At 51.8% G+C, this 111,635-nt stretch carries 131 protein-coding genes and 2 riboswitches (2 of these 133 running past the window's edge); of the genes, 113 read left to right on the top strand and 18 right to left on the bottom strand.

The window, feature by feature from the left end; genetic code table 11:
* Positions 1-18 carry the 5' portion of a cyclase family protein gene (locus DSM465_RS0107505; protein WP_008879745.1) on the bottom strand. 600 nt of this gene lie to the left of the window's left edge, so only the first 18 of its 618 coding nucleotides appear in the window; its start codon is at positions 16-18; the stop codon falls past the left edge of the window.
* Positions 19-135: 117 nt separating this feature from the next.
* The gene (zwf, locus tag DSM465_RS0107500) at positions 136-1,620 is read right to left on the bottom strand and encodes a glucose-6-phosphate dehydrogenase (protein WP_078172641.1); all 1,485 of its coding nucleotides are present in this window, start codon (positions 1,618-1,620) and stop codon (positions 136-138) included.
* Between the two features lie 182 nt (positions 1,621-1,802).
* Between zwf and rnz the strand changes: the two genes are divergently transcribed.
* On the top strand, positions 1,803-2,723 hold the full coding sequence (gene rnz, locus DSM465_RS0107495; protein ID WP_008879743.1) for a ribonuclease Z: 921 nt from the start codon (positions 1,803-1,805) through the stop codon (positions 2,721-2,723).
* Here rnz and namA read toward each other — a convergent pair.
* Both namA and proI read right to left on the bottom strand, forming a co-directional pair.
* Positions 2,720-3,742, bottom strand: a complete 1,023-nt coding sequence (gene namA, locus DSM465_RS0107490) for an NADPH dehydrogenase NamA (RefSeq protein WP_008879742.1) — start codon at positions 3,740-3,742, stop codon at positions 2,720-2,722. The genes rnz and namA overlap by 4 nt on opposite strands.
* A gap of 138 nt (positions 3,743-3,880) precedes the next feature.
* Complete coding sequence (proI, locus tag DSM465_RS0107485; protein ID WP_008879741.1) at positions 3,881-4,720, bottom strand: pyrroline-5-carboxylate reductase ProI; 840 nt, start codon at positions 4,718-4,720, stop codon at positions 3,881-3,883.
* 490 nt (positions 4,721-5,210) lie between these two features.
* On the opposite strand from proI, the gene DSM465_RS0107480 reads away from it, so the two are divergent.
* Together DSM465_RS0107480 and DSM465_RS0107475 are read left to right on the top strand one after the other, a co-directional pair.
* Positions 5,211-6,182: an MBL fold metallo-hydrolase gene (locus DSM465_RS0107480; RefSeq protein ID WP_029761030.1), complete on the top strand. Its 972-nt coding sequence runs from the start codon at positions 5,211-5,213 to the stop codon at positions 6,180-6,182.
* Positions 6,173-6,961 carry an SDR family NAD(P)-dependent oxidoreductase gene (locus tag DSM465_RS0107475; protein WP_008879739.1) on the top strand — a complete coding sequence of 263 codons (789 nt, stop codon included), beginning with the start codon at positions 6,173-6,175 and terminating at the stop codon, positions 6,959-6,961. The genes DSM465_RS0107480 and DSM465_RS0107475 overlap by 10 nt, the downstream gene beginning before the upstream one ends.
* Before the next feature lie 60 nt (positions 6,962-7,021).
* On the opposite strand, the gene DSM465_RS0107470 is transcribed toward DSM465_RS0107475, so the two are convergent.
* Both DSM465_RS0107470 and DSM465_RS0107465 read right to left on the bottom strand, forming a co-directional pair.
* On the bottom strand, positions 7,022-7,219 hold the full coding sequence (locus DSM465_RS0107470) for a YqzH family protein (RefSeq protein ID WP_008879738.1): 198 nt from the start codon (positions 7,217-7,219) through the stop codon (positions 7,022-7,024).
* A 73-nt stretch (positions 7,220-7,292) separates the two neighbouring features.
* A complete protein-coding gene (locus tag DSM465_RS0107465; protein WP_008879737.1) occupies positions 7,293-7,511 on the bottom strand; it encodes a CDGSH iron-sulfur domain-containing protein in 219 nt (72 codons plus the stop codon).
* Positions 7,512-7,593: 82 nt separating this feature from the next.
* Between DSM465_RS0107465 and DSM465_RS0107460 the strand changes: the two genes are divergently transcribed.
* The 5 genes from DSM465_RS0107460 to DSM465_RS19255 all read left to right on the top strand — a co-directional run bounded on the left by DSM465_RS0107460 (position 7,594) and on the right by DSM465_RS19255 (position 10,075).
* Complete coding sequence (locus tag DSM465_RS0107460) at positions 7,594-7,938, top strand: iron-sulfur cluster biosynthesis family protein (protein WP_008879736.1); 345 nt, start codon at positions 7,594-7,596, stop codon at positions 7,936-7,938.
* Positions 7,928-8,167 carry a YqkC family protein gene (locus DSM465_RS0107455; RefSeq protein WP_008879735.1) on the top strand — a complete coding sequence of 80 codons (240 nt, stop codon included), beginning with the start codon at positions 7,928-7,930 and terminating at the stop codon, positions 8,165-8,167. Before DSM465_RS0107460 ends, DSM465_RS0107455 begins: the two co-directional genes overlap by 11 nt.
* A 238-nt stretch (positions 8,168-8,405) precedes the next feature.
* The gene (locus DSM465_RS0107445) at positions 8,406-8,651 is read left to right on the top strand and encodes a YqkE family protein (protein ID WP_008879733.1); all 246 of its coding nucleotides are present in this window, start codon (positions 8,406-8,408) and stop codon (positions 8,649-8,651) included.
* Positions 8,652-8,666: 15 nt separating this feature from the next.
* Positions 8,667-9,866, top strand: a complete 1,200-nt coding sequence (locus DSM465_RS0107440; RefSeq protein WP_029761028.1) for a CynX/NimT family MFS transporter — start codon at positions 8,667-8,669, stop codon at positions 9,864-9,866.
* A complete protein-coding gene (locus tag DSM465_RS19255) occupies positions 9,866-10,075 on the top strand; it encodes a hypothetical protein (protein WP_131261686.1) in 210 nt (69 codons plus the stop codon). The genes DSM465_RS0107440 and DSM465_RS19255 overlap by 1 nt, the downstream gene beginning before the upstream one ends.
* A gap of 56 nt (positions 10,076-10,131) precedes the next feature.
* Here the strand turns inward: DSM465_RS19255 and DSM465_RS0107435 are convergent, their stop codons facing one another.
* Positions 10,132-11,052, bottom strand: a complete 921-nt coding sequence (locus DSM465_RS0107435; RefSeq protein WP_029761027.1) for an aldo/keto reductase — start codon at positions 11,050-11,052, stop codon at positions 10,132-10,134.
* 106 nt (positions 11,053-11,158) lie between these two features.
* On the opposite strand from DSM465_RS0107435, the gene DSM465_RS0107430 reads away from it, so the two are divergent.
* From DSM465_RS0107430 to DSM465_RS0107330, 20 genes are all read left to right on the top strand, one after another.
* Positions 11,159-11,713 (top strand): NUDIX domain-containing protein, encoded by a 555-nt coding sequence (locus DSM465_RS0107430; protein WP_008879730.1) that lies wholly within the window; start codon positions 11,159-11,161, stop codon positions 11,711-11,713.
* Positions 11,710-12,900, top strand: a complete 1,191-nt coding sequence (locus DSM465_RS0107425; RefSeq protein WP_029761026.1) for an endonuclease Q family protein — start codon at positions 11,710-11,712, stop codon at positions 12,898-12,900. The genes DSM465_RS0107430 and DSM465_RS0107425 overlap by 4 nt, the downstream gene beginning before the upstream one ends.
* Positions 12,901-13,082: 182 nt before the next feature.
* A complete protein-coding gene (gene spoIIM / locus DSM465_RS0107420) occupies positions 13,083-13,745 on the top strand; it encodes a stage II sporulation protein M (protein WP_008879728.1) in 663 nt (220 codons plus the stop codon).
* 97 nt (positions 13,746-13,842) lie between these two features.
* Entirely contained in the window at positions 13,843-14,295 is a 453-nt protein-coding gene (gene fur / locus DSM465_RS0107415) for a ferric iron uptake transcriptional regulator (protein ID WP_008879727.1), read from the top strand.
* Positions 14,296-14,396: 101 nt separating this feature from the next.
* Positions 14,397-14,609, top strand: a complete 213-nt coding sequence (locus DSM465_RS0107410) for a YqzK family protein (RefSeq protein ID WP_008879726.1) — start codon at positions 14,397-14,399, stop codon at positions 14,607-14,609.
* A 6-nt stretch (positions 14,610-14,615) separates the two neighbouring features.
* Positions 14,616-15,512 carry a site-specific tyrosine recombinase XerD gene (xerD, locus tag DSM465_RS0107405; RefSeq protein ID WP_008879725.1) on the top strand — a complete coding sequence of 299 codons (897 nt, stop codon included), beginning with the start codon at positions 14,616-14,618 and terminating at the stop codon, positions 15,510-15,512.
* Between the two features lie 143 nt (positions 15,513-15,655).
* Positions 15,656-16,843 carry a phosphopentomutase gene (gene deoB / locus DSM465_RS0107400; protein WP_008879724.1) on the top strand — a complete coding sequence of 396 codons (1,188 nt, stop codon included), beginning with the start codon at positions 15,656-15,658 and terminating at the stop codon, positions 16,841-16,843.
* Between the two features lie 42 nt (positions 16,844-16,885).
* Positions 16,886-17,707 carry a purine-nucleoside phosphorylase gene (locus DSM465_RS0107395; protein WP_029761025.1) on the top strand — a complete coding sequence of 274 codons (822 nt, stop codon included), beginning with the start codon at positions 16,886-16,888 and terminating at the stop codon, positions 17,705-17,707.
* An 18-nt stretch (positions 17,708-17,725) separates the two neighbouring features.
* Positions 17,726-19,027: a pyrimidine-nucleoside phosphorylase gene (locus DSM465_RS0107390; protein ID WP_011887742.1), complete on the top strand. Its 1,302-nt coding sequence runs from the start codon at positions 17,726-17,728 to the stop codon at positions 19,025-19,027.
* Between the two features lie 154 nt (positions 19,028-19,181).
* A complete protein-coding gene (locus DSM465_RS0107380) occupies positions 19,182-20,357 on the top strand; it encodes a D-alanyl-D-alanine carboxypeptidase family protein (RefSeq protein ID WP_029761024.1) in 1,176 nt (391 codons plus the stop codon).
* 125 nt (positions 20,358-20,482) lie between these two features.
* Entirely contained in the window at positions 20,483-20,833 is a 351-nt protein-coding gene (gene spoIIAA / locus DSM465_RS0107375; RefSeq protein ID WP_008879719.1) for an anti-sigma F factor antagonist, read from the top strand.
* A complete protein-coding gene (gene spoIIAB, locus DSM465_RS0107370) occupies positions 20,834-21,274 on the top strand; it encodes an anti-sigma F factor (RefSeq protein WP_008879718.1) in 441 nt (146 codons plus the stop codon).
* A 13-nt stretch (positions 21,275-21,287) separates the two neighbouring features.
* Positions 21,288-22,040 carry an RNA polymerase sporulation sigma factor SigF gene (gene sigF / locus DSM465_RS0107365; RefSeq protein ID WP_008879717.1) on the top strand — a complete coding sequence of 251 codons (753 nt, stop codon included), beginning with the start codon at positions 21,288-21,290 and terminating at the stop codon, positions 22,038-22,040.
* Between the two features lie 259 nt (positions 22,041-22,299).
* On the top strand, positions 22,300-22,923 hold the full coding sequence (locus DSM465_RS0107360; RefSeq protein WP_008879716.1) for a stage V sporulation protein AA: 624 nt from the start codon (positions 22,300-22,302) through the stop codon (positions 22,921-22,923).
* Entirely contained in the window at positions 22,910-23,341 is a 432-nt protein-coding gene (locus DSM465_RS0107355; RefSeq protein ID WP_008879715.1) for a stage V sporulation protein AB, read from the top strand. The genes DSM465_RS0107360 and DSM465_RS0107355 overlap by 14 nt, the downstream gene beginning before the upstream one ends.
* Positions 23,342-23,358: 17 nt before the next feature.
* Complete coding sequence (locus DSM465_RS0107350; protein ID WP_008879714.1) at positions 23,359-23,787, top strand: SpoVA/SpoVAEb family sporulation membrane protein; 429 nt, start codon at positions 23,359-23,361, stop codon at positions 23,785-23,787.
* A 17-nt stretch (positions 23,788-23,804) separates the two neighbouring features.
* The gene (spoVAD, locus tag DSM465_RS0107345; protein WP_008879713.1) at positions 23,805-24,833 is read left to right on the top strand and encodes a stage V sporulation protein AD; all 1,029 of its coding nucleotides are present in this window, start codon (positions 23,805-23,807) and stop codon (positions 24,831-24,833) included.
* 36 nt (positions 24,834-24,869) lie between these two features.
* Positions 24,870-25,220: a SpoVA/SpoVAEb family sporulation membrane protein gene (locus tag DSM465_RS0107340; protein ID WP_029761022.1), complete on the top strand. Its 351-nt coding sequence runs from the start codon at positions 24,870-24,872 to the stop codon at positions 25,218-25,220.
* 5 nt (positions 25,221-25,225) lie between these two features.
* A complete protein-coding gene (locus DSM465_RS0107335; protein WP_029761021.1) occupies positions 25,226-25,837 on the top strand; it encodes a stage V sporulation protein AE in 612 nt (203 codons plus the stop codon).
* A complete protein-coding gene (locus DSM465_RS0107330; RefSeq protein WP_008879710.1) occupies positions 25,785-27,263 on the top strand; it encodes a spore germination protein in 1,479 nt (492 codons plus the stop codon). Before DSM465_RS0107335 ends, DSM465_RS0107330 begins: the two co-directional genes overlap by 53 nt.
* Positions 27,264-27,378: 115 nt before the next feature.
* Here DSM465_RS0107330 and DSM465_RS0107325 read toward each other — a convergent pair whose 3' ends face one another.
* Positions 27,379-27,594 carry a hypothetical protein gene (locus tag DSM465_RS0107325; RefSeq protein ID WP_029761020.1) on the bottom strand — a complete coding sequence of 72 codons (216 nt, stop codon included), beginning with the start codon at positions 27,592-27,594 and terminating at the stop codon, positions 27,379-27,381.
* On the opposite strand from DSM465_RS0107325, the gene lysA reads away from it, so the two are divergent.
* Positions 27,583-28,902: a diaminopimelate decarboxylase gene (gene lysA, locus DSM465_RS0107320; RefSeq protein WP_029761019.1), complete on the top strand. Its 1,320-nt coding sequence runs from the start codon at positions 27,583-27,585 to the stop codon at positions 28,900-28,902. The two genes, DSM465_RS0107325 and lysA, sit on opposite strands and share 12 nt — an antisense overlap.
* Positions 28,903-28,927: 25 nt before the next feature.
* Here the strand turns inward: lysA and DSM465_RS0107315 are convergent, their stop codons facing one another.
* Positions 28,928-29,803 carry a DUF1002 domain-containing protein gene (locus DSM465_RS0107315; protein WP_008879708.1) on the bottom strand — a complete coding sequence of 292 codons (876 nt, stop codon included), beginning with the start codon at positions 29,801-29,803 and terminating at the stop codon, positions 28,928-28,930.
* A 384-nt stretch (positions 29,804-30,187) separates the two neighbouring features.
* On the opposite strand from DSM465_RS0107315, the gene DSM465_RS0107310 reads away from it, so the two are divergent.
* From DSM465_RS0107310 to DSM465_RS0107280, 7 genes are all read left to right on the top strand, one after another.
* Entirely contained in the window at positions 30,188-30,628 is a 441-nt protein-coding gene (locus DSM465_RS0107310; RefSeq protein WP_008879707.1) for a peptidylprolyl isomerase, read from the top strand.
* The gene (locus DSM465_RS20080; RefSeq protein ID WP_255350175.1) at positions 30,615-30,743 is read left to right on the top strand and encodes a hypothetical protein; all 129 of its coding nucleotides are present in this window, start codon (positions 30,615-30,617) and stop codon (positions 30,741-30,743) included. Before DSM465_RS0107310 ends, DSM465_RS20080 begins: the two co-directional genes overlap by 14 nt.
* Before the next feature lie 48 nt (positions 30,744-30,791).
* Positions 30,792-30,924: riboswitch (FMN riboswitch) on the top strand.
* Between the two features lie 221 nt (positions 30,925-31,145).
* Positions 31,146-32,246 carry a bifunctional diaminohydroxyphosphoribosylaminopyrimidine deaminase/5-amino-6-(5-phosphoribosylamino)uracil reductase RibD gene (gene ribD, locus DSM465_RS0107300; RefSeq protein WP_008879706.1) on the top strand — a complete coding sequence of 367 codons (1,101 nt, stop codon included), beginning with the start codon at positions 31,146-31,148 and terminating at the stop codon, positions 32,244-32,246.
* Positions 32,246-32,890 carry a riboflavin synthase gene (gene ribE / locus DSM465_RS0107295; protein WP_011887733.1) on the top strand — a complete coding sequence of 215 codons (645 nt, stop codon included), beginning with the start codon at positions 32,246-32,248 and terminating at the stop codon, positions 32,888-32,890. The genes ribD and ribE overlap by 1 nt, the downstream gene beginning before the upstream one ends.
* Positions 32,891-32,913: 23 nt before the next feature.
* Positions 32,914-34,107, top strand: coding sequence for a bifunctional 3,4-dihydroxy-2-butanone-4-phosphate synthase/GTP cyclohydrolase II (locus tag DSM465_RS0107290; RefSeq protein WP_008879704.1), 1,194 nt, complete (start codon positions 32,914-32,916; stop codon positions 34,105-34,107).
* 17 nt (positions 34,108-34,124) lie between these two features.
* The gene (ribH, locus tag DSM465_RS0107285) at positions 34,125-34,589 is read left to right on the top strand and encodes a 6,7-dimethyl-8-ribityllumazine synthase (RefSeq protein ID WP_011887731.1); all 465 of its coding nucleotides are present in this window, start codon (positions 34,125-34,127) and stop codon (positions 34,587-34,589) included.
* Between the two features lie 120 nt (positions 34,590-34,709).
* A complete protein-coding gene (locus DSM465_RS0107280) occupies positions 34,710-35,060 on the top strand; it encodes a GNAT family N-acetyltransferase (RefSeq protein WP_008879702.1) in 351 nt (116 codons plus the stop codon).
* Positions 35,061-35,115: 55 nt separating this feature from the next.
* On the opposite strand, the gene DSM465_RS0107275 is transcribed toward DSM465_RS0107280, so the two are convergent.
* Positions 35,116-35,628: a DUF309 domain-containing protein gene (locus tag DSM465_RS0107275; protein WP_008879701.1), complete on the bottom strand. Its 513-nt coding sequence runs from the start codon at positions 35,626-35,628 to the stop codon at positions 35,116-35,118.
* Between the two features lie 236 nt (positions 35,629-35,864).
* Between DSM465_RS0107275 and DSM465_RS0107270 the strand changes: the two genes are divergently transcribed.
* The 3 genes from DSM465_RS0107270 to DSM465_RS0107260 all read left to right on the top strand — a co-directional run bounded on the left by DSM465_RS0107270 (position 35,865) and on the right by DSM465_RS0107260 (position 37,956).
* Positions 35,865-36,650 carry a segregation/condensation protein A gene (locus DSM465_RS0107270; RefSeq protein WP_008879700.1) on the top strand — a complete coding sequence of 262 codons (786 nt, stop codon included), beginning with the start codon at positions 35,865-35,867 and terminating at the stop codon, positions 36,648-36,650.
* A 231-nt stretch (positions 36,651-36,881) separates the two neighbouring features.
* Entirely contained in the window at positions 36,882-37,511 is a 630-nt protein-coding gene (scpB, locus tag DSM465_RS0107265; RefSeq protein ID WP_008879699.1) for an SMC-Scp complex subunit ScpB, read from the top strand.
* 46 nt (positions 37,512-37,557) lie between these two features.
* Positions 37,558-37,956, top strand: a complete 399-nt coding sequence (locus DSM465_RS0107260; RefSeq protein ID WP_029761016.1) for a hypothetical protein — start codon at positions 37,558-37,560, stop codon at positions 37,954-37,956.
* Positions 37,957-38,389: 433 nt separating this feature from the next.
* On the opposite strand, the gene DSM465_RS18560 is transcribed toward DSM465_RS0107260, so the two are convergent.
* Positions 38,390-38,644, bottom strand: coding sequence for a hypothetical protein (locus DSM465_RS18560; RefSeq protein ID WP_051358518.1), 255 nt, complete (start codon positions 38,642-38,644; stop codon positions 38,390-38,392).
* Between the two features lie 184 nt (positions 38,645-38,828).
* Between DSM465_RS18560 and DSM465_RS0107250 the strand changes: the two genes are divergently transcribed.
* From DSM465_RS0107250 to DSM465_RS0107095, 31 genes are all read left to right on the top strand, one after another.
* Complete coding sequence (locus DSM465_RS0107250) at positions 38,829-40,178, top strand: superoxide dismutase (protein ID WP_029761015.1); 1,350 nt, start codon at positions 38,829-38,831, stop codon at positions 40,176-40,178.
* 301 nt (positions 40,179-40,479) lie between these two features.
* On the top strand, positions 40,480-41,625 hold the full coding sequence (locus DSM465_RS0107245; protein ID WP_029761014.1) for a D-alanyl-D-alanine carboxypeptidase family protein: 1,146 nt from the start codon (positions 40,480-40,482) through the stop codon (positions 41,623-41,625).
* Complete coding sequence (locus DSM465_RS0107240; protein WP_029761012.1) at positions 41,618-42,214, top strand: nucleoside recognition domain-containing protein; 597 nt, start codon at positions 41,618-41,620, stop codon at positions 42,212-42,214. The genes DSM465_RS0107245 and DSM465_RS0107240 overlap by 8 nt, the downstream gene beginning before the upstream one ends.
* Complete coding sequence (locus tag DSM465_RS0107235; protein ID WP_008879694.1) at positions 42,214-42,747, top strand: spore maturation protein; 534 nt, start codon at positions 42,214-42,216, stop codon at positions 42,745-42,747. Before DSM465_RS0107240 ends, DSM465_RS0107235 begins: the two co-directional genes overlap by 1 nt.
* Positions 42,748-42,931: 184 nt before the next feature.
* A complete protein-coding gene (locus tag DSM465_RS0107230) occupies positions 42,932-43,663 on the top strand; it encodes a pseudouridine synthase (RefSeq protein WP_008879693.1) in 732 nt (243 codons plus the stop codon).
* Between the two features lie 148 nt (positions 43,664-43,811).
* Positions 43,812-44,336 (top strand): thiol-disulfide oxidoreductase ResA, encoded by a 525-nt coding sequence (resA, locus tag DSM465_RS0107225; RefSeq protein WP_008879692.1) that lies wholly within the window; start codon positions 43,812-43,814, stop codon positions 44,334-44,336.
* A gap of 13 nt (positions 44,337-44,349) precedes the next feature.
* Positions 44,350-46,008: a cytochrome c biogenesis protein ResB gene (locus tag DSM465_RS0107220; RefSeq protein ID WP_029761010.1), complete on the top strand. Its 1,659-nt coding sequence runs from the start codon at positions 44,350-44,352 to the stop codon at positions 46,006-46,008.
* On the top strand, positions 45,995-47,182 hold the full coding sequence (gene ccsB / locus DSM465_RS0107215; RefSeq protein ID WP_029761009.1) for a c-type cytochrome biogenesis protein CcsB: 1,188 nt from the start codon (positions 45,995-45,997) through the stop codon (positions 47,180-47,182). Before DSM465_RS0107220 ends, ccsB begins: the two co-directional genes overlap by 14 nt.
* Positions 47,183-47,278: 96 nt before the next feature.
* Positions 47,279-48,004: a response regulator transcription factor gene (locus DSM465_RS0107210; protein ID WP_008879688.1), complete on the top strand. Its 726-nt coding sequence runs from the start codon at positions 47,279-47,281 to the stop codon at positions 48,002-48,004.
* The gene (locus DSM465_RS0107205; protein ID WP_029761008.1) at positions 48,004-49,797 is read left to right on the top strand and encodes an ATP-binding protein; all 1,794 of its coding nucleotides are present in this window, start codon (positions 48,004-48,006) and stop codon (positions 49,795-49,797) included. The genes DSM465_RS0107210 and DSM465_RS0107205 overlap by 1 nt, the downstream gene beginning before the upstream one ends.
* 100 nt (positions 49,798-49,897) lie before the next feature.
* Positions 49,898-51,115, top strand: coding sequence for an N-acetylglucosamine-6-phosphate deacetylase (gene nagA / locus DSM465_RS0107200; protein WP_011887720.1), 1,218 nt, complete (start codon positions 49,898-49,900; stop codon positions 51,113-51,115).
* Complete coding sequence (gene nagB, locus DSM465_RS0107195) at positions 51,096-51,860, top strand: glucosamine-6-phosphate deaminase (protein ID WP_029761007.1); 765 nt, start codon at positions 51,096-51,098, stop codon at positions 51,858-51,860. Before nagA ends, nagB begins: the two co-directional genes overlap by 20 nt.
* A complete protein-coding gene (gene phnF, locus DSM465_RS0107190) occupies positions 51,853-52,581 on the top strand; it encodes a phosphonate metabolism transcriptional regulator PhnF (RefSeq protein ID WP_029761006.1) in 729 nt (242 codons plus the stop codon). The genes nagB and phnF overlap by 8 nt, the downstream gene beginning before the upstream one ends.
* Positions 52,582-52,596: 15 nt before the next feature.
* Positions 52,597-53,961: an N-acetylglucosamine-specific PTS transporter subunit IIBC gene (nagE, locus tag DSM465_RS0107185; protein WP_029761005.1), complete on the top strand. Its 1,365-nt coding sequence runs from the start codon at positions 52,597-52,599 to the stop codon at positions 53,959-53,961.
* Between the two features lie 58 nt (positions 53,962-54,019).
* Positions 54,020-54,937, top strand: coding sequence for a DUF7916 family protein (locus tag DSM465_RS0107180; RefSeq protein WP_029761004.1), 918 nt, complete (start codon positions 54,020-54,022; stop codon positions 54,935-54,937).
* 474 nt (positions 54,938-55,411) lie between these two features.
* Positions 55,412-56,026 carry a PH domain-containing protein gene (locus tag DSM465_RS0107175; protein WP_008879680.1) on the top strand — a complete coding sequence of 205 codons (615 nt, stop codon included), beginning with the start codon at positions 55,412-55,414 and terminating at the stop codon, positions 56,024-56,026.
* A 307-nt stretch (positions 56,027-56,333) separates the two neighbouring features.
* A riboswitch (cobalamin riboswitch) is annotated at positions 56,334-56,531 on the top strand.
* Positions 56,532-56,673: 142 nt separating this feature from the next.
* A complete protein-coding gene (locus DSM465_RS0107170; protein ID WP_008879679.1) occupies positions 56,674-57,633 on the top strand; it encodes an ABC transporter substrate-binding protein in 960 nt (319 codons plus the stop codon).
* The gene (locus DSM465_RS0107165) at positions 57,620-58,654 is read left to right on the top strand and encodes a FecCD family ABC transporter permease (RefSeq protein ID WP_029761003.1); all 1,035 of its coding nucleotides are present in this window, start codon (positions 57,620-57,622) and stop codon (positions 58,652-58,654) included. Before DSM465_RS0107170 ends, DSM465_RS0107165 begins: the two co-directional genes overlap by 14 nt.
* Positions 58,651-60,126: an adenosylcobinamide amidohydrolase gene (locus DSM465_RS0107160; protein WP_011887714.1), complete on the top strand. Its 1,476-nt coding sequence runs from the start codon at positions 58,651-58,653 to the stop codon at positions 60,124-60,126. Before DSM465_RS0107165 ends, DSM465_RS0107160 begins: the two co-directional genes overlap by 4 nt.
* Complete coding sequence (gene cbiB, locus DSM465_RS0107155) at positions 60,123-61,094, top strand: adenosylcobinamide-phosphate synthase CbiB (protein ID WP_029761002.1); 972 nt, start codon at positions 60,123-60,125, stop codon at positions 61,092-61,094. Before DSM465_RS0107160 ends, cbiB begins: the two co-directional genes overlap by 4 nt.
* A complete protein-coding gene (gene cobD, locus DSM465_RS0107150; RefSeq protein ID WP_029761001.1) occupies positions 61,051-62,121 on the top strand; it encodes a threonine-phosphate decarboxylase CobD in 1,071 nt (356 codons plus the stop codon). The genes cbiB and cobD overlap by 44 nt, the downstream gene beginning before the upstream one ends.
* The gene (locus DSM465_RS0107145) at positions 62,118-62,675 is read left to right on the top strand and encodes a bifunctional adenosylcobinamide kinase/adenosylcobinamide-phosphate guanylyltransferase (protein ID WP_029761000.1); all 558 of its coding nucleotides are present in this window, start codon (positions 62,118-62,120) and stop codon (positions 62,673-62,675) included. The genes cobD and DSM465_RS0107145 overlap by 4 nt, the downstream gene beginning before the upstream one ends.
* The gene (locus DSM465_RS0107140; RefSeq protein WP_029760999.1) at positions 62,672-63,460 is read left to right on the top strand and encodes an adenosylcobinamide-GDP ribazoletransferase; all 789 of its coding nucleotides are present in this window, start codon (positions 62,672-62,674) and stop codon (positions 63,458-63,460) included. Before DSM465_RS0107145 ends, DSM465_RS0107140 begins: the two co-directional genes overlap by 4 nt.
* Positions 63,418-64,068 (top strand): histidine phosphatase family protein, encoded by a 651-nt coding sequence (locus DSM465_RS0107135; RefSeq protein WP_029760998.1) that lies wholly within the window; start codon positions 63,418-63,420, stop codon positions 64,066-64,068. The genes DSM465_RS0107140 and DSM465_RS0107135 overlap by 43 nt, the downstream gene beginning before the upstream one ends.
* The gene (locus DSM465_RS0107130; protein WP_029760997.1) at positions 64,002-64,418 is read left to right on the top strand and encodes a bifunctional adenosylcobinamide kinase/adenosylcobinamide-phosphate guanylyltransferase; all 417 of its coding nucleotides are present in this window, start codon (positions 64,002-64,004) and stop codon (positions 64,416-64,418) included. The genes DSM465_RS0107135 and DSM465_RS0107130 overlap by 67 nt, the downstream gene beginning before the upstream one ends.
* A 14-nt stretch (positions 64,419-64,432) precedes the next feature.
* Positions 64,433-65,011, top strand: coding sequence for a cob(I)yrinic acid a,c-diamide adenosyltransferase (locus DSM465_RS0107125; RefSeq protein ID WP_029760996.1), 579 nt, complete (start codon positions 64,433-64,435; stop codon positions 65,009-65,011).
* Entirely contained in the window at positions 65,008-65,496 is a 489-nt protein-coding gene (locus tag DSM465_RS0107120) for an ECF transporter S component (protein ID WP_029760995.1), read from the top strand. Before DSM465_RS0107125 ends, DSM465_RS0107120 begins: the two co-directional genes overlap by 4 nt.
* Positions 65,489-66,205, top strand: a complete 717-nt coding sequence (locus DSM465_RS0107115) for an AIR synthase related protein (protein ID WP_029760993.1) — start codon at positions 65,489-65,491, stop codon at positions 66,203-66,205. Before DSM465_RS0107120 ends, DSM465_RS0107115 begins: the two co-directional genes overlap by 8 nt.
* A 115-nt stretch (positions 66,206-66,320) precedes the next feature.
* Positions 66,321-66,866, top strand: a complete 546-nt coding sequence (gene sigX, locus DSM465_RS0107110; RefSeq protein WP_029760992.1) for an RNA polymerase sigma factor SigX — start codon at positions 66,321-66,323, stop codon at positions 66,864-66,866.
* Entirely contained in the window at positions 66,844-67,950 is a 1,107-nt protein-coding gene (locus tag DSM465_RS0107105; RefSeq protein ID WP_008879666.1) for a GerMN domain-containing protein, read from the top strand. The genes sigX and DSM465_RS0107105 overlap by 23 nt, the downstream gene beginning before the upstream one ends.
* 305 nt (positions 67,951-68,255) lie before the next feature.
* Complete coding sequence (locus DSM465_RS0107095; RefSeq protein WP_008879665.1) at positions 68,256-69,068, top strand: histidinol-phosphatase; 813 nt, start codon at positions 68,256-68,258, stop codon at positions 69,066-69,068.
* A gap of 187 nt (positions 69,069-69,255) precedes the next feature.
* On the opposite strand, the gene serA is transcribed toward DSM465_RS0107095, so the two are convergent.
* From serA to DSM465_RS0107080, 3 genes are all read right to left on the bottom strand, one after another.
* A complete protein-coding gene (gene serA, locus DSM465_RS0107090) occupies positions 69,256-70,830 on the bottom strand; it encodes a phosphoglycerate dehydrogenase (protein WP_029760991.1) in 1,575 nt (524 codons plus the stop codon).
* A gap of 220 nt (positions 70,831-71,050) precedes the next feature.
* The gene (locus tag DSM465_RS0107085) at positions 71,051-71,554 is read right to left on the bottom strand and encodes an inorganic diphosphatase (RefSeq protein ID WP_029760990.1); all 504 of its coding nucleotides are present in this window, start codon (positions 71,552-71,554) and stop codon (positions 71,051-71,053) included.
* A gap of 173 nt (positions 71,555-71,727) precedes the next feature.
* Entirely contained in the window at positions 71,728-71,976 is a 249-nt protein-coding gene (locus DSM465_RS0107080) for a ferredoxin (protein WP_008879661.1), read from the bottom strand.
* A gap of 252 nt (positions 71,977-72,228) precedes the next feature.
* Here DSM465_RS0107080 and DSM465_RS0107075 point away from each other — a divergent pair, with 252 nt between their 5' ends.
* From DSM465_RS0107075 to DSM465_RS0107055, 5 genes are all read left to right on the top strand, one after another.
* On the top strand, positions 72,229-73,275 hold the full coding sequence (locus DSM465_RS0107075; protein ID WP_029760989.1) for a helix-turn-helix domain-containing protein: 1,047 nt from the start codon (positions 72,229-72,231) through the stop codon (positions 73,273-73,275).
* Positions 73,263-74,786: a RecQ family ATP-dependent DNA helicase gene (locus tag DSM465_RS0107070; RefSeq protein ID WP_008879659.1), complete on the top strand. Its 1,524-nt coding sequence runs from the start codon at positions 73,263-73,265 to the stop codon at positions 74,784-74,786. Before DSM465_RS0107075 ends, DSM465_RS0107070 begins: the two co-directional genes overlap by 13 nt.
* Positions 74,770-75,357 carry a CPBP family intramembrane glutamic endopeptidase gene (locus DSM465_RS0107065; RefSeq protein ID WP_008879658.1) on the top strand — a complete coding sequence of 196 codons (588 nt, stop codon included), beginning with the start codon at positions 74,770-74,772 and terminating at the stop codon, positions 75,355-75,357. The genes DSM465_RS0107070 and DSM465_RS0107065 overlap by 17 nt, the downstream gene beginning before the upstream one ends.
* Before the next feature lie 4 nt (positions 75,358-75,361).
* Complete coding sequence (locus DSM465_RS0107060) at positions 75,362-75,868, top strand: LysM peptidoglycan-binding domain-containing protein (protein ID WP_011887709.1); 507 nt, start codon at positions 75,362-75,364, stop codon at positions 75,866-75,868.
* Positions 75,869-75,981: 113 nt separating this feature from the next.
* Positions 75,982-76,428 (top strand): YpbF family protein, encoded by a 447-nt coding sequence (locus DSM465_RS0107055; RefSeq protein WP_008879656.1) that lies wholly within the window; start codon positions 75,982-75,984, stop codon positions 76,426-76,428.
* A gap of 29 nt (positions 76,429-76,457) precedes the next feature.
* On the opposite strand, the gene DSM465_RS0107050 is transcribed toward DSM465_RS0107055, so the two are convergent.
* The 3 genes from DSM465_RS0107050 to DSM465_RS0107040 are packed head-to-tail and all read right to left on the bottom strand — an operon-like array spanning position 76,458 to position 77,548.
* Entirely contained in the window at positions 76,458-77,027 is a 570-nt protein-coding gene (locus DSM465_RS0107050; protein ID WP_029760988.1) for a manganese catalase family protein, read from the bottom strand.
* Between the two features lie 33 nt (positions 77,028-77,060).
* A complete protein-coding gene (locus tag DSM465_RS0107045; protein ID WP_008879653.1) occupies positions 77,061-77,321 on the bottom strand; it encodes a spore coat protein CotJB in 261 nt (86 codons plus the stop codon).
* Positions 77,318-77,548, bottom strand: a complete 231-nt coding sequence (locus tag DSM465_RS0107040; RefSeq protein WP_008879652.1) for a spore coat associated protein CotJA — start codon at positions 77,546-77,548, stop codon at positions 77,318-77,320. Before DSM465_RS0107040 ends, DSM465_RS0107045 begins: the two co-directional genes overlap by 4 nt.
* Positions 77,549-77,655: 107 nt before the next feature.
* Here DSM465_RS0107040 and DSM465_RS0107035 point away from each other — a divergent pair, with 107 nt between their 5' ends.
* From DSM465_RS0107035 to DSM465_RS19245, 19 genes are all read left to right on the top strand, one after another.
* Complete coding sequence (locus tag DSM465_RS0107035; protein WP_008879651.1) at positions 77,656-78,048, top strand: hypothetical protein; 393 nt, start codon at positions 77,656-77,658, stop codon at positions 78,046-78,048.
* Positions 78,049-78,059: 11 nt separating this feature from the next.
* Positions 78,060-78,863 (top strand): metallophosphoesterase, encoded by an 804-nt coding sequence (locus DSM465_RS0107030; RefSeq protein ID WP_008879650.1) that lies wholly within the window; start codon positions 78,060-78,062, stop codon positions 78,861-78,863.
* Between the two features lie 88 nt (positions 78,864-78,951).
* On the top strand, positions 78,952-79,542 hold the full coding sequence (locus DSM465_RS0107025; protein WP_008879649.1) for a genetic competence negative regulator: 591 nt from the start codon (positions 78,952-78,954) through the stop codon (positions 79,540-79,542).
* Between the two features lie 171 nt (positions 79,543-79,713).
* Positions 79,714-80,985, top strand: coding sequence for a Glu/Leu/Phe/Val family dehydrogenase (locus DSM465_RS0107020; RefSeq protein WP_008879648.1), 1,272 nt, complete (start codon positions 79,714-79,716; stop codon positions 80,983-80,985).
* A gap of 89 nt (positions 80,986-81,074) precedes the next feature.
* Entirely contained in the window at positions 81,075-82,067 is a 993-nt protein-coding gene (locus DSM465_RS0107015; protein WP_008879647.1) for a YpdA family putative bacillithiol disulfide reductase, read from the top strand.
* Between the two features lie 70 nt (positions 82,068-82,137).
* A complete protein-coding gene (locus DSM465_RS0107010; RefSeq protein ID WP_029760987.1) occupies positions 82,138-83,109 on the top strand; it encodes an asparaginase in 972 nt (323 codons plus the stop codon).
* 84 nt (positions 83,110-83,193) lie between these two features.
* The gene (gene prsW / locus DSM465_RS0107005) at positions 83,194-83,889 is read left to right on the top strand and encodes a glutamic-type intramembrane protease PrsW (protein WP_008879645.1); all 696 of its coding nucleotides are present in this window, start codon (positions 83,194-83,196) and stop codon (positions 83,887-83,889) included.
* Positions 83,890-84,054: 165 nt separating this feature from the next.
* Positions 84,055-84,846: a spore cortex-lytic enzyme gene (gene sleB, locus DSM465_RS0107000; protein ID WP_029760986.1), complete on the top strand. Its 792-nt coding sequence runs from the start codon at positions 84,055-84,057 to the stop codon at positions 84,844-84,846.
* A 15-nt stretch (positions 84,847-84,861) separates the two neighbouring features.
* Entirely contained in the window at positions 84,862-86,205 is a 1,344-nt protein-coding gene (gene ypeB, locus DSM465_RS0106995) for a germination protein YpeB (protein WP_008879643.1), read from the top strand.
* Positions 86,206-86,366: 161 nt separating this feature from the next.
* Positions 86,367-87,035 (top strand): flagellar brake protein, encoded by a 669-nt coding sequence (locus DSM465_RS0106990; protein ID WP_008879642.1) that lies wholly within the window; start codon positions 86,367-86,369, stop codon positions 87,033-87,035.
* A 52-nt stretch (positions 87,036-87,087) separates the two neighbouring features.
* The gene (locus tag DSM465_RS0106985; protein ID WP_008879641.1) at positions 87,088-87,267 is read left to right on the top strand and encodes a YpfB family protein; all 180 of its coding nucleotides are present in this window, start codon (positions 87,088-87,090) and stop codon (positions 87,265-87,267) included.
* 95 nt (positions 87,268-87,362) lie between these two features.
* Positions 87,363-88,037 carry a (d)CMP kinase gene (gene cmk / locus DSM465_RS0106980; RefSeq protein ID WP_008879640.1) on the top strand — a complete coding sequence of 225 codons (675 nt, stop codon included), beginning with the start codon at positions 87,363-87,365 and terminating at the stop codon, positions 88,035-88,037.
* Positions 88,034-88,621 carry a lysophospholipid acyltransferase family protein gene (locus tag DSM465_RS20355; RefSeq protein ID WP_008879639.1) on the top strand — a complete coding sequence of 196 codons (588 nt, stop codon included), beginning with the start codon at positions 88,034-88,036 and terminating at the stop codon, positions 88,619-88,621. The genes cmk and DSM465_RS20355 overlap by 4 nt, the downstream gene beginning before the upstream one ends.
* Positions 88,622-88,759: 138 nt before the next feature.
* On the top strand, positions 88,760-89,923 hold the full coding sequence (gene rpsA, locus DSM465_RS0106970) for a 30S ribosomal protein S1 (protein WP_029760985.1): 1,164 nt from the start codon (positions 88,760-88,762) through the stop codon (positions 89,921-89,923).
* Between the two features lie 364 nt (positions 89,924-90,287).
* A complete protein-coding gene (locus tag DSM465_RS0106965) occupies positions 90,288-91,832 on the top strand; it encodes a spore germination protein (RefSeq protein WP_051358517.1) in 1,545 nt (514 codons plus the stop codon).
* 13 nt (positions 91,833-91,845) lie between these two features.
* On the top strand, positions 91,846-92,964 hold the full coding sequence (locus DSM465_RS0106960) for a GerAB/ArcD/ProY family transporter (RefSeq protein ID WP_029760981.1): 1,119 nt from the start codon (positions 91,846-91,848) through the stop codon (positions 92,962-92,964).
* Positions 92,965-93,001: 37 nt separating this feature from the next.
* On the top strand, positions 93,002-94,198 hold the full coding sequence (locus DSM465_RS0106955) for a Ger(x)C family spore germination protein (RefSeq protein WP_216367089.1): 1,197 nt from the start codon (positions 93,002-93,004) through the stop codon (positions 94,196-94,198).
* Positions 94,195-94,422 (top strand): hypothetical protein, encoded by a 228-nt coding sequence (locus tag DSM465_RS0106950; RefSeq protein WP_029760979.1) that lies wholly within the window; start codon positions 94,195-94,197, stop codon positions 94,420-94,422. Before DSM465_RS0106955 ends, DSM465_RS0106950 begins: the two co-directional genes overlap by 4 nt.
* Before the next feature lie 456 nt (positions 94,423-94,878).
* Positions 94,879-95,406, top strand: coding sequence for a hypothetical protein (locus tag DSM465_RS19245; protein ID WP_051358516.1), 528 nt, complete (start codon positions 94,879-94,881; stop codon positions 95,404-95,406).
* A gap of 215 nt (positions 95,407-95,621) precedes the next feature.
* Here DSM465_RS19245 and DSM465_RS18870 read toward each other — a convergent pair whose 3' ends face one another.
* On the bottom strand, positions 95,622-95,756 hold the full coding sequence (locus DSM465_RS18870) for a YpzI family protein (RefSeq protein WP_008879632.1): 135 nt from the start codon (positions 95,754-95,756) through the stop codon (positions 95,622-95,624).
* Between the two features lie 166 nt (positions 95,757-95,922).
* Between DSM465_RS18870 and DSM465_RS0106935 the strand changes: the two genes are divergently transcribed.
* The 19 genes from DSM465_RS0106935 to aroH form a co-directional block, all read left to right on the top strand.
* Positions 95,923-96,519, top strand: a complete 597-nt coding sequence (locus DSM465_RS0106935; protein WP_029760978.1) for a YphA family membrane protein — start codon at positions 95,923-95,925, stop codon at positions 96,517-96,519.
* Entirely contained in the window at positions 96,516-97,418 is a 903-nt protein-coding gene (locus tag DSM465_RS0106930) for a YIEGIA family protein (protein WP_008879630.1), read from the top strand. The genes DSM465_RS0106935 and DSM465_RS0106930 overlap by 4 nt, the downstream gene beginning before the upstream one ends.
* The gene (locus tag DSM465_RS0106925; RefSeq protein WP_008879629.1) at positions 97,408-97,593 is read left to right on the top strand and encodes a capping complex subunit for YIEGIA; all 186 of its coding nucleotides are present in this window, start codon (positions 97,408-97,410) and stop codon (positions 97,591-97,593) included. The genes DSM465_RS0106930 and DSM465_RS0106925 overlap by 11 nt, the downstream gene beginning before the upstream one ends.
* Positions 97,594-97,868: 275 nt before the next feature.
* A complete protein-coding gene (der, locus tag DSM465_RS0106915) occupies positions 97,869-99,179 on the top strand; it encodes a ribosome biogenesis GTPase Der (protein ID WP_008879628.1) in 1,311 nt (436 codons plus the stop codon).
* Positions 99,180-99,436: 257 nt separating this feature from the next.
* On the top strand, positions 99,437-100,468 hold the full coding sequence (locus DSM465_RS0106910; RefSeq protein ID WP_029760977.1) for an NAD(P)H-dependent glycerol-3-phosphate dehydrogenase: 1,032 nt from the start codon (positions 99,437-99,439) through the stop codon (positions 100,466-100,468).
* A gap of 182 nt (positions 100,469-100,650) precedes the next feature.
* Positions 100,651-100,854 (top strand): DUF2768 domain-containing protein, encoded by a 204-nt coding sequence (locus DSM465_RS0106905; protein WP_008879626.1) that lies wholly within the window; start codon positions 100,651-100,653, stop codon positions 100,852-100,854.
* Between the two features lie 19 nt (positions 100,855-100,873).
* Positions 100,874-101,596 (top strand): hypothetical protein, encoded by a 723-nt coding sequence (locus DSM465_RS0106900; RefSeq protein ID WP_008879625.1) that lies wholly within the window; start codon positions 100,874-100,876, stop codon positions 101,594-101,596.
* 160 nt (positions 101,597-101,756) lie between these two features.
* Positions 101,757-103,235: a stage IV sporulation protein A gene (gene spoIVA, locus DSM465_RS0106895; protein ID WP_008879624.1), complete on the top strand. Its 1,479-nt coding sequence runs from the start codon at positions 101,757-101,759 to the stop codon at positions 103,233-103,235.
* Between the two features lie 537 nt (positions 103,236-103,772).
* On the top strand, positions 103,773-104,045 hold the full coding sequence (locus DSM465_RS0106890) for an HU family DNA-binding protein (protein WP_008879623.1): 273 nt from the start codon (positions 103,773-103,775) through the stop codon (positions 104,043-104,045).
* 133 nt (positions 104,046-104,178) lie between these two features.
* Entirely contained in the window at positions 104,179-104,745 is a 567-nt protein-coding gene (folE, locus tag DSM465_RS0106885; RefSeq protein ID WP_029760976.1) for a GTP cyclohydrolase I FolE, read from the top strand.
* A gap of 12 nt (positions 104,746-104,757) precedes the next feature.
* Positions 104,758-104,982, top strand: a complete 225-nt coding sequence (mtrB, locus tag DSM465_RS0106880; RefSeq protein WP_008879621.1) for a trp RNA-binding attenuation protein MtrB — start codon at positions 104,758-104,760, stop codon at positions 104,980-104,982.
* Positions 104,983-105,095: 113 nt separating this feature from the next.
* Positions 105,096-105,875: a heptaprenyl diphosphate synthase component 1 gene (locus tag DSM465_RS0106875; RefSeq protein ID WP_029760975.1), complete on the top strand. Its 780-nt coding sequence runs from the start codon at positions 105,096-105,098 to the stop codon at positions 105,873-105,875.
* 4 nt (positions 105,876-105,879) lie between these two features.
* Positions 105,880-106,584 carry a demethylmenaquinone methyltransferase gene (gene menG, locus DSM465_RS0106870; protein WP_029760974.1) on the top strand — a complete coding sequence of 235 codons (705 nt, stop codon included), beginning with the start codon at positions 105,880-105,882 and terminating at the stop codon, positions 106,582-106,584.
* Positions 106,585-106,600: 16 nt separating this feature from the next.
* Entirely contained in the window at positions 106,601-107,563 is a 963-nt protein-coding gene (gene hepT, locus DSM465_RS0106865) for a heptaprenyl diphosphate synthase component II (RefSeq protein WP_008879618.1), read from the top strand.
* Positions 107,564-107,660: 97 nt separating this feature from the next.
* The gene (ndk, locus tag DSM465_RS0106860) at positions 107,661-108,110 is read left to right on the top strand and encodes a nucleoside-diphosphate kinase (protein ID WP_008879617.1); all 450 of its coding nucleotides are present in this window, start codon (positions 107,661-107,663) and stop codon (positions 108,108-108,110) included.
* 78 nt (positions 108,111-108,188) lie between these two features.
* Entirely contained in the window at positions 108,189-108,959 is a 771-nt protein-coding gene (locus DSM465_RS0106855; RefSeq protein ID WP_008879616.1) for a CheR family methyltransferase, read from the top strand.
* Between the two features lie 101 nt (positions 108,960-109,060).
* Positions 109,061-110,227, top strand: a complete 1,167-nt coding sequence (gene aroC, locus DSM465_RS0106850; RefSeq protein ID WP_008879615.1) for a chorismate synthase — start codon at positions 109,061-109,063, stop codon at positions 110,225-110,227.
* A 2-nt stretch (positions 110,228-110,229) separates the two neighbouring features.
* Positions 110,230-111,330, top strand: coding sequence for a 3-dehydroquinate synthase (aroB, locus tag DSM465_RS0106845; RefSeq protein WP_008879614.1), 1,101 nt, complete (start codon positions 110,230-110,232; stop codon positions 111,328-111,330).
* A protein-coding gene (gene aroH, locus DSM465_RS0106840) for a chorismate mutase (RefSeq protein WP_029760973.1) crosses the window boundary here: on the top strand, positions 111,327-111,635 show its 5' portion. 72 nt of this gene lie beyond the right edge of the window; 309 of the gene's 381 nt are visible here — the first part of the coding sequence; it begins with the start codon at positions 111,327-111,329; its stop codon lies off the right edge, out of view. Before aroB ends, aroH begins: the two co-directional genes overlap by 4 nt.

The raw sequence follows: 111,635 nt of genomic DNA, 5'->3' as shown, positions 1-111,635 counted from the left end.
GACATCGTACATGTTCATCGTTTTTCCGCTCCTTTTCATTCAAGGATAGAAAGGGCCGGTTCGGCCCCGTGAGTGATCGATTGTCAAGGGCTAGGTAGTCAAAAAAGAAAACAATGGTTGGCGCCGCCTTGCTTGTTATGGTTTCGGATGCTCAATCGGCCACCAATGGAAACCGTCTTTTCGCAACAGTTCATCGGCTGCTGCCGGGCCCATCGAGCCTGCTTCATAGTTCGGGAAGTCGTCGGCTTTTGTGTTCGCCCAAACGTCAGAAATCGGATCGACAAACTGCCATGACGCTGCTACTTCATCCCAATGGGTGAAGTTCGTCGCATCGCCGCGCATGCAGTCGTACAGCAGCTTTTCGTATGCTTCCGGTGTGTTGATGCCGTCGATGCAGTTGTTGCAATAATCGAGTTTAAACGGGGCGGTTATTGTCGACGATTCCCCGGTTTTTTTGCCGTTTAAATGAAGGGTGATGCCTTCATCGGGCTGAATGTGAATGACGAGCAAATTCGGAGCGATCGTCTCGTTCGTCCGGTAGTATAAGTTCATCGGTACATCTTTAAATTGAACGACGATTTTCGTCGATTTTTCCGCCATTCGTTTGCCGGTGCGGATGTAAAATGGTACGCCGGCCCAGCGGAAGTTGTCGATCATCAGTTTTCCAGCGACAAACGTTTCCGTGTTTGAATTCGGATCGACGTTCGGCTCTTCGCGGTACGCTGGTACGGCTTGGCCGCGGATCACCCCACGCCCGTATTGGCCGCGCACGAAATACTGGTCGACTTCGTCATGCGCAACCGGACGCAATGCGCGCAACACTTTCACTTTTTCATGGCGGATGTCATCGGTCGTCAGTTTAATCGGCGGCTCCATGGCCAACAGGGCGACCATTTGCAGCATATGGTTTTGCACCATGTCGCGCAGCGCTCCGGAATGGTCGTAATAGCGGCCGCGGTCCTCAACGCCAAGCGTTTCGCTTGAGGTAATTTGAATGTTCGAAATAAAGCGGTTGTTCCAAAGCGGCTCGAAAATGGCGTTCGAGAAGCGAATCACTTCGATATTTTGCACCATTTCTTTGCCAAGGTAATGGTCGATCCGGTAAATTTCCCGTTCAGAAAAGACACGGCGGATTTCTTCATTCAGCTTTTGGGCGCTCACTAAGTCATGGCCGAACGGCTTTTCAATGACAAGCCGTTTAAAGCCGCGTGTATCGGTCAGCCGCTCCGACTGTAGGCGCGATGTAACCGTGCCGAAAAATTCCGGTGCCATCGCCAAATAAAAGATGCGGTTGCCCTCCGTTTGATACGTCTCATCGAGCTGTTCAAGCAACGCTTTTAAGCGCTGATAGGACTCAGCTTCGGTCACATCAAACGGGTGATAATAAAAATGGGAGATGAAGTTGCCGTCAGTAAGCTCTTGGTTGAGTGCTGTTTCGACTGAGTCGCGCACGTAATGGCGGAACTCATCGGCCGACAGCGGGCGGCGCGCGACGCCGACGACGGCAAATCGCTCGTTCAAATGCCCTTTTTCATACAGGCGGTAAAGGGACGGAAACAATTTCCGTTTTGCCAAATCTCCCGTCGCCCCAAAAATGACGATGATCGATTTCGGGTTCATGTTATCCACCATATGTACCTCGCTTTAGCCAATTTTGTCTCTTCAACTAAATCATTGTAGAGATTTGCCGGCTGGAACGCAAACATTTTACCGCTTCTTTGTGTAAAAGAAAGTTGAAAAGCGCTCGGCAACATTGTACGCTAACAACAGGCAATGATGACCGAGACAAGGAGTGAATGAGCTTGGAATTGTTGTTTTTAGGCACCGGCGCCGGCGTGCCGGCGAAAGAGCGCAACGTGTCATCCATCGCTTTGCAGCTGCTCGAAGAACGGGGGGCGACATGGCTGTTTGACTGCGGCGAAGCGACGCAGCACCAAATTTTGCATACCGCCATTCGCCCGCGCCGCATCGAGCATATTTTCATTACTCATTTGCACGGTGATCATTTATTTGGATTGCCCGGCCTGCTCGGCAGCCGCTCGTTTCAAAGTGGTGAGACGCCGCTGACCGTCTTCGGTCCAAAGGGCATCCGCCAGTTTGTCGAAACCGCGCTCACCGTCAGCGGGACAAGGCTTCGGTATGAATTGAACATCGCTGAGATCGACGAAGGTGTCATCTTTGACGATGAACGGTTTTCCGTGACCGCGAAGCGGCTCGACCACGGCATGCCGTCATACGGATTTCGCGTCGCAGAAAAAGATTTGCCCGGGCCGCTTCTTGTCGACCGGTTAAAGGCGCTCGGCGTCCGCCCGGGCCCGATTTACCAACAAATTAAGCAAGGCAAAACGGTCGTACTTGAGGACGGCACCGTGCTTGACGGGCGCGAGTTTGTCGGCCCGCCGCAAAAAGGAAGGATCGTTGCCGTTTTAGGTGACACCCGCTTTTGCGAAGCGGCAATCGAACTGGCGCATGAGGCCGATGTCGTCATCCACGAGGCGACGTTTGCCGCGGCGGAACAGCGGCTTGCCCGCGATTATTTCCATTCAACGACTACGGACGCGGCCGAAGTGGCGAAACGAGCCGGAGCGAAGCGGCTCATTTTAACTCACATCAGCTCGCGCTACCAAGGTGAAGCGGCGCTCAAGTTATTGGAGGAGGCGCGCCGCGTGTTTCCGAACACCGAGCTCGCCGCCGATTTTGCTTCATTTTCGATTCCGCGTTAAAATCGCCAGCCGCGCTCGTATTGCACCGGTGCTTCAATTTTTACGCCAAGTTCTTTAGCGGCAGCATACGGCCAATACGGGTTGCGCAGCAGTTCACGTCCTAAAAAGACAAGGTCGGCGCGGCCGTTATGCAACACTTCTTCGGCCTGCCAGCCGGAAGTGATCAGGCCGACGGCGCCGGTCGGAATGCCTGCTTCGCGTCGGATGAATTCAGCAAACGGCACTTGGTAGCCAGGATAGACGTCAATGCGCGCCGGTACAACAGCGCCGGAGCTGACGTCGACAAGGTCGACCCCTTGTTCTTTCATCCGCTTGACGTACGGGACATAGTCTTTCACCGTTAGTCCGTCCGGATGGTAGTCAGATGCCGAGATGCGGACGAACAGCGGTCCGTCCCACACTTCACGGACAGCGTCGATCACCTCGCCCAAAAAGCGGTACCGGTTTTCCGGCGAGCCGCCGTATTCGTCTTGACGCCGGTTGGACAGCGGCGATAGAAATTCGTTAATAAGGTAGCCGTGGGCAGCGTGGATTTCAATTACGTCAAACCCGGCTTTTTTCGCCCGCCGCGCGCCGTCTTGGAACGCCTGCACCGTCTCTTCGATGTCGGCTTTCGTCATTTCTTTCGGTGTTGGCGATGATTCATTGAACGGAATGGCGGACGGGGCGATGATTTCTCCCGGCACTTCCGACTTTCTTCCGGCGTGAGCGAGTTGGATGCCGATAGCAGCTCCATGCTCTTTCACGAGTCCAACGAGTTCGTGAAGCCCATGGATATGATCATCGTCCCAGATGCCTAGGTCGTGTTCAGAAATGCGGCCTTGTGGCGTAACGCCGGTCGCCTCGACAATGATGAGGCCGACTTGGCCGATCGCGCGTGCCGGGTAGTGGATTTTATGCCATGTGCGTACCGTGCCGTCTTTCGTGTCGCACGAGTACATGCACATCGGCGACATAACGATCCGGTTTTTCAACGTTAGCCCGCGAGTTGTATATGGCGAAAACAATACCGTGTTCATGACAATCCACTCCTTTCTATGCGAATGAACGGTTCATGACTGAATGATAGCATGCTGCCGGTCAAAAAACAAAATGAAACGGTCCGATGATTTGCCCAACTCGATACAAACAGCCTCGGCGTTTAACGGTGTGTTCGGTTATGATTCAGCGATCGCAGTGAGCAAGGCGTTGCCGAGTTCTTCGGAACGGGCGGTCGCCCGGCGGATGCAGGCGGCGATAGCCTCTTGAAACCGGTATTGCTCAAGCACTTTGATGCCGGCTTCGGTCGTGCCACCCGGGCTTGTAACCTCACGGCGCAGGACGGACGGGTGTTTGTCGGACGCTTTTAACATTTCCGCTGCGCCGATGATCGTCTGTAAAATGAGCGTTTTCGCCACATCGCGCTCGAGGCCGATGTCGGCGGCCGCCTTTTCCATCGCTTCAACCAAGTAGTAGACGTACGCTGGTCCGCTTCCCGATAGGCCGGTGACCGCATGCAAATCGCGCTCCGGCACGATGGTCACAATGCCGACCGTTTCAAACAGCTGTTTTGCCGTTTCAAGATGCTGCTCCGAGGCGAAACGCCCCCCGGCGATCGCGGTGGCCGATAAGCCGACGGCTGCGGATGTGTTTGGCATGGCGCGCACGACGGCGACATCACGTCTAGCGAGCTGTTCGATCGTCTCGGTTGTGACGCCGGCAAGTAATGAGAGAATGAGCTGGTTCGGACGAATGGCCGGCGCAACAGCGGCCATCGCTTCGGCAACATCTTTCGGTTTCATGGCCAAAATAACGATGTCTGCATGTTGGACAGCACGTTGTGCGTCTTGGGCGGCATGGACGCCGTATGTGCGCTTGAGTTCTTCAAGCCGGGCGCGGTTTTGTCGGTTTGTCACGACGATTTGCGTCGGATGGCAAAACGTTTTCGTCATGCCGGCGATGAGCGCTTCCGCCATCGAGCCGGCACCGATGAAGGCGATGGACCGAGTTGTTGTCATCGCATTCACTTCCTTTCCTTGTTGTCCAGCAAAAGAAAAAGGTTTCCCGTCCTGCAAAAGGACGGAAAACCTTCGTTTCCGCGGTACCACCTTTTTTGGCTGATTTGGCCTGCGCCAAACGAGCCCAACTTTGCCCCGATAACGCAGGGGAAGCGTTTAGGTTGGCCTAACAGCTCCTAGGGTAGGTTCAACCGCAAAGAGGGCAGCGAAGCCTTCCAGCCGCGGGCTTCGCTCTCTGGCTGCCGTTTCCGGTTTACTGGCCCTGTTCATCGCCGGTTTGGCTGTATCGTGATTTTATTTGTCATTATGCCGCGGGACAGGCATGATTGTCAAGAGAGGAGAGTGAATTTTTTTGCAATTTCAGCACACGGAAGAAAAAGGCATGACAAACGAACGAAATCGTTGTAAACTACAATATAATGAATAGCCATTCATTTTGATTGAGTTTGAGCGGGAGCATTTATGAACTTAAGGGAAAGAAGGGAATGTGATGAACAAGGAGCGAGTGCATCGGATCACGGTGCCGACGCCGTTTCCGGTCGGGGATGTGCATATGTACGTGATTGCCGGCGATCGGTTGACGTTGGTCGATGCCGGGGTGAAAACAGAGGAAGCGTGGCAGCAGTTTGTGCAGCGTCTGAGTGAGATCGGTTATCGGCCGGAAGATATCGAGCAAATCGTCATTACTCATCATCATCCGGACCATGTTGGTCTGCTTGATTATTTTCCGCATGCGCCGATCATCGGCCATCCAAAAGCCGATCCGTTTTTGCGCCGTGAACGCGCGTTTGTGGAGCGGTACGTTCAATTCTTTGAGGAATTTTTCTCTGAATGCGGTGTCGACCGCCGCTTGTTCAGCCAACTGTCTAAAGAAGGCGGATCACTTCGCTATGCAAGCCGACGGGCGATCGATATCGCTGTCACGGAAGGGGAATCGGTGCCGGGATTGCCGCACTGGCGTGTCATCGAAACACCGGGGCATGCACAAAGCCATATCGCGCTCTATCGCGAGGATGACGGATTGCTGATCGGCGGCGACCATTTGCTTTTGCATATCTCCCCGAACCCGATGATGGAGCCGCCAGCTGAAGGGGAAACGGAGCGGCCGAAACCATTGTTGCAATATAACGAATCGCTTGAAAAAATGTTACAGTATGATATCGACCGCTCGCTAAACGGCCACGGTGACGATACGACTGACATTCCCGGTCTGGTCCACGAACGGCTTGCTAAGCAACGCCAGCGCGCCGAGCGGGTGCTCGACATGGTGAAAGAACGTCCGCATACCGTGTTTGACGTGTGCCGAAAACTGTTTCCTACTGCTTATGAACGCCAACTGATGCTGACGATGTCTGAGACGATCGGCCAGCTTGACTATTTGGAAGTAAACGGTTATGTGCGGAAAAAGCAGGAAGATGGTCATTACATTTATGAAGCGGCGGGGGTGTCGGTGTGCGGTTGAAGGGCCGTCATGTTGTCATTACTGGAGCGTCAGGAGGCATTGGTGAGCAAATCGCCTATGAAGCGGCGCGACAAGGGGCGGTGCCGGTGCTGTTGGCGCGAAATGTTGAGCGGCTTAAGGAAATAAGCGCCCGCATCAAAGCGCAATACGGCGTATCCGCGCCGCACATGGAGCTTGATGTGAGCGACCGTGAGATGGTCGAGGCGGTATTTTCTCAGCTGCTTAAGGAGCTTGGTGGCATCGATGTGCTTGTCAATAACGCTGGCTTTGGCGTTTTCCGCTACATCGAAGACATTGATTTGGCTGAGATGGAAGCAATGTTTGCCGTCAACGTCTTCGGTGTTATTGCTTGCACGAAGTCGGTGTATTCCCATATGAAAGAGCGGGGAAGCGGCCATATTATCAACATCGCCTCGCAAGCGGGCAAAATCGCAACGCCAAAGTCTAGCGTTTACTCGGCGACAAAACATGCTGTCATCGGGTTTACTGACAGTTTGCGCCTCGAAGCGAGCCGGTTTGGCGTGTTTGTCACCGCTGTCAATCCCGGACCGGTCGAAACTCGATTTTTTGATTTAGCGGATGAGACAGGCGATTATGTGCGCAACGTGTCGCGCTGGATGCTTCGACCGGAAGCGGTGGCAAAGCGCGTCGTAGCAGTGATGATGACTCCAACGCGCGAAGTGAACATGCCGGGCTGGATGGATGTGGGCAGCCGGTTGTACCGGCTCGCCCCGGGTCTTGTGGAAAAGGTGGCGAAACGGGCATTTTTCCAAAAGTAAACGGCTGCCCTTAGTACAGAGCCAGCCGTTTCATTTTTATGGAAGAGCTGTCGGTCTCAATCATGCGCTCGTAATAAATCGGTAAACAGCGTCATGAACAAGCTCGTACATGTTAGTGTTTTGTTGTTTTTCTTTGGCGGCGGCGATATGGGCGCAAAGGTCGCGCCACTCGTCTTCGCTAAGCGGCATCATCTCATCGTCATAGCCGTAGTGACGCAAGCAGTTGCGCACTTGTTTTTGCAGCCATCGTTTATCCATTGACTCCACCGTCCGTTACGAAACTCGCATAAGGAAGTGATTGCTTTTCGGAATGAGAGGGAACGGGCGCTTCTTACTGTTCATCCGTTTCCGGCGAAGGGGCGCGGACGATCGACTGAAAGCGCCCTTTATGCGAGCCGTCGCAAAACGGCTTGTTGTTCGACAGCCCACAGCGGCAGAGGGAAAACGTTTGTTTTGTTACAAACGGCTTTCCTTCGCCGTCTAAGAGCTCGACATCGCCGGTGATGCGGAGCGAGCCGTTGTCATTGACTTTGATTTGCACTTTTGCCATCAGGTTTTCCTCCTTTTCATTTTGACAGTGTTATGTGCCAACAGGTAGAATAATAAAGAAACAAACGGAAAAAGGAGCAACGATGAGCGTGAACATCACGTTTACTGATGCAGCAAAAGAAATGCTTACCCCTATTGTAGCCGAATCGGGGCGGCAGTTAAAGCTCAAATATGACACGAACGGCTGCGGCTGTTTAGTCGACGGCGTGCCGGCGTTATGGCTCGTTGACGAGGCCGATGAGGACGATCTTGCCGTTGAGACGAATTTCGTTCCGGTGCTTTTAGAGCGGTCGCGTCTCATCTTTTTTGATGAGACGATGACGATTGATGTTAAGCCGGGGACGACCGTCTTTCAGCTAAAAAGCCCCGGGCAAATGCTGAATGGGCATATGCCGCTTGTGAAGGTGGGATCTGGCGATGAACGGTAAACTTCGGCAGCTGGCGGAGACGGCGAAGCAAAAAACATGGGTGTCATTCACCCATGAAAACGACCCGTACAGCTTGCTTCATTGGTCGGTCGCCGGTCCGTACCACGACAAAAAAGACGTCTGGCTTTTGCAAAATGAGATGACATTTGAGACGAAAGAGTTTGCGACGCTTGATGACGCGATTGCTTGGCTTGGCGAGCATATGCCGCATATTACTGAAGTGCTGTAAAAACCGTAACCCGGTCGGTTACGGTTTTTCTATCGTCCGCCTATTATTGCGGGCTGTTTTGCCGTTTTGTCGGATGGATCGCTTTTTCTAGATCTTCTTTGGCGATCATTGGTTTGACTGTATCGGCAGACGGCTTTCCTTTTTGGGCGCGGTTTTTGGCCACTGGTCATCTCTCCTTTTCGATGTTGTTTAGTTGTATCGTTTGACAAATGGGCGGCCGTTATGCAAGGGGGTGAAAATGGTGAAGAAGCATGCGGGGCGGAAAAAGAGGCAAGAGCAGCAGACGGTGACGCTTGCCGATCGAGTCGGCGCGGACGTCGAAGCGAAGTTGCTCGCGAAAAAGCGGGCGCTTGCCGAGGAAGAACAGCGGCGGCGGGCAGCGGAAGAAGCGCGACGCCGCGAGGAAGCGCGCCGACGCGATGAGCAGAAGTCGTTTGCTGAGCTGCTTGAAGAAAGTGAACTTGATTGGCGCAAGTTTAAATGAAGGGGGAAAAGATAGATGAGGCAAAAAAGTGCGGCGGCGAGTACAGCGACTTCTTCGGTATTCATGGTGGCCGCAGTCGTCGTCTTAGCTGCCAACTTGCGCGCACCGATCACTACGGTCGGCCCGCTCGTTCCTGAACTGCAGCGGGAGCTTGGCCTTTCCTACGCCGCTGCCGGGGCGCTAACGACGATTCCGCTGTTGGCGTTTGCTTTGTTGGCGCCGGCGGCGGCTACGTTTGCCCGCCGGATCGGGATGGAGCGAACGCTGTTTTGTTCACTCGTCGTCTTGCTCGTAGGCGAACTCATCCGTCCGCTGGCAGGCAGTTTCTGGCTGTTTGCCGGTACAGCGCTCATCGGTGCGGCGATCGCTGTCAACAATGTCCTCATGCCAGCGCTTGTTAAAGACGCGTTTCCTATGCGTGTTGGCTTAATGATGGGGGTTTATACGGTGACGATGAACGTCAGTGCCGCCTTTGCTTCCGGTCTTGCTGTTCCGCTTGCTGACGGGTGGGGGATTGGCTGGGAAGGAGCGTTTCGCTTTTGGGCGTTGCTTACTCTGGTCGCAATTGTAGTCTGGCTGCCGCAAATTTATCGATGGAAATCCGCTAGCGCTCCATCGGGAAAACGACATTCGTCATTTTGGCGTTCATGGCTTGCTTGGCAAGTGACGTTATTTATGGGAATGCAATCATTTTTCTTTTATTGCGTGATTACGTGGCTGCCAGAGCTTGGGCAAGGCAAAGGAATGGCGGCCGATACGGCCGGCTGGTTATTGTTTTTCTTCCAATTTGCCCAGCTGCCGATGATGTTTTTATCTCCGATGTTGGCCGAGCGCATGAAAGATCAAAAAGTGTTGATCGGTTCATCGGTGCTGTTGAAAGTGGCTGGGATCGTCGCGTTGTTAGTTGGCCAAGGATGGTGGCTGTGGACGGGGGCGTTCTTTGCCGGTGTCGGTGCTGGCATGTCGTTTTCCCTTGCGATGATGCTGTTTACGCTGCGGACGCGCCGCCCGCTAGAGGCTGCCCAACTTTCTGCTATGGCCCAGTTCGTCGGTTACTTACTGGCGGCAGCCGGTCCACCGTTGTTTGGTGCGTTGTACGATAAGGCCGGCCATTTCATCCCCTCCCTCGTTTTACTGTTGATTGTCTGTGCCGCCATGATGATGTTCGGTTTGGGGGCGGCAAAGGACAAGTATGTGGATGATGATGTTGTGTAGTGGGAGGGGCGAAACAAGACGTATCGCCTGACTCATATAGGCAGAAAAAAGAGCCCGTAAGCGGCCGTGCTGGCGCCTTGGGCTCTTCTTTTTGTTTAGCTGCGATGCTGGCGGTCGTTCATCGGCTCGGCAGCTATTTTTGGCACGATTATGCTGCGCCCGTGCGGACATTTCGTACTGGGGTACGATTCGTTTTGCAGGCAACGTGATGCCAATCTGTTTCCCGTGAGTTAAGTTGGGTGGTTTCTTATGTCGCCGTCTGTGCTTATCGGTGCATTTCGTACACCGAGCGCTTCGTCGCTTGTTTTAACCATTCGTATTCATCAGCGTCAAGCGGCAGCGCGGATGCGGCAGCGATGTTTTCCGCCAGCTGCTCAAGCCGGCTCGCACCTGGAATGACGGCGGCAACGACCGGATCATACAAGCAAAACTGGAGCGCGGTCGCAGTTAACGAACGGCGTTCCCCGGTTTTCTCTTTCAGCCTCGGGATGAGTGCTTGCAGTTCACTGTACGAGTAGTCGAGATAGCCGTGTTCTTTCACCGCCGCTCCTGCCGCTTCGAGCGGGCGGTCAGTAAGCAAGCCTTTAGCGACCGGACCGCGGGCGATGACGCTGATGTTATGCTCGCGCAAGAGAGGGAACCACTCTTCCGGACGGCGGTCAAGCAGGCTATATTGCATCATGACGCTGACGATATTTGAACGCTTCACATATTCGCGAATGACGTTGGGACGGATCGAGGAAATGCCGTACCAACGAATGACTCCTTCTTGCTTTAACTCTTCAAATGCCGCAATCGTCTCGTCGATCGGGTCGTCAATCGTGCCACCGTGGAGCTGGTATAAGTCAATGTAGTCTGTTTGCAGGCGGCGCAGGCTGTCTTTGACGGCTTGCTTGATATATGCTTTGGACGGATCCCAATCCCAACCGCTTCCGTCCGGTCGCCAACGGTTGCCTACTTTGGTGGCGATAATCACTTGATCGCGTTTTCCTTTCACCGCTTTGCCGACAAATTCTTCGTTCAGGCCACGATCGTACAAGTCGGCTGTATCCAAATAGTTGATGCCGCGATCAAGCGCTTCGTGAATGAGGCGGATCGCCTCGCGTTCATCGGTGCCAAGCGACATGCAGCCGAGTCCGATTTCGCTCACATACAAATCCGATGTACCGATGCGTCGTTTGTTCATTGCGTTACGCTCCCTTCTTAATGATCATTGTACAACAGGGGCGAAAAAATGGCCAAATATGTAGTACAATGGAAAAGAATTTATCAATGGATAGGGGAGAATAAGAATGGATCAGTTGTATGAAAAAACGATCCGCCAAGAAAAATTATTCAGCGGACGCATCATCGAACTGTATGTTGAAGAGGTGGAGCTGCCAAACGGGAAAACGAGTCGGCGCGAGGTGATTAAACATCCGGGGGCGGTAGCGGTGTTGCCGCTCTTGCCCGATGGGAAGATCGTCCTCGTCCGTCAGTATCGAAAAGCGCTCGAGCGCGCATTGGTTGAAATTCCGGCGGGCAAGCTAGAACATGGGGAAGAGCCGCTCGCTTCCGCACACCGCGAACTTGAAGAAGAAACCGGCTACCGCGCCCAATCGATGCACCACCTCATTTCGTTTTATACATCGCCCGGATTTGCCGACGAGCTCATCCATTTGTACGTCGCCGAGGGGTTGGAAAAAGTCGAAGATGGTGCCGGTTTAGATGAAGATGAATTTGTTGAACTGCTGGAAGTGACGTTAGAGGAGGCGCTGGATATGCTTGAACGACGTGACATTTATGATGCTAAAACGGCGTATGCCTTGCAATATTTGCAGCTGCGCCGCGCGCTTGAGAAACGATGACTAACGGAAAAAACGATGGCGTCCTCGGCCGCTATTACGCTGATTTACATATTCATATCGGCCGCACCGCTTCCGGCCGTCCGGTGAAAATTACTGGGGCACGGACGTTGACGCTTGCGAACATTTTGCATGAAGCGGCGCATGTGAAAGGAATCGATTTGGTCGGTGTCATTGACAGTCATGTGCCGGAAGTGCTTGATGAGCTCGAACGGGCCATGGATGAACATGGATGGTGCGAACATCGTGAGGGCGGCATTAGTACCGGGAAAGTGACCTTGCTTTTAGGCAGCGAAATCGAAGTGTATGACGACCGTTGCCACGGACCGATTCATGTCCTCGCTTTTTTGCCGACTGTTCAAGCGATGCGCGCATTTTCCGCTTGGCTTGGCAAGCGGGTGAAAAACGTATCACTCAGCTCGCAGCGCATTTATGCTTCAGGGCGCGAGCTGCAAGCAGCGGTAAAAGAGTGGGGTGGCTGGTTTATCCCGGCGCATGCGTTCACTCCGTTTAAAAGTTTGTACGGAAAAGGAGTCGAACGCAGTTTGACGGAAGTGTTCGACCCCGATCAAATCGACGCCATTGAGCTTGGATTGAGCGCCGATACGTCAATGGCTGACCAAATCGCCGAATTACACCGCTATCCGTATTTGACAAACTCGGATGCCCATTCATTGCGAAAAATTGCCCGGGAATATGAACAAGTGCAGCTTGCCGCCCCGACGTTTGCTGAGCTGGAACAAGCGTTCCGCAACGAGGACGGGCGCACAATCATCGCCAATTATGGCTTAAATCCAAAGCTTGGTAAATACCACCGAACGGTGTGCGAGGGGTGCCTGACGCCGGTTTCGCCTGAGGCTGAGCGCTGCCCAGCGTGCGGCCACCATCGCTTTATTAAAGGGGTGTCAGACCGGCTCAAGGAGTTAAAAACGGCGGAGCACGGACCGAAACGGCCGCCGTATGTATATCAGGTGCCGCTTGAATTTATCCCTGGACTCGGCTTGAAGTCGTACGAAAAGCTGCTCAGCCGTTTTGGCACGGAAATGCGCGTGCTGCATGAGGCGACAGAAGAAGAGATAGCCGAGACGGTCGGCCAAAAGCTCGCACGACTGATCGTTCTCGCCCGCAGCGGCGCGCTCGCCATCGAAGCTGGCGGCGGCGGGAAATACGGAAAAGTGCAGGAAAAATGACGGGTGAGAAAACGCCGAGGGCAGGGGACCCACAAAGGAGCGAACGATGGCCGTGCACAGGCGGAGTGATGGTTATTGAAAACGGGGTTGCCGACGGGCAATCCCGTTTTTTTGAAAAACAGTCATATACGAAACGGATGGACATACAATCTACTAAGAGCCAAATAGGAGGACGAAGTACGATGAGAACCCATCCGTTGAAATCGGCCATCGCCGTTCATTTGCGCGAACACGCCTCACTATACGTATTTGTTATCGTCCTATTTTTAATGGGTGTGATTTTTGGGGCCATTGTCGTCAACAGCCTCGGATTTAGCCAAAAGCAAGACTTGTACTATTACTTGACGCAATTTTTTGGACAAGTATCGAAAGACAATTTGGCAAGCGCCCATGATATGTTCCGTCAAAGCTATATGCATAACGTCAAATACATTGCCCTCATGTGGGTGCTTGGCATTTCCGTCATCGGCCTGCCAATCATTTTTATTTTACTGTTCTTAAAAGGGATTGTCGTCGGCTTCACGGTCGGCTTTTTGGTCAACCAAATGAGCTGGCAAGGATTTTTATTGTCGTTTGTATCTGTCATGCCGCAAAACTTGATCGTCATTCCGCTCATGATTGTAATGGGTGTGATTTCGATTTCGTTTTCCTTGCAAATGGTGCGCAACCAGTTTATGAAGCGGCCGCACGAGCCGGTATTCCCGATGATCATGCGCTATGCGGCAGCGATGGTGGCGATCGCTGCAGGGTTGCTCGTTTCCTCGGTGGTGGAAGCGTACCTCTCACCGGTATTGATGAAACAGACGGTCAAATGGGTGGTTAATTTAATAAATATTATTATATAATAATCATTATTTTTATCTTATAATAGTCATTTTACTTTGATACTTACCTTATACATTTGCTATAATGGGAGGTGAATGGCGAGGGAGGAATGAAAAAATGGAAGATCGTGTGGAACGAATTAAGAAGCAGCTGCACTCGGCCGGCTACAAGCTGACGCCGCAGCGGGAAGCGACGGTAAGAGTCCTGCTTGAACATGAAGAAGACCATTTAAGCGCTGAAGACGTCTACCTCCTCGTAAAAGAAAAATCTCCAGAGATCGGGCTGGCGACCGTTTATCGGACGCTTGAACTGCTAACCGAGCTGAAAATCGTTGATAAAATCAATTTCGGGGACGGGGTATCGCGCTATGACCTTCGCAAAGAAGGGGCGGCGCATTTCCATCACCATCTTGTCTGCCTCGAGTGCGGATCGGTGGCGGAAATTGAAGAAGATTTGCTTGAGGACGTCGAAGCGATTGTTGAACGGGAATGGAAGTTTAAAATTAAAGATCACCGCTTGACGTTTCACGGCATTTGCCACCGCTGCCAGCAAAAACATGAAGAAAAGTAAAAACCTTTTCCAACGGGAAAGGTTTTTTTGCGTATAAATAGGGAAACAAATGGCATATCCTCATACTAGCAAATGGGCAAGCAGCCGATGGGGAGGGTGCCATGAAAACAGTTTGGCAAATGGTGAAAGTATTTCTTTTGTTTACGGGATGCACCATTTTATTTTATTATAGTCTTGTATGGTTTAATCGCGAGTACGAGTATTATCATCGATACGATGAACCGGAAGGATCGGCGGTGAAAGTATCGACGATCGAACACACGCCTCCGGACTGGCTCAACCGGCTATTATTTTTTTATCGCGATGGGGAGTAGAGAACATTGGAACATGAATTAAAGGATTTCTTGCATTATTTGACGGTAGAGCGGAACTTGGCGCACAATACGATTATTTCGTATGAACGGGATTTAAAGAAATATGTCCACTACTTGCGCGAGGTCGAGCAGCTTGAGGCGTGGGGCGAAGTCGAGCGTCTGCATATTCTTCATTTTTTAAAGTTTTTAAGCGAGCAAGGGCAGTCAGCAAGGACGATTGCTCGACATTTGGCGTCGATTCGTTCGTTTCATCAGTTTTTGCTGCGGGAGAAAATGGCGGCGCAAGACCCGACGGTCCATATCGAAACGCCGCAGTTTGAGCGGACGCTGCCAAAAGTGCTGTCCGTCGAAGAAGTCGAAGCGCTCCTGGCGGCGCCACAGACGAATACGCCGTTCGGCTTGCGTGACAAGGCGATGCTTGAGGTGCTATATGCGACCGGCATGCGCGTCAGCGAGCTTGTACAGCTCAACTTAGGTGACGTGCATTTGACAATGGGGTTTGTCCGCTGCTATGGGAAAGGGCGAAAAGAGCGGATTGTCCCGATCGGACGGATGGCGCTTGAAGCACTTGCCCGCTATTTGGAGTATGGGCGCCCGCAGCTTGTAAATCCGCGCAAGCGGGCAACGGAGGCATTGTTTTTGAACCATTACGGCCAGCGCCTGACGCGACAAGGGTTTTGGAAAATTTTAAAACGTCTTTCCAAAGAAGCGGGCATTGAAAAAGAGTTGACGCCTCACACGCTCCGTCATTCATTTGCGACTCATCTGCTTGAGAACGGAGCCGATTTGCGCGCTGTCCAAGAACTGCTTGGGCACGCTGATATTTCGACGACGCAGATGTATACGCACGTAACGAAAACGCGCCTGAAAGACGTGTATAAACAGTATCATCCTCGTGCCTAGTCACGGCGCACCGCTGATGCTAGGCACACTTCTATTGATCTAGTTGTCAGACTTCTGACCAATACAATAAGGGCGTGTTTTACCGGAAATATGGGAACGATAGGAAGAGAATCTATTTTCACTGCAGGCGGGAGGAATGAATTGTGAACACAACATATCGGCGCGTATTTTTAATTGTGCTCGATTCGGTCGGCATTGGTGAAGCGCCTGATGCTGAGAAATATAACGATAAAGGGGCGGACACGCTCGGCCATATTGCCGAACATCGCGGCGGCTTGCACATGCCGAATATGGCAAAGCTTGGACTCAGTCATATTCGCGAGATTCAAGGGGTGCCGAAAGTCGATCATCCGCTCGCTTATTATACAAAAATGAAAGAGGCATCCGCCGGCAAAGACACGATGACCGGCCATTGGGAGCTGATGGGCCTTCGCATCGACAAGCCGTTCCGCGTTTTCCCAGACGGGTTTCCAGACGAACTGATCGCCGAACTCGAACGGCGTACGGGACGGAAAGTGATTGGCAACAAACCAGCGAGTGGGACGGCGATCATCGAAGAGTTGGGCGAGGAACATATGAAAACGGGGGCGCTCATCGTCTATACATCAGCTGACTCCGTCTTGCAAATCGCTGCCCATGAAGAGGTCGTGCCACTTGATGAGCTGTATCGTATTTGTGAAATCGCCCGCGAGCTGACGCGCGATGAGCCGTACATGGTTGGACGCGTCATCGCCCGGCCGTTTGTCGGAATGCCGGGCCGCTTTGAGCGGACGCCAAACCGGCACGACTATGCGCTCAAGCCGTTCGGCCGCACGGTGATGAACGAGCTGAAAGACGCCGGGTATGATGTCATCGCCATTGGAAAAATCGCCGATATTTACGATAATGAAGGGGTGACGCAGTCGTTGCGGACGGCGTCGAATATGGACGGCATGGATAAGCTCATCGACACGCTCAGCATGGACTTTACCGGGCTCAGCTTCGTCAATCTTGTTGACTTTGACGCTAAGTACGGCCATCGCCGCGACCCGCAAGGATACGGCGATGCGCTTGAAGAGTTTGACGCACGGCTCGCTGAGGTGCTGCCGCGGTTGACAACGGATGATTTGCTGATCATCACGGCTGATCACGGCAACGATCCGGTGCACCACGGGACGGACCATACGCGCGAATATGTGCCGCTTTTAGTGTACAGTCCGCGTTTTCAAGGTGGAAAGCCTCTCCCGATCCGCGAGACATTCGCCGATGTCGGGGCAACGATCGCCGATAATTTCCGCGTCCATATGCCGCCCTACGGAACAAGCTTTTTAGCGGAATTGGCGCAGCAGTGAACAGCCGTCTATGATGAGAACATGTTGTGAGGGGGAAAAGGAATGGATCGACAAGCGATTAAAAAAGCAGCTGATTATTTGCGCCAGCGTATGCCGGCTCCGCCCGTCATTGGCTTGATTCTCGGTTCGGGGCTCGGTGTGCTCGCCGATGAAATCGAAGAGGCGATTCGCATTCCGTATGAAGATATTCCTGGATTTCCAGTGTCAACAGTTGAAGGGCACGCCGGTCGGCTCGTGTATGGCCAGCTTGAAGGGGCGACAGTCGTCGCTATGCAAGGACGGTTTCATTATTATGAAGGATACTCACTTCGCGAAGTGACGTTCCCTGTTCAGGTGATGAAGGAGCTTGGCATCCGCCAATTGATCGTGACAAACGCTGCCGGCGGTGTGAATGAACAGTTTCGCCCTGGCGATTTGATGATTATTTCCGATCATATCAATTTGCTTGGTACGAACCCGCTCATCGGTCCGAACGACCCGGAGATCGGCCCTCGTTTTCCGGACATGACCGAAGCGTACAGCCGACGCCTGCGTCAGCTCGCCAAGGAAGCGGCGGCAAAGCTCGGCATTTGTGTGCGTGAAGGAGTGTACGTCGCCAACACGGGGCCTTCGTACGAAACGCCGGCGGAAATTCGTATGATCCGTGTGCTTGGCGGTGATGCGGTTGGCATGTCCACCGTTCCGGAAGTCATTGTTGCTCGCCATGCCGGCATCGAAGTGCTTGGCATTTCGTGCATTTCCAATCTAGCGGCCGGTATGACCGACGCCCCGCTTCATCATGACGAAGTCGTCGAAACAGCCGAACGGGTGAAAGCCGACTTTTTGCGGCTTATTAAAGCGGTTGTCGCCGAGCTGGCGAAATAAGGAGAAAAGGTGATCGGGATGAGAATGGTCGATTTGATTGCCAAAAAACGAGATGGGCAGGCGCTGACGAAAGAAGAAATTGAATGGATCATCCGCGGTTATACAAACGGAGACATTCCAGATTACCAAATGAGCGCACTGGCGATGGCGGTATATTTTCGCGGCATGACGGACGAAGAAACGGCGGTGTTGACGATGGCCATGGTGCACTCCGGCGAAGTCATCGATTTGTCAGGCATTCGTGGCATGAAAGTTGACAAACATTCAACAGGCGGGGTCGGCGATACGACGACGCTCGTTTTAGGCCCGCTTGTCGCCTCCGTTGGCGTGCCGGTGGCGAAAATGTCTGGGCGCGGCCTCGGTCATACGGGCGGAACGATTGACAAGCTCGAGTCCGTGCCTGGATTTCACGTAGAAATCAGCAAAGATGAATTTCTCCGGCTCGTCAATGAGAATAAGATCGCCATTATTGGCCAAACTGGCGACTTGACACCAGCTGACAAAAAGCTGTATGCGCTCCGCGACGTGACAGCGACTGTCAACAGCATTCCGCTTATCGCTTCCTCAATCATGAGCAAAAAAATCGCTGCCGGGGCTGATGCCATCGTCTTAGATGTGAAAACCGGCGCCGGGGCGTTTATGAAGGAACTCGACAGGGCACGCGAACTGGCCCGGGCGATGGTCGATATCGGCAAGCGTGTTGGCCGACAGACGATGGCCGTTATTTCCGATATGAGCCAGCCGCTCGGCTATGCGGTCGGCAACGCTTTGGAAGTGAAAGAGGCGATCGCTACGCTGAAAGGAAACGGCCCGCGCGATTTGACAGAACTTTGTTTGACGCTTGGCAGCCATATGGTTTACTTGGCGAAGAAGGCGTCGTCGCTTGATGAGGCGCGCCGCCTGCTTGAAGAGGCGATGCATGATGGATCCGCCATCGCAGCGTTCAAAACGTTTTTGGCGGCCCAAGGTGGCGATCCGTCGGTCGTCGATGACCCGGACAAACTGCCGCAAGCAGCGTATACGTTTGACGTTGCAGCTAGCGAGGACGGTTATGTTGCTGAGATTGTTGCAGATGAAATCGGTACTGCTGCCATGTGGCTTGGTGCCGGACGAGCAAAAAAAGAGGACGAGATTGACTTGGCGGTCGGAATCGTGCTCCATAAGAAGGTTGGCGACCGTGTGCGGAAAGGGGAGGCGCTTGCTACCATCCACAGCAACCGGCAAGATGTGCGCACAGTGGAAGAAAAACTTGCAACTGCCATTCGGATCTCACCGCAGCCAGTCGCTCCGCCGCCGCTCATTTATGAGACGATTGTATAAAGACAAGACCGTGGCTGATGTACAAATTAAAGAAAGCGTCGTTCAAGGAAAAACGCTCGAAACATTCGTTTCGAGCGTTTTTTATTTTGGTTCATTTGTATAAAAATATCTCCATTGGAAAAAATGGCATGTATAAAGAATGGAGGTTTGGGAGATGAAAACGACAGTCATCCGTCTGCTTTTATTGCCGCTTCTTCTTTTCCTTCCCCTTTCTGTATATGCTGAGGAGAAAGAAACAAAGGGGACAAAGACTGAGTTGGCTGATGAGGCGAAGTCGGCCATCTTGATTGAACGCGACACCGGCAAGGTTCTATATGAAAAAAATCCTCATGAAAAACTGCCGCCGGCGAGCATGACAAAAATTATGACGATGTTGTTGATCATGGAGGCGATCGACGAAGGAAAGCTCTCCTACGATGAGAAAGTACGGACAAGCGAATACGCTGCTTCGATGGGCGGATCGCAAATTTTTCTCGAGCCAGGCGAGGAAATGACGGTTGATGAATTGCTGCGTGCCATCGCCATCGGTTCAGCGAATGACGCTTCTGTCGCCATGGCTGAGCGGATTGCCGGATCGGAAGAAGCGTTTGTTGAAATGATGAACGAAAAGGCGAAAGAACTTGGTTTAAAGGAAACGAAATTCGCCAATACGACCGGCCTGCCGGCTGAAGGGCATTACAGCAGCGCCTATGACATGGCCATCATGGCGCGCGAACTGTTGAAATACGAGGGAATTACAAAATATACAAGCAAGTACGAAGACTATTTGCGCGAAAACACCGATAAAAAGTTTTGGCTTGTGAATACTAACCGGCTTGTCAAGTTTTATCCAGGCGTTGACGGGCTGAAAACCGGCTTTACAAGCGAAGCAGGATATTGTTTGACGGCGACGGCGAAAAAGAACGGCATGCGCGTCATTGCCGTTGTGTTTGGAGCGCCGACACCAAAATCGCGCAACGCGCAAATTACCAAAATGCTCGATTACGCGTTTCATCACTATCAAGCCCATCCGGTATACAAGCGCAATGAAACAGTCGCCCGTGTCGATGTCAGCAAGGGGAAACAAAAGTCGGTCGCAGCCGTAACGTCGGAGCCGGTGTCGGTGCTGACGAAAAAAGGGCAGTCAGTCGAGCAAATCGAGAAAGTGGTTAAAGTGAACGATGGCGTGAAAGCGCCGGTTCGAAAAGGCGATGAGCTTGGCGTCCTTATTTTGAAGCAGGATGGAAAAGAGATTTTGCGCAGCCCGCTTGTTGCCAAACAAACGGTGGCAGAGGCCAGCTTTTGGGATTTGTTTAAGCGAGTGTTCGGCCGTTTCGTTCAGGCTGGGTAATGTCAATTTTTGTGATCTTTTCACTCTCTTTGGCGAACGGTCACTAGTTTTGTCGGGCGGCAGGATTTCCGGAGGGCGACAGCGAAACTTCTCCGTATCCTGAAATGGACAAGGAGGAACGCGCTGTGAGTCTCGCGATCAACTTGGAAGTGAAGCAAGACGTGCTCATCGTTCGCCTCTCTGGAGAGCTTGACCACCATACAGCGGAGGAATTGCGCGAGAAAGTGACGGACGTGCTTGAAAACCGGACTGTGCGCCATATTGTACTTAATTTAGGGCAATTGACATTTATGGACAGTTCCGGTCTCGGCGTCATTTTGGGGCGCTATAAACAAATTAAAAACGTCGGCGGGCAAATGGTCGTTTGCGCTGTGTCACCGACGGTCAAGCGTCTGTTTGACATGTCAGGGCTGTTTAAAATCATCCGCTTTGAAGCAGATGAACAATTTGCTTTGCAGGCACTGGGGGTGGCATAAATGCGCAATGAAATGCACCTCCAATTTTCCGCCCGCAGCGAAAACGAGTCGTTTGCCCGTGTGACGGTGGCGGCGTTTGTCGCCCAGCTCGACCCGACGATAGATGAGCTGACGGAAATTAAAACGGTCGTCTCGGAGGCGGTGACAAACGCTATCATTCACGGCTACAACAACGACCCGAACGGCATCGTCTTCATTTCCGTCGTCATTGAAGACGGTATCGTCCACTTGACGGTGAGAGACGAAGGAGTCGGCATCGCTAACATCGACGAGGCACGCCAGCCGCTGTTTACAACAAAGCCGGAGCTCGAACGGTCAGGGATGGGCTTTACCATTATGGAAAACTTCATGGATGAAGTCGTTGTCGAGTCGGAAGTGAACAAAGGGACGACCGTTTATTTGAAAAAGCATATTGCCAAAAGCAAAGCGTTATGTAACTAAGGGAGACATGCCTATGGATGTCGATGTCAAGCAAGATCAGTCGCCAATCAAAGACCAGGAGATGAAGGAGCTGATCCGCCGCAGTCAGGAAGGCGACCAAGAAGCCCGCGATGAAATTATTGAAAAAAATATGCGCCTCGTCTGGTCGGTCGTCCAGCGTTTCTTAAATCGTGGCTATGAAGCGGATGATTTGTTCCAAATCGGCTGCATCGGCTTGTTAAAATCAGTCGATAAGTTTGACTTATCGTATGATGTCAAGTTTTCGACGTACGCCGTGCCGATGATCATCGGGGAGATTCAGCGATTTCTCCGCGATGACGGCACGGTGAAAGTCAGCCGCTCGCTGAAAGAGATGGGCAATAAAATCCGCAAAGCGAAGGACGAACTGTCCAAGACGCGCGGGCGGGCCCCGACGATCACCGAAATCGCCGACCATTTGGGTGTTTCGCCGGAAGAAGTCGTTCTCGCCCAAGAGGCGGTTCGCTCGCCGGCGTCGATCCATGAAACAGTGTATGAAAACGACGGCGATCCGATCACGCTGCTCGATCAAATCGCCGATGCTGACGAGGCATCATGGTTTGAGAAAATTGCCTTAAAAAAAGCGATTGAAGAGCTCGATGAGCGCGAAAGGCTCATCGTCTATTTGCGTTATTACAAAGACCAAACCCAGTCCGAAGTGGCAGCAAGACTCGGCATCTCTCAAGTGCAAGTATCCCGGCTGGAAAAGAAAATATTGCAGCACATAAAGGAAAAAATGGATGGGTAGTCCATTTTTTACGCATGTGCGCGGGAAAAAGTGGACGGGTAGTCCATTTTTCCGCACCTAGGCGGGAAAAAGCGGGCAGATAGCCCGCTTTTTCGCGTCACGGAACAACTGAAAACATTTTTTTTAAAAGAATGGGTATTGTGAGGCCCATTCTTTTCTATTTTTATGAAATCGATGGTGAATATCAGCAAGCTGCATGATCCTTTTTTCATCCAAACAAACTAAAGAAAAACAAAATGGGGATAAAGGTGTGGGACAGATGGCAAATACCGTGTTTATTAAACTGCGCCATCGTGTGCAAGTGAAACCGGAGGCGCTCGTCACCTTGGGGCAGGTGGCACAAATTGCCGCGACAGATGGCGGGCTCATTCGGCGGTTGAAGGCGATTCCACTCTATCGCGTTCAACCGAGCGATAAAAATATCGTCATTATCGATATGATGCAAGTCGTTCGTGCTGTCCTCGATGTCGACGATTCGCTCGATGTGCAGATGGTCGGCCCGTCGCAGACGATCGTGGAAGTCTTGTATGAAAAACGGCGGTTTTCGACGGTTGCTTTTATTCTTGTTTGGCTTCTTTTATTTGTTGGTTCAGCGATGGCCATTATGAACTTTCACGAAGATGTGAGCATGCAAAAAGTGCATCGCTATCTGTATGAAGTCATGACCGGCCAATCGGTCGACAAACCGTTGCTTTTGCAAATTCCGTATTCGTTCGGGCTTGGCATTGGAATGGTGTTATTTTTCAACCATTGGTTCCGCAAGCGGATTAATGAAGAGCCTAGCCCTCTTGAAGTCGAAATGTTCAACTACCAGCAAGCCATTGATCAATACGTCATTTTGCATGAAAACAAAGAAAGTATGAGACAGCTTGACGACGCTTGAGATTTTGCTGGTAGTGTTCGTCGGCTTCGCTGGAGGGCTGGCGGTTGGAACGGGATTTGTCGCTTTTTTAGTCGTGCTTGGCGTCATTCCGCGTCTGACGCAGCTAACGAAAACGGTCAAGCGCATCCACGCGTATGAGTGGAGCGCCATTGCTGGTGCCATCGTCGGCGGCTGGATAAGTTTGCGTCATCCTGTCTGGCAGTTGTCGAAGTATTGGCTGGCGCCGATCGGATTGCTACATGGCATATTTATCGGGATGCTCGCTGCGGCACTGACGGAAGTATTGAACGTTTGGCCGATTTTAGCGAAGCGCATTGGTGTTGATGATAAAATTGTCATTTTATTGATGGCGCTCGCCTTCGGAAAAGTGGCAGGTTCATTATTCCATTGGGTTTATTTTGTCGATTACTTTCATTGAAAAAGGGGGGAGAAAACGTGGGATTAAAGGCGAATTACCTCCGTGAAGTGAAGGCGTTTCAGCCTTCTCCCCCATACGCCGCCAACGCGATCAAGGCGTTTCTTGTCGGCGGAGCGCTTTGCACGTTGGCGCAATGGCTTGCTGAGTGGCATAGCCGCCTGTTTGCTGTTTCGCCGTTTGCCGCTCAACTATGGGCGGTGACGGTGATGTCCGGGTTGGCGATCGTGTTGACGGCTGCCGGAAAATATGACGATTTCAGCCAGTTTGCCGGTGCGGGGGCGATGATGCTCATGACGGGACTGGCCAACGCCCTCGCCAGCGCGGCGATCGAGCATCGGAGCGAAGGATGGACGGCCGGGGTGGCTGGGCAGATGTTGAAAGCCGGCGGGGCAACGATTCTTTACGGCATCATTGTTGCCTATGTGCTCGGCCTCTTTTGGCCATGACGAAAAGAGGGAAGGACATGAAGCGTGTCGGAAAACAGACGTGGGTGTTTGATGAGGACATTTATATTAGAGCTGCTGCCACCGCTGTCGGTCCGCTTGAGGCCGATGGCCCGCTTGGTGGCTATTTTGACATTTGGCATCGCGACTTATATTGCGGGGAAGAGACGTGGGAGTTGGCCGAGCGGCGGTTGATGAGCGAGGCGGTGGCACGTTGTCTGCAAAAGGCCGGCGTTTCTGCCCACGATGTTGATTTGTTTTTAGCCGGCGATTTATTAAACCAAAATGCGACGTCCAACTATGTTGCGCGCGAGCTGCCCATTCCGTTTTTATGCTTGTTCGGCGCTTGTTCTACCTCGATGCAGACGCTGGCGGCAGCCGCCGCTTTTGTTGCTGGTGGGCTCGCCGATACGGCGCTTGTGGCGACGAGCAGCCATAACGCGACTGCGGAACGGCAATTTCGCTATCCGACTGAACTTGGCGTGCAAAAGCCGAAAACGGCGACATTTACCGTCACGGGCGCTGGAGCCGCGCTCGTTGGCCGCACCCCAGGGCGCTGGCGCATCCGGGCGGCGACGATCGGCAAAGTCATCGATGCAGGGCTCACGAATCCGCTCGATATGGGGGCGGCGATGGCTCCAGCGGCAGCGGATACGATCGAGCAGCATTTCCGCGATTTAGGTACATCACCAAGCGATTATGACTTGATTGTCACCGGCGACCTATCGCGCGTCGGTAGCGTCATCGTCCGCGAGCTGCTCGCCGAATCGGGCTATGATATTAGCGATGTCTATAACGACTGTGGACTGATGATTTACCGCCCCGATCAAAAAGTGTTTGCCGGCGGCAGCGGCTGTGCCTGTTCTGCAGTCGTCACGTACGGCTATTTGTTTCACGAGCTTGATCGTGGCACGTTTCACCGTCTGTTTGTCGTTGCCACCGGAGCGCTCCTTAGCCAAACGATGGTGCAGCAAAAACAGTCGATTCCGGCCGTCGCCCACGGCGTTGTCATTGAAGCGGCCAAACAAGAGCCGGATTCGCTTCCATAACGGGGCTTTCAGGTCTGGTCAAGGGGGAATGCAATGATGGAATACGTCCGTGCTTTTTTGGCCGGTGGGCTGCTATGCGCCCTCGCCCAGCTTGCTCTCGACCGCGGCAAATGGACGTCGGCGGACGTCGCCAGCGTCCTTGTCATTCTAGGCGTTCTTCTTGGGTTTAGCGGCGTATACGACCGGTTTGTTGCTTGGGCTGGCGCCGGGGCAACGATGCCGCTAAGCGGATTTGGCTATTTTTTGGCGAAAGGCGTGATGGTTGAACCGCGGCCGGACGGCTTAGTCGAAACCGGAGCGGCAGTGTTCCGCTTTGCCGGCGCTCTGTTCGCCTTTATCGTGGCTGGCTCGTTTTTCGCCTCGCTCATTTGCAAACCGAAAGGGTAGAGATCATGAAAAAACGACGGGTGATTTTAGTGACAGATGGGGATGAATTCGCCTGCCAAGCGATCGAGCGGGTGGCTGCCGATCTCGGCGGTCGCTGCATCTCGTGTTCGCAAGGAAATCCGACGAAACTAAGCGGCGAACAGCTCGTGGAACTCATTTTGAAAACGCCGCATGATCCGGTGTTTGTTATGTTTGATGATTGCGGCGCCATCGGAGAGGGAGCCGGAGAAGAGGCGCTCCGCTACGTAGCGACGCACGAGCAAATCGAGGTGCTCGGGGCGCTGGCGGTCGCTTCCAATACGCACCGGCGCGAATGGACAAAAGTGCACGTCAGCATCGACCGCGACGGCTTGATTACGGAATACGGAGTCGATAAAGAAGGCATTCGCGATCTCGATGTCGGGCGGATTAACGGCGATACCGTCTACTGTCTTGACCAACTGAATATTCCGCTTGTCGTCGGCATCGGCGATATCGGCAAAATGGGGTATCGCGACAATGCGAAAAACGGAGCGCCCATTACGCGCAAGGCGGTCGAGTTGATTCTGGAAAGGAGTGGTGGCTATGCCGGAAAAAGAGAAGAAGGGAAAAGTGCCGATCGCGGAGAAACTCGTTGATAACGCCAAGTTTTTGCAAAACCGAATCGGTGTCGGCACAAGCTTTGACTTGGGCGTGCGAAAAATTCATGTGCTAAACCGGGAGGTACATATTTATTACTGCAACGGTTTATGTGACACGCAATACATTATTGAATTGTTAAAACAAATTGTGCGCGTCAACGACGATGAGCGCCAAGCCGCCCAAGCGCGGCAAATTATCGAGAACCGGCTCGTCCATCAGCAAGTGAGCCCGGTGACGAGTCTTGATGAAGCAGTCGATCAGCTGCTGTCTGGATTGATCATCATCTTCATTGAAGGAGAATCAACTGGATTTGCTGTTGACGTCCGCAGCTATCCAGGACGTCAGCCGCAAGAGCCGGACACGGAAAAAGTCGTGCGCGGCGCCCGTGACGGGTATGTTGAAAACATTATCGTCAATACAGCATTGACGCGGCGCCGCATTCGCGATGAACGGCTTCGCTTTGAAATTTTGCAAGTTGGCGAACGGTCGAAAACCGATATATGCATCGCGTATATTCAAGATGTCGCCGACCCAGGGCTTGTTGAGCTCGTCAAAAACGAATTGAAACAGATTAATATTGATGGGTTGACGATGGGTGACAAAACGGTAGAGGAATTTTTAGTCAAGCAAGGGTATAACCCGTATCCGCTCGTCCGCTACACGGAGCGGCCGGACGTCGCGGCGACGCATTTGCTTGAAGGGCATGTACTTATTATGGTTGATACATCGCCGAGCGTCATTATTACACCGACAACGTTCTTCCACCATGTCCAGCATGCGGAAGAGTACCGGCAGTCACCAGGGGTCGGGACGTTCGTCCGTTGGGTGCGGTTTTTAGGCATTTTGTCGTCGCTGTTTTTGCTGCCGCTTTGGATGCTGTTTGTGCTCGAGCCGTCGCTCTTGCCGGACTCGTGGGCGTTTATCGGTCCAAACAAACAGACAAACATTCCAGTTGTCATCCAAATTTTGATCGCTGATTTCGGGATTGAGTTCTTGCGGATGGCAGCTATTCATACACCGACGCCGCTGTCGACGGCAATGGGCTTAATCGCTGCCGTCCTAATCGGGCAAATCGCCATCGATGTTGGGTTGTTTGTGCCGGAAGTCATTTTGTACGTCGCAGTAGCGGCGATCGGCTCATTTGCAACGCCAAGCTATGAGCTGAGTATAGCCAATAAAATTTGCCGCTTAGCGCTTGTTATATTGGTTGCCTTATTTAAAGTGCCCGGGCTCGTTATCGGTACGACCGTTTATTTCCTTTGGTTAGCCAGCATCCGCTCGCTGAACACACCGTACTTATGGCCGTTCATTCCCTTTGATCCGGCGGCATTTATGCAAATTATCGTCCGCCGTTCGACCGCTGGAGCGAAAGTGCGGCCGAGCATCGTCCATCCACAAGACCAGCAAAAGCAGCCGTCATGACGTCCATCGCGTCTATTTTCTCCATCACGGTTTAAGCGGTCGTTTCCGCTGGCACATATTGACGACCGCTTTTCTCGTGATGGCGCTATTGCAACTTTTGCATAATTGTGATAAGTTATACTTGATACTTCAAACCGTTGAAAGTGCAGGATTGGCGGGTCGTCCGCTCCGTTTGGGCGCGCCCGGATGCATGGCTGTATGACAGCCTGTTGCGCGGCAGAGCCGTTCGCTCTGCGGCTTTGTTTTTTAAGGCAGTTACCGGTTGCGAACTGTCTTTTTGCTTTTTCTGCGCCATTTTGATGAGGAATGAGGGATTTTCATGTTTTTTCATGGGACGAGCCGCGTCAACGAAAAAGGGCATTTGGAAATCGGCGGCGTTGATACGGTCGAGTTGGCGAAGATGTACGGAACGCCGCTTTATATTTATGATGTTGCGTTGATTCGCGCGCGGGCGCGCGCATTTAAGGAAGCATTCCATCTTCAAGGTGTGCGGGCGCAAGTAGCTTACGCCAGCAAGGCGTTTTCCTCGATTGCCATGGTGCAGCTCGCCGCTGAGGAAGGGCTGTCGCTTGACGTCGTGTCGGGCGGGGAACTGTATACGGCGATTGCTGCTGGATTCCCGCCAGAGCGCATCCATTTTCACGGCAACAACAAAAGTCGGGATGAGCTGGCGATGGCGCTCGAACATGGCATCGGCTGCATTGTTGCCGACAACTTTTACGAACTGGAGTTGATTGAACAACTGGCGGCCGCTTCCGGTCGAGTGGTTCCGGTGTTGCTTCGCGTCACACCGGGCGTCGAGGCGCATACGCACGATTATATTTTAACGGGACAGGAAGACTCCAAGTTTGGCTTTGACTTAAACAACGGCCAAGCAGATGAGGCGTTTCGCCGTGTTATGGCATCGTCGGCGTTTCAGTTGCTTGGCGTTCATTGCCATATCGGTTCGCAAATTTTTGAAACGACCGGCTTTGTGCTTGCCGCACAAAAAGTATTTACAAAGATGGCGGAATGGAACAAGGCATATGGATTTATCCCTTCAGTCATCAATCTTGGCGGAGGCTTTGGCATCCGCTATACAGAGGAAGACGATCCGATTCCGGTGTCCGCATACGTCGATTGCATTGTTGAAGAAGTGAAAAAGCAGGCTAAAGCGTGTCAGCTTCCGTTGCCGGAAATTTGGATCGAGCCGGGGCGTTCGCTCGTTGGTGACGCGGGGACGACGATTTATACGATCGGTTCGCGCAAAGACGTGCCAAACATTCGTACGTATCTCGCGGTTGATGGTGGCATGAGCGACAACATCCGTCCGGCGTTGTACGGGGCAAAATATGAAGCAGTGCTTGCCAATCGGGTGCTAGGTGAGCGAACAGAAACCGTATCGATCGCTGGGAAATGCTGCGAGTCGGGCGATATGCTCATTTGGGATCTTGCGCTGCCCGAGACGAAGCCGGGCGATTATTTGGCTGTTTTTTGCACCGGCGCTTACGGTTATTCAATGGCGAACAATTACAACCGCCTGCCGCGTCCGGCGATCGTTTTCGTTGAAAACGGCGACGCTCAGCTCGTTGTCAAACGCGAAACATATGAAGATTTAATCCAGCATGATTTGCCGTTTAAGACGAAGGTGAGAAAATAAAAAAGCCCGCATAAAGCGGGTTTTTTTATTGATTCGAGGAGAGTGCCGACTTGATGGCATTCCAAATCTCTTTCAAGATGTCGATAATGTTTTGGATAAACGTTTTTCCTTCTTCTGACTGCAAAAAGGCTGATAATCGTTCTTTTGCTTTGCTGAGTTGGTCGTTCACTTGATCCCAGTTAATATTCGCATTTTGCATTTTATGGAAGAGGGAAATGAGACTGTTGATTTCGTCTTCGCTCAGCGTAATGCCAAGGTCGTTGGCGATTCGTTCAATCAAGGCGCGCAAATCGGCGTCCGTTTTCGGCGGATTGTTGGCAATTTCTTCTTTGACTTTTGCCACCAAGGCGACCGCCTTATCCGCACCGATCGAGTCAGCAAGTTTCGCTGTTTGCACCATTTCTTCGTTCGCTACTTTTTTCACATCGTCCGGGATGGATTGGTCAGATGAAATTTCATATGCCTTCATCAATCCGGTCAGCGCGGCGGTGCCGGAAACCGGAAACGGAGCGGTGACATAAATGTCGGCATCTTTCACTCCAGCGGTAATTAAGGCGTTCGTGTACATTTCTTTCGTCACCCATGTGATGTTATGCGTCTCAACATTCAGTCCGGATCCCGGTTCGCCGATCGTAATCATTGACGATGAGATGGCGCGCGTACCAATTTGCGCTTTTGGGATGAGCCCACCCAAATATTTATGCTCTTCAGCGTTTGAGACGGTAACCGTCTGAGCTCCGTCCGGCGCTTTCATTTCCTCGAGCACTTTTTGTTTTTGTTCGTTTGTTAAGTTTTCCCCGAGTGTTACAATGACGTCGCCCGGTGCAGCATCGGCCGCCACCATGGCCGGAAACGCCAGCAGCATGACTGCTAGCAGCGATGAAGCGATCGTTCGTTTCACGCAGTTCGCCTCCTGTTCATAAAAAATGCACTATCATTATACCGTACGCTCTCCTGTTTTTCTATCGAAACGGCGTTCTGCCTTCCGCTGCTCATTGCGATCGAGAAATACATCGGTTGAGAGGCCAAGCAAATGGCAAACAGCGAGGTAGTGGATATTTCAAGAGCCGAAAGCTATTTTAGTATGATCATAAATAAAGACGATCATCCCCTTTCTACCGTTTCACTTCGCCGATCATTGCTGGCGTGCCCATTGGTATTTCATATCAATATATGATGTTTAAAACATGGAACATTTGGATGAAAAGGCATTTTGGCTTTCTTTCTGTTGGTCAATCATGGTATGATAAAGACAGTTTATGCGTGAAAAAGGAGGGGAAGCGCGATGGCGAAAAAAGGCTATATTTTGATGGAAAATGGCGGAAAGATTGAATTTGAACTGTTTCCAAATGAGGCGCCGGTGACGGTGGCCAACTTTGAAAAATTAGCGAACGAAGGGTTTTATAATGGACTGACGTTTCACCGTGTCATCCCTGGTTTTGTCAGCCAAGGCGGTTGTCCGCGCGGCAATGGAACGGGCGATGCTGGTTACACAATCCCATGCGAGACAGACAATAATCCGCACCGGCATGTCACCGGAGCGATTTCGATGGCGCACCGCGGCCGCGATACTGGCAGCTGCCAGTTTTTCATCGTCCATGAACCGCAGCCGCATCTAGACGGGGTGCACACCGTCTTCGGACAAGTCACGTCCGGAATGGATGTCGTCAAAGCGATGAAAAACGGTGATGTGATGAAGGAAGTGAAAGTGGTTGACGAACCGTAAGCAGCGGACGGAAGATGGAGAACGGACAAGCCGAACGAATTGGCTTTTGTTTTTCATCTTGTTGGCGGCTAGTTTCATATGGGGAGCCGTGTATTGGCTTTGGATCGCCAAGTGATGATGTAAAGCCGTCAATGTGGTATAATGGAATATCATGATATAGCTGTACATCCTTCGGGGCAGGGTGAAATTCCCGACCGGCGGTGATGAGGCCGAAGCCTCTCAGCCCGCGAGCCGTATAGGCACGATCCGGTGCGATTCCGGAGCCGACAGTATAGTCTGGATGGGAGAAGGATGAAGATGTGCGCATGACTGTTTTGAGCCGGGCTGTATCAGCGCGGGCGGCGTCTGTCGTCCGTCTCGGTATGGCGACGGTTTTCGGTTTCGCACGACAGGAATAACCTTGTTTAGCGAACAAGCGTTCTTGTTTGTCGTTATGCGCATCCTGACCCATTCTCTCACGTCTTAGAGCCCCGGAATATTTCCGGGGTTTTTATTTTGTAGGAAAAAGGTGGATACCGTGTACAATGATGAACATTACATGCGGTTAGCGCTTGATGTAGCCAAGGCCGGAGTTGGGCAAACGTCCCCCAATCCTGCTGTCGGTGCCGTCGTCGTCAACGACGGTACGATTGTCGGAATTGGCGCCCACTTAAAAGCAGGAGAGCCGCACGCCGAGGTGCATGCGATCCGCATGGCCGGTGAAAAGGCGCGCGGGGCAACGGTATATGTGACGCTTGAGCCTTGCAGCCATTATGGCAAAACGCCACCATGCGCTGATTTGCTCATTGAAGCCGGCGTCCGCCGTGTCGTCGTTGCGACGACCGATCCGAATCCGCTTGTTGCTGGGAAAGGAATTAATAAGCTGCGTCGGGCGGGCATTGACGTGGAGGTTGGAATATTAAAAGAAGAAGCGGATGAGTTAAACCGCATGTTTTTCCATTATATTGCGACGAAAACGCCGTTTGTAACGATCAAATATGCGTGCAGCCTCGACGGCAAAATCGCCACGGCGACAGGGGAGAGCAAATGGATCACATCCAGTGCAGCGCGTGAGGATGTTCATCGTCTCCGTGCGCAACATGACGCTATTTTAGTTGGCGTTAACACCGTGATGGCGGATAACCCGAAGCTGACGGTCCGCATTGGGCAACAGCGGAAAAACCCCCTTCGGGTCATTTTGGATACCAACTTGCATACACCGCTCGACGCCCATGTTGTCGTCGACAAGGAAGCAGAAACGTGGATCATCACTGGCAGCGGTGTCAGCCGGGAAAAAGCGAAGATGTATGAGCGCCTTGGGGTGCGCATCGTGCCGATGACAAGCGCACACATTGATGTGCGCGAGGTGCTCCGCCTGCTTGGTGAGCAGCGTATCACGTCATTGTTTGTTGAGGGAGGCTCGCGAATTCATGACAGCTTCCTTCGCTCCGGGATGGTCAATGAAGTCGTTGCCTATATGGCTCCGAAACTAATCGGCGGCCGCGAAGCGCCGACGCCGGTCGGCGGTCTCGGTTTCTCGCGTCTCGCTGAAGCGATGGAGCTTGACATCCGGCAGATTGAGAAAATCGGTCCGGATATCAAGATCGTCGCTAAACCGATCAAGAAGGAGGAGTCGTGATGTTCACCGGTATTATTGAAGAGATCGGCACGGTTGAACAAATGAGGCAAACAGGCAGCGCCATTGTGATGACGATTGGCGCCAAGCGGGTGCTTGAAGACGTCCAGCTCGGTGATAGCATCGCCGTTAACGGTGTCTGCTTGACCGTTACTTCATTTACGGATCGGCAGTTTACGGTCGATGTCATGCCGGAAACAGTGAAGGCAACAGCGTTGCGTACACTCAAGCCGGGGACAAAGGTGAACTTGGAGCGAGCGATGGCGGCTGGCGGGCGGTTTGGCGGGCATTTCGTTACCGGACACGTCGATGGCGTCGGACGCATTGTCCGGCAATGGCCGAAAGCGAACGCTGTCTATTATGAAATCGAAGTGCCGGCCCCGCTGCGTTCGTATATGATTGAGAAAGGGTCGGTAGCCGTCGATGGGACAAGCTTGACGATTTTCGGCTTGAGCGAGCGCACGTTCACCGTTTCGCTCATCCCGCATACGCGGGCGGCGACGATTTTAGGCGAAAAACGGCCTGGCGACTTTGTCAATATTGAATGTGATATGATCGGCAAATACGTCGCTGCCTTTCTCGCAGGAAAGGAAACGACGCCTTCGGGATTGACAATGGAATTTTTGGAGCAACACGGCTATAAATAAGCGAGAAAAGGGGGCAAGTGGCCATGTTTGATACGATTGAAGCGGCGTTGGCCGCACTGAAAAACGGAGAAGTGATCATCGTTTGCGATGACGAAGACCGGGAAAATGAGGGGGATTTTGTCGCGCTGGCTGAAAAAGCGACACCGGATGTCATTAATTTTATGATTACGCATGGCCGCGGGCTCGTCTGCGTCCCGATTACAGAAGAATTGGCGGCGCGTCTCGAGCTTGAGCCGATGGTCGCCCATAACACCGATGCGCATGGCACGGCGTTTACGGTAAGCGTCGACTACAAAACAACGACGACGGGAATCAGTGCTTACGAGCGAGCAGCGACCATTCAGGCGCTGCTTGATCCGAACGTAAAAGCGAGCGATTTCAAACGGCCAGGGCATATTTTTCCATTGATTGCTAAAAAAGGCGGTGTCTTGCGACGTGCTGGCCATACGGAGGCGGCAGTCGATTTGGCCCGCTTATGCGGGGCGAAGCCGGCTGGCGTCATCTGTGAGATTATTAAAGAAGACGGGACGATGGCGCGTGTTCCTGATTTACGGCACATTGCCGATCAGTTCGGACTAAAAATGATTACGATTAAAGATTTAATCGCGTACCGAAGTCAAAGAGAAAAACTCGTGAAACGCGAAGTGGAAATTTCGCTGCCGACTGAGTTCGGTGAGTTTCGTGCTATCGGCTATACGAACATTCTTGACGGAAAAGAGCATGTCGCGCTTGTGAAAGGTGAGATCGTTCCGGGCAAAGCGATACTCGTGCGCGTCCATTCCGAATGTTTAACCGGTGATGTGTTCGGTTCGTACCGGTGTGATTGCGGTCCGCAGTTGCATGCGGCGTTGCGGCAAATTGAAGCGGAAGGAAACGGGGTGCTGCTTTACATGCGCCAAGAAGGGCGCGGCATTGGTCTCATGAACAAACTGCGCGCCTACAAGCTGCAGGAGCAAGGGTATGATACCGTTGAGGCGAACGAAAAACTCGGCTTTCCGGCCGATTTGCGCGACTATGGCATCGGGGCGCAAATTTTAAAAGATCTTGGCGTGACGAAAATGCGCCTGTTAACGAATAATCCGCGCAAAATCGCGGGTTTAAAAGGGCATGGGCTCGAAGTCGTCGAACGGGTGCCGCTTCAAATGCCACCGACGAAGGAAAACGAAAAATATTTGCGCACGAAATATGAAAAATTAGGACATATGCTTCATTTTTAATGAAAGGGGAAAGAAACATGAACGTCATCGAAGGAAATTTAGTCGGCACCGGGTTGAAAATTGGCATCGTCGTCTCGCGCTTTAACGAATTTATTACGAGCAAGCTCTTATCTGGTGCAATCGACGGGTTGACGCGCCATGGCGTCAGCGACAACGATATCACCGTCACATGGGTGCCGGGGGCGTTTGAAATTCCGCTTGTGGCGAAAAAAATGGCTGAATCAAAGCAATTTGACGCTATCATTACGCTTGGCGCCGTCATTCGCGGTGCGACGAGCCATTTTGACTACGTGTGCAGCGAGGCAGCCAAAGGCGTCTCCCATGCCGCGCTTACAAGCGGCGTCCCGGTTATTTTCGGCGTTTTGACAACCGATACGATCGAGCAGGCGATCGAGCGGGCCGGCACAAAAGCGGGCAATAAAGGATGGGAGGCGGCTGTTTCCGCGATCGAAATGGCGAACGTTTTACGGGGGCTTGCGTAATTTGTGTAAAAAGGCATGAAATGGTTCACAATATCGGTGAGAATGTTTATAATACGTATAGAGAAAATGACAAAAACTTTTCCATTTCGGAAAAGCGCTTGTCGATAATGAGGGATTTTTATGTTAATCCGTTACCGAAAAAACTATGAAAAAATTGCCATGGGGCTGTTGTCGTTTATGCCGATGGAAAAAGATTTGAAACGGCTGCAGCAGACGATCAAACAATACGAAACCGACAACGATTGGCAACTGTTTTTATGGAAAGAAGGGGATGACATCGTCGGCATTATCGGCGTCCTGCTGCGTGCTCCCGATGTTGTGCAAATCCAGCACATTAGCGTCAACCCGTCACACCGCCACCAAGGGATTGGAAAACAGATGGTCAAGGCGTTAAAAGAGACGTATCCTGACCGTCGGTTGTGCGCCAATGAGTGGACTGCCTCATTTTTCGATAAATGTCAAACATGCTAGCTGAATAAGAAAATCGGCACGGCGCCGTGCTTTTGCGGGCGGCGGAGGGGGGAGGTTACTTCCCCTCCGCTCTGGCCCGCTTTTTTTGTTCGCGGGCGGCGATGACATCGGTGCGGTCGCGCCGCCGGTGTTTGTCGACGAGGTCAATATCAGTGGTATCGCTTGCCTGTCCCCAAACGAGCTGTCGGGCGGCGCAGGCGGCTCGGCATTGCGCATAGAGTGAGCGGTCAGCGATCGGCAGTTCGATGCTTTCGTATGGCTTACCTTGGGCGATGCGCCTAGCCGTCTCATCAAGCAAGGCAGCGAGCGCTCGATCATCGAGGCCGAGCCGGCGGATCATCCCGCGCGCTTCTTCAAGCAGCACACGCGCCCGTTTCATAAGCCGCAGTGCTCCTGAGGTGTTGTTGCGTCGGTAATGGTAGAAGGCGACCGCAATTTGGATGAGTACAAGCCATTCTATTTTTCGGCCGTCTCGTTTCCATTGTTCTTCTAAAACTTCATGGCATTCGAAATAGTCACGGTCGCCATGGAAATGAACTAAATAATCAATATATGCTTTCGGATACATCGACCATCGTTCCTTTCGTAAAGGCCTAACCGGTTGGAAAGCAGCCTTGCCGGCGGTGCGAAGTGGAGACTGCTATCCTTCCTTCTGTCTGACGGCAACGGTTGTCGCGGTGAAGGGGAGGGACTTCTTCTTCATTATACGCCGCGGTGGTTCTGAGGACAAAAAGCAGCCGGTTTCCGTTCGCTTCATCGCTTGATTATGGTACAATAAATGTACCGCAACCGAGGACGGGACGCATGGACGATGGCTGTGGAAAAAATGGTGGGATGGATGTGCAATTGCCATACAGTGTGAAAATTGAAGCGTTTGAAGGACCGCTTGATTTGCTTTTGCATTTAATTAATCGCTATGAGATTGATATTTACGATATTCCGGTAGCGCAAATTACAGAACAGTATATGGCGTACATTCACGCCATGCAGGAGCTCGAGCTCGATATTGCCAGTGAGTACTTGGTCATGGCGGCCACCTTGTTGGCCATAAAAAGTAAAATGCTGTTGCCGGCGCCGGAGGAAGAGGACGACGGCGACATGGAGTTTGACGAGGTGGATGATCCGCGCGAAGAGTTGATGCAGCGGCTGCTTGAATATAAAAAGTTTAAAGAAGCGGCGCGCGAGCTGAAACGGCGTGAAGAAGAGCGGGCGCTTTTATTTACAAAGCCGCCGAGCGATTTAAGTGCCTATGCCGATGAAAAAAAGGCAGCGCCGCTTGACGTCAACGTATACGATATGTTGGGCGCCTTGTCGAAACTGTTGCGCCGCAAAAAGCTGCAAAAACCGATGCGGACGAAAATCACTCGCCAAGACATTTCTGTTGAAAAGCGGATGGCGGAAATTTTGCATGAGCTAAGGCAAACGAACGAGCGGAAAAACTTTTATGAGCTATTTCCTTCTTATGACCGTTCGTATATTGTTGTCACCTTTTTAGCAATTTTGGAATTGATGAAGCAAAATGAAATTATCATTGAACAAGAGCGAAATTTCAGCGATTTGTTTATTGCGGCCAAACATCCGGCCGTCTAAAGCAGCGCCGGTTTGGCTGCAGCGGTTCGCAGCGGCGAGCCGCTTTCCTTTTGCAGTGATGAGCCGGTTGCGTCGCTAACTGGGTAAAGGGCACGCCGCATGTCCCGTTTCGGATATCTGGTGGGCGGTGCGGGACGTTGTGGGGAACGATGCTGCTCCGGCGGCCGGTGGAAACGGATAGAAAGGAGGAACGGTTGCGCCAGCTAGAAACGCTTGGTGCGGCAAAGCGCGATGGAACAACAGGAAACAGTAAAAAAAGATGATGCCAGCTCAGCACGTCCAGCGAAGGCGATCGTTGAAGCGTTGCTGTTTGCTGCTGGTGATGAGGGGCTGTCGCTCGCTCAAATCGCTGCCGTACTCGATGTCGATGAATCGGAGGCGAAAGCGGTAATCGCAGCGCTGCAAGAAGATTATAGCCGGGAAGAACGCGGCATTCAGCTTATGGAGCTGGCGGGTGTGTTTTTGCTGGCAACAAAAAAAGAGCATGCTTCGTATTTAAAAAAGCTCGTTGAGGCACCTGGAGCGTCATCACTGTCGCAGGCGGCGCTTGAGACGTTGGCCATCATCGCTTATCGTCAGCCGATTACGCGTGCGGAAATCGAGGAAATTCGCGGTGTGAAAAGCGACAAGCCGCTGCAAACGCTGATGGCTCGGGCGCTCATTAAAGAGGTCGGGCGCGCCGAAGGAACTGGGCGGCCGATTTTGTACGGCACGACGGCGGAATTTCTTGACTATTTCGGGCTAAAAACACTCGAGGAGCTACCTCCATTGCCGGAGTGGGCGGATGATGGCGAGCTCGAACGGGAAGCAGATTTGTTTTTTGAGAAATTGGCAGAAAATTTGAGCGACGAGAAGCCGTAATATGGTAAACTAAAGAAAAAACGGCTGATCGGGAAGGGGTGCGCTCATGGACGTTTGCCGCTTGTACGGTGAAGAGCTGCAAAAATCACGCTCCAACACGTTTGAAGACTATTTTAACCGCTCGGAAGTCACCTATCGTGACGGGGGTGAAGAGCGAACACTGTCTGTTTTGTATTTGCGCTACTTTGAGGCGGCGCTATTCGACCTGCTGCCGTATGAAGGCGACCCGCTATTTACGGTTGCCGGGCGTGACATTCATTTGCGCGACATCGTTGCCCTCGTCTGTTTATGGCAAAACCCGGCCTATCGGCAGCGCCGCCGCGTCTATATTCATGATGAGGAGGAATTGCGCCGCTATTTCGCTGCTATTGACGGAAAGATGTTGCAATCGGTAGTTAGCGAATGGGCGGCCAATGGTGCTTGCCGCCTTCCGTTGCCATCGTAACAAGAAAACGTCCATAAGGTATAGCGTTTTTTACATGTCGGCAGGAAACTGGCATCGCTCAACAAGACCGTTTTAGAGCGGTCCACAGGTGTTGTTCGCCATCTACCGGGCACGATCCGTTAAAGCGGTTCCGTTGGACGAACCGCTTTTTCTCATGGCGTTTATTCCGTTCGCGTCTTCATTGGATTGCACGCCGGCGGCTTCACTTGTCCGATTGTCTCCGTTAGCTTTTGTAAATCGTAACATTCCGTGTGCGCCATATGGTCGGCTATGGGAGACAGCACATCGAGCACTTTACGGTTTCATTCCATTTCCCTCAAGCACGTGCAAAAAGCTTTGGAAAACAGCCATTTCCAACTCGATTTGAGGAAGGAAGCGATAAAACCTTGTAAAGGTTGGTCTGCAAGCAGCTGGCCATTTTCATTGCTTTTCACTAAATGTGGCTTCCCGTTTTTTTCGTAAACGTGCGATTTTGCGACTTCAGCTGCTTTTCAGAATGGTCGAGCCGATTATGAATGGCCTCGGCGGGGTCGGCAGCGCCAAGCAGCCAAAGCAAGTCGCGGCGGATCGGATGACACGTGGCGGTTTCCACTTGGCGCATTTCAGCGAACGCTTCAACAATGAACCGGCAATGGCCGCTAAGAATGTTGCATTCAAAAGCGGAGTTCAACAAGCGCTTTTTGCTCAAGTGGTCCAACCGTTCGTTTTTTGCAGAATGCTCCCCGTGAAGGAATGCGGCGATTTTACACGTGTTGGGCGCCTCGCTCCTATATGTATGTGCGGCTGGGAATTTAGGTGAATGCGGACAAGAACGATTTTCCTAGGCTGGCATACGATATGGCGAAAAAAGCGCAGGAGGAGGTTTTTACCAAATGGACGACCAAACGTTGTTTGCCCAGTATGCGGCTGAAGTGAACGAATGGGGAGAACAAGTCAAGCAGGTGCTGGAACTGCGCGGGGCAAGCATTGATGGCGCTTCTACACTGTTGCAGTTTATCGCCGAACATGACGGGGAGTGGACGGAAGAGGCAGTCCGTGAGCTCACGCGCCTTGTTGATGACGTGTACGCTGCTGCGCTTCGTCACTATGCCATCGAAGCGGCTGAGTGGGGGAAACAAGTAGAACACGCTCTATCCATGCGCGGAGCAGCGGAGGATATCGGGCTTTCTTCTTTATTGGCGCGCATTGAAGAACACGGCGACGAGTGGACGGAGGAAGAAATTCATGAACTGCAACTCCTTGTCGACGACGTGTACGCTCGAGCCATCCGCCTTGTCGAACCGTTATCCGACGGGCAGGAGGAAGACTTGACGCGGCAGGAAGAAGTCTCGGCTTTGCCTGAACAGGAAGGCGGCAACGGAGAGCAAATGAGCGAGGGAACTGAACGGTCAGGTGAACACAAGGGGGATAGCGAACAAGAGCCGGTCGTTGCAGCTGAACAGGCGGAGCCGTTCATAGCCTCATCAACGGATTCTCCTGATGGCGAACAGCTGCATGAGGGAGATACGATGGACGAAGAATGGCGGCACAATGCAGACATGACAGATAAGGAGCGGCTGACGGAGGAAGGTGTGACCGATGGTGAGCGGCAACGGGCGGTTTCGCCTGGCAAGCATGTGCTGCCGCCGCTGCCGTACAGCTATGACGCGCTTGAGCCCCATATTTCCGAAGAAATTATGCGTCTCCATCATACGAAGCATCATCAAAGCTATGTCGACGGTCTGAACAAGGCGGAGCGCATGATGGCAGAGGCGCGCCGTACGAACAATTTTGAACTGCTGAAACATTGGGAGCGAGAGGCGGCGTTCAACGGTTCAGGCCACTATTTGCATACAATTTTTTGGCATAACATGCATCCGCAAGGCGGCGGCGAGCCGCGCGGGGAGCTGCGGGCGCAAATTGAACGCGACTTCGGCAGCTTTGCTGCATTCCGACGCCACTTTACCGAAGCGGCGAAAAGCGTCGAAGGGGTTGGCTGGGCGTTGCTCGTTTGGGTGCCGCGGGCTCATCGGCTTGAAATTTTGCAGACGGAAAAGCACCAGCTCATGACGCAATGGGATACGATTCCACTTCTTGTGCTTGATGTGTGGGAGCATGCGTACTACTTGCAATATAAAAACGATCGGGGAGCGTATATCGAACATTGGTGGAACGTCGTCAACTGGCGCAATGTCGAAGCGCGCTTCGCCGAGGCACGAAAGCTGCGTTGGCAACCATTTTAAACAGGCAGGGGTCTCCCCGCCTGTTTTTTTTTTTTGAGCGGGCAAAAGCCGCCTCCCTTGCCTAGAGAGGTTTCGCTGAAAACATAATGCAATTGATAGGGGGCCTATGCTAGCTTCTGTAGCCATATTTTTCATCATATTTGTCCGATCGGCGCATACACTTGTACAAAGCATGGCCTCCATGTCCAGCCTGTTTCCGTCGCGATGTTCCCTCTGTTGCGCTCATTTCAGCCTAATTGGAAAGGAGGAACAGGCGATTCCTCCCTGCTTACGGAAGGAGGGGGATCCTCGCCGATATCGGATGAAGAGGTGGAAGCGACTCGTTTGGCTCATTGCGCTCACTGCAGGGATCATGTCATGTCTTCCAGGAAAGCTGCACGCCATGAACGGGGTGAGCGCAAAAAGCGCGATTTTAATAGAGCAACATTCCGGACGGATTTTGTTTGCTAAAGATGCTCATACAAAACGGCGCATCGCCAGCATTACGAAAATTATGACCGCCATTTTGGCGATTGAGTCCGGGAAGCTTGATGATACGGTGACAGTTAGTGCCCGCGCCGTCCGGACGGAGGGGTCATCGATTTACTTACGCCAAGGGGAGAAAATGAAACTGCGCGATCTTGTATACGGACTGATGCTTCGTTCCGGCAATGACGCCGCAGTCGCCATCGCCGAACATGTCGGCGGCAGTGTCGAGGGGTTTGTGTTTTTAATGAACGAAAAGGCGGCCGAGATCGGGATGCGCGATACGGAATTTGCCAATCCGCACGGCTTGGACGATGCGGAAAACCATTATTCGACCGCTTACGACATGGCGTTGTTGATGCAATATGCAATGAAAAATAAAGAGTTTCGCCGCATTTCCGGAACGAAAGTATACCGCGCCCCTGCCCCGCCGGGCGAAGACGGAGCGCGTGTATGGCGGAATAAAAATAAGTTGCTGACAAGCCTTTATGAATATTGCACCGGCGGCAAAACCGGCTATACGAAACGGGCACACCGCACACTTGTGACGACAGCGTCGAAAGACGGGATTGATTTAGTCGCTGTGACATTGGACGCTTCGGATGACTGGAACGATCATATCGCCATGTATGAGTATGGCTTTTCCAACTACCGTATTGCCAAAGTCAGCGGCAAGCGCATCGTGAAGAGAATTTCCGACCCGTTTTACAAGGGGCGGTTGCAGGCAGCCCGCGATTTGCGATATCCGGTGACTGAAAAGGAGATGGGAGAGCTGCGGGTGAAAGTGTATTTGCTGAAGCCGCGCGATGAATGGAAGGAAAACCCAAACCGCGCTCCGACGGCAGTCGGGAAAGCGGTGCTTTATTTGCGCAAACAGGCGGTCGATGCGGTGCCGCTTTTCTATGAGCCGGAGAAGGACGAACGCAGCCGGGGGCTCTTTTCGCAAGCATTTCGATTTTTAGGTGTGAGAAGCGATGGTTAACCTCATTTGGGTGATGATGGCGCTTATCGGTATCGTCTTTGCTGCGGCCAATGGCACGATGGAGGAAGTGAATAAGGCGGTGTTCGAAAGCGCCAAAGAAGCGGTGACGATCAGCATCGGTATGATCAGCATTTTAGTGTTTTGGCTCGGACTGATGGCCATCGCTGAGCAGGCCGGTTTGCTTCATAAAGTCGCGCGCCTGTTTATGCCGCTTGTGCGTCGCCTGTTCCCGGAAGTGCCGCCCGGCCATCCGGCGCTCGGCTATATCGTCTCAAACATGGTCGCCAATATGTTCGGTCTTGGCAATGCGGCGACGCCGATGGGGATTAAAGCGATGGGGCAGCTGAAGCAACTCAACGGCGGTGGCGACGAAGCAAGCCGGTCAATGGTGACGTTTTTAGCCATTAATACGTCAAGCATTACGCTTATTCCGGCGACCGTCATTTCGATTCGCATGACGTACGGTTCAGCATCACCAGGCGAAATTATCGGCACGACGGTCGTCGCTTCAACGATTTCGACGATCGGGGCGGTGTTGATTGATCGGTATTATTATTGGAAACGAACGCGGAAAGGCAGGAAGCCATAATGGCTATCGTCCAACTTCTTTCAGTTTGGCTTATTCCGGGGCTCATCGCCTTTATTTTGCTCTATGGCACGGCGAAAAAAGTGCCTACATATGAGGCGTTTGTCGAGGGGGGCAAAGAAGGGATTGAAATTGCGTTTTCGCTCATTCCGTATTTAGTCGGCATGTTAGTGTCGGTCGCCATTTTTCGTGCGTCGGGAGCACTTGAGGCGCTCATGGAGGTGATCAAGCCGCTCGTTGAGGCGATTGGATTGCCGGCTGAAGTCGTTCCGCTTGCCGCGATTCGCACCATTTCTGGAACGGCGGCACTCGGCATGACGACCGATTTAATTGCCACGTACGGCCCTGACTCGTTTATCGGGCGCCTCGCTTCGACTATCCAAGGCAGCACCGAGACGACGCTTTATGTGCTTACCGTCTATTTTGGCGCCGTCGGCGTCAAAAAAATGGGTGACGCGTTAAAAGTCGGCATTTTGGCGGACATTCTTAGCTTTATTGTCTCCTTTTTCATCGTCTTGTTTGTATTTGGGCGCTGACAGCGCTCATTTTTTTGTTTTCCTGCCAACCGGGAGAGAAGGCGCTACTGATCTTGTCGAACGCTCTCGCATCTGTGTTCACGCTTGGAAGCGGGGATTCTCAGTTTGGGATGATAAAAATAAAAGCGACATGCTTGTATCTGTCGAATGGAAAGGGTAAGATGATGAAAGAGGTGAGAAGGAAATGGAACGGTTACAAAAAGTGATTGCCCGCGCCGGTATTGCGTCAAGGCGCAAGGCGGAAGAAATGATTTTGCAAGGGCGGGTGAAGGTCAATGGCCGCGTCGTCACCGAACTTGGTGTCAAAGTCGGACCGCGCGACGATGTGGAAGTTGACGGCATTCCGGTCGAGCGCGAGGAGCCAGTCTACTATTTGCTTTACAAGCCGCGCGGCGTCATCTCGAGCGTTAAAGATGAGAAGGGGCGCAAAGTGGTGACCGACTTTTTTAAAGACATCCACCAGCGCATTTACCCGATCGGACGGCTTGACTACGATACGTCCGGTCTGCTCTTGTTGACGAATGACGGCGATTTTGCTAATTTGCTGATGCATCCGCGCTATGAGATTGAGAAGGTGTACGTCGCTAAAGTGAAAGGCATCCCGACACGCGAGCAGCTGAAACAGCTTGAGAAAGGGGTGCTGTTGGAAGACGGCATAACGGCGCCAGCAAAAGTGAAGCTGCTCTCAGCTGATCGGAAAAAGCGGACAGCGATTGTCGAGATTAGCATTCATGAAGGACGGAATCGGCAAGTGCGCCGCATGTTTGAGGCGATCGGCTGTGAAGTGCTGAAGCTGAAGCGGGAACGGTATGCGTTTCTTGATTTAAAAGGGCTTCGCCCCGGCGAATATCGTGAACTGTCACCGCATGAAGTGAAGCTGTTGCGGACGATGGCCCAATCCGGGGGAAAGAAATAGTGACAAACTTTGTCACACAACGTTCATATCCTCATGGATAGGGTAAAAATAGACTTTGCTATAATGGAAAATGGAAGATTATGAACTGTCACGTAGACCCCCTACGGCATCGACCGTAAGGGGGTGAGAAACTGAAGGAGTTTGAGCGATGAAAAAACAACAGCGCTTAGTGATGAGAACAGTCATTTTGCTCTTGCTGTTGGCCGCACTCGGTTATACGATTTACGCCAACTTTTTCACTGAGAAAACGGCGGTCGCTGTCGGTTCAACAGCGCCCGATTTTGTGCTGTCTGACCTTGAAGGGCGTGAACATCGCCTCTCAGACTATCGAGGCAAAGGCGTCTTTTTAAACTTTTGGGGAACGTGGTGCAAACCGTGCGAACGGGAAATGCCGTACATGAACGAGTTGTACCCGATTTATCAAAAGCAAGGAGTCGAAATTTTAGCTGTCAATGTCGGTGAGCCGAAGCTAAACGTCGAAAAGTTTGCAGAACGGTTCGGATTAACGTTTCCAATCGTCATCGACCGCCAAGATCAAGTGTTGAACGCATATGGCGTCGGGCCGCTGCCGACGACGTTTTTGATTGACAAAAACGGTAAAGTGAAAAAAATCATTACCGGCACAATGACAAAAGAAGATATTAAGCAGCATCTAGAAAGCATTAAACCGTGAGGAGTTTTGCGCCATGGAACAAGTGAAATGTGAATGCGGCCACGTTAACCCGCACGGCACGGTGTTTTGCGAATCGTGCGGTAAGCCGCTTGAGGAACAGGGAGAAAAATCGCTTTTAGATATGCGCTACGAAGGAAGCGCGCGCCGGTCACAAACATACAAACGAACGATTGTCGATCAAATTTGGGCGTTTTTCTCGTCGGTCAAAGTCGGGGTGGCGCTCATCGTCATCACGCTCATCGCTTCGGTGATCGGCACCATTTTTCCGCAAGAAATGTATATTCCGCCAAACGTTAATCCGGCTGATTATTACGAAGAGCAGTATGGCTGGGCGGGAAAACTATATTACGAGCTCGGTTTTAACAATTTGTACGGCTCATGGTGGTACATTTTGCTCATCGCCTTGATCGGCGTTTCACTCGTCATTTGCAGCTTAGACCGCGTCGTGCCGCTTTACCGCGCCTTGAAACGGCAAGGAGTGAAACGACATCCACACTTTTTGGAGCGGCAACGGCTGTTTGGCGTCTCGCGCATTAGTGATATGGACCAAGCGGTTGCTCTGTTAAAAGAGCGGCTGGCTAAGCAGCGCTACCGCGTCCGGGAAGAAGACGGTCATCTGTTGGCCGAAAAAGGGCGCTTTTCCCGCTGGGGGCCGTATGTGAATCATGTCGGCCTGATCATTTTCTTAATCGGGGCGATGCTCCGCTCAGTGCCGGGCATGTACATTGATGAAGTGATGTGGGTTCGCGAAGGGGAAACGAAAGAAATCCCCGGAACTAACGGTCAATATTTTTTAAAAAGCGAAAAGTTTATTTTTGATACGTACAAAAAAGGCGAAGATAATGAAGTGTTTAACGCTGCCATCGACCGTGTCGGTGATGGAATGATCGCAGAAAACTATCAGACGAATGTCGTCTTGTATAAGCGCGTCGGCCCAACGGTCGCCGGTGCCAAACCGGAACTGGAAAAAGTGAAAGAATATCCGATTCGCGTCAACGAACCGCTGAAGTTCGACCATTACGCGCTTTATCAAGTTGATTTTCGGCTGAACGAGCCGAAAACGATGTCGTTCCAGCTGACGGATAAGCAGTCGGGAAAAACGTTGGGCACGGTAGCGATCGACTTGTATGACCCAAAAGAAACATACAATCTTGGGAACGGATACCGTGTTGAGCTATTAAGCTATTTTCCTGACTTTGAATTTGATGAAGATGGGAATCCGTCGACGAAATCACGCGTGCCGAATAATCCGGCATTCGTCTTTAAAATGTATGCACCTGACCGACCGGAAGGGGAGGTCAGTTTCGTCGCCATTCAACAAACGCTTGAACCGTTTGGCGATAACAAATATAAAATGGCGTTTGCAGAACTTGAAACGCGCAACGTCTCTGGTTTGACCGTCCGCCGCGATTTCACGCTTTGGATTTTAGGAGTGGGTGGCGCGATTTTCATGTTCGGGTTGGTTCAAGGAATGTATTGGAACCATCGCCGTATTTGGGTGCAACGAGTGAATGGCGAGTTATGGATTGCCGCACATACGAACAAAAACTGGTTCGGCTTAAAAAAGGAGCTGCATCGCCTGCTCGATGGCACCGGCTTAACGATGCCGGCCGATCGGCTCGAAGAAAGAAAACAAGCCGGACAGGGAGGACAAGCGCATGGTACAGCTTAGCAGCACATTGCTATATATTTCGTTTGTTTTATATTTAATCGGCACGTTTCTTTTTGGCGGCGCCATTCGCGATAAGCGGAAGGAGCAGCAAGGAAAAGACCGCTGGTCACAGTTTGGCATTGCCGTGACGATCATTGGCTTTCTTGCCCAAGTCGGCTATTTTGTGACGCGCTGGATTGCCGCTGGGCACGCTCCGGTGAGCAATTTGTTTGAGTTTACGACGTTTTTTGGCATGATGCTTGTTGGTGCTTTCATTATCGTGTATTTCATTTATCGGTTGAGCGTGCTTGGATTGTTTGCGCTTCCGATTGCGTTGCTTATTATCGCCTATGCGAGTATGTTTCCGCGCGAAATCTCGCCGCTGATTCCCGCTTTGCAAAGCGATTGGCTGCACATTCACGTCACGACCGCAGCGGCGGGGGAGGCGATTTTGGCCATCAGCTTTGTCGCTGGGCTCATTTATTTAATCCGGGTTGTTGATCAGTCGAAACCGTCCAAGCGTACGTTTTGGCTTGAAGTCGTCATGTTTGGCTTAGTGACGACACTCGGCTTTGTCATCGTTTCAACGGCGTTTGGGCTTTCCGGATATGAGGCGAAATTTACGTGGATTGACAAAAACAACCAATCATCGGAAGTTGAGTATCATATGCCAGCGCTCGTCGGACCGCATAAGGGGGAGCTTGCCAAAGAAAGTGCTGGCCGGTTGGATCCGCTTGTCGAGATGCCGGCGATCATTAACGCAAAAAAGTTGAACACCGTCATTTGGTCACTGATGGCTGGGGCGGTGTTGTACATCGCGCTCCGCCTCGTATTGCGTAAACGTATTGCAGCGGCGTTGCAGCCGCTTGCGAAAAACGTCAATTTGGATTTGGCCGACGAAATTGGCTATCGGGCCGTAGCGATCGGATTTCCGGTGTTTACACTCGGGGCGCTCATTTTCGCTATGATTTGGGCGCAAATCGCGTGGACACGCTTTTGGGGTTGGGATCCGAAAGAAGTGTGGGCGCTCATCACATGGTTGTTTTACGCCGCCTTTTTGCATCTCCGGCTTTCAAAAGGTTGGCATGGAGAAAAGTCCGCGTGGCTGGCCGTCATCGGTTTTGCTATTATCATGTTTAACTTAGTGGCGGTTAACCTTGTCATCGCCGGGCTGCACTCGTACGCCGGGACCTGATCGCAAGGCAAACGGATGCTCTATTGGCGAGCATCCGTTTTTTCAGTAAACTAGAAAGTGGGGATTGTTTCCACCTTGTGAGGAAGGGTGTTTGACATGGAAAAACAAGAAAAACCAATCCACATTTTAGTTGTCGATGATGAAGAACGGATTCGCCGGCTGTTGAAAATGTATTTAGAGCGGGAAAACTATGTGATCGATGAAGCTGGCGACGGCAATGTAGCGCTTGAGAAAGCGCTGGCGAACGACTATGACGTCATTTTGCTCGATTTAATGCTGCCGGGCAAAGATGGAATTGAGGTGTGCAAAGAAATTCGCGAGCACAAAACGACACCGATTATTATGCTGACGGCGAAAGGAGAAGAATCGAACCGCGTTCAAGGGTTTGAAGTTGGCACCGATGATTACATCGTCAAGCCGTTCAGTCCACGCGAAGTCGTCTTGCGCGTTAAAGCATTGTTGCGCCGTGCGGCGAATGCCACCTACGCACCGGTGGAGACGACGACGAAAGATGTGTTGGTGTTTCCACACTTAACGATTGACAATGATGCCCATCGGGTGACGGTCGATGGAAAAGAAGTGAGCTTGACGCCGAAAGAATACGAGTTGCTTCTCTTTTTAGCGCGCTCGCCGGATAAAGTGTTTGATCGTGAGCAGCTGCTAAAAGAAGTATGGCATTACGAGTTTTTTGGCGATTTGCGCACCGTCGACACTCATATTAAGCGGTTGCGTGAAAAGCTCAATAAGGCGTCGCCGCAAGCCGGAAAAATGATCGTCACCGTTTGGGGCGTCGGCTACAAGTTTGAGGCAGTGAGCGAATGATGTGGCTGTTTCGCAGTGTCGTTGGGAAACTATGGTTTACCATTTTGCTGCTCGTCTCATGCGTGTTGTTTATTTTAACCATTTTGCTTATTAAATTTTTCGAGGAGTACTATGTACAAGAAGCGGAAAACGATTTAACCCGTCTGGCGACGAAAGTAGCAGAGGTGATGCACGATTATCGTGACGAGCAGCTTGCCCGTTCGATTGCTTGGACGCTTGTCGACAATCGTTCAAAAGCGATCATTGTCGCCGATGAGTCGCATTATTGGTATTCGCCTGGCGAGGCAGACTTGAAAGACATGCCACTGTCGTCCATCCGTGAAGACTCAGACTTGCGCCGCGTGCTGACTGACCAAGAAACGGTGAAAAAGCGTCTGTATGCGACGGAGTGGGAACAAAATGGAAAGCCGCAGCACGATATGATCATCGTCGGCGTGCCGATGTCGATGCCGGACGGCAGCCGCGGTGCCGTTTTCATTTACCAGTCGCTCGAGGCGATCGCTGATGCAACCGAACATACAAAAGAGCTCATTTTTCTCGCCGCCTTTATCGCCATTGTGATGACGACGTTTTTTGCCTTTTTCTTGTCGACGCGCATTACCGCTCCGCTCAGGAAGATGCGCCAAGCCGCGTTTGAAGTGGCGCGCGGCCATTTTGACACTAAAGTGCCGATTTTAACGAATGATGAAATCGGCGGGCTGGCGATGGCGTTTAACCAAATGGGACGGCGGCTTCAATTTAACATTAACGCATTAAACCAGGAAAAAGAACAACTGGCCAGCATTTTAAGCAGCATGGCCGACGGCGTCATTACATTTAGCCGTGAGGGGGAAATATTAATTACGAACCCGCCGGCGGAGCGGTTTTTACAGGCATGGTATTTCGAACAAGGAAATGATGCGGAAACGATGGCGCCGCTGCCGCCGCAAGTGAAAGAGCTGTTCGCTCGCGTCGTCCGGGAGGAAAAGGAGCAATCCACCGAGGTGACGATACAAGGGCGGACATGGGTCATTTTAATGACGCCGTTATACGGCAAAACGATGGTGCGTGGTGCGGTCGCTGTTTTGCGTGACATGACTGAGGAGCGGCGGCTTGATAAGCTGCGCAAAGATTTTATCGCCAACGTCTCGCACGAACTGCGTACGCCGATTGCTATGTTGCAAGGATACAGCGAGGCGATTATCGATGACATTGCCGCGAGTGAGGAAGAGAAGAAAGAGATGGCAAAAGTCATTTATGATGAGTCGCTGCGCATGGGCCGCCTTGTTAACGATTTGCTTGATCTCGCGCGTATGGAGGCTGGCCATATCGAGCTGCAATATGAACAAGTGGAGCTCGTCCCTTACGTGGAACGGGTGATCCGCAAGTTTTACGGGCTGGCGAAAGAAAAGCAGATCGAGCTGACAGCCGAGTTTCGCGACGAGAACATCGAAATCGCATTCGATCCAGACCGGATCGAGCAAGTGTTAACCAACTTAATCGATAACGCCATTCGCCATACGGAAGCGGGCGGTACGGTCCGTCTAATTATCGAGCGAAGCGGCGACGGCGTGACCATCCACGTCCAAGACTCGGGCTCCGGCATTCCGGAGGAAGATTTGCCGTTTGTGTTTGAACGGTTTTATAAAGCTGATAAAGCGCGGACGCGCGGCCGCTCGGGCACCGGACTCGGCTTGGCTATCGCCAAAAACATCGTGGAAACGCATAAAGGGCGCATTACCGTCCATAGCAAACTGAACGAAGGAACGACGTTTTCATTTTATTTGCCGGCTCACGGCCCAAAAGAGATGTAACGTCGTGAAAGGAGGCGGATGGCCGCCTCTTTTTTGGTTTAGTGGTATAGACAACTAGAATATATGATGTTATGATTGTGATAGAAAGAGAGGGATCGACATGAAACGGTGGCTGTTAAAAAACGCTGTCGTGTATGCAGAAACAGGGAAAATTGACCAAGGATATGTGTTGATCGAAGGAGAGAAAGTGGCCGATGTCGGTCCGATGTCGTTATGCCCGGCCGATGCCGGGGCGGAAGTGATCGAACTGTCCCCGCGATTTGCTATCGTGCCCGGATTTATTGATGTTCATATTCATGGGGCAGCCGGAGCTGATGTGATGGATGCGACGCCAGTGGCGATCCAGGCGATGGCCAACGCTTTACCGGCGGAAGGAACAACAAGCTTCCTAGCGACGACCATGACGGCGCCGAGTGAACAAATCGAAGCAGCACTTGTGAATGTAGCGCGTTATATGGAGCGGGAGAACGATCCTGGGGCGGCTGAAGTGCTCGGTGTTCATTTGGAAGGGCCGTTTTTGTCGCCGAAGCGCGCTGGGGCACAGCACCCACGCCACCTCGCTGACCCGGACATTTCACTGTTTCAGCGTTGGCAAGAAGTTGCCGGCGGCAATATCCGCCTTGTGACGCTCGCTCCAGAGCGGGACGGGGGGCTTGATCTTGTCGCTTATTTAAAGAAAACGGGGGTCGTCGCCTCGATCGGCCATTCCGACGCTGTTTACGAGGAGGTGAAAGCGGCGGTCGCTGCGGGGGTGACGCATGCCACCCACTTATTTAACGGGATGCGCGGCATTCACCACCGTGAACCGGGGGTTGCTGGTGCGGTGCTCATGCATGATGAAGTGATGTGCGAATTGATTGCCGACGGGCTGCACGTTGCGCCGCCGATGGTTCGTTTTGCTTACCGGAACAAAAGGAGTGATGGGCTCATCTTAATCACTGACGCTATGCGCGCTAAATGTCTCGGCGATGGGCAATACGATCTCGGTGGCCAGGAGGTGACTGTTCGCGGTGGAGAGGCGCGTCTTGCCGACGGCACGCTGGCAGGAAGCGTGTTAAAGCTTGCTGATGCTCTTCGCCGTGTACTCGATTGCACCGGCTGCACCCTTGAAGAAGTGATCCGTATGGCGAGCTGGAATCCGGCGAAACAGCTTCGCGTCCTTGATCGAAAGGGGAGTTTGCGTCCGGGGAAAGACGCCGATGTTGTCGTGCTTGATGAACAATACAAGGTGGCGATGACGTTTTGCCGCGGCGCACTTGCTTACTGTCAACAAAGCGAACCACAAGGGGCAGGGAGGGATGGTCATGAAAGTCATTGAGGCTATGGACTATGCAGATATGAGTCGCCAAGCAGCGAGAATGATCATCCAACAAGTTAAAGAAAAACCGAATGCCGTTCTCGGGTTAGCAACCGGTTCGACGGTGCTCGGTGTGTACCGTGAACTCGTTGCCGACCATCGGCAGCACGGAACATCGTACCAGTTTGTGCGCACGGTCAATTTGGATGAGTATGTCGGGCTTGGTCCGGATCATCCGAACAGCTATCGCTATTATATGAATGAGCATTTGTTTTCGAATCTGGACATTCCGCTTGACGAGACGCACGTGCCGGACGGCTTGGCCGCTGATTTAGGTGAGGAGTGCCGCCGCTATGAGCAGCTGATTGAAGGGCTAGGAGGCGTTGATTTACAGCTCTTAGGCATCGGGCGCAACGGCCATATCGGCTTTAACGAGCCAGGGACCCCGTTTTCGTCGATGACCCATGTCGTTGAGCTTGCCGCATCAACGCGTGAGGCGAACGCCCGCTTTTTCCCGTCATTGGATGACGTGCCGCACCACGCCATTACGATGGGGATCGCAACCATTTTACGAAGCCGACGCATCGTGCTGCTCGCATCAGGAGCGGAAAAAGCTTCCGCGCTCGCCCGGCTGTTCGAAGGGGTCGTTTCACCTGAGCTGCCGGCTTCGGCGCTTCATCTCCATCCGGATGTCACGATCATCGCCGACCAAGAGGCGCTGTCACTTATTCCAAACGAACAGCGGCAGGTGGAATCCCGTGATTGATAAACAATCTCCTGTTCCAATTTATTACCAGCTTGAGCAATATATGAAGGAGAAAATTGAAAAAGGAGAGTGGCAGCCAGGGGAGATGATTCCGTCTGAGCGTGAGTTGGCGGAAATGTACGATATTAGCCGGATGACCGTTCGGCAGGCGGTCAACAATTTGGTCAACGACGGCTACCTTGTTCGCCGGCGTGGAAAAGGAACGTTTGTCGCAGCGAAAAAAATTGAGCAGCCGCTTAAAGGACTGACGAGCTTTTCCGAAGATATGCGGGCGCGTGGCATGGAGCCGGACACCGTTGTTCTTGGCTTTGAAACGGTGCCGGCTTCAAAGAAACTGGCCGAATGGCTCGCTGTTAAGGAAGGGGACGCCCTTTACGAAATTCGCCGTCTCCGCTTAGCCGACGGCTCGCCGATGGCGCTCGAGACGCTCTATATTCCGTGCGCATTGGCGCCTCATTTGACGCGCGAGATTGTAAACGGTTCCGTGTATGAATTTATGGAAAAGGAAGTTGGATTAGCCATCGGCACTGCCGTTCAAGTGATTGAAGCGTCCGTCGCCCGTAAGCTGGAAGCCGAACACTTGCAAGTGAAAGAAGGAGCTCCGGTGCTGTTGCTCGAACGCCGCACATACCTTACCGACGGACGGCCACTGGAAGTTGTGAAATCAGTGTATCGCGGTGACCGATACAAATTCATCGTTGAAATGGAACGAAGAAAATAAAAAGGGGGAATGTTTATGTTAGGATTTTTACAGCGTCTAGGAAAGGCGTTTATGCTGCCGATTGCCGTTTTGCCGGCGGCTGGACTGTTGCTCCGGCTTGGTCAGGACGACTTATTAGATATTCCATTTATCGCTGCTGCGGGTGATGCGGTGTTTTCCAACTTGGCGTTGATTTTCGCCATTGGTGTCGCCATCGGCTTTTCAAAAGATGGCAATGGTGCTGCCGCGCTCGCTGGGGCGATCGGCTATTTTGTTTTGACGAAAGGCGCTGCCGCGATTGATAAAGACATCAATATGTCCGTATTAGGCGGTATCATCTCCGGGGTGATCGCCGGGCTTTTATACAATCGTTATCATGATATCAAGTTGCCGGACTGGCTCGGCTTTTTCGGTGGCCGGCGGTTTGTGCCGATCGTAACATCGCTTGTTATGATCGTGCTTGCTCTCGTTTTCGGATACATTTGGCCGCCGATTCAAGACGGCATTAATGCGATCGGTCATTGGATCGTGGGCGCCGGGGCCGTTGGCGTTGGGATTTTTGGGTTCTTAAACCGGTTGCTCATTCCTGTTGGGCTGCACCATGTGTTAAACAGTTTCGTCTGGTTTGTGTTTGGTGAGTATGACGGTAAAACCGGTGATTTAAGCCGATTTTTTGCCGGTGACCCGGATGCAGGGATTTTTATGGCTGGCTTCTTCCCGGTCATGATGTTCGGTCTCCCGGCGGCGGCATTGGCGATGATCATCGCGGCGAAGAAGGAACGGCGCAAAGCGATTGCCGGTGCGCTCCTTGGCGTAGCGTTGACATCGTTTTTAACCGGTATTACAGAGCCGATCGAATTTTTGTTTATGTTTTTATCGCCGCTCTTGTATGTCGTTCATGCCGTGTTAACCGGCTTATCGCTGGCGGTGGCGACGGCATTTGATATTCATCACGGGTTTACGTTCTCGGCCGGTGCGATTGACTTTTTCTTAAACTATGGAATTGCACAAAAACCGTATTTATTAATTGTTCAAGGACTCATCTATGCTGTGATCTATTTCGTTGTTTTCTATTTCCTGATTACGAAGCTCAATTTAAAAACGCCGGGACGTGAAGATGACGTAGAGGGAGAGTTTACCGACAGCAAAGCGGCGCAGTCGGGCGTAAAATATGAAGAGCTAGCGGTAAAATATATAGAGGCATTGGGAGGAAAAGAAAACCTCACACAAATTGATAATTGTGTCACACGCTTGCGCTTAAAAGTAAAAGACATGTCAAAAGTCAACGAAGCTGAATTGAAGCGCTTAGGGGCGAAAGGGGTGCTTCGTCTCAACCAAACGGATTTGCAAGTGATCATTGGCACGGATGTCGAATTTTTAGCCAATGCGATGAGAAAATAATCAAAAGTGAAATGGACAGATCGTTCTTGTATGCGAACGTTAGGAAGGAAGAGCGCTTATGAAACGATTGTTAGATTGCAGCGCCTCCGATTTCCGCAAGATGGAAGGGAAGCAGTTGAAACAAGCGATTCAGGCGTCAGAAGGTAGAGTGATCGTTGCCGAAGTCATCGGAGAATTTGCGCCGCTTTATCCAGCGATCACCAACGCCGAACTGGCGGCGGCGTTTGGGGCGGATTTGCTGTTATTGAATTGGTTCGATGTGTTCCGTCCAGTTGTGAACGGTTTGGACGTGAATGAGCCCGATCATATGGTGGAGCGGTTAAAGCAGTTGACAGGGCGCCCGGTTGGCGTCAATTTGGAACCTGTTGACCCGAACGCGAAGCAGCTCGAGGCGTTGGCGTCATTGCCAAAAGGGAGAATGGCAACGACAGAGTCACTGCAACAAGCGAAGCGGTTAGGAGTTGACTTTATTTGTCTGACCGGGAACCCGAAAACAGGCGTGACGAATGATGAGATTGTGAAAGCCATCGAAACGGCGCGGGCTGTTTTAGGCGAAGACGCTCTAATTATTGCCGGGAAAATGCACGCAGCAGGCGTTGCCGACGAAGCGGGAAGCGGTATCGTATCGGAAAAAGTGGTGGTGCGATTTATTCGCGCTGGCGCTGACATCGTTTTGATGCCAGCTCCAGGAACCGTGCCAGGGGTAACATTAGACAAAACGGAGAAGCTTGTTCGGGTGGCGCATGAACATGGAGCGCTTGTCATGCTGACGATTGGCACAAGTCAGGAAGGAGCGGATGAGCATACGATTCGCCAAATCGCGCTTGCGAGCAAAATGGCCGGAGCGGATATGCACCATATCGGCGACGCTGGCTATCATGGCATCGCCGTTCCAGAGAACATTATGGCATATTCCATCGCTATTCGCGGCAAACGCCATACGTACATTCGCATGGCAAGATCGCCCTTGAGATAACAATTGTTTATTCTCAACAAAGAAGGTTTTTCTGTTCCCGCTGAACGGAAGTAAGGAGAGAGGCCGATACGGCCTCTTTTTTGAAGACTAAAACAAGCAAAAAGTGTTGCGGATGGCAAGGAAAATGTGACGGCTGCCGAGCAGTTGAGGACGAAACCGTCGGTTCACTCCGTTTTGGGTGATCAACGGAAACGGCTGTTGGCATGCGGAGAGAGGCCTTTATGGCGTGATCGCCCCTTTCCGCATTTACGAGTGCTAAGTTGTGGGTGATTGTTTTTTACGGGAATGAAACTTTTCTCCTTTGTGCACGTAATATTAGATGGAAGGCATTAGACGATAGCTATCTTTTGTTTGTCTGACGATGGCGGAAAGCCGCGCACACGTCCATCCAGCTCTCATTTGGCAAGACAATGTGCAGCATGCGGAAACAGAGGTGTCAATTGAAAACTAGGAAAACCGGAGAGGAGAATCGGGATGTTTGGAAAAGTCGCCGCTGATGTGCTTGGGCTGAGCGACATCGGCTCGGTCATTCAACCGAAAGATTACGACAAAGTCGATGCTGATGATTATGTGATGCATGAAGACGGAGAAAAAATTTACTTTCTTATTAAATCCAAATCAGATGAGTATTGTTTCACCAACCTTGCACTCATTCATCTAGACGGCACGAGCGCCACAAGCAAAAAGCGGACGCTGCGCCGCTATGATTACTATAAATATCCGATTTCCGATGTGTCGCTCGAGACGGCTGGGACGGTCGATTTGGATGCGGAAATCAAATTTAAAATCGGATCGCACTCCTACTCGATCGATGTTCATAAAAAACATATCGAGGAATTGAAAGATTTGTATAAATCGCTATTGGCCATTGCCACGATTTGTGAGGAAAACGAAACGAAATTCGACTATGCCCAGCGCAGTATGGAGCTTGCGGCCAACCTGTTTGCCAACATGCGTGGCGACGGCACCAACGTTGCAGCCGATTTTAAGGCGATCAATGAGTATGCGTTTCAATGGCTTACTGAAGCGAAAAAGAACTATACAGTGAAAGATTTCGGTTTTGTGTTTGACAAATATATTCAACAGTGATGAGATAAATTTTGTACAAGGAAAGGGCGCGCTCCGGAGAAGGGGCACCTTTCCTTATTTTTTTTCAAAATATGACGAAGTTCATTTCGAGCAACGCACCCTCTGTTGGTGGTGCGTGATGTGCCTAGATAAATTGCGGGCATTGAATACGATGAACGGGTGCTGTATTCCGCGTGAAACATGGTGAAGGAAGCTGAGCCGTCTGGGGGAGAGGGCCGCTGATAGCCTGCCGTCAGCCACCATAAATTCATAGTTGTCAAATGTTAAACCTTGCTTTAATATAAAAATTGTCCATATCCGAATAGTTTCATAGACTCGCAGCAAGGTGCCGCGAAGGCTTAATAGGGAATCCGGTGGGAATCCGGAACTGTCCCCGCAACTGTCAATGCGGACGAAATGAAATTGCCACTGTGCGGCTGGATGGCTTGCGCCGTCTCCCGCATGGGAAGGCTTCAGAGTAGGATGAAGCATGAGTCAGTAGACCTGCCTTGCTTGCGCAAAAGTTTCCGAATCTTCGGGGGGTGAGACGCGGAAACGGTCGCCTAGGCATTTTTGTGCTTACATTAGGCCGTTTCGCGCTCATTCCCGGATTTAGACGGAATGGGCGCTTTTCTTTTACATATATCACCTAAAGGGGGGAACGACTGATGAAGCGTTGGAAATGGTCAGCGGTATTGGCTGCTCTGGTCGCTTTGGCCATTATGCTTGTCGGCTGCAACAGCGGAACGGGGAACAGCGCCCAGCCGGCGAAAAAAGAGGAACAGAACCCGGAACAAGCAGCGTTTCCGGTGACGGTGAAAGACGGGCTGGGGGAAGAGGTAACGATCAAAGCAGAACCGCAAAAAATCGTTTCACTTATTCCAAGCAATACGGAAATTGCCTACGCGTTGGGGCTTGGTGAGAAAATTGTCGGTGTCAGCGATTTTGACAATTATCCAGACGACGTCAAAACGAAAACGAAAGTCGGCAGCATGGAATTTAACGTCGAGAAAATTATTTCCTTGAAACCGGATCTTGTTCTCGCCCATGCGTCAAGCGCTCATAACGCGAAAGACGGCCTGCAGCAACTAAAAGATGCCGGCATTACCGTGCTTGTTATCAATAGCGCCACGTCGTTTAACGATGTGTATGCATCGATCAAGCTCATCGGCCAAGCAACCGGAACAGCGGATAAAGCGGAGCAAGTCATCCATGACATGAAGGCGAAACTGGCGCAAATGAAGGAAAAAGCAAAACAAATTCCGGCGGACAAGCAGGTGAACGTCTGGGTTGAGGTGGAGCCACCGCCGCAACTTTATACAGCCGGCAAGGGGACGTTTATGGACGAGATGCTTCAGGTGATTTCTGCCAGAAATGTTGCCGGCGATTTAGAAGGTTGGCCGATGGTGACAGAGGAACAGGCGGTTGCCTATAAGCCTGATGTCATCATTACAACATACAGCGGAGCCGAACAAGTGCTTAAACGCACGGCTTGGAAGGACGTACCGGCCGTGAAAAATAAGCGAGTGTATGACGTTAACACCGACTTAGTGAGCCGGCCGGGTCCGCGTCTTGTTGAAGGAGTCGAGGAACTTGCCAAAGCTATTTACCCGGATGTGTTTAAGTAAAGCGTGGCTATATATCGCGGCCGCTGCTGCGGCCGTCTTTTCACTGCTCATAGGGATATCGACCGGGTCGCTGTCGATCCCCTTTTCATCTATTGTTCGGATTGTTGCTGCTGAATGGACCGGCATACCACTTCCGCCTGACATGCCGGCGGATTGGGTGCCGATTGTGATGGAGATCCGCATGCCGCGCGTGGTGCTCGCCTTTTTGGTCGGGGCTTCATTGGCACTTGCCGGAGCCGCATTTCAAGGACTGTTGAAAAACGCGCTCGCTGATCCATATACGCTGGGCGTTTCGTCTGGTGCCTCCGTCGGGGCGGTGCTCGTCATTTTTCTCGGCTGGCAATGGCCGTTGTTTGGCACGTTTACGCTGCCGATTGTGAGCATCTTATGCGGCATGGCGACGCTTGCCGCTGTGTTGGCGTTCACCCGCGCGGTTGAACGGCGAATGTCGGTTGAGACGATCATTTTAGCCGGCATTATTTTCGGCGCCTTCTTCAGTGCTTTCATTTCGCTCATGATTGCCTTGACGGGTGAGGAGCTGCGGCAAATTATCTCATGGCTGATGGGGAGCGTGGCGATGCGCGGGTGGAAGTATAGCGGATTATTGTTTCCGTTTTTTCTCATTGGTGCGACAACGCTTATCGTCAACGCCCGTGAACTGAACGCGTTCGCGTTCGGCGAAGCGGCAGCGCTTCACGTCGGCGTCGATGTCACTCGCCGCAAAATTATCATTTTGACAGCGGCCGCGCTGCTCACCGGTGCGGCGGTGTCGGTGTCGGGAACGATCGGCTTTGTCGGGCTTGTTGTCCCACACATGGTTCGGCTTGTGTGCGGACCAAACTATCGGGTGCTTTTGCCGCTGTCGCTTTTGTACGGTGGGTCGTTTCTTGTGCTCGCCGATGTGGTGGCACGGACGATCATTGAGCCGCGTGAGCTGCCGATCGGTGTCATTACATCGCTCATCGGCGCCCCGTTGTTTGCCGCCCTATTTTTCCGAAAAACGAAACGAAAGATGGGATGATGATGCTCGATGTGCGTGCCGTATCGCATCGGTATGGACAGAAACAAGTGCTTGACGGCGTGACGTTTTCCGTCAAAAAAGGAGAGTTGTTTGGCATTTTAGGGCCAAACGGCAGCGGGAAGACGACGTTGCTGAAACTGATCAGCAAGGAGCTTCCGCTTGCGAGCGGTGAGATTGTCATGAGCGGTCGGCTGCTTTCCGAGTTGTCGGCAAAACAATGGGCGCAGTTGGCCGCCGTCCTGCCGCAAGCGGTGGAAACGGCGTATGGCTATACGGTGAAAGAAACAGTAGCGCTCGGCCGCTACGCCCATCAGCACGGGTTGTTTCCAACATGGACGGCAGAAGATGAAACCGTGGTTCAAGAGGTGATTGCCGCCGTCGGTTTAGCCGATAAAATCGATGAGCCGCTTGAGCGGTTAAGCGGCGGCGAGCGGCAGCGTGCCTATTTGGCCCGGGCGCTTGCCCAAGAGCCACAGTTGCTCTTATTGGATGAGCCGACCAATCATATGGATATAAGCGGGCAAGTTCGGCTTCTTGATCAGCTCGCCCAATCCGCACGTGCGCGCGGCTTGACGGTTGTCGCTGTTTTTCACGATATGAGCATTGCCAGTCTTTATTGCGATCGGGTGCTTGTTTTAAAAGAGGGGAAAACAGCTGCGCTCGGCGCGCCGGCGGACGTCATGACGCCGAGGCTGCTGAATGACGTGTTTGCCGCCCCGGTTGTGCGCCAAGCACATCCGGTAGCGGCGAAGCCGATGTTTTCGTTTGTGCCGCAACAACAACGCAAGAAGGCACCGCTTATCGGTGGGCTGCACCCGTCTTTTCTCGACGACGCCGTCGTTCTCGTTGCTCACAAACCACTTCGTGTGTTGTCTTCCGCTCTTGTTGGCAGCGGGTTTCAGTGGGTGACCCACTTCGTCAATCGACATGTCGGCCTCGATTACGATAATCCCTATGCGGACGAAGACATGCGGCGTTATTTGGAACAGCACGGATTTTCAGTTGCCCAGACGATCGGCATGATGACCGCCGTCGATGTGCACGATGTGGTCTGGCGTTGGGAAGATAAGGAGGCATTTTCGGTTGCGGTCATGGTGACGGCCGGCGTCGGGAATGCAGTCGACGCCGCTCGGGCGTGGCAGCACCAACCGCTCGCAGCGAAGCCTGGGACAATCAATATGGTCATCATCATTGACGGGACGCTGACCGAGGCGGCATTCGTTCAGGCGGTCATGACAGCGACGGAAGCGAAGGCGAAAGCGCTGGCGGATCATCGAGTTTACGATCCAGAAACTGGAACGGTTGCCACTGGGACATCGACCGATTCGCTCGCGGTGGCCGCGACACAAACTGGACGGACGTTCGCTTATGCTGGGACGGCGACTGAGCTTGGCCGCGAGCTCGGTCGGCTCGTGTATGAGGCGACGATCGAGGCGCTCGACCGCTATGAGCGACGGAGGGGAAGACGATGACGCATCTGTTGGCGCTGACGTTGGCATTGTTTCTTGACGCACTGTTTGGTGACCCGCGCTGGCTGCCGCATCCGGTGCGCGGGATGGGAGGACTGATTGCTTATTTCGACCAGCACTGGAATCAAGGAAGCGGCCGCCGGGCTAAGGGAGTGGCGGCCGTGGCCGCCGTGCTGGCCATCGTGTATGGGGTGTCCGCGCTCATCGTTCATATGAGCTATGCCTTGTCAGTATACATTGGCGTGGCGGTCGAAGGGGTGCTCATTTTTACGACTATTGCGACAAAAAGTCTTGCTGAAGCAGCTGAGGATGTGCGGCGGCCGCTCGAAGCGGGCGATCTCCCGGAGGCGCGGCGCGCGCTGTCGATGATCGTCGGCCGCGATACCGAGCGGCTCGATGAAGCCGGCATTACCCGTGCCTGTGTGGAAACGGTGGCGGAAAATACGAGCGACGGCGTTACCGCCCCTCTCTTTTACGCAGCCATTGGTGGGGCGCCGCTTGCCTTATTGTATCGGGCGGTGAACACGTGCGATTCGATGATCGGTTATAAAAATGAGAAGTATGGCGAATTTGGCTGGGCAGCCGCCCGGCTGGATGATGTGCTGAACTATATTCCGGCTCGGTTGACGGCACTTGTCATGGTGTTCATTTATGGTGGCCGCCGGCTTCGTCGCTCTTTGGCAGTTTTGTTTCGCGATGCCCGCCGCCATCCGAGCCCCAACAGTGGTTGGCTCGAGGCGGCGATGGCTGGGCTGCTCGGGGTGCAGCTGGGTGGAACGAATACATATGGTGGCGTTGTTTCCGAGCGGCCGACGATCGGCCGCCCGGACGTCCCGCTTCGCTCCGTCCATATTCGTCGGGCGGTCGGCATCATGATCGGAACGGTGCTTGTTTTTACGTTATGGCTATGGATCGGAGGGATGATCGTTGTATTGGCCGGCGCATGGGGCGAATCCGCACGTGCTCTATAAGCAGTGCGGACTTACCCCTCCACATAAGTATGTTGATTTCAGCGTCAATACGAACCCGTACCAGCTGCCGCTTTCCGCCTGGCCGGACAGTGAGGAGTGGATTCGCTGGGTTGGTGAATATCCTGACTTGGAAGCGGAAGCGCTTGTCGCATTGATCGCCAAGCAGGAAGGGATTGAGCGTAGACAAGTGCTCATGACGAACGGGGCGGCAGAGGCAATTTATTTGTTGGCGGCGCTGTTTGCCGGACGGCGAGTCGGTGTGTTAGAACCGACATTTTCGGAATATCGGCGTGCCTGCCTCGCCTACGGTTGTGAGGTAGCGGCGTTGATGGCCGAGGAACAATGCGGCTTTTCATATGATATTGATGAGGCGGCAGCATGGGCGGCGAGGCAGGACATCGTTTTTTTTTGCCATCCGAACAATCCGACCGGGACGGTGATGCCGGAACATGAACTTCGATTGTTCATTGATGCGGCCGATCAAGCCGGTACATATATCGTTGTGGATGAAGCATTTTATCCGTTTTGGCGCGGCGGGTTTACTGCTGTGCGCTGGTTGGACCGCTACTCACGCCTCATCGTGCTCCGGTCATTGACGAAAATCCATCATTTAGCAGGAGCACGACTCGGCTATGTCGTTGCCAATGAGGAGATCGTTGCCACGTTAAAAACGAGGCAGCCGCCATGGAGTGTGAGTCAAGTTGCCCAACAGCTAGCCATTCGCTTTTTGCAAATGGATTCGTTTGTGACGTGGACAAAAGAGCAACTAGCGGCTGAGCGGGAGCGGGTGTTCCAAGCGCTTCCAGCCGAACGGTACGACGTCTCGCCGTCAGTCGTCAACTTTTACTTGTTGCGTCCACGGACAGGACGGACGGAGGCGCTGCTCTACCATTTATTAAAGAAAGGGATTGTACCGCGGCATACGATGAATTTCCCCGGACTTGACGGCCGCTATGTTCGGCTGGCCGTCAAAACACCGATGGAAAACGACCGGCTTCTCGAAGCGCTTGCGGGGTGGGATGGATGATCGTGTTTGTGAGCGGCGCGGTGCGCAGCGGCAAAAGCGAAGTGGCGGAAGCATGTGCTAGGAGTCTCGCTCATGGCGGCCGTCTCCATTATCTTGCCACTGCGCAGGCGACGGATGAGGAAATGGCGGCGCGCATCCGTCGCCATCAAGAGCGGCGCACAGCCAGTGGGGCGTACTGGATGGTGTGGGAAGGGCCGGCACGTCTTGAGCAGCTTGCCGAGTCGCTTCGTCCTTCCGACGTTGTGCTCATTGATTGTTTAACCATGTGGCTGGCGAATGACTTGTTTGTCGGCGACAGTTGGCGAACGGAGGAGGCGTCATTCGCCATCGCCGGCCATCTGTTAGATGACGTGCGGAGTTTAGCGGATGCTTGCCGCGCTGTTGTCATCGTTTCAAACGAACTGTTTTCTGGCGGTGTACCGACTGATCCTGGCACGTTTTGCTATATGAAAACGCTCGGTTGGCTTCATCAACAGTTGGTTGCAGAAGCGGCGGTTGCCGCGGTGGTTGAATGCGGTCTCGTTCGAGTGAAAAAAGGGCGGTGGCCGCAATGAGGCAGATGTGGAACGGCTGGCTGTTGGCGTTGCAGTTGTTTACCGTCATTCCAATTCGGCGATCAATTGAATGGAATGACATCCATGTCCGTTGGCTCGTGCGCAGTATGCCGCTTGCGGGGGCGGCGATCGGGGCGCTGGCTGCTGGGACATATGCTTTATGTTCTATGTTTTCGTTCGGCACGCCGCTCTTTTTGGCACTTTTTCTTCTTTGGCTCGGTATTTGGCTGGCTGGCGGTTTGCACGCCGACGGCTGGATGGATGTGAGCGACGCCTTTTTTTCATATCGCGACGCCAAACGGCGACAAGAGATTATGTCCGATTCGCGTGTCGGCGCATTCGCTGTTTTGTCGCTTGCCTGTTTATTGTCATTTCGTTGGTTGTTTTTGTATGAGACGATTAAGGCCGAGATTCCGCCAGCTTTGTTTGTTGCGATTCCGCTTTTATCGCGTTCGGGGGCCGCTTGGCTGCTTTCTGTCGGCAAGCTGGCGAAACCGACAGGAATGGCGGCATCAGTGCGCGAATATATTTCATGGCACGATGCTGTCTGGGCGTTGGTGCTCGCTTTCCTCGTCCTTTCACTTCTCTCGGTGCTCGGGGGCGTCCCTGTATGGACAAGTGCAGCGCTCGCTGTGGCGATGGCGCTTTTGGCGTTAGGAGCCAAGCCATGGGTGGAAAAACAGTTTGGCGGCGTTACCGGCGATGTGCTCGGAGCGCTGATTGAAGGAGGGGAGACGCTTTTATGGGGCGTCGTTTGGCTATTACATTCATCCGCCATGGGATGACAGCGTTGAACCGCCAGCGGGCGTATATTGGTTGGACGGATGCGCCGTTGGCTGCTGCTGAGCGCGTTCGGCTCAGCAGCCTAAAGCCCAAGCTGCCTATGGCGGTTGACCGGATTGTTTCGAGCGATCTTCGCCGCTGCCGGGAAACGGCTGCCTTATTGTTCGGCGGCCGTCCAGCGGACTGGTGGACAAGCTGGTGGCGCGAGCTGTCGTTTGGCGATTGGGAAGGAAAGACCTTCGCCGAGTTAAACGAGGATCCGGCATACCGCCAATGGCTTGAAGCGCCGTTTTCTGTGGCGCCACCTGGCGGAGAAAGCTATGCTGGTTTTCAGAAGCGCATCAAACAGGCGTTCACAAAGACGCTCGCTTTGGCTGAGCGAAGCGGTGCCCGCCATATCGCCGTCATCACCCACGGCGGCCCGATCCGCTTCATGCTCGAGCAATATGCACCGACTTCGCGTTCCTTTTGGGAATGGGACGTGCCGTTTGCAGGCGGGTATACGCTTGATTCAACGATCGGGCGCTGGAAGGGGGGAGAGCGATGCATTTCGTTGTCGGCGGTGCGTTTCAAGGAAAACGAAAATGGGTGCGGGAACGATATGGAATAGGAGACGGCGTTCAGATTGTATGGCATGACGGCTATCAAGAGCCATACGGGCCGCCGAACGGCGTCAAGGTGGCGAAAACGGTCGTCTTTGAGGGACTCGAAGCCGCCATTCGCCGCCTTCCGGATACCGCGGAATGGGAGCGATTTTTCCACGCTTGGAAGCAGTGGGAAGACGAAGTGGCTGGCCGCACCGTCGTCTGGGTTGGGACAGACGTAACGCAAGGCATCGTTCCTACCGATCCAGCGGATCGTCGCTGGCGCGATGCCGTTGGGGTATGCTACCAGCGGCTTGCTGCCATGTGCTGCCGTGTCGACCGGCTTTGGTGCGGGTTAGCAGAACGATTAAAATAAAGGGGAGAGGACGAATGAAACTGTATACACGAACAGGGGATCAAGGAAAAACGAGTTTAGTCGGCGGGCGCGTCGATAAAGATCATTTGCGCGTCGAGGCGTACGGAACGGTTGATGAGGCGAATTCGTTCATCGGCTGGTCGCTCGCTTTATTGGCAGGCGATGAGCGGTTTCGTGACCTTTGCGCCGAGTTGCAAAAAATCCAGCACGAGCTGTTTGACTGCGGCGGTGACTTGGCCATCGTTAACGGGAAGATGCCGTATAAAGTGACCGAGGAGATGGTCACGTTTTTAGAACAGCGCATTGATGAGTACGTGCAAGAGGCTCCGCCGCTGCAGAAGTTCATTTTGCCAGGCGGTTCGAAGGCGGCGGCTGCGCTTCATATGGCGCGCACGGTGACAAGGCGGGCGGAACGGTGCATCGTTTCCTTGCAAAAAGCGGAACCGATCAATGATGCCGTACTCAAATATATGAATCGTCTATCGGATTATTTGTTCGCTGCTGCCCGGGTGGTGAACGCGCGCTTAGGGGTGGCCGACATCGAATACGAACGGAGTGCCATTGTGTTCCGAGACAAGGAGGAAAAACAATGAACCGCCGTTTTGCCTGGCTGGCCGTTTGTATGGCGCTTTCTGTCATCGGTTCGTTCATCAAGCTACCGACGTTTGTCGGTAGCATCGCTTTAGACAGTGCGCCGGCACTCGTTGCCGCCGCTGTTCTCGGCCCGCAAGCCGGAGCAACGGTCGCCGGGCTTGGCCACTTCATTTCCGCCTATATCGGCGGCTGGCCGCTCGGCCCGTTCCATTGGCTTGTCGCTTGTGAAATGGCGGTGCTTGGTGCGTTGTTTGCCGCGATGTACGGGCGGGGCTGGCGCTTTGGTGGAGCGATCGCCTTTTTTGTCGGTAACGTGTTCTTGGCGCCGTTGCCGCTTGTCGTTGCGTTCGGTTGGCCGTTGGTTATCGCGGTCATTCCGCCGCTGTCGGTGGCCACTGCTATGAATATATTGATCGCCATGGCGGTTATGCCGTCTGTCGTCCGCTTGGCAGCGAAAGTAGGGGGGAAGGCGCCGCATGCGTGATGTGCTTTTTCTCCCGCTCACCGATGGTGTTGAACTAGCGATTGCCGCCGACGGTTCAGCAGCGGTTGGGGAAAAACAAGGCGATGCGGTGTTTGTTCCGGCCGAGACAACTGCCTATTTTGCTGCCCGCGTCGCCTTAATGGAATTAGTAAGCGTCGGGGCAGAGGCAAAGGCGGTTGTGCTGCAAAACTTTATTGCTGATGAGCGATGGGAAGCTCTTTGCCGTGGCATTAGGCAAGCGGGCAGTGAGCTGGGACTTGATCTCCCAATTACAGGCAGCAGTGAATCAAATTTTGCCACCGTACAGTCGGCGCTTGGGGTGACAGCGATCGGAACAGTGGCTCATGGACAAAAGAGAATCGGCATCACACCGGAGACAGCCAAGTTTGCCGTTATCGGTCGTCCGCTCGTCGGCTCAGCCGTGTTGGTGCACTCGGACTGGATCGCGCCTCTTTCACTCGTTGCCGAACTTCTCGCTTCTCCGTATGTTTATGAATTGATCCCTATCGGTTCAAAAGGTATTTATTATGAATGGACACAGCTGTTGGTCGCCAACGGCCGTCAGTGGTGCGCCTGTGCGTGCCCGCTGCCGCTCTTTGCTTCCGGCGGTCCGGCAACCTCTTTGCTGATCAGTTATGACCCGGCTGGAGAGCAGGTGTTAAGGAAGCAGGCTGGACGTCTCTTTTTTTCGCTGTTTGCCGAGCTGTAATCGCCTGATGTTTTTAGATAAAAAACAGTTTCCTTTTCGTTTTCCACCCGTTATCATGAAGATAATGGGATTTTTTTGGTTTCGGTCCATGGAAAAGGATAGGGGGAGAGAGACGATGGACCCCGTCTTTGAACAGTTGTATGAAAAGTATCATGACGATTTGTTTAATTTTTTGTTTTACATGGTGCGGAATCGAGAGCATGCCGAAGATTTGGTCCAAGAAGTGTACGTGAAAGTGCTGCGTTCGTATAAGCGGTTTAAAGGGCAATGCAGTGAAAAAACGTGGCTGCTGTCCATTGCGCGCCATGTGGCGATCGATTTTTTCCGCCGGCAAAAACATCGGCGCAAATGGGCTGGTCCGTCGGAATGGAGCGAAGAGTCGATCGGCGCCGATGAACCGATGCCGGAGGAGGTTGCCATTCAAAAGGAGGAAATTCAACTCATGTATCGCTGTTTGGCGCGCTGTACGGTCGATCAGCAGCTTGTGCTCGTCCTCCGATTCATCCAGTCGCTGTCGATCGCGGAAACGGCAGCAGCGCTTGGCTGGACGGAGAGCAAAGTAAAAACGACGCAACACCGCGCGTTAAAGGCGCTGAAGCAATATATGGAGGAAGAGGCAGAACGGGAGGGGTGGCAACATGAAAAAGCTCAACTGGAATGAGCGATGTATTCAACACGGACTTGAACAGTTGCCCGTTGTCAAAGACCGCCGCGCGAAAGAGGATATTTACGAGCGGCTAGAGCGCGCCCGACGAGCGGCACGCTGGAAACGGCGCTGGCTTCCGGCAGTTGCGTCGGCGGCGGTGCTTGTTGCGGCTGCGTTTGCCGCTCCTCGTCTAATCATTCCGGAACCGGCGGACAAACAGGTAGCCTCTTCATCTGCCGTTCAGACATGGCGAGCGAACGATGTTTCTTCCCATCCAGAAGCGATGATGGCGACCGAGGTGTCGAATGAAGCGGTAAGTAAAGCGGTAATCGCCTTACCTGACCGGAAAATTGGCATGGTTGTACCGGTAGTTGTCCCGCTTTTCGGCCGTTTTGCCCTGGAAGAACGGCTGACGGCAGCGTTGGATGAGCTCAACCGCTCCTCGTTACGAAGCGCAGCCAAATGGCTTGATGGCATAACGATGGCACCAGAAGCAGGCGACAGGGGCACTTGGGCGGTGCGCGTTCCGGCCGACCATCGCATATTTACCGCTGATCGCGAGGAGCAGCAGCTGTTTTTCATGGCGGTGGTGGAAACCGTGCGGCAAATGGGCGGACAGAATATCCGCTTTTTCACCGGAGCGGAGGAAGGTCTTGACCTATCAGCATCTGGACCGTTGAAAACGACAAAAGTGGATCAGCAAAAACGAATTTATTATATAAACCGCCTTTCTTCGTTCGGCCATGCCGTGCTCATTTCAGTACCGAGCTCCGCCCGCTCGTTTTCCGAGGCGGTGCAGCGGATGAAAAAACCGGGCGGCCGTGGGCTTGAGCCGGCGATTCCACCGGAAGTGAAGGTGGATCACGTTCATGCCAGTGGGCGTCATGCCACTGTTTCACTTCGCTTTTCCGCTTCGCTGGACGCAGCGGATGCGGCGCGCATGGCAGAAGCGATTTTATTGACGGCGAAAGAGTTTGGCTTGCTTGAGGTGACGTTGGCGGCTAATGGCCGCTCGTCCATCGGTCCGTATCCGCTCGGGGAGCGGATTAAGGTGCCGGCCGGTCCGAACGAGGAACTATTGACGGCAGGCGGCCGATAGCGGCCGATGCCTCCTTTTGGTCATTTTACGGGGGCGTTTTGTTACAGTTTTGTTAATGTCGGCGTCGTGTTGTTCTATCGATCATCGTTTTGACATAAGACATATATGGTGCGAAGAAGGAAGGAGGAATGGAGAATGGATGATGTCATGAGACGGATCCTAGCGGTTGCGGGTGTGGCAGTATGCGTCGGTCTGTTGTTTCTCGTCGGTGCCAACGGATGATTGGATGAATATTCGAAAAACGGTTGTCCTCTTTCGCGGTGATGCGTTATAATGAGAAAAACATCAGGAGAGGAGAAAGACAGATGTTGACCGACTACCATAACCATCTTGAACGGGGGACATTGACGCTTGATTATTTGCGTCAATTTACGGATGAGGCGGCGAAAAAAGGGATTGAGCATTTCGGCATTTCCGAACACGCGTATCATTTTTATCAAACAAAAAACATTTTGTCCAATCCGTGGGTGGAAGCGCGCCGCTGCTACGATATGGCTGATTATGTCCAGCTGTTCCATGAAGCGTGGGATGCCGGCATCGATGTGAAAATGTCCATCGAAATGGACTATACGCCAGGCAAGCATGAAGAGATGGCGGCGTTCATCCGCTCGTACGATTTTGACTATGTCATCGGCTCCATCCATTGGGTCGACGACTTTGGCATTGACTTAGTCGAATATCGCCGCGAGTGGGAACGTCGTGATTTGTACGATACATACCGCAAATATTTTGATCAAGTCGTGACGCTTGCTGAATCGAACTTATTTGATATTATCGGTCACCTCGATTTGGTGAAAATTTTTAAATATGTTCCGGAAGATGAAGAATTTTTGCTCGAGCAATATGACCGGGCGACAACGGCGCTCGCTAATTCAAAAACATGCGTTGAGATCAGCACGGCCGGGCTGCGTAAGCCGGTCGGTGAGCTGTACCCGGATCCACGCTTGCTAAAAATGTGCTATGAAAAAGGCATTCCAATCGTCTTCTCCTCTGACGCGCACGTGCCGGAACATGTCGGTGCCGACTTTGATAAGGCAATTGAACTTGCCCGCAGCGTTGGTTATACTGAGTTGATGACGTTCTCGAAAGGAGAACGGAAGGCAGTGCCGCTCGGTTGAACGGAATGATACGATGAAAAAACATGCAGGTTTCCAATCCTGGGAGCCTGCATGTTTTATGGCCGGACGGGATGGATTGTGGCGTGATGCAAGAGAAATTCCGGTGGGGGACGGACGCCGTTTCACTGTTTGACGTAACGGCCGAAAAAACGCAGGCTTCGAAACAAGAAGCCTGCGTTTTTTATGACTACGCCTCAAGGCGTTTGACGGTCTCAATATCATCAATTTGCGCCAATGTTTTTAACACGGCATCGTCAACAGGTTTGTCCAGCGAGAGGATCATCATCGCTTTTCCCCCTGCCTCTTGACGACCGACTTGCATCGTTGCGATGTTGACGTCGTGGGCTCCGAGAATGTTCCCGACTTTCCCGATCATCCCCGGACGGTCTTGATGCTGGATGTAAAGAAGATGGCCTTCCGGAGCGAAATCAATGGCGACGCCGTCGAAGTGGACGATGCGATCGCCGTAGTTCGGCACGTGCGTCCCTTTAATCGTGAACGTTTTGTTCTCGCCATGGACGGTAAGCGAAATGCAGTTCGCATACCCATGCGTTTCATCAGAAAATTTTTCGCCGTACGTAATGCCGCGCTCTTTGGCGACCATGGCGGCGTTTACCTCATTGACGGTGGAGGCGACGCGCGGTTGCAAGAAGCCCGCGAGCAAGCTGCGGGTGATATACGTCGTTTCCAAATCAGCGACTGTGCCGGCATAGGTGACGGACAGCTCTTGCACCGGGATGTTCATAAATTGCGACGCGATTAAGCCGAGCTTCCGTCCTAAATGATAGAATGATTGAATTTTTTCATAGACGTCTTTTGACAAGGCCGGCAAGTTAATCGACGACGTGACCGGCTGTCCTTCGACAAAGTGAAGCAACTCTTCAGCGACCTGCGTGGCAACGTTCAATTGCGCCTCAACGGTCGATGCCCCTAGGTGCGGCGTAGCGATGACATTGGAGAACGCCAAAAGCGGATGGTCGCCTGGCGGCTCTTGTTCAAAGACGTCAAGGGCGACGCCAGCGACGTGGCCGCTTTCTAAAAACGGAATGAGCGCCTGTTCATCGATGATGCCGCCGCGGGCGCAGTTGATCAGATAAACTCCTTTTTTCGTTTTTGCCAAGTTTTCCGTGCCAAGCAGCCCCCGCGTTTCTTTTGTCAGCGGTGTATGGACGGTGATGATGTCGGCGGAAGCAAGCACTTCATCGAGCGAATGGATGGAGACACCGAGTTTTTCCGCCCGCTCTTTCGTTAAAAACGGGTCATATACGTGCACGGTCATGCCAAACGCGCGCGCCCGTTTGGCGACTTCTGATCCGATGCGGCCAAAGCCAATTACGCCAAGCTTCTTGCCAAACAGTTCTTTGCCGACAAACGCTGAGCGATTCCATTCCCGCGATTTGACGGAAATGTGCGCCTGCGGGATATGGCGAACAAGCGCCGCCATCATCGCAAATGTGTGTTCAGCAGCGGAAATTGTATTGCCGTTTGGTGCGTTAATAACGACGATGCCGCGTTTTGTCGCCGCGTCGATATCAATGTTGTCAACACCGACACCGGCGCGACCGACAATTTTCAAGTTCGTCATTTTTTCCAATAGGTCTTCCGTCACTTTCGTCGCGCTGCGCACAAGCAAGGCGTCGAACGTATGTAATTCGTCTTCAACTTCGCCAACTTTTTTTTGCACAATGTCAATATGTGCTGATGTGCGCAATGGCGCCAAACCTTCTTCACTAATGGCGTCGGAAACGAGTACGCGAAACACGGCTAGTGCTCCTTTCTTTTTCGAAGATGTTAAATTTCTGATAATTTAACATACTAAAGCGGTGTCTGTCAATGGGGTTTGAAGAAGTTATACAAATGAAAACGATTTCTTGTTTGATAATGTTCGGTTTTAGAAAAAGAAAAACGCCCATATTAAAGAATATGGGCGAGATAGTTCGGAAATAGATACAATGTCCGTTCTGGTTAGTGTCTAGTGTCGATTATTGATTTTTTTTCTCATTGTAGCGGGCGATGCATTCCTCGATCAATTTGGCAGCGGCTTCTGGACCTTCCCATGTGCCGATTTCTGTTCGTTTGCCTTGCAAGTCTTTATAGCGTTCAAAGAAGTGGGCGATTTCTTTCAGTTTATGCTGCGGCAAGTCTTCGATTGAGCGAACTTCATCAAACCGAGGATCCTCAACCGGTACGCCGATTAGTTTCGCATCTTCCTCGCCGCTGTCGATCATGTTTAAAAAGCCGATGACGCGCGTATCGATGACGCAGCCTGGGAATGTCGGATTCGTCGTAATGACTAAAATATCGAGCGGGTCGCCATCAAGCGCCAACGTATTTTGTAAGTAGCCATATTCGGCTGGATAAAACATCGGTGAGTACAAAACGCGGTCAAGTTTGAAAATGCCCCGTTCTTTGTCGAACTCATATTTGTTTTGGCTGCCAGTCGGAATTTCAATAAACGCTTCGACAACTTTATTTTCGAATGCCATAACCCGTTCCTCCTTGTTTTGCTCGTTATGTATGCATGAAAACTTGTCCGCCAATGGACGGCGGACAAGACAATCTTATTTTAGCATGTTCGCCCAGTATGCGCTACTTATGGAAGGGGATTTTTTCACGTCTTCACTAAAAAACCTCTTGCCGATCGGCAAGAGGGGGAATCTCAATCAAATTTATTCGGATCGCCGTCAAACGGTTCGTCAGCGACTTTGATTGATTCGGTCGGGCAGCCTTCAAACGCATCCATCATATCGTCAATTAAAATATCCGGCACTTCGACGATTCCTTGGTTGTCATCAAGGGTGACGTAGGCAATGCCGTCTTCGTCGTAATCGTAAATATCTGGAGCTGCTGCGCCACACGCTCCACAGGCAATACAGGTTTCTTTATCGACGATCGTGTACTTTGGCATAAAGATCTAACCTCCCCAAGTTTATTGGAAACGGACGTGCCATCTCCGTGTTGCCTGCTCGGAAATGAACTTTCACTTTTATAATAAGACCGTTTGCCATGCTTTTCAACTAAAAAATTGCTCTCCTGTATTTTTACACATATGCATGTCGTTTATTTTCGTTACCATATGGAAGGGGTGTCAAACTGAATATTTTTCGTGCCGACCAGACGGACGATTTTTGTTACAATAGAGGCGAGGGAGGAACAAGTGATGCGGCATGGTTATGCCTCGTTTCTGCTTGCGCACTGCTTGCGCCGCTTCAACGGCGAACGGACGCTGGCGGCGGTGTACCATTTATTTTCCGGAAAAAAGTCGGCTCAAACGTTGCAAGACAGCAAATGGTTTCAGCTTGAGCCGTTTTTCGGCACGTGGAAAGATGTGACGGTGGCCAAGCTTGAAGCGGCCGTACAGGAGCTGATCGAACAGCAGTTGGCCGCGCCGGGGGCGAACCGGACGTATAGGTTGACAGAAGCCGGAAAGCGATGGCTTGATACGCAAGAAAGCATGCTTCCCTGCCATTTGAACGGGTGGCGCTATCATGATATAGAACAGCTGTTTTGGCAGCGGCTCTCTCTCATTGGCCAAACGTTATCCAACCTCGTTTACAGGCAGCGCTTTACACCGATTTGTCGCGATGAGCGAACGCTTCTATGGGTGAAGCAATATTTGCTCGCCAACGGCTCGCGCCAAACGCTCGCTGCCTCGCTCTACGAGGAGCTCATCCGGCTGCTTGAGGCCGTCTCTGAAGAGGAGGCGACAGTGTTCACGCTGCGGTTGACGAGCGCCGTGCGCATCGGCTGGACGGCGGAGCAAATCGCTGCCTATTTGGAAACAGATGTGCTCTATGTGCAGTTTCAATTTCGCAACGTTCTCCATTATATGATGGCGGAGGCCGAGGCCGGTCGCGCTCCGACGATGGCGGAGCTGATGGACGGACTCGTGCCGGTGCAGCTGACGCAATCGGCGCAAAAAACGTACGAATGGCTGCAGAAAGGAAGAACGATGGAAGAAATCGCACTCCTTCGCCGCCTAAAGCGCAGTACGATTGAGGATCATATTGTCGAAATTGCTGCCAATGTACCTAGTTTTTCGATCGCACCGTTTGTGACAGATGAGAAGGCGGCTTCGATTCAAGCGGCGGCGCGGGCGCTCGGGACGCGCAAGTTAAAGCACATCCGCGAGGCGCTCGGCGGCGCAGTCAGTTATTTTGAAATTCGTCTCGTTTTAGCAAAGGAAGTGGGACGTTGGATGAATTAATAAAAATCTTGCATGCGCAATTCGGACATGCCTCGTTCCGTCCGGGGCAGCGGGAAGTGGTTGAAGACGTGCTCGCCGGACGCGATGTGTTGGCGATGTTGCCGACTGGAAGCGGCAAGTCGCTTTGCTATCAGCTGCCGGCGTATTTGCTCCCCGGAAGCGTGCTTGTTGTTTCGCCGCTTGTCTCGCTCATGGAAGACCAAGTCGAACAGCTGCGCCGGCGGGGGGAAAAGCGGGTGATTGCTTTCCATAGCTTGCTCGATGCCGAAGAAAAATGGCAGGCGCTCGCCTCGCTGCCCGATTTTCGCTTCATTTACGCTTCGCCGGAAATGCTGCAATCGGCAAAATTTTTGACGGCGCTTGGGCGTACGCGCATTTCCTTATTTGTTGTCGATGAAGCGCATTGCATTTCTCAATGGGGCTATGATTTCCGCCCCGACTTTTTAAAACTAGGGACGGTCCGGCGCGCGCTCGGTTCGCCGCCGTGCTTGGCGCTGACGGCGACGGCGCCGCCGGAAGTGCGGGATGATATCGTCCGTACGCTCGGGATGGAGCGCGCCTGCCTCCATATTTATTCTGTCGACCGCCCCAACATCGCCTTAAAGGTTGAGTATTGCTTGTCGGCTGAGGAAAAAGCAGCGCGTTTAGTTGAATATGCGAGGCAGCTTGAAGGGCCAGGGATCGTTTACTTTTCGAGCCGTCAATGGGCGGAAGAAATGGCGCGCCGCCTTGAGCAGAGCGGAGCGGGGCGGGTGGCGTACTACCACGCCGGCATGGACGGAGAGCAGCGGCTGCTCGTGCAGCAGCAATTTTTATACGGTCAGCTCGATATCGTTTGTTGCACGAGTGCGTTTGGCATGGGCGTGAACAAAGAAAACGTTCGGTTTGTGCTCCATTTTCATATGCCGGCCCAGCTCGAGGCGTACGTCCAGGAAATTGGGCGCGCCGGGCGCGACGGGGCGCCGAGCTTGGCTGTGCTGTTTTACGCTGATGGCGATCGGGCCATCGCCCAAGCGGTGGCTGAAGCCGAGCTTCCCGACCCGCACGAGCTGCGTGAATGGTGTTGGCGGCTCCCGGACAACGTTGCTGTGGAGCAATGGAATGCTGCCATCGAAGCAAGCGGGTTTACGGAGATACAAAAACGGCTCTTGACGTACTTGTTAGAATGGGGACAAACAGCGCCGCCTGGTCGGCTCACGGCAGAGGTGAAGGAGCAACTGTACGAAAGAATGGCCGCGGCGATTGAAACGCGGCGGCGCTGGAAGCGAAAAAAGCTGCATGAAATGGACGACTGGGTGCACACATCTTCCTGCCGGCGCGCGATGATCGTTCGCGCGTTCGGGGAAGAGCTGACGGACAAGCCGGGTGACTGCTGCGACTGTTGTGGGCTGCGGCTCGATGCCTATATGCGTGACACCCGTCGCTTGGCTGCGGCGCCGATTCGCCATTGGCGTGAAGAGCTATGGCAAATGTTTTTCAGCAGGGGGCGGCAAGATGAGACGGCAAAGTGAACAAATCCGACATATGACAGACCGCGAAGTGCTTTTTCATCTTTATTTGACGCAAGCGTTGTTGCTTATCGTTGCCGGCGTCGTCTCATTCTTTTTGTTCGATTGGACCGAGTGGCGCCAGCTTTGGCGGTTTGATCTGAGCGATGTGCTGTTATACGGAGTAGGTGCGGCGGCGCTCGTGTTGACGGCTGACTTTTTGGCGATGCGTTATTTGCCGGAAGACTGGCATGATGACGGCGGAGTGAATGAAAAAATTTTTCGCAACCGCTCCATTCCCCATCTCTTTTTTTTATGTGTGCTGATTGCCGTTACCGAAGAGTGGCTGTTTCGCGGCATCGTGCAGACACATTGGGGGCTTTGGGTGGCGAGTGCGATCTTTGCCGTGCTGCATGTCCGTTATTTGGAAAAATGGTTTTTATTCTTCATGGTTATCCTTCTTAGCCTGTTTCTTGGCGTGCTGTATGAACGGACGGATAGTTTATGGGTGACAGTCATCGCTCATTTTTTAATTGATTTTGTGCTTGCTTTACATATTCGATTGAGTCGGGAGACGGAGGAGGAAGAGGAGTAAAGAGATGGAAGGGACATCGAAGCGTCTAGAGCGGAGAAAACGGTCGGCGGCGGATACGAATACGCCGTTATCACGCCTAAAAAGGCGGCGGCAAAAAGAAGAACAAAAGCGAAAATACATCCCAGTTCGCTTGCTGGCGCTTTTGTTTTTGGCGCTGCCAGCCACGGTGATGGCCATCTACCACGCCCGATCGGATTCCGGGACGGTTACAGTCGTCCGCCATGAGGAAAGCAGCAACCGGGAAAAGGTGCGCATCATTCAAGCCGACGACGTGAAGGCTGCCGAACAAACGCCGAAACGGGAGCGGTCAGCGGACGAAAAAGATGTGGATCAAACGAACAGCAAGACGGTCACCCATGTTGTCGCGGCGAACGAAACGCTATACAGCATTGCCATGAAATATTACGGCACGCCAAGCGCGATGGAACTCATCAAAAAAGAAAACGGCTTGTCAACTAACCGGCTTGAGCCAGGGCAAACGCTGCGCATTCCGCTTCATGAACAAAACTGAGTGCGGCCGACCCCGGCATGCAAACAATCGATGATCGGTGTTTTCTCCTTTGTTCTAATGTCGCTTGAAGCGGCATATGATGGACAATAGAAGAGGACAAGGGGGAGAGCACGATGGCCCATTTTCCGAGTGAATTTTCCCTCGATGAAGTAACAAAAGAAATGTTGCTTGCTGTCATTGAAAAGAAGAAAAAATGGGAGCGGCTCGAAAAGCGAACGACCATCTTGCAAGTTGCTTCATTTGTTGGCTTAGCTGCTTTCCTTCTTTATGTTATTGCCAATGTTTCGGCCGTTGCGACGTGGAGCGAGCGGCTTGCTTGGTTTTTTGCCGCACCTGTCCACATTTTCATCTTGCTTCTTTTATGCACGGTGTATTGGTTAGCTGTCTATTACAAAGGAAAAAGCGAAAAGGCGGAAGATGATTTTCACGCTCTCCGTTGCGAAATTATTCAAAAAAGTATCGATTTATGGAAAGACGAAGAGCAGTGGAACGGGCGCCACCGGTTGTTTGAGTGGCTGAAGCGGGAGTACGACATTAACCTGTATTATGAACACAGCTGAATGGGCGATTCCATCCAGCTGTGTTCAGTTTAGAAAAATTTTTTTTGGTTCCGTTCTTCTTTTAAAATTTCCACCGCTTCGCGGAATCGTTGTGAATGAATAATTTCCCGCTCGCGTAAAAAGCGGAGCCCATCGTTTAAGTCTGGGTCGTCACTCATATTAATAATCCATTGATACGTAGCGCGAGCCTTCTCTTCAGCAGCGATGTCTTCGTACAAGTCCGTGATTGGGTCGCCTTTCGCTTGAATGTACGTTGCCGTGAACGGAACGCCGGCAGCGTTATGGTAAAAGAGGGCGCGCTCATGGTCGACGTAATGAGGCTCAAGCCCGGCTTCTTTCAGTTGTTCCGGCGTCGCGTCTTTCGTTAGTTTGTACACCATGGTTGCGATCATTTCGAGATGGGCGAGCTCTTCTGTGCCGATGTCGTTTAGCAATCCGATCACTTTCGATGGCAATGTATAACGCTGGTTTAAGTAACGGAGTGCGGCAGCGAGCTCTCCGTCCGCCCCGCCGTACTGTTCGATCAAATATTTTGCCAGTCTCGGGTTGCACGTGCTGACGCGGACCGGGTATTGCAATTTTTTTTCATAAATCCACATCATCCATTCCTCCTTGCGCTCGTGATGTATCGGCTACACTTGCCAAGGCCACGGCGTGTCGTCCCAGTTCCACGGGTAGTTGGAATAGCTATGGCCAAACTGCTCAAGCGGCCCGTAGGCGGCTTCAAACTGTTTTTTCAACTGTCTCCGCTTTTGAGCGAGTTGGTTAAATTGTTGAATCGCTTGGTAGTCGGTTGGATGGGTGTCTAAATAAAGCGTGAGCTCAACGAGGGCAAAGTCGACCGCTTGCAGCTCCTCCAAACGCTCGTAATACTCCTTTGGCATTTGTTTCATGAGCCATCACCTTTTGTTTTTGTTTCGTAAGGGCTGTAATAAGGGTCGTAAAACACTTTCCAAAGCGTTCCTTTCATTAATGCTTCACGCAGAGGGAATTGCGGCAGGTTTGGAGGCTGGAATCCGATGTATAAGTTCGGCGCGGTGACGTACGTTTTGACGCGGATCGGCGGGCACGGATCAAACGGACTAATATACGGCTCATATTGTTTGCGCGTCGTAAACACAAAACCCCTCCTTTTTTGGTAAAGTTCAGTCTATATGTATGATAGAGCGACATCGTTCATGTCTGTTTGGCATGCTGAATCATAGGAATAAAACGAAGGAGGAAAAAATGGGTCGTCTATGGATGACAGCCATGGCCGCTGTTTTAGGCGCCTATTTGTTTTTTCGCTGGCTGCCGCCGCTTCAGCCGTTTTCCTTGGCTCAGTTTTTGACAGGATTTCTGTTTGTCCCGCTGCGGACATGGCTTGCACTTGCTTGTTTTTTCCTTGGTGTTGCCGCTAATGGAGCCCTCATCCGCATGGTGATCATCGGGAGCGTGCGCCTACTGTCCGGCCGGCGGTTTCGTGTTGGTGAATGGGTAGTGAGTATGGCGGCGCTTAGCCATTTTTATTGGGCGTTTCAGTTTCATTGGCAAACGGCGGCGCTTTTTTTCGTTTTTTCCTTCTTTTATGGTATGATGACGTTGAGAGAACGCCGGTTGAGCGAAGGTGACCGGCTTTAGCAGGAGGAAGTATGTTCATCGGGGGAGCGATCATTAGTTTTCTGTTTTTGTTTGGATATATGTGGAAAGAAGCGCACAGCAATCGGATTCGTCATGTGACGCTGTCGTTTCCTCATTTTCCCGACAATGGGCCTCCGCTTACGATTTTTTTTATTTCTGATATTCATCGGCGGAGCGTTTCGTGCCGCATGCTTGAGACGGTGAAAGGTAAAGCGGACCTCGTCGTGATTGGCGGCGATTTGGCTGAGAAAGGGGTGCCGGCTGCGCGCGTCCGTGAAAACGTACGTCGGCTGCAAACGGTCGCTCCTGTTTATTTTGTTTGGGGAAACAATGATGACGAAGTCGACTACGATCTTCAATCATTGCTCGAGGAAGAACGCGTCTATGTGCTCAAAAACAAAGCGGAAGTATGGGAGCACGGCGGTGTGCCGATCGCGCTCATCGGCGTCGGTGATGTCAGCCGTAAGGAGGCGGATATCGCTCGGGCGCTCGAACACGTCCCGCCTGAATCATTTCGCATTTTAGCCTGTCATAATCCGGCAATCATTGCTCGTCTCGAAGATGAGCAACATATTTCGCTCGTGTTGAGCGGCCATACACATGGTGGACAAATTCGGCTGTTTTCGTTTGGGTTGTATGAAAAAGGAGGGCTCAAATGGCACGGCAACACGGCGTTGTTCACGAGTAACGGCTACGGGACGACCGGGGTGCCGCTTCGCCTTGGGGCGCCGGCAGAAACCCATCTCATCAAAATTGTGCCTGGGAAACTGGCAACCGAGAAAAAATGCTTGTCTAAAACCGGGAAAACGATGTAAACTCATTAATAATAACAAACGAACCAATTGCGAGTTGCAACATACAATAACGGTAAGAGATGGCTCTGTAGGTAAGGAGGGGTTGCCGATGCGTCTTGAGCGCTTGACCCACAATAAAATAAAAATCTTTTTGACGTTTGACGATTTGCTGGACCGCGGATTGACAAAAGACGATTTGTGGAGAGACACGTTTAAAGTGCATCAGCTGTTTCGAGATATGATTGAGGAAGCAAGCGAAGAGCTCGGCTTCGAAGTGAACGGATCGATCGCGGTCGAAGTTTACTCTTTACCGGCACAGGGCATGGTCGTTATCGTTACGAATGAGGGCGACTACAACGACATCGAAGAAGAATTTGCGGACGATTACATTGAAATGCAAGTAACGCTCGATGAGAGCGATGACATATTTTACGAATTTCAAACGTTCGAAGATGTCATTCAGCTCGCCCATCGTTTGTGTGCGGTCGGCTGCCTCGACGGCACGCTCTATTCGTACCAGGGCCGCTTTTACTTGCATGTTGCCGAAGAACCACCGATTCCGCTCGACAATTTTGTCGCCTTGCTGGCCGAGTTCGGCAACCCGGCTACGATAACGATACACCGTGTGCAAGAATATGGGAAACGATTAATGGAACGCCGCGCCATTGAGCAACTCGTTCATTATTTCCGGGCTAACTAAGCACGACTAGACTCCTGTATATGGACAAGGAGTCTATTTTTTCGCAGGAAACAATGTTTGGAATGTTTGGTCCGTTTCAGCCTTTTTTCCTTTGCATCCGCCATCAGAAGGTGTATACTATGACATGGAGGGCGACAAACTATTATAGCGAGCTTATAGGAGGTTTACGTGATGGCAGCCGATAAGCATACGGAAGACAAAGAACAACAGTACGACGTGTTGGCGTCGACGCAAATTGTTATACATAGAGCATTGGAAAAGCTCGGCTACCCGGAAGAAGTATACGAGCTCCTGAAAGAGCCGATCCGCGTGCTGACCGTCCGCATTCCGGTGCGCATGGACGACGGATCGGTGAAAATTTTTACTGGCTATCGGGCACAGCATAACGATGCGGTCGGTCCGACAAAAGGTGGCGTGCGCTTCCATCCTAATGTCACTGAACGTGAGGTGAAAGCGCTGTCTATTTGGATGACCTTAAAATGCGGTATCGTCGATCTGCCGTATGGCGGCGGCAAAGGCGGTATCGTCTGTGATCCGCGCACGATGTCGTTCCGCGAGCTTGAACGGTTGAGCCGCGGCTATGTGCGCGCCATCAGCCAAATCGTTGGACCATCCAAAGACATTCCAGCACCTGATGTGTTTACGAACTCGCAAATTATGGCGTGGATGATGGATGAGTATAGCCGCATCCGTGAATTCGATTCGCCGGGCTTTATTACCGGAAAGCCACTCGTGCTCGGCGGTTCGCATGGTCGGGAAACAGCGACGGCCAAAGGGGTGACGATTTGTATCCGCGAGGCGGCGAAAAAACGCGGCTTGTCGCTCGAAGGAGCGCGTGTCGTCGTTCAAGGGTTTGGCAACGCCGGCAGCTATTTGGCGAAGTTTATGCATGACGCCGGTGCGAAAGTCGTTGGTATTTCCGACGTATACGGTGCGTTGTACGATCCGAACGGGCTTGATATCGACTATTTGCTCGAGCGGCGTGACAGCTTTGGCACGGTGACGAAGCTGTTTAAAAATACGATTTCCAATAAAGAACTGCTTGAACTCGATTGCGACATTTTAGTGCCGGCGGCTATCGAAAACCAAATTACGGCCGAAAATGCCCCACGCATTAAGGCGAGCATCGTCGTTGAGGCGGCGAACGGCCCGACGACGCTCGAGGCAACAGAAATTTTAACGCAACGCGGCATTTTGCTCGTCCCGGATGTGCTCGCAAGCGCTGGTGGCGTGACAGTGTCGTACTTTGAATGGGTGCAAAACAACCAAGGCTATTATTGGACGGAAGAAGAAGTCGAACAGCGGCTTGAGAAAGTGATGGTCAAGGCGTTTAATAATGTTTATGACATGGCGCAAACGCGCCGCGTTGATATGCGCCTTGCCGCATACATGGTCGGCGTCCGTAAAATGGCGGAAGCGTGCCGATTCCGCGGCTGGGTGTAAACGCGGCGAGCACAGACGTTTGCATGCTGGAGTGAAATCCCCTATCATAAGATAGGGGATTTTTTGCTTCGTGTGAGGTGACAAAAAACATGAGAGAAGAAAAAATTATCATCGTTGGCGGCGGACCATGCGGACTGGCGGCGGCGATCGCTTTGCAGGACGCTGGGTTTTCACCGCTTGTGATCGAAAAAGGGAATATCGTCCATGCGATTTACCGTTTTCCGACGCATCAAACGTTTTTCAGCACGAGTGACCGGTTGGAGATCGGCGGCGTGCCGTTTATTACGGAAAATCGAAAGCCGACGAGAAGCCAGGCGCTCGCGTATTACCGCGAAGTCGTCGTCCGTAAACAAGTGCGCGTCAACACGTTTGAAGAAGTGAAAACCGTCAAGCAGCAAGAAGACGGGACTTTTTTGGTCGAAACGACAAAAGGCAAGTATCGCGCTCAATACATTGTCGTTGCCACCGGGTATTACGACCATCCAAACTATATGAATGTACCGGGGGAAGAGTTGCCGAAAGTAATGCATTATTTTAAAGAAGCGCATCCGTACTTCAACACCGACTGCGTCGTTATTGGTGGGAAAAACTCGAGCGTCGATGCGGCGATGGAACTTGTGAAAGCTGGGGCGCGCGTCACGGTGCTGTATCGCGGCAGCGAGTATTCCAAAAGCATCAAACCGTGGATTTTGCCGGAGTTTGATGCATTGGTGCGCAAAGGCGTCATTCGCATGGAATTTCACGCTCACGTGAAAGAAATTACGGAAGATGCTGTGACTTACGAAGTAAACGGGGAAACGAAAACGATCAAAAACGATTTTGTGTTCGCCATGACTGGCTATCATCCCGACCATAGCTTTTTAACGAATATCGGCGTTCGCGTCGATCCGGAAAGCGGACGGCCGCACTATGACCCAGAAACGATGGAGACAAACGTGCCGGGGGTGTTTATCGCAGGGGTGATCGCCGCTGGTAATAATGCCAATGAAATTTTTATCGAAAACGGCCGTTTTCATGGCGATCACATCGCTGCCTGCATCGCCCAACGAGAGCAGGAAGCATCGGCTCGGAAGCCGCTGTAACAACACCATTTGAGTGCGGTAGAAATTAGGCGGGCATCATGTTTAAAATCGGAAAGCGAAGGTGACGGATGTGACGAAACGGAAAGTAGTGCTGCTGACGACTGGCGGCACGATCGCCAGCAAACGGAATGAACGCTCCGGCCGCTTGAATGCCGGGGCGTTAAGTGGCGAAGAGCTTGCCGCGATGTGCCATTTGCCGAAAGAGATCGAGGTCAAAGTCGAAAGCGTGTTCCAGTTGCCGAGCATGCATTTGACATTTGCGCATTGGCTTGAGCTAAAAAAACGGATTGAGGCGCATTTCGCCGATCCGTCCGTCGATGGTATCGTCGTCACCCACGGGACTGATGCGCTTGAGGAGACGGCGTACTTTCTTGATTTGACTGTGAATGACCCGCGAACGATCGTCGTCACCGGCTCGCAGCGGGCTCCGGCCGATTTGGGCAGCGATGTGTATATCAACATCCGCCATGCCATTTACGCTGCGTGCGCTGAGTCGCTGCGAGGAGCGGGAACAGTCGTCGTGTTCAATGAACGCATTTTTGCCGCCAAATACGTGAAAAAAGAACATGCTTCGAACATTCAAGGGTTTAACTCGTTTGGCTTCGGGTATTTAGGCATTATTGACAACGACGAAGTGCACGTGTACCAAAAACCGATCCGCCGTGAATATTACGAGCTCGTGCGCCCGCTTCCGCCCGTCGATATTGTGAAATGTTATTTGGAAGCAGACGGAAAATTTATTAAAGCAGCCCGCGAAAGCGGTGTGGCCGGCATCGTGCTTGAAGGGGTCGGTCGCGGGCAAGTGGCGCCGAACATGGTCGGTGAAATCGTCAAGGCTCTCGAAGCCGGCATCAAAGTCGTTGTGACGACGAGCGCTGAGGAAGGGGCGGTGTATACGACGTACGATTATTTAGGGAGCGCTTATGACTTGCATAAAAAAGGCGTGATTCTCGGCAGCGATTATGACGCAAAAAAAGCGCGCATCAAGCTCGCCGTCGCCCTCGCCTCCAACGCGGATATCGACAACTTGTTTGCCTATTAGGTGAAGTTGCCTAGTAAATTCTCTTTTTCACTCCCTAGTTTCGTGTTACGATAGAGGTAAAAAGACAGAGAAACGGGGATCGATATGTTTTCGCTCATTTCTGCCGGCGTCGCCCCTGGGGTGGCGCTGCTCAGTTATTTTTATTTAAAGGACGAGTATGAAGCTGAACCGTTGTCTTTTGTGTTGCGCATGTTTTTCTTCGGTGTTCTCCTTGTTTTTCCCATCATGTTTATTCAATACGTGTTGGTGGAAGAAAAAATCATTTCGTCGCCGGCGGCTGAAGCGTTTTTATCTGCGGCGTTGCTCGAAGAGTTTGTCAAATGGTTTATTATCTATTTTTTTGTGTATGACCACGACGAATTTGATGAGCCGTACGACGGCATTGTGTATAGTGCCAGCGTCTCATTAGGTTTTGCGACGTTAGAGAACATTTTATACTTGCTAGCCAACGGATTGGAGACAGCCGTCACCCGGGCACTGCTGCCGGTGTCAAGCCATGCGCTGTTTGCCGTCATTATGGGGTTTTATTTCGGCAAGGCGAAATTTGCTGGCCGAAAGCGCCGTTATTATTTATGGGCATCGTTTTTGCTGCCGTTTTTTCTTCATGGCATCTATGATTGGATTTTGTTGGCCGAGAAACAATGGGGTTATTACATGGGGCCGTTTATGCTTGCCTTATGGTGGGTGGCGCTGCGCAAAGTGAAGAAGGCAAAAGGGTACATCCGCTGTCAAGTGACGTCGTCGGCGCAAGGAGTCGTTCGCAAAGTAGAACTGCCTTAAAAAATGAAGATGGTTGCTATAGCAAGATGTTGGAACGTGAAAAGGGGCATCCGAAAGTCGAAAACACGGCTTTCCGGACGGCCCCTTCTTCTTTTTTCTGTATAAAGAGGAAAGACCGGAGGAAAATAAGGATAAAAACGGCGATGGTCGACGGGAGGTTTGCATATGGTAAGGAAACTCATTGTGTTCACCTTAATAGGCGTCTTAGTATGCCTGCATCCAGCAGGCGATGCTGCCGCCTTTTCCCCGCAAGTCATCCAGCGTGGAGCGGTCGGCGATGATGTCATTGAATTGCAGGCGCGACTGCAATATCTCGGTTTTTACAAGGGAAAAATTGACGGCGTGTTCGGTTGGGGCACGTATTGGGCGCTGCGCAACTTCCAACAAAAATACGGCCTGCCAGTCGACGGGTTGGCCGGTGCCGAGACGAAACGGAAGTTGGTGAAGGCCTCCAAATATTATGAGCAGTTTGTCAAAGAGCAAATTCGCCAAGGAAACGAATTTACCCATTACGGGGGCATCCCGCTCAGCCAGCAAGTGAAAAAGCGCGGCAGCGAGGGAAGAACGGCAAAAACGACGGCGTCGAACGTGCCGAAAGGGTTTTCGCAAAACGATATTCAGTTGATGGCGAACGCGGTTTATGGTGAAGCGCGCGGCGAGCCGTACATCGGCCAGGTAGCCGTCGCCGCCGTCATTTTAAACCGGCTCCAACACCCGTCGTTCCCGGATACGGTTGCTGGAGTCATTTTTCAACCGGGCGCGTTTACTGCGGTCGCTGACGGACAAATTTGGCTGACGCCAAACGAAACAGCAAGAAAGGCAGTGCTTGATGCCATTAACGGTTGGGACCCGAGCGGTGGCGCCATTTACTATTTCAACCCGGCAACCGCGACGAGCGCTTGGATTTGGAGTCGGCCGCAAATTAAACGGATCGGGCAGCATATTTTCTGCAAATAAAAGGAGGGAGACGGAATGGTGCGAAACCTATTGCTTGCGGTGCTCGTCGTTGCCGTCGTCGGCACCGGTTATTGGGGCTACCGCGAGCACTCGGAGAAAAACGCGATTTTAATCCACGCAGAAAACAATTACCAGCGTGCGTTCCACGATTTGGCCTACCAAATCGACTTGCTTCATGACAAGCTCGGCGCAACACTGGCGATGAACTCGCACGCATCATTGTCGCCGGCGCTTGCCGAAGTGTGGAAAATCGCAGCAGAAGCGCACTCAGACGTCGGTCAGCTGCCGCTGTCGCTCTTGCCGTTTAACAAGACGCAAGAGTTTTTATCACAAATCGGTGAGTTCAGCTACCGAACGGCGGTGCGCGATTTGGAAGAAGAGCCGTTGACCAAAGAAGAGTACAAGACGTTGCAGGCGCTGTACAAAAACGCGGGAACCATCCGTCAAGAGCTGCGCAATGTGCAACATTTAGTGCTTGAAAACAATTTGCGTTGGATGGATGTCGAGTTGGCGCTGGCCACGAATGACGAGAAAGGTGACAACATTATTATTGACGGTTTCAAAGCGGTCGAAAAAAATGTTGATACGTTCTCAAGCTCGTCCGAGTTTGGACCATCATTCATCGGCCTTGCTAATGAAGAAAAAGGGTTTGTTCGGGCGCAAGGACGTCCGATCACCAAAAACGAAGCGAAACGAATTGCCCGCGATTTTCTCGGCTTAAAAGGGACTGAGGAGATCAAGGTGACAGAGAGCGGCAAAGGAGCGGACGACCGCTTTTATAGCTTAACGATTCGCGATCCGAAAACAAAAGGCGACATTTATATGGACATTACGAAAAATGGCGGTTACCCGATTTGGGCGCTCAACAGCCGGCCGATCGGCAAGCCAAAGATCAGCTTGCATGAGGCGACGAATCGAGGAATGGCATTTTTAAAACGGCATCAATTTACCGGGTTTGAACTGTACGACAGCACGCAATACGATAATGTCGTCGTGCTTACGTTTGTCAAAAGTGAAAACGGTATCCGCATTTACCCGGAAGCAGTCCAAATGAAAGTGGCGCTCGATAACGGCCGAATTGTCGGCTTTACAGCGCGCGATTATTTGTCATCGTCGATCCCGCGTCCGCTGCCAAAACCGAAACTCACCGTCGAAGCGGTGAAGAAAAAGGTCAACCCGCAGTTAAAAGTGATGGAACAGCGCCAAGCAGTCATTATGAACGACTTGCAAAAACCCGTGCTTTGCTACGAGTTCTTAGGAACGCTTGGCGACGAGACGTACCAGCTGTTTATTAACGCGTCGACCGGTCTTGAAGAAAAAGTGGAAAAACTCGAAAGCGTAGAACCGAACTATGGATAAGAGGAAAGGAGGAAAGGCCAAAAACAGGGCTTTTCCTCCTTTTTGTTCCCGTCGACCCGAAGTGAAAGTTGTATGGTATAATAGTCATATGTAACGACGCGGGTCAGCGGCAAGTATTCGGTGATTCGACGGTTGGCCGAAAGGGGACAAAAGGCAAGATGATGATCAAGATTGGGGATCGGATCTGGCTTGAGCCGCTCGACGGTTCAACGCGGCAATACCAGAGTAAGATGCTCTCCGTCGCCGACGGGGTGATCCATATTAGTTATCCTGTCGATGAACAGAGCGGAAAAACGGTGTATTTGTTAAACGGCATGCAATTTAAGGCGAGTTTTATCGGCCGAGATGGGGCTTTGTACATGTTTGATACGGAAGTGAAAGGGGAAATGCGCGACCCGTCACCGATGGTTATTTTGACTTATCCGGGTGACAAATATGTCACGCGCATTCAGCGTCGCCGGTATGTGCGGGTGAAGGCAAAGGTCGATGCTGCCGTCCATCCGCTTAATGGTGAATTCGCCCCGTTTGTAACGATGACGATCGATATTAGCGCCGGCGGAGCCGCGCTCCTCATTCCGCCAACGCATGCTCCTCTTCTTCAACCAGGCAAGGCGGTTGAGCTTTGGCTTGTGCTGCCGATGCGCTCGGGTGAATACTATTATGTGAAAACGAAAGCTAAGCTCGTCCGCATAGTTACTGATGAGCACGGCATCGCAAAAATGTCGGTTGAGTTCACGGATCTTCTTCCCCAAGACCGTGTTCGACTCATTCGTTACAGCTTTGAGCAGCAGCTTGACGAAAAGAAAAGGGAAAAAGAAGAGAATAAATGAACGGGCTGGGTGGAATACTGCTAGAAAAAACGGAAGGCAGGATGTTTGTGCCATGAAGCGGATCGAGCAGCTGTTATGGAAGCTTGTTGTGATCCAAGCAATTTGTTTGTTGGTTGCTCAATGGCTCGTATTGTACACGCCGGCGGCGCTTTATATTGGCAAAATATACGAATATGAAGGGGTAGCTAAGCCGAAAAAAACGGAAACAATTGAAACGGCCGTCGACCGTTGACGGCAAATATGATACAATGAATATGAGAACATGCAGGGTTTTCCTGCATTTTTCTTTGTGCAGTCATTACATGATTCGATGAAGCAGGAGGAGTTATGGAACGACGAATTTGCATCGCGATCGATGGACCTGCGGCAGCAGGAAAAAGTACGGTCGCTAAACTCATTGCCAACCGCCTTTCCTATGTATATATCGATACCGGTGCGATGTACCGTGCGTTAACGTACCGGGCGCTTCAATGCGGTGTTGACATCCATGATGAACAGGCGCTGCTGTCATTGCTTGGTGATACATCGATTGAACTGAAGCCATCACCGCAAGGGCAACTCGTATTCGTGAACGGTGAAGACGTCACCGATATTATTCGCGGCGAGGCGGTGACGAATGCGGTGTCGTTTGTTGCGAAGCACCCGCTTGTGCGCGAGGAGATGGTTGCTCGCCAACGCGCCTTGGCCGAAGGGGGCGGTGTTGTTATGGACGGGCGCGATATCGGGACGAACGTACTGCCGAATGCTGAGGTGAAAATTTTCTTGAAAGCCTCGGTCGAGGAGCGTGCGCGGCGCCGGCATGAAGAAAATATCGCCCGCGGCTTTCCGTCTGATCTCGAAAAGCTAAAAGAAGAGATCGCTCACCGCGACCGGATCGACTCAGAGCGAGAAACAGCGCCGCTTCGCAAGGCGCCGGATGCGGTAGAAATTGATACGACGTCGCTGACGGTCGAGGAAGTGGCGGCGCGCATTATGGAAATTGTCAACGAAAGGATTGGATGAGGGTGGATTTTTATTCGTTGGCCAAAGGAGTGGTAAAAAGCATATTAACCCCTTTGTACCGCATTCAAGTTACCGGGGTTGAGCAATTTCCAAAAGAAGGAGCGGTGCTTCTGTGCGCCAACCATATCAGCAACTTAGATCCGCCGATCGTCGGCATTACAGCACCGCGGCCGATCCGGTTTATGGCGAAAGAAGAATTGTTTCGCACCCCAGTGGTGAAAACGCTCGTCAAAAGCTTGCACGCTTTTCCGGTTAAACGTGGCATGAGCGACCGTCAGGCGCTGCGCACAGGGATTGAGGTGCTGAAACAAGGAGAGGTGCTCGGCATTTTTCCTGAAGGAACGCGCAGCAAAGACGGGCGTCTGAAACGGGCGCTGCCTGGCGTCGGTTTTTTCGCCTTGCGCACCGATGCAGCTGTCGTCCCATGCGCGATCATCGGTCCGTATCGGCCGTTTGTGCCGCTCAAAGTCGTATACGGGGCGCCAATTGATATGGCGCCGCTTCGTGAGCGGAAGGCCAGTCCGGAAGAAGCGGCCGATTATATCATGGATCATATCCGCCAGCTGCTTGAACAACATCGATAAGCATTATAGTACATGTTGATTGAGAAAATATGGTATACTAACTAGAAAAGCGTCCTTATTTTTGCCGACAGCCGGCCGCGGCCTCGGCGCGAGGCGCGCTTTTGCAGGATGGTCAGTCGATGAAGGAGGGGTTTTACGATGACAGAAGAGATGAATGTACAAGTGAATGTGTATGGGGTGGACGATATTGTCCGCGGCAAAGTGGTAAAGCTCGAAGACAAACAAGTGCTTGTTGAGGTGGAAAACAGCAAACAAAGCGGCATCATTCCGATCAGCGAGCTGTCAAACTTGCATATCGAGAAACCGAGCGATGCTGTCGCGGTCGGCGATGAAGTGACGGCTAAAGTGAAAAAAGTGGAAGAAGGCAAAGATGGGGAAGAAGGGCTGCTCATTTTATCAAAGAAAGCTGTCGATGCCGAACGGGCGTGGGAGGAGCTTGAGCGCAAGTTCGCGAGCGGCGAAACGTTCGAAACGGTTGTGAAAGACATCGTTAAAGGTGGGCTTGTCGCCGACGTCGGTGTGCGTGGCTTTATCCCGGCCTCGCTTGTTGAACCATACTATGTCGAAGATTTTTCTGATTACAAAGGAAAAACGCTCACGGTCAAAGTCGTTGAACTCGACCGCGAGAAAAACCGCGTCATTTTATCGCATCGAGCGGTCGTTGAGGAAGAGCAAGAGCGGCAGCAAAAAGAACTGCTTTCCCGTCTTGAGGCGGGGCAAGTGCTGGATGGCGTCGTCCGCCGCATTGCCGATTTCGGCGTCTTTGTCGATGTCGGCGGGTTTGACGGACTCGTACATATTTCCCAGCTTTCTCATACGCGTGTCGCCCATCCGTCTGAGGTGGTGAAAGAAGGCGATGCGGTAAAAGTGAAGGTGTTGGCTGTCGACCCGGAACAAGGTCGTCTGTCGCTGTCGATCAAAGAAGCGTTGCCGGGTCCATGGGAAGGTATCAGCGAAAAAGTAAAACCGGGTGATGTCGTCACTGGGACTGTGAAGCGGCTCGCCTCATTCGGTGCGTTTGTGGAAATTTTCCCGGGTGTCGAAGGATTGGTTCACGTGTCGCAAATCGCCAACCGCCGCATCGGCTCACCGCATGAAGTCCTGAAGGAAGGCGATGAAGTGAAAGCGAAAGTGCTCGATGTCAACGAGGCTGAGCACCGCATTTCCTTAAGCATCCGCGCGCTGCTTGAAGAAGAAACAGCTGCGCCGGCGGAGGATTACAGCCAATATACGAAAGTGGCGGAAACGCGCGGCTTCCAGCTCGGCGAAGTCATCGGCGAACAGCTGAAAAAATTAAAATAATGAACCGTCAAGCAACCTCATCTTGATGGCATTTGCCATCAAGATGAGGTTTTTGTTTTATCTGTCGAACACGAATAAAGAGAGCACGCTTTTTGCCCTCTCAATCGAGAGATCTCTGCTTCCAAGCAAAAGGAAAGTGGAGGGGAAAGTGAATCTTAGCTTTGAAGTGACCATTATATTTTCATTTAAAAACGGCAATTCTATAAAAGACTGACGAAAAATAGCTGTTTCGGACCAATCAACAGCTTCGCAACACGACATAAAACAGAGTTCACAAGATTTCCTGCTTTGAAAAGGGGATGGATTACGAAATCAACAGTCTTATAAATAAAACATGTGCACAGCGAGGAAGAGGGGGAACAGCATGCGTTTTTTTCAAAGAGGGAAAAAGGGCCGTCCGTCGCAGCCAGCGGTGACAAAGCCAAGCGGAACGCAAGACGCCCTAGCGGTCAACATGAATGATAATTTACAAAAAATACAGAATATTTATAGAGACTGCATCGATGTCATCTTCCGTTCTTTTAAAATCGGTGGGCATACAAGCGCCGTTTTAATTTATATCAACGGGCTCGCCAATATGGAAGAAATGAATGAAAATGTGCTTCGTCCGTTGATGGAGAAGAATTCAGACAGTAGGCAAGGCGCGTCGCCTACCGAACAGCTGAATGCGACGAGCCTTCTCGAGCAACAATTGACCGTTGCGAAAGTCAACAAGGTACAAACGATTGGCGAGTGCGTTCAGTATATCGCCGCTGGAAGTCCGGTGCTGTTGATTGATGGACAAAGCGAAGGATTCGCTTTAGGATTGTCCGAATGGGAAAAACGGCCGATTGAAGAGCCGATAGCCGAATCGGTGATCAGAGGCCCGCGTGAAGGATTTATTGAATCATTGGAAACGAACCTTTCCTTATTGCGACGCCGAATCCGCAGCCCGCTATTAAAAACGAAATCAGTCACCTTAGGCAAGTATATAAAAACACAAGTCGTGATTTGTTATATGGAAGGCATCACTCCTGAGGCATTTGTCACGGAAGCGGAAAAACGGCTTCAGCGCATTGAATTGGACGGCGTGCTTGAAAGCGGGTATATCGAAGAGCTGATTGAAGATCATCCGTACTCGCCGTTTCCGCAAGTATTAAACACGGAGCGGCCGGATGTGGCGATTGCCAATTTGCTTGAAGGGCGCATTGTCATCATGCAGGATGGCAGCCCGTTTGTGTTGGTGATGCCGGTTTCGTTTTATTCTTTGATCCAATCTAGCGAAGATTATTATCAGCGCGCGCTGATCAGCGCGCTCATTCGTTGGTTGCGGTATTTGTTTCTCTTGATTTCGCTCTTGTTGCCGTCCGCGTATATCGCCATTTTGACGTTTCACCAAGAAATGATCCCGACGACCCTTTTATTAACGGTGGCTGCTTCGCGGGAACGCATACCTTTCCCGGCGCTCGTTGAGGCGCTAATAATGGAAGTCGTATTTGAAGCGTTGCGTGAAGCCGGCGTGCGACTCCCAAAACAGACAGGGGCGGCGGTGAGTATCGTCGGGGCGCTCGTCATCGGCCAGGCAGCGGTTCAGGCCGGTCTTGTCTCCGCGCCGATGATTATGATTGTAGCGCTGACGGGTATCGCTTCGTTTACGATCCCGCGGTTTACGGCCGGGATTGCATTGAGAATGTTGCGCTTCCCGATGATGTTTTTAGCCGGGTCGCTTGGGCTGCTTGGGATTATGCTCGGACTGCTGTTGATTCTGATACATATGGCTTCCCTTCGCTCTCTTGGCGTTCCGTATTTGAATGCTCACGTCCCTAACATGGAGCATCAAGCAAAAGATGTCCTTACCCGCACTCCGTGGTGGAAGCTGAACGCTCGTCCACGCATAAATGAGCGGAGGAGGAATAACCGTCAAAGCTAAGGAGTGAAAGAGGATGGAAAATGAAAAAATCACGTCCGTGCAGATGATGATGTTGCTGTATCCGGCTATTACCGCTACTGCCATTCTCCTTGTCCCAGGGGTGACGGCTCAACATGCCCAGCAAGATATGTGGCTATCGCCGATTTGGGCTTCGCTTATCGGCTTTTTGACGGTGCACATCACCGTTCAGTTGTACCGGCTTTATCCAAAAAAAACACCGATTGAATATAGCGTGGATATCGCTGGTCCGTTTTTCGGCAAGTTCATCGGCTTGCTTTTGTTATTTTTTTATTTTCATGTCACCGCGATTATTATCCGCGAATACGGAGAGTTTGTCGTCGGTAACTTTTTGTTTCGCACGCCAATTGACTTTGTGATGGGAGCGATGGTGTTTGTTTGTGCTGTTGCCGTTCGCAGTGGGATTGCTGTGCTTGGGAGACTGGCACAAATTCTCGTGCCCGTTGTCATCTTGTTGTTAACTATCATTGTTATTTTGGTGTTTCCGGATATCGAGCTGGAAAATATGTTTCCGATGTTTGAAAACGGGCTTTTGCCGTCGATCATGGGCGCAGCAACCCCGCAAAGCTGGTTTAGCGAATGCTTTTTAATGGCATTTTTGCTTCCGCATGTCATCGATGAAAATCATGGACGGAGATGGGGAAACATCGCGGTTGTATCGATTATGTTGACATTATTTTTCACGAATTTGGCGACCCTCTTCGTGTTTGGAAACATTACTGCCAGCTTTGTATATCCGGTGATCAGTGTCGTCCGGTATATTAGCATCGCTGATTTTTTGGAGCATGTCGAGGTGGTCGTCATGGCGCTTTGGGTCGTCGGTGTATTTTTGAAAATTTCGGTCTTTTATTATGCTCTTGTGACTGGCTTAGCCCGGTGGTTGAACTTATCCCAATACGAGCCGCTCGTCTTTTCTGTCGGGTTGCTTTTATGTTTGCTTTCTAACTGGTCGGCAAATGATTTAGTGGAGCTGACCCATTTTCTAGGGACAACCGGCTCGTTTTACTTGTCATTTGTGCAAACCGTCATTCCGTTGTTTCTCCTGTTAGTGGCGAAATGGCGAAATCGGGCTGCGTCCCCGCAGCCGGCTGTTTCACACCAAGAAAGAAAATAACGTCCACTGCTATTAAGCAAAAAAAGGGTGAACTGCCTTGGCGATCGGGAAAAAAGTGAGACGAGCACTTGTTTTTCTTCTAGTCAGCATCAATGTCGTCATACTCGGTGGCTGTTGGGACCGGGAGGAAATTAACGACATTGCGATCGTGCTCGGAATCGGCATTGATCGGGTGAAAAACGGAAACATTAGACTGACAGTAGAGATAGCCGTGCCTCGGGTGATCGGGAGTGGACAAATGGGGGGGACAGGCGGTGACAAAGAAGAAACAATCATTCGGTCAGGGACAGGCGTGACAATCGCTGACGCCATTGCCCAATTGCAGGAGCGGTTGCCCCGCCGCTTGTTTTGGGGGCATATGAAGATCGTCATATTCGGTGAACAGGCAGCGAAAGTGGGCATTCGTGAGCATCTCGACTTTTTGATTCGCCATCCACAAACCCGTACTCGCTGTAATGTGTTTGTCGGCAAAGGATCGGCGAAAAGTATGCTCGAACTCATTCCCCCGATTGAACAAAGTGCATCGGAAGTGCTAAGGGAAATGGCGGAATCAAGAACATTGATGCGGAAAACGGCGAAAGAAACGTTGCAAACGCTAAACAGCGAAGCAGAAACGGTGTTGCTGCCGATGGTGAAAGTGTTGCCACCTCCAAAAGGAAAGAAAGAAATAGAGACGATCCCCTTTATTTACAGTACGGCGGTTTTTAAGAAAGATCGAATGATCGGACAGATTGACGATTATATAACGCGCGGCGTGTTATGGATTCGCGACGAAATCAAACTGGCGCATGTGACGGCGAGGGTTCCAGGAGAAAGAGGAAATATTACATCGCGAATGATCCGCGCGCATACTGATATCACACCGAAGCATGAGAAAGGGAGATGGAAGATTATCGTCAATGTCACATCGGAACATGACATTATATTAAATGGAACAAAACTCGATTTATTAAGTGAAAGAAATATTCAGCGCATCGAAACAGAGCTGGAAAAAGATATAAAACGACGAATGAGAAGCGCCCTGGATCAGCTGCAGAAAGACATGAAAGTTGATGTGTTCGGTTTTGCTGACGCGATTCATAAAAAATATCCATCGCGTTGGCGCCATCTGAAAAAACGTTGGAACGATGTATTTCCTGATTTGCCTGTAGAATTGAACATAACGGTGAAAGTGCGCCGGCCGGGAATGAATTTCCCTCCGCAAGGTGTGCCAGAACAAGAGGTGAAAGAATGAAAGCATGGTTAGTCGTCGGGATGCTTATCATTGTCGGGCTGATTTGGTGGTACGAATGGTCTCGGCTTGAGCGGGAGTACAAAAAGGAGAAGGCAGCTGTCGCTATTTTGCTTTGCCTGGCTATGCTGTTGGGAGTCATATTAATGGTGAATCCAGATCTTCCCGGACCGACGCAAGCAGTGGATCGTTTGTTCCGTCCCTTCGGGAAAATGTTAGAAAAGTAAAAACGCTTAATTTGTACGGAACAAACATGGAACGACAAGGAAGTGGAAGGCAATTGCAAAAGGGGAAAATTCCGTCCGTACATGATGTTGCTGCTGTATCCAGCATTATTGCTACAGCCATCCTGCTTGTCCTAGGGGGGGACGGTTCAACACACCAGGCAAGATATGTGGATGTCGCCGTTTTGGACTTCGCTCATCGGATTTTTGACAGTGCATCTGTCTGTTCAGTTGCACTGTCTTTATCCGAAAAAAATGCCGATTGAATATAGTGCAGACATTTTAGGAAAGTGTTCGGAAAACTAGTCGGATTGCTTTTTTGTTTTATTTTCATATTACCGGAATTACTATCCGTGAATATGGGGAGTTTATTGTCGGTCATTTTTTGGTTCGTGCGCCAATGAGTTTCGTGATGGGAACGATGGGGGATGTGCTGTCGTCGCCCGCAGCGGAATTCACGTGCTCGGGCGGCTGGCGCAAATTCTTGTACCTGTCGTCATGATTTTACTGATGCTCATCGCGATTTTGCTGCTCCCGGATATCGATCCGAAAAATATGTTGTCGATGTTTGAAAACAGGCTTTTGCCGTCGATCATGGGCACAGCAGCCCCGCAAAAGCTTTTAATGGCGTTTTTGCTTCCGCATGTCATTGACGAGGATCGCGGGCAAAAGTGGGGAAACATCACGGTTATTTTAATTATGCTTACCTTATTTGTCGCCAACGTAATGACTCTTTTTGTGCTCGGAAATATTACGGGTGATTTTGTGTATCCGGTGATGAATGCTGTCCACTACATTAGTATCGCGGATCTTTTTAGAGCACGTCGAGGTGATTGTCATGAGGTTTGGGGTGGGGATGAAAATTTCCATCTTTTATTATGTCCTTGCATTAGCAACAGCTCAGTGGCTAACTATCTCTCAGCATCAGCCGCTTGTTTTTTTGCTCAGGCTTACATTGTGGCTCTGTTCCATTTGGTCGGCGAATGATTTAATGGACATCGCACATTTTGTAGAAACAGCCGGCTCTTTTTAGTTAACGATCGTGCAAACGGTTATTCCGTTGTTTCTGCTGCTAGTCGCCAAATGGCGGAAACCGCGGACTTCTTCCTCATCAGTTGCTTCGCAAGAATAAGAACATTAGCACCAACCACAGTTTTGGCGATTCATCCAAAGCCGGCCGCCTCGAAAAGCGGCCAACCTTTTTAGGATCTGTTCCGTTCGCGTGCCTCTTCCGGCGTATCGAGCCGGCTTGCCCCTTTATAGGAAAGCGACTGATCACGGTCTGACTCAACTTGCCGCGACTGTTTCAACTTTTTCTCCTGCCGATCTTTTCCCACCAAATCCCGCTCCTTTCTATGTGATGATCATTTGTTACTATGACCGGGCGATGGTTTTTCTATGCATGTTTAACAATGGAAAACAGTCATTCATCTCTATATGCCGGTCTTGCCGGTTAGAAGAGGATAAAAAATGGCATAATGAACATAATAAGGGGTGGAAAAAATGGAAGGGATGTATTTTTATCTCTTTTTTTGGTCGGTATGGCTTGTGGCAACGTTTTTTATGAAAAAGACCGCCGTCCGCACGAAACTGGCGGTGTTTGCGCTTTTCATGATCAGTTCGGCCTCGTTGACGGTGGAAGTTGGCTCTATTCATGTGGCGTTGTCCTTTTTTGTGCTTTTTTTCTTTTCCTGTTACACAGCGGTCGAGCGGCGGCCGTGCCACCCGCTGTTGATGGCGTTATCGGCGTCCGGATTGGCGTTTGCTTACACCGCCTTCCGTTTGCTTGCCTTGTTTGACCCAGTTTGGATTTGGTTCGATGGCCAGTGGATGCTCGCTTGGTGGCTCGCCCTCGTCAGCTGCCTGTTCCACCGTGGTCTTGTCGACCGCCTTCTTTGTTTGGCGCTCGGTGGTTGCCAAGGGGAAGCGGTGTACGCTGCGGCCATTCACCGGATGGGGCCTGACTACGTGCTCGGTTCGTTTTCTTTTTTAGATGTGACAGCGATTAGCGCGTCATGTTTGCTCGCTTGGGAAATGATTCGCTTCCTTTCACTTCAGCTTGAGGAAAAACGGTCTGTAGGGGGGACGAGACAGCCGTGAACGAATATACATTTCCAATTTTATACGGTGTGGCTGTTGGGGTATTAACGCGTCTTTATTTATTGCGCACTGATTACCGCCAATACCCGACATACTTGCACGGCCGGACGATCCATATCGCGTTAGGAGCCATCGCAGCCGGCTTGGGTACGATTGCTGTGCCGGCGATTATGGAAAAAGAATTTGCGGCCATCACGTTTTTGGCGTTGGCGGCTTCGCAGTTTCGCGACGTACGCAATATGGAGCGCAATACGTTAAACGAGCTGGATCAGTATGAACTAGTGCCGCGCGGAAAAACATACATTGAAGGTATTGCGATTGTTTTTGAAGGGCGGAACTATTTAGTTATTTTCGTCTCTTTTTTCTCCACGCTCTTTTATTTAATGTGGAATGTTTGGGCTGCGCTCGTGGTCAGCGTCATCGGCATAATGGTGGCGCGGCGGTTTATGAGCGGAAGCCGGTTGAAAGATATCGCCGATGTGAAATATGTCAAGCCTCATTTTGAAGGAGCAGGGCTTTATGTCGACAATATTTACATTATGAATATCGGGTTGCCGGCGCGAAGGGAAGAGATTTTGCGTTACGGGATGGGCTTTATTTTGACGCCGAAAAACTTCAACGCCCGAACAACGATCGCCAACCTTGGGCAGCGGCAAGCGATTTTGCACGATGTATCGACGGCGCTTGGCATTTACCGTGACTCGGGAACACCGGCGCTCGTGCCGCTTGCCAAACGCGATTTAAACGACGGTCGCGTCGGCGTTTTCATTTTGCCGCAAGTGAAGGATGTCGAAAAGGCGAAAGCGGTCATTGAAAATGTTCCGGTGCTTGAGAGCGCCATCCGCATGCCGGCGAAACGGCGGTGGAAACGGAGAGGAGGCGGCAGTGATGACGCATGAAAAAATGATTTTGGCCATTATTACGACCAATGCTGAAAACGTGGCCGGTGGTGCCCCGATTTTCGTTTGCCGCACAAAAGAGGAAATGGAACAGATCGCTACCAATTTAGAGGCGATTTTAGACGGCATCGCCCATGAACTAAGTGACGGATTGTTTGTGATTGTCAAGCATTAAAGCGGTTGTTGGACGTTTCGCTTTTTGATAAAATAAAGCAGTTGTAGCATGTCTTGGTTCATCACCAAAAGATATCCTTGATGGGTAAAACTGCACATGTTCATGTAACCTAAATGGACAAAACATGTAAAAAAAGAGGAGGCAGCTCCCCATAACTTTGGCAGTAAAAGAAATGGAGCGTCAGTACGCTTAACGGTGGTGAACCGATGCCCTAGGAGCAGGGCGTTTTTTTTCAAGAGCAAAACGATGTAAAAATGAGGATAAAGGGTGGTAGCATGGCAAATCCAGTCGTGGCCATTGTCGGCCGTCCGAATGTGGGGAAATCAACCATTTTCAACCGCATCGTCGGAGAACGCATTTCCATCGTTGAGGATGTACCGGGGGTGACGCGCGACCGCATTTACAGCAGCGCCGAATGGTTGAACCATTCATTTTATTTAATTGACACGGGAGGCATTGACATCGGTGATGAGCCGCTGCTTGTGCAAATTCGTCAGCAGGCAGAAATCGCCATCGATGAGGCGGACGTCATCATCTTTATGACGAACGGCCGTGACGGTGTGACAGCCGCTGATGAAGAAGTGGCGAAACTGCTGCGCCGGTCGAATAAGCCGGTCGTGCTCGCCGTGAATAAAATCGATAACCCGGAGATGCGTGATTTGATTTACGATTTTTACGCTCTTGGTTTTGGCGAGCCGTACCCCATTTCCGGGGCGCACGGAACGGGACTTGGCGATTTGCTTGACGCCGTTGCCCGCCATTTTCCGAAAGATCACGGCCAAGAATATGAGGAAGACGTGATTAAGTTTTGCCTCATCGGCCGGCCAAACGTCGGTAAATCGTCGCTGGTTAACGCCATTTTAGGGGAAGAACGAGTGATTGTCAGCGACATCGCCGGCACGACGAGGGACGCTGTGGACACCTCGTTTGTCCGCGAAGGTCAGAAATATGTTATTATCGATACAGCAGGAATGCGCAAACGAGGAAAAATTTACGAAAGCACGGAGAAATACAGTGTATTGCGTGCGCTAAGAGCCATTGAGCGCTCGGATGTCGTGCTCGTTGTCCTGAACGCAGAGGAAGGGATTATTGAACAGGATAAAAAAATCGCCGGGTATGCACATGAGGCAGGGCGTGGCGTCATTCTCGTCGTCAATAAATGGGATGCCGTCGAAAAAGACGATAAAACAATGGTGGAGTTTGAGCGGAAAATTCGCGATCATTTTCCGTTTTTGGACTATGCGCCGATTTTATTTGTGTCGGCGAAGACAAAACAGCGGCTTCATAAGCTGTTGCCGCTCGTGCAACTCGTAAGTGACAACCATGCGATGCGCGTTCAAACGAACGTGCTCAATGAAGTCATTATGGATGCGGTGGCGATGAACCCGACGCCGACGCATAACGGGCGGCGCCTGAAAATTTATTATATGACGCAAGTCGCCGTCAAACCGCCGACGTTCGTCGCTTTTGTCAATGATCCGGAACTCATGCACTTTTCATATGAACGATTTTTGGAAAATCGCATCCGCGACGCGTTCGGCTTCGAAGGTACACCGATCAAAATCATTGCCCGCCCGCGGAAATAAGAAAAGCGGCGGCGCCGAGATTAGCTCTCGAAGCCAAATGTTCTTCACCCGCAGGGGTGCTTGCACCCCGAGGGGGGAGGTTATTTGTCGGAAGAGAGCTAGGCGCCAAAGCTAGACAGAAAGAAAAGCGTGAGCGATTTGTCGCGGCGGGCACATGTTCTTCGCCGGAAGAGACTGGCCATCCAAAGGCGAAGGTGATTTGACCTCGAGCAGCGTTTTTCAGGAAAGTGACAATCGGGCAAAGGAAGTGGGAAGCGATGGAGAACATTACCGTATTGGGGGCAGGAAGTTGGGGGACGGCGTTGGCGCTCGTTTTAGCTGACAACGGGCACCGCGTTCGGCTTTGGAGCCATCGGGCTGAACAAGTGAGGGAGATCAATGAACAGCGGACGAACGAAAAATATTTGCCAGGCGTCCGCCTGCCGGAGGCTATTATCGGTTATGACGACCTTGACGCCGCGCTTGATGGCGTTTCCATTGTCGTGCTAGCCGTGCCGACGAAAGCGATCCGCGAGGTACTCCAGAGAGCGCGCATGTGTTTGGCTGCGCCGATCACGATCGTTGCCGTCAGTAAAGGAATCGAGCCGGGGACGCATAAGCGCGTGTCGGAAATTGTCACCGAAGAAATCAGTGAATGGCTAGAGGACGTCGTCGTCCTTTCCGGGCCGAGCCATGCTGAGGAAGTGGTGCTCCGCCATCCGACGACGGTGGCGGTGTCATCGCCGAACATGGAAGCGGCACAGCGTATTCAAGATGTATTTATGAATCACCACTATTTCCGCGTTTATACGAACCCTGACTTAGTCGGTGTCGAAGTCGGCGGGGCGCTGAAAAACATTATTGCATTAGCCGCCGGCATCAGCGATGGGCTTGGCTATGGAGATAACGCAAAGGCGGCTCTGATTACGCGGGGATTGGCTGAGATAGCCCGTCTTGGCTGCGCCCTCGGCGCTAACCCGTTGACGTTTGCCGGACTGGCTGGGGTCGGCGATTTGATCGTCACGTGCACAAGTGTTCATTCCCGCAACTGGAGAGCCGGCCATATGCTTGGCCAAGGAAAAAAGCTTGATGATGTGCTTGAAAGCATGGGGATGGTTGTTGAGGGAGTGCGGACGACAAAAGCCGCCTATGAGTTGGCAAAAGAGCTCGGTGTGAAAATGCCGATTACCGAAGTGCTCTATGAAGTGCTGTTTGACGGAAAAAATCCGAAAGAAGCGGTCGATTCACTCATGGCGCGCGGAAAAAAGCAGGAAATGAACGATTTAATGAACATTTTTGCCGAACAGTAACACCGAAAATAGGCGGATGGTGATACAAGTCGTCTCTGTTTTGCATACAATATGACGAACCATCATCGGCTCGAGCTTCCGGAAGGGTATAAGGCGATGCTGAAGTAAAGAAAGCCCCGCTTTACTTCAGCTTTTTTTATGGCGATGCTATAATAGTAGTTGTCGAAAAAGGAGGAACGCCCATGTCACCAGCTTTGGCAAAAATGTGGATCGCCATCACCTCGATGGTATTTATGTTTATTTCAGTCGGCTTCATTTATTTGAGCCGCTATAAGATCAAGATCAAATGGTTAAGCTTTCTTTTGTCGTTTATTGCCTATATTCTGTTAGTGTTAGCTGGCATCATCATCTTTTTCGTTGTGTTCAGCGGACCGACGCCGCAATAGTCAAAGGATGGAGGAACTCATGAAACAGATTGCTCGCTTCCTTTTAGTCTGCCTGTTTATCGTGCCGCTTTCTGGGTGTTTATATCCGCAAGAGCGGCTAAAACAAAACCAAATCCCTTACAAAGACCAAGTGGCGGCCGTCCAATCGGCGGTTAATGAGTACCGGAAGGCGACCGGCGGACTGTTGCCGATTAAAACGCGCGATATGAAAACGCCGGTTTACTTAAAGTACCCAATTGATTTCCAAAAACTCGTTCCGCGCTATATGCAGGAACCGCCAGGAAACGCCTATGAAAGTGGAGGCGTCTTTCAATATGTCATTATTGATGCGGAAACGAACCCAACGGTCAAGCTCCTCGATTTACGCTTAGCTGAGCGCATCCGCGATCTGAAGCTGCGGCTGAAGATGTATACGGATGAGCACCGTTATCCGCCGTTTAAAGATGTTGTCGCGCCAGGTGTGTTTACACTCGATTACAAGAAACTCGGCTACAAAGAGCCGCCATACGCGGTCAGTCCGTTTTCCGGCAACAACTTGTCGTTTGTCATTGACGGCAGGGGGGAAATTTACATTGATTACCGTTCTGACCTGTATAACGCCTTGAAAAAATATCCGCACCATTATAAGCCGGGAGATGACATCCGTGCTCTGTTGACGGATCACTCTCTCTTTGTACCGGCGTACTCCCTTCCGTATACGATCGATGCCAAAACGAACGAGCCGATTTTTTTCACGAAATGAGTCATCATCCCTTCTCTAGGAAAATACATTCTAGAGAAGGGATTTTTTCATCGCTTTTTAGTCATAACCGAATAGGACAACATCATATGCATATAGTGTCCTATCATACTAGTTGATTTCGTTGTTTCTAATAACGACCGAAGGACTGGAGGGGAGTCATTTGGAAAAGGTCGATATTTTTAAAGATATCGCCGAGAGGACCGGCGGCGACATTTATTTAGGCGTTGTCGGCGCTGTCCGTACCGGAAAATCGACATTTATTAAACGGTTTATGGAGCTTGTTGTCATTCCGAACATTAAAAACGAAGCCGATAAAGCGCGCGCCCAAGACGAACTGCCGCAAAGCGCCGCCGGCAAAACGATTATGACGACGGAACCGAAATTCGTGCCAAACCAAGCGGTGACGGTGAAAGTCGATGACGGGCTTGAAGTCAACATTCGCCTTGTCGACTGCGTCGGCTATGCCGTGCCTGGCGCGAAAGGGTATGAAGATGAAAACGGCCCGCGGATGATCCACACCCCTTGGTATGAAGAGCCGATCCCGTTTCAAGAGGCGGCAGAAATCGGGACAAGGAAAGTCATTCAAGAACATTCGACGATCGGGGTTGTCATTACGACGGATGGCTCGATCGGGGAAATTCCACGTCAAGACTACGTAGAAGCTGAGGAACGGGTCATTGGCGAACTGAAAGAAGTCGGCAAGCCGTTTATTATGGTCGTCAACACCGTTCGGCCGCATCATCCGGAAACCGAAGCGCTCCGCCGCGAGCTTGCTGAAAAGTACGACATCCCGGTGCTCGCTATGAGCGTGGAAAGCATGCGCGAGACCGATGTATATAACGTGCTTCGTGAGGCATTATATGAATTTCCGGTGCTCGAAGTGAACGTCAACTTGCCGAGTTGGGTGATGGTGCTTCGTGAGGACCATTGGCTGCGTGAAAGCTATCAGGAAGCGGTACGCGACACGGTGAAAGACATTAAGCGGCTGCGCGATGTTGATCGGGTTGTTCAGCAGTTTGCTGAGTACGATTTCATTGAAAAGGCACGGCTTGCCGGCATCGAAATGGGGCAAGGGATCGCCGAAATTGACTTGTATGCGCCGGATGAGCTGTACGACCAAATTTTAAAAGAAATCGTCGGCGTTGAAATTCGCGGCAAAGACCACTTGCTCCAGCTTATGCAAGACTTCGCCCATGCAAAAGCAGAGTACGATCAAATCGCTGACGCATTGAAAATGGTCAAACAAACAGGATACGGCATCGCTTCGCCTGCTTTGTCTGACATGAGCCTTGACGAACCGGAAATCATCCGCCAAGGATCGCGTTTTGGCGTTCGTTTAAAAGCGGTTGCTCCGTCCATCCATATGATTAAAGTCGATGTCGAATCGGAATTCGCGCCGATTATCGGTACGGAAAAACAAAGCGAAGAGCTCGTTCGTTATTTAATGCAAGATTTTGAAGACGATCCGCTGTCGATTTGGAACTCCGATATTTTCGGCCGATCGCTCAGCTCGATCGTCCGCGAAGGCATCCAAGCGAAACTTGCGCTCATGCCAGAAAACGCCCGCTACAAGCTGAAAGAAACGCTCGAACGCATCATCAACGAAGGCTCCGGCGGCCTCATCGCCATTATTTTATAGAAAAACGAAGACCGCGCGCTCAGCTCCCAATCCGGGAGCTCTTTTTTTTTCGCCATTAATCTTTCATAGGAGAAAAAAATCGCTGAAACCCTTGAGAAATCAGGATTGGCACTTGATTATGCGCATGGCGTTATGGTAATCTTTTATCTGAAATCATTGTTTTGGTGAAATATGCCTAAAATTGGCCGCTTTGGCGAAAAAGATGTTGAATTATCGCGATAAATTGGTTAAGATTAGGCATGTCACCGCATCTTGGCGGAACGAAGGCAGTTCCGTCGCTCCTTCCGCCTCATCTTGAAGAGGCAGGTGGCGCCTGAACTGTCAAGGGGACGCCTCGATCGGCGGCGGGTACGGGCGCATTTTCTGTCAGTCGTTCTGAATGAAAACAGAATCATTGGCTACGTGGGTGCAGCGCTTATTCTTGCGTGCGCCAACCTTTTCGCCGCCAAAGCTGTTAATGTCTATGTATAGAAAAGCAGAAAAGTGTGCACAAATGGTAGTAAACAAGATGAGCTCCCTTGGGAGGAGGTGAATGGCATGAACAAGACGGAATTGATCAACGCAGTAGCTGAAACAAGCGGTCTTTCCAAAAAAGATGCAACAAAAGCCGTTGATGCGGTATTTGACTCGATTACAGAAGCGTTGCGAAAAGGCGATAAAGTGCAATTAATCGGCTTTGGGAACTTTGAAGTGCGCGAGCGCGCTGCCCGGAAAGGACGCAACCCGCAAACGGGTGAAGAAATGGAAATTCCGGCAAGCAAAGTTCCTGCATTCAAACCAGGCAAAGCATTAAAAGATGCTGTAAAATAAGCCTACATAGCCGAAGCAGGAGCTTAGGAGGGAAGGGCAGGTGATCAACTGCCCTTCTTTTTTGTTTTTTTTCGCTCCCTATGCTAGAATCGGATTACATGCAGCTTTTATGACGCAGGAGGATGTTGTTTGTATGTCAGAGATCAATTATGAACAAATTGAATATGCGGTCCGCCTCATCTTGGAAGCGATCGGCGAAGATCCGAACCGTGAAGGGCTTATTGATACACCAAAACGGGTGGCAAAAATGTATGCTGAGGTGTTCGCCGGGCTTCGGGAAGACCCGAAGCAGCATTTTCAAACCGTATTCAGCGAGGAACATGAGGAGCTCGTGCTTGTTAAAGACATTCCGTTTTATTCGATGTGCGAACACCATTTAGTGCCGTTTTTCGGCGTCGCTCATGTCGCTTATATTCCGCGCGAAGGAAAAGTGACCGGGTTGAGCAAACTTGCCCGGGCTGTCGAAGCGGTGGCGCGCCGTCCGCAGTTGCAAGAGCGCATCACGGCGACAGTGGCCGATTCAATCGTCGAAGCGCTCGAGCCGCACGGAGTCATGGTTGTCGTTGAGGCGGAGCATATGTGTATGACGATGCGCGGCGTAAAGAAACCGGGGGCGAAAACAGTCACAACGGCGGTGCGTGGTGTGTTTGAAACAGACGCCAACGCTCGGTCCGAAGTGCTTTCGTTAATTAAAGCGTAAGGAGGGCAAATGATGTATACGAACAGCGATTTTGTCGTCATTAAAGCGCTCGAAGACGGAGTGAACGTCATTGGGCTGACGCGCGGCGCGGATACGAGGTTTCATCATTCGGAAAAACTCGATAAAGGTGAAGTGCTGATCGCCCAGTTTACAGAACATACGTCAGCCATTAAAGTGAGAGGTAAGGCGTATATTCAAACGCGCCATGGCGCAATCGAATCGGAAGGGAAAAAGTAACCGCGCAAATTTCTAGCAAACTAGAGCGTTTTCGACAAAATTGTGTTATAATGAGTCCGTCATTGCGGTGCGGATATTTCTCGGGGACAAGGGTGATTCGTGTGAATGACATCATGGTGAAATTGGCGTCATTGAAGGAACAAATTGAACGGCTGCTTAATCATTCATATTTGCGCGAGCATGTGCCGGCGCCGGCTGTCGATGAAGACCGGTTGCTGTTGGCGCTGTCGATGTTTGCTGATGCTCCAGCGGCGCCGAATGAATCGGATCGGTATATCATCGCCATGATGCTCGTGCAGATCGCCCTTGATACCCATGATGAGGTAACAGATAGCGGCGATGATTTGAAGACGCGGCAGCTTATCGTCCTCGCCGGCGATTTGTACAGCGGACTGTATTACGAGTTGTTGGCGCGTTCTGGCGATATCGCGCTCATCCGTTTGTTCGCCGAAGCGATCCGCGACATTAACGAACAAAAAGTACGTCTTTATGAAAAAAGCTCGGAGCGGATCGAGACGCTATTTGCAGCGGTCGGCACGATCGAATCAGCGTTGCTTGCAAAACTTGCCGATCGCATGGCAGTGCCGCAGTGGGGGCAGTTTGCGTACCATTACTTATTGCTGCGGCGTCTGCTTCAAGAACGGGAATCGTTCGTCGGCACTGGGACGTCAGTGCTCTTTGAGCAAATGGCGCATATCGCATTCCCGCGGGCGAAGGTGCTGACGAACGAGCAACAACGGTATTTGCTTCGCCTTTGCAACCGCTATATCGACCATTGCAAAGAAGCTTTGTTCACGGCGAAATTGCTGCCAAACGACGTGCTGGCGCTCCGCGTGACTGAGCTTTCCGGTGGATTTTCAGCCATCGCCAAAAAGACGGTGGAAGAAGGGTAGAATGATGCATCAATCAAAGGAAGAGCGAGTTCATCGTGTGTTTGAAAAAATCTCCACTCATTATGATCGGATGAACTCCGTCATCAGCTTCCGTCGCCATTTAAAATGGCGCGAAGACGTGATGCGACGGATGAATGTGCAAAAAGGGAAAAAAGCGCTCGATGTTTGCTGCGGGACGGCCGACTGGGCGATCGCCTTAGCCGAGGCGGTCGGGCCAGAGGGGGAAGTGTATGGCCTCGATTTCAGCGAAAACATGTTAAAAGTCGGCGAGCAAAAGGTGAAAGAGCGCAGCTTGCACAATGTGAAGCTCATTCATGGCAACGCCATGCAGCTGCCGTTTCCTGACAATTCGTTCGATTACGTGACCATTGGTTTCGGCTTGCGCAACGTCCCTGATTATATGACGGTGCTGAAAGAAATGCACCGGGTCACGAAACCGGGCGGCATGACTGTCTGTTTGGAAACGTCGCAGCCGACGCTATTTGGCTTCCGCCAGCTTTACTATTTTTATTTCCGGTTTATTATGCCGCTGTTTGGCAAACTATTGGCCAAAAGCTATGAGGAGTATTCGTGGTTGCAAGAGTCCGCGCGCGAGTTCCCGGGGCGGGATGAGCTGGCGGAAATGTTTCGCGCCGCTGGCTTTGTCGATGTCGAGGTCAAACCGTACACGTTCGGCGTGGCGGCGATGCATTTAGGTTACAAACGATGAGTCAAGGTGAACATTCATGAAGTTAAAGGCGATGTATTCGTTTTTAAGCAAGGATTTGGCGGCGGTCGAACAAGAGCTCGAGCGGACGGTTCAGTCGGAATATGGGCCGCTTGGGGAAGCGGCGCTGCATTTATTGCAGGCGGGCGGAAAGCGGATCCGTCCCGTTTTTGTCTTGCTTGCCGCCCGCTTTGGCCATTATGATCTCGAGCGGATCAAGCATGTAGCTGTAGCGCTCGAACTCATTCACATGGCATCGCTCGTCCATGACGATGTGATCGACGATGCCGACTTGCGCCGCGGCCGACCGACGATCAAAGCGAAATGGAGCAATCGGTTTGCCATGTACACGGGCGATTATTTGTTTGCCCGTTCGCTCGAACGGATGGCGGAACTTGACGACCCACGCGCTCACCAAGTACTCGCGAAAACGATTGTCGAAGTGTGCCGCGGGGAAATTGAGCAAATTAAAGACAAATACTGGTTTGAACAACCACTCCGCACGTATTTGCGGCGCATCCGCCGGAAAACGGCGCTGCTGATCGCTGCTAGCTGCCAGCTTGGCGCTCTGGCCGCTGGCGCCCCGGAATCGGTGGCTAAACGTCTGTATTGGTTTGGCCATTATGTCGGCATGTCGTTTCAAATTACGGATGATATCCTCGATTTTACAGGCACGGAAGAGCAATTGGGCAAGCCGGCGGGAAGCGACTTGCTGCAAGGAAACATCACCCTCCCGGTGCTGTACGCGCTTCGTGATGAACGGTTGAAAGCGGCGATCACCGCTGTCAGCCCGGAAACCAATGCGGATGAGATGGCAGCTGTCATTTCCGCCATTAAGCGAACGGATGCCATTGACCAGTCGTACGCATTAAGCGACCGCTACCTCGAAAAAGCGCTCCGTCTGCTCGGTGAATTGCCCGCCAATAAGGCGCGCACCTTGTTGCATGATCTCGCCCTCTACATCGGGAAAAGGGATTATTAACGCTTTCAAGGACATTATTGCCAATGACGCGAAACAATGGTACTATGATGAGGGGAACCCGTTTCCTAGTACATACGACAGTAGGGGTGGAGAGTCAATGAAAGAACGGACATTTTTAATGGTAAAGCCAGACGGGGTTCAGCGCAATTTAATCGGTGAAATTGTCTCCCGCTTTGAAAAAAAGGGATTCCAGCTTGTCGGCGCCAAGCTGATGCAAGTGTCGCGTGAGCTGGCTGAGCAGCATTACGCCGAACATAAAGAGCGTCCGTTTTTTGGCGAGCTTGTTGATTTCATTACGTCCGGACCGGTATTCGCGATGGTGTGGGAAGGTGAAAACGTGATCGCTGCCGCCCGGCAAATGATGGGGAAAACGAATCCACAAGACGCCGCACCGGGGACGATTCGCGGAGATTTCGGCTTGACGGTCGGCAAAAACGTCATTCACGGTTCCGATTCGCCGCAAAGCGCGGAACGCGAGATCAACTTGTTCTTCAAAGAAGAAGAGCTCATTACATATACAAAACTGATGAACGAATGGCTATATTAATGTGAAGACCGGCCACAACTTGGCCGGTTTTTGCCATTTTATGAGGACGACACGATAACGGGAGAGGGGGCAGTACCGATGGATGATTATGCACAATTTATTGCGAAAGTGAAACGAAAAACCGGTATTGATCTTTCATTGTATAAAGAGGCACAAATGAAGCGGCGTTTAACGTCTTTATATGTAAAAAAAGGATTAAACAGCTTTGCCGAACTGTTTGCGGAGATGGAAAAAAACCCGGTGCTATGGCATGAATGTTTAGACCGGATGACGATCAACGTGTCAGAATTTTACCGCAACGCGAAGCGGTGGGACGTGCTTGAGCGCATTATTTTGCCGCGGTTGTTGGCGGAAAATCCGCGTCCAAGAGTATGGAGTGCTGCTTGCTCGGCCGGCGAGGAACCGTATACGCTCGCGATGGTGCTTGCGAAATACCTGCCGCTTCACCGTGTGTCGGTGTTGGCAACTGACATTGATGAAAATGCGCTCGCTCGCGCGCGTCTTGGGGTATACGGCGAACGGTCGCTCGCTGAGCTGCCGGAAGAAATGAAAAAAAAGTTTTTTACGAAAGACGGACAGTATTATAAAATAGACGAAAAGGTGAAACAAGCGGTCACGTTTCAAAAACATAATTTGCTCGCCGATCCGTTTCCGGGGCCATTTGATTTGATTGTCTGCCGCAATGTGCTCATTTACTTCACCGAAGAGGCGAAACGGGCGTTGTATCCAAAATTCCGTGACGCGCTCCGGCCGGGCGGTGTGCTGTTTGTTGGCAGCACGGAGCAAATTTTCAATCCCGGCTCGTACGGGTTTGAAGTCGAGGAGACGTTTTTTTATCGGAGAACATAGCGGGCTTTGCCCACTTTTTTTACAGAAAAACTATTTTCATTTTTTTAATTTATGATATATTTTTACATAAACGCGTTAAAGAGCTGAAGGGAGAGACAGATATGCGTTATTTGACGGCAGGGGAGTCGCATGGACCACAATTGACGGCCATTTTAGAAGGGGTGCCGGCGGGGCTCGAGCTGCGCGCCGAGCATATTAATAAAGAGCTCGCTCGCCGGCAAAAAGGGTATGGACGCGGCCGGCGCATGCAAATTGAAAAAGATGAGGTCAAAATCGTCGGCGGCGTCCGCCATGGCAAAACGCTCGGCTCGCCGATTGCGCTTGTTGTTGAGAACCGTGATTTTCAACATTGGCAAACGATTATGGCTGTTGAGCCGATTGATGATGAAACCGAAGTCAAGCGAAAAGTAACGCGCCCGCGCCCGGGGCATGCTGATTTAAATGGAGCCTTGAAATACGGGCATCGCGATATGCGCAACGTGCTCGAGCGCTCGTCGGCAAGGGAAACGACTGTGCGTGTAGCCGCCGGGGCCGTGGCGAAACGTCTGCTCGAAGAGGTCGGTATTCGCGTCGCCGGACATGTGCTAGAAATTGGCGGCGTGCGTGCCGAGAAGCTCGATTACCGCTCGCTTGACGAGCTGCAAAAAGTGACAGAGGAATCCCCGGTGCGCTGTTTTGATCCGGAGGCAGGGCAAAAAATGATGGAAGCGATCGACTTAGCGAAGAAAAACGGTGATTCGATCGGCGGCATCGTCGAAGTGATCGTCGAAGGAGTGCCGGCCGGAGTTGGCAGCTATGTTCATTATGACCGGAAGCTCGATGCGAAAATTGCCGCTGCCATCGTCAGCATTAACGCCTTTAAAGGCGTCGAGTTCGGCATCGGATTTGAGGCGGCGCGCCGGCCGGGAAGCGAAGTGCACGACGAAATCATTTGGAGCCCGGAACAGGGGTTTTCGCGCCGGACGAACCGAGCTGGCGGCTTTGAAGGCGGAATGACGACCGGGATGCCGATCGTTGTGCGTGGGGTGATGAAGCCGATTCCGACGTTGTACAAGCCGCTTGGAAGCGTCGATATCGACACGAAAGAACCGTTTACAGCGAGCATCGAGCGGTCAGACAGCTGCGCCGTACCGGCGGCAAGCGTCGTTGCCGAGGCGGTCGTCGCTTGGGAAGTGGCGGCGGCGATCGTTGAGCAATTCGGGCAAGATCGGATTGACTTGATCAAAGAAAACATTGAGCGCGCTCGCCGCTATGCAAGGGAGTTTTAACGATGATGGAACGGACGATTGAAACGGCGACGAAACAATATCCGCTTCTGCTGGGCGATGGGGCGGCTCGCGCGTTGCCGCGCCTGCTCCGCTCGCTCGCCTGTCCACCGGGGACGAAGCTGTTTATCATTACCGACGATGCGGTGGCGCCGCTTTATTTGGATGAGGTGCGCGCCATGCTTGCCGCTGCTGAGTATGACGTATATGCCTATATCATCCCGAGCGGAGAGGCGGCCAAGTCATTCGACAACTATTACGCCTGCCAAACAGCGGCGCTCCAGTGCAGCTTAGACCGCCGTTCAGTCATTATCGCGCTTGGCGGCGGCGTTGTTGGCGATTTAGCCGGATTTGTCGCGGCCACCTATATGCGTGGCATCCGCTATATTCAAATGCCGACAACACTCTTGGCTCATGACAGCGCCGTCGGCGGCAAAGTGGCGATTAACCATCCGCTTGGTAAAAATATGATCGGTGCCTTCCATCAGCCGGAAGCGGTTGTGTATGATACGACTTTTTTGCGCACGCTGCCTGAGCGTGAACTCCGGTCGGGGTTTGCCGAAGTGATCAAGCATGCGCTCATCCGTGACCGCCGCTTTTATGAATGGCTGCGTGCGGAAGTGAAGACGCTCGCCGATTTGCGCGGCGAAGCGCTCACCTATTGTATTGAAAAAGGCATCGATATTAAGGCGTCTATCGTACGTGAAGATGAAAAAGAAACCGGCGTGCGTGCCCATTTAAATTTTGGTCATACGCTCGGCCATGCGCTTGAAAGTGAACTTGGTTACGGTACGCTCACCCATGGGGAAGCAGTCGCCATCGGCATGCTGTTTGCCGTGTTTGTCAGTGAACGGCTTTATGGCCACTCGTTTGCTGAGCACCGCTTTGCCGAATGGTTTGCCCGATACGGTTTTCCGGTGTCGCTGCCGACGACGGTGGAGGCCGATCGGTTGCTTGAGAAAATGAAAGGTGACAAAAAAGCATACGCCGGGACGGTGCGGATGGTGCTCTTGCGCGAGATCGGCGACGTCGAAGTCGTGGAATTAGAAGATGATAAGCTGCTCGCTTGGCTAGATGAGTTCGCCAAACAGGGGGGAGGACGATGATTCGCGGCATTCGCGGAGCGATTACGGTTGAACAAAATGAAGCCGAAGAAATCGTGACGGCTACCGAAATACTGTTGCGTGAAATGATTAAGGCGAACGGGGTCGTCGCCGATGATGTTTCGTTTGTGCTCATTTCCGTCACGGATGATATCAACGCCGCATTTCCGGCACAGGCGTTGCGCCGGATTGACGGTTGGACGTACGTGCCGGTCATGTGCACAAGGGAAATTCCGGTGCCCGGCTCGCTGCCACGTTGCATCCGAGTCATGATGACGGTGGCGACGGAGAAAAAGCAGGATGAGATT

Origin of the sequence: Geobacillus thermodenitrificans subsp. thermodenitrificans DSM 465 (assembly GCF_000496575.1) — a bacterium.
Lineage (GTDB): Bacteria > Bacillota > Bacilli > Bacillales > Anoxybacillaceae > Geobacillus > Geobacillus thermodenitrificans.
The sequence above is the reverse complement of the archived record's forward strand: the minus strand, read 5'-3'. Positions and strand labels throughout refer to the sequence as shown.

Coding starts and splice junctions, on each gene's coding strand:
- zwf (WP_078172641.1), bottom strand. CDS start 1,620: ATGAACCCGAAATCGATCATCGTCATTTTTGGGGCGACGGGAGATTTG.
- namA (WP_008879742.1), bottom strand. CDS start 3,742: ATGAACACGGTATTGTTTTCGCCATATACAACTCGCGGGCTAACGTTG.
- proI (WP_008879741.1), bottom strand. CDS start 4,720: ATGACAACAACTCGGTCCATCGCCTTCATCGGTGCCGGCTCGATGGCG.
- DSM465_RS0107480 (WP_029761030.1), top strand. CDS start 5,211: ATGAACAAGGAGCGAGTGCATCGGATCACGGTGCCGACGCCGTTTCCG.
- DSM465_RS0107470 (WP_008879738.1), bottom strand. CDS start 7,219: ATGGATAAACGATGGCTGCAAAAACAAGTGCGCAACTGCTTGCGTCAC.
- DSM465_RS0107465 (WP_008879737.1), bottom strand. CDS start 7,511: ATGGCAAAAGTGCAAATCAAAGTCAATGACAACGGCTCGCTCCGCATC.
- DSM465_RS0107460 (WP_008879736.1), top strand. CDS start 7,594: ATGAGCGTGAACATCACGTTTACTGATGCAGCAAAAGAAATGCTTACC.
- DSM465_RS0107455 (WP_008879735.1), top strand. CDS start 7,928: ATGAACGGTAAACTTCGGCAGCTGGCGGAGACGGCGAAGCAAAAAACA.
- DSM465_RS0107445 (WP_008879733.1), top strand. CDS start 8,406: ATGGTGAAGAAGCATGCGGGGCGGAAAAAGAGGCAAGAGCAGCAGACG.
- DSM465_RS0107440 (WP_029761028.1), top strand. CDS start 8,667: ATGAGGCAAAAAAGTGCGGCGGCGAGTACAGCGACTTCTTCGGTATTC.
- DSM465_RS0107435 (WP_029761027.1), bottom strand. CDS start 11,052: ATGAACAAACGACGCATCGGTACATCGGATTTGTATGTGAGCGAAATC.
- DSM465_RS0107430 (WP_008879730.1), top strand. CDS start 11,159: ATGGATCAGTTGTATGAAAAAACGATCCGCCAAGAAAAATTATTCAGC.
- DSM465_RS0107425 (WP_029761026.1), top strand. CDS start 11,710: ATGACTAACGGAAAAAACGATGGCGTCCTCGGCCGCTATTACGCTGAT.
- spoIIM (WP_008879728.1), top strand. CDS start 13,083: ATGAGAACCCATCCGTTGAAATCGGCCATCGCCGTTCATTTGCGCGAA.
- fur (WP_008879727.1), top strand. CDS start 13,843: ATGGAAGATCGTGTGGAACGAATTAAGAAGCAGCTGCACTCGGCCGGC.
- DSM465_RS0107410 (WP_008879726.1), top strand. CDS start 14,397: ATGAAAACAGTTTGGCAAATGGTGAAAGTATTTCTTTTGTTTACGGGA.
- DSM465_RS0107395 (WP_029761025.1), top strand. CDS start 16,886: ATGGATCGACAAGCGATTAAAAAAGCAGCTGATTATTTGCGCCAGCGT.
- DSM465_RS0107390 (WP_011887742.1), top strand. CDS start 17,726: ATGAGAATGGTCGATTTGATTGCCAAAAAACGAGATGGGCAGGCGCTG.
- DSM465_RS0107380 (WP_029761024.1), top strand. CDS start 19,182: ATGAAAACGACAGTCATCCGTCTGCTTTTATTGCCGCTTCTTCTTTTC.
- spoIIAB (WP_008879718.1), top strand. CDS start 20,834: ATGCGCAATGAAATGCACCTCCAATTTTCCGCCCGCAGCGAAAACGAG.
- sigF (WP_008879717.1), top strand. CDS start 21,288: ATGGATGTCGATGTCAAGCAAGATCAGTCGCCAATCAAAGACCAGGAG.
- DSM465_RS0107360 (WP_008879716.1), top strand. CDS start 22,300: ATGGCAAATACCGTGTTTATTAAACTGCGCCATCGTGTGCAAGTGAAA.
- spoVAD (WP_008879713.1), top strand. CDS start 23,805: ATGAAGCGTGTCGGAAAACAGACGTGGGTGTTTGATGAGGACATTTAT.
- DSM465_RS0107340 (WP_029761022.1), top strand. CDS start 24,870: ATGGAATACGTCCGTGCTTTTTTGGCCGGTGGGCTGCTATGCGCCCTC.
- DSM465_RS0107335 (WP_029761021.1), top strand. CDS start 25,226: ATGAAAAAACGACGGGTGATTTTAGTGACAGATGGGGATGAATTCGCC.
- DSM465_RS0107330 (WP_008879710.1), top strand. CDS start 25,785: ATGCCGGAAAAAGAGAAGAAGGGAAAAGTGCCGATCGCGGAGAAACTC.
- lysA (WP_029761019.1), top strand. CDS start 27,583: ATGTTTTTTCATGGGACGAGCCGCGTCAACGAAAAAGGGCATTTGGAA.
- DSM465_RS0107325 (WP_029761020.1), bottom strand. CDS start 27,594: ATGAAAAAACATGAAAATCCCTCATTCCTCATCAAAATGGCGCAGAAA.
- DSM465_RS0107310 (WP_008879707.1), top strand. CDS start 30,188: ATGGCGAAAAAAGGCTATATTTTGATGGAAAATGGCGGAAAGATTGAA.
- ribE (WP_011887733.1), top strand. CDS start 32,246: ATGTTCACCGGTATTATTGAAGAGATCGGCACGGTTGAACAAATGAGG.
- DSM465_RS0107290 (WP_008879704.1), top strand. CDS start 32,914: ATGTTTGATACGATTGAAGCGGCGTTGGCCGCACTGAAAAACGGAGAA.
- ribH (WP_011887731.1), top strand. CDS start 34,125: ATGAACGTCATCGAAGGAAATTTAGTCGGCACCGGGTTGAAAATTGGC.
- DSM465_RS0107280 (WP_008879702.1), top strand. CDS start 34,710: ATGTTAATCCGTTACCGAAAAAACTATGAAAAAATTGCCATGGGGCTG.
- DSM465_RS0107275 (WP_008879701.1), bottom strand. CDS start 35,628: ATGTATCCGAAAGCATATATTGATTATTTAGTTCATTTCCATGGCGAC.
- DSM465_RS0107270 (WP_008879700.1), top strand. CDS start 35,865: ATGGACGATGGCTGTGGAAAAAATGGTGGGATGGATGTGCAATTGCCA.
- scpB (WP_008879699.1), top strand. CDS start 36,882: ATGGAACAACAGGAAACAGTAAAAAAAGATGATGCCAGCTCAGCACGT.
- DSM465_RS0107260 (WP_029761016.1), top strand. CDS start 37,558: ATGGACGTTTGCCGCTTGTACGGTGAAGAGCTGCAAAAATCACGCTCC.
- DSM465_RS0107250 (WP_029761015.1), top strand. CDS start 38,829: ATGGACGACCAAACGTTGTTTGCCCAGTATGCGGCTGAAGTGAACGAA.
- DSM465_RS0107245 (WP_029761014.1), top strand. CDS start 40,480: ATGAAGAGGTGGAAGCGACTCGTTTGGCTCATTGCGCTCACTGCAGGG.
- DSM465_RS0107240 (WP_029761012.1), top strand. CDS start 41,618: ATGGTTAACCTCATTTGGGTGATGATGGCGCTTATCGGTATCGTCTTT.
- DSM465_RS0107235 (WP_008879694.1), top strand. CDS start 42,214: ATGGCTATCGTCCAACTTCTTTCAGTTTGGCTTATTCCGGGGCTCATC.
- DSM465_RS0107230 (WP_008879693.1), top strand. CDS start 42,932: ATGGAACGGTTACAAAAAGTGATTGCCCGCGCCGGTATTGCGTCAAGG.
- resA (WP_008879692.1), top strand. CDS start 43,812: ATGAAAAAACAACAGCGCTTAGTGATGAGAACAGTCATTTTGCTCTTG.
- DSM465_RS0107220 (WP_029761010.1), top strand. CDS start 44,350: ATGGAACAAGTGAAATGTGAATGCGGCCACGTTAACCCGCACGGCACG.
- ccsB (WP_029761009.1), top strand. CDS start 45,995: ATGGTACAGCTTAGCAGCACATTGCTATATATTTCGTTTGTTTTATAT.
- DSM465_RS0107210 (WP_008879688.1), top strand. CDS start 47,279: ATGGAAAAACAAGAAAAACCAATCCACATTTTAGTTGTCGATGATGAA.
- DSM465_RS0107205 (WP_029761008.1), top strand. CDS start 48,004: ATGTGGCTGTTTCGCAGTGTCGTTGGGAAACTATGGTTTACCATTTTG.
- nagA (WP_011887720.1), top strand. CDS start 49,898: ATGAAACGGTGGCTGTTAAAAAACGCTGTCGTGTATGCAGAAACAGGG.
- nagB (WP_029761007.1), top strand. CDS start 51,096: ATGGTCATGAAAGTCATTGAGGCTATGGACTATGCAGATATGAGTCGC.
- nagE (WP_029761005.1), top strand. CDS start 52,597: ATGTTAGGATTTTTACAGCGTCTAGGAAAGGCGTTTATGCTGCCGATT.
- DSM465_RS0107180 (WP_029761004.1), top strand. CDS start 54,020: ATGAAACGATTGTTAGATTGCAGCGCCTCCGATTTCCGCAAGATGGAA.
- DSM465_RS0107175 (WP_008879680.1), top strand. CDS start 55,412: ATGTTTGGAAAAGTCGCCGCTGATGTGCTTGGGCTGAGCGACATCGGC.
- DSM465_RS0107170 (WP_008879679.1), top strand. CDS start 56,674: ATGAAGCGTTGGAAATGGTCAGCGGTATTGGCTGCTCTGGTCGCTTTG.
- DSM465_RS0107165 (WP_029761003.1), top strand. CDS start 57,620: ATGTGTTTAAGTAAAGCGTGGCTATATATCGCGGCCGCTGCTGCGGCC.
- DSM465_RS0107160 (WP_011887714.1), top strand. CDS start 58,651: ATGATGATGCTCGATGTGCGTGCCGTATCGCATCGGTATGGACAGAAA.
- cbiB (WP_029761002.1), top strand. CDS start 60,123: ATGACGCATCTGTTGGCGCTGACGTTGGCATTGTTTCTTGACGCACTG.
- DSM465_RS0107145 (WP_029761000.1), top strand. CDS start 62,118: ATGATCGTGTTTGTGAGCGGCGCGGTGCGCAGCGGCAAAAGCGAAGTG.
- DSM465_RS0107140 (WP_029760999.1), top strand. CDS start 62,672: ATGAGGCAGATGTGGAACGGCTGGCTGTTGGCGTTGCAGTTGTTTACC.
- DSM465_RS0107135 (WP_029760998.1), top strand. CDS start 63,418: ATGGGGCGTCGTTTGGCTATTACATTCATCCGCCATGGGATGACAGCG.
- DSM465_RS0107130 (WP_029760997.1), top strand. CDS start 64,002: ATGCATTTCGTTGTCGGCGGTGCGTTTCAAGGAAAACGAAAATGGGTG.
- DSM465_RS0107125 (WP_029760996.1), top strand. CDS start 64,433: ATGAAACTGTATACACGAACAGGGGATCAAGGAAAAACGAGTTTAGTC.
- DSM465_RS0107120 (WP_029760995.1), top strand. CDS start 65,008: ATGAACCGCCGTTTTGCCTGGCTGGCCGTTTGTATGGCGCTTTCTGTC.
- DSM465_RS0107115 (WP_029760993.1), top strand. CDS start 65,489: ATGCGTGATGTGCTTTTTCTCCCGCTCACCGATGGTGTTGAACTAGCG.
- sigX (WP_029760992.1), top strand. CDS start 66,321: ATGGACCCCGTCTTTGAACAGTTGTATGAAAAGTATCATGACGATTTG.
- DSM465_RS0107105 (WP_008879666.1), top strand. CDS start 66,844: ATGAAAAAGCTCAACTGGAATGAGCGATGTATTCAACACGGACTTGAA.
- DSM465_RS0107095 (WP_008879665.1), top strand. CDS start 68,256: ATGTTGACCGACTACCATAACCATCTTGAACGGGGGACATTGACGCTT.
- DSM465_RS0107085 (WP_029760990.1), bottom strand. CDS start 71,554: ATGGCATTCGAAAATAAAGTTGTCGAAGCGTTTATTGAAATTCCGACT.
- DSM465_RS0107080 (WP_008879661.1), bottom strand. CDS start 71,976: ATGCCAAAGTACACGATCGTCGATAAAGAAACCTGTATTGCCTGTGGA.
- DSM465_RS0107075 (WP_029760989.1), top strand. CDS start 72,229: ATGCGGCATGGTTATGCCTCGTTTCTGCTTGCGCACTGCTTGCGCCGC.
- DSM465_RS0107065 (WP_008879658.1), top strand. CDS start 74,770: ATGAGACGGCAAAGTGAACAAATCCGACATATGACAGACCGCGAAGTG.
- DSM465_RS0107060 (WP_011887709.1), top strand. CDS start 75,362: ATGGAAGGGACATCGAAGCGTCTAGAGCGGAGAAAACGGTCGGCGGCG.
- DSM465_RS0107055 (WP_008879656.1), top strand. CDS start 75,982: ATGGCCCATTTTCCGAGTGAATTTTCCCTCGATGAAGTAACAAAAGAA.
- DSM465_RS0107050 (WP_029760988.1), bottom strand. CDS start 77,027: ATGTGGATTTATGAAAAAAAATTGCAATACCCGGTCCGCGTCAGCACG.
- DSM465_RS0107045 (WP_008879653.1), bottom strand. CDS start 77,321: ATGAAACAAATGCCAAAGGAGTATTACGAGCGTTTGGAGGAGCTGCAA.
- DSM465_RS0107035 (WP_008879651.1), top strand. CDS start 77,656: ATGGGTCGTCTATGGATGACAGCCATGGCCGCTGTTTTAGGCGCCTAT.
- DSM465_RS0107030 (WP_008879650.1), top strand. CDS start 78,060: ATGTTCATCGGGGGAGCGATCATTAGTTTTCTGTTTTTGTTTGGATAT.
- DSM465_RS0107025 (WP_008879649.1), top strand. CDS start 78,952: ATGCGTCTTGAGCGCTTGACCCACAATAAAATAAAAATCTTTTTGACG.
- DSM465_RS0107020 (WP_008879648.1), top strand. CDS start 79,714: ATGGCAGCCGATAAGCATACGGAAGACAAAGAACAACAGTACGACGTG.
- DSM465_RS0107015 (WP_008879647.1), top strand. CDS start 81,075: ATGAGAGAAGAAAAAATTATCATCGTTGGCGGCGGACCATGCGGACTG.
- prsW (WP_008879645.1), top strand. CDS start 83,194: ATGTTTTCGCTCATTTCTGCCGGCGTCGCCCCTGGGGTGGCGCTGCTC.
- sleB (WP_029760986.1), top strand. CDS start 84,055: ATGGTAAGGAAACTCATTGTGTTCACCTTAATAGGCGTCTTAGTATGC.
- ypeB (WP_008879643.1), top strand. CDS start 84,862: ATGGTGCGAAACCTATTGCTTGCGGTGCTCGTCGTTGCCGTCGTCGGC.
- DSM465_RS0106990 (WP_008879642.1), top strand. CDS start 86,367: ATGATCAAGATTGGGGATCGGATCTGGCTTGAGCCGCTCGACGGTTCA.
- DSM465_RS0106985 (WP_008879641.1), top strand. CDS start 87,088: ATGAAGCGGATCGAGCAGCTGTTATGGAAGCTTGTTGTGATCCAAGCA.
- cmk (WP_008879640.1), top strand. CDS start 87,363: ATGGAACGACGAATTTGCATCGCGATCGATGGACCTGCGGCAGCAGGA.
- DSM465_RS20355 (WP_008879639.1), top strand. CDS start 88,034: ATGAGGGTGGATTTTTATTCGTTGGCCAAAGGAGTGGTAAAAAGCATA.
- rpsA (WP_029760985.1), top strand. CDS start 88,760: ATGACAGAAGAGATGAATGTACAAGTGAATGTGTATGGGGTGGACGAT.
- DSM465_RS0106965 (WP_051358517.1), top strand. CDS start 90,288: ATGCGTTTTTTTCAAAGAGGGAAAAAGGGCCGTCCGTCGCAGCCAGCG.
- DSM465_RS0106960 (WP_029760981.1), top strand. CDS start 91,846: ATGGAAAATGAAAAAATCACGTCCGTGCAGATGATGATGTTGCTGTAT.
- DSM465_RS0106950 (WP_029760979.1), top strand. CDS start 94,195: ATGAAAGCATGGTTAGTCGTCGGGATGCTTATCATTGTCGGGCTGATT.
- DSM465_RS0106935 (WP_029760978.1), top strand. CDS start 95,923: ATGGAAGGGATGTATTTTTATCTCTTTTTTTGGTCGGTATGGCTTGTG.
- DSM465_RS0106925 (WP_008879629.1), top strand. CDS start 97,408: ATGACGCATGAAAAAATGATTTTGGCCATTATTACGACCAATGCTGAA.
- der (WP_008879628.1), top strand. CDS start 97,869: ATGGCAAATCCAGTCGTGGCCATTGTCGGCCGTCCGAATGTGGGGAAA.
- DSM465_RS0106910 (WP_029760977.1), top strand. CDS start 99,437: ATGGAGAACATTACCGTATTGGGGGCAGGAAGTTGGGGGACGGCGTTG.
- DSM465_RS0106905 (WP_008879626.1), top strand. CDS start 100,651: ATGTCACCAGCTTTGGCAAAAATGTGGATCGCCATCACCTCGATGGTA.
- DSM465_RS0106900 (WP_008879625.1), top strand. CDS start 100,874: ATGAAACAGATTGCTCGCTTCCTTTTAGTCTGCCTGTTTATCGTGCCG.
- DSM465_RS0106890 (WP_008879623.1), top strand. CDS start 103,773: ATGAACAAGACGGAATTGATCAACGCAGTAGCTGAAACAAGCGGTCTT.
- folE (WP_029760976.1), top strand. CDS start 104,179: ATGTCAGAGATCAATTATGAACAAATTGAATATGCGGTCCGCCTCATC.
- mtrB (WP_008879621.1), top strand. CDS start 104,758: ATGTATACGAACAGCGATTTTGTCGTCATTAAAGCGCTCGAAGACGGA.
- DSM465_RS0106875 (WP_029760975.1), top strand. CDS start 105,096: ATGGTGAAATTGGCGTCATTGAAGGAACAAATTGAACGGCTGCTTAAT.
- menG (WP_029760974.1), top strand. CDS start 105,880: ATGCATCAATCAAAGGAAGAGCGAGTTCATCGTGTGTTTGAAAAAATC.
- hepT (WP_008879618.1), top strand. CDS start 106,601: ATGAAGTTAAAGGCGATGTATTCGTTTTTAAGCAAGGATTTGGCGGCG.
- ndk (WP_008879617.1), top strand. CDS start 107,661: ATGAAAGAACGGACATTTTTAATGGTAAAGCCAGACGGGGTTCAGCGC.
- DSM465_RS0106855 (WP_008879616.1), top strand. CDS start 108,189: ATGGATGATTATGCACAATTTATTGCGAAAGTGAAACGAAAAACCGGT.
- aroC (WP_008879615.1), top strand. CDS start 109,061: ATGCGTTATTTGACGGCAGGGGAGTCGCATGGACCACAATTGACGGCC.
- aroB (WP_008879614.1), top strand. CDS start 110,230: ATGATGGAACGGACGATTGAAACGGCGACGAAACAATATCCGCTTCTG.